This is a genomic window from Pseudarthrobacter sp. WHRI 8279, from assembly GCF_040224115.2.
Lineage (GTDB): Bacteria > Actinomycetota > Actinomycetes > Actinomycetales > Micrococcaceae > Arthrobacter.
Genome location: NZ_CP168162.1, coordinates 3,421,126 through 3,536,468 on the forward strand (window position 1 = coordinate 3,421,126; position 115,343 = coordinate 3,536,468).

Annotated in this window: 104 protein-coding genes (2 of these 104 only partly in view); 53 read left to right on the forward strand and 51 right to left on the reverse strand. The window is 64.1% G+C overall.

The window, feature by feature from the left end; translation table 11 throughout:
* Positions 1–593: the 3' portion of a LacI family DNA-binding transcriptional regulator gene (locus tag ABRP28_RS15745; RefSeq protein WP_350004188.1), read on the forward strand. It extends 469 nt beyond the left edge of the window; the window shows 593 of its 1,062 coding nt (coding positions 470–1,062); its start codon lies off the left edge, out of view; it ends in the stop codon at positions 591–593.
* Between the two features lie 37 nt (positions 594–630).
* On the opposite strand, the gene ABRP28_RS15750 is transcribed toward ABRP28_RS15745, so the two are convergent.
* Together ABRP28_RS15750 and rsgA are read right to left on the reverse strand one after the other, a co-directional pair.
* Positions 631–1,656: a LacI family DNA-binding transcriptional regulator gene (locus tag ABRP28_RS15750; protein ID WP_350004189.1), complete on the reverse strand. Its 1,026-nt coding sequence runs from the start codon at positions 1,654–1,656 to the stop codon at positions 631–633.
* A 135-nt stretch (positions 1,657–1,791) separates the two neighbouring features.
* Complete coding sequence (rsgA, locus tag ABRP28_RS15755; RefSeq protein ID WP_350004190.1) at positions 1,792–2,988, reverse strand: ribosome small subunit-dependent GTPase A; 1,197 nt, start codon at positions 2,986–2,988, stop codon at positions 1,792–1,794.
* A gap of 393 nt (positions 2,989–3,381) precedes the next feature.
* Here rsgA and ABRP28_RS15760 point away from each other — a divergent pair, with 393 nt between their 5' ends.
* Positions 3,382–4,740 (forward strand): Nramp family divalent metal transporter, encoded by a 1,359-nt coding sequence (locus ABRP28_RS15760; protein WP_350004191.1) that lies wholly within the window; start codon positions 3,382–3,384, stop codon positions 4,738–4,740.
* A gap of 30 nt (positions 4,741–4,770) precedes the next feature.
* Here the strand turns inward: ABRP28_RS15760 and ABRP28_RS15765 are convergent, their stop codons facing one another.
* Positions 4,771–5,007: a zinc-ribbon domain-containing protein gene (locus ABRP28_RS15765; protein WP_350004192.1), complete on the reverse strand. Its 237-nt coding sequence runs from the start codon at positions 5,005–5,007 to the stop codon at positions 4,771–4,773.
* A gap of 145 nt (positions 5,008–5,152) precedes the next feature.
* On the opposite strand from ABRP28_RS15765, the gene ABRP28_RS15770 reads away from it, so the two are divergent.
* The 4 genes from ABRP28_RS15770 to ABRP28_RS15785 all read left to right on the forward strand — a co-directional run bounded on the left by ABRP28_RS15770 (position 5,153) and on the right by ABRP28_RS15785 (position 9,966).
* Positions 5,153–6,304: a diguanylate cyclase gene (locus ABRP28_RS15770; RefSeq protein ID WP_350004249.1), complete on the forward strand. Its 1,152-nt coding sequence runs from the start codon at positions 5,153–5,155 to the stop codon at positions 6,302–6,304.
* Between the two features lie 182 nt (positions 6,305–6,486).
* Entirely contained in the window at positions 6,487–8,106 is a 1,620-nt protein-coding gene (gene mptB, locus ABRP28_RS15775) for a polyprenol phosphomannose-dependent alpha 1,6 mannosyltransferase MptB (protein ID WP_350004193.1), read from the forward strand.
* Between the two features lie 121 nt (positions 8,107–8,227).
* Positions 8,228–8,560, forward strand: coding sequence for a CU044_2847 family protein (locus ABRP28_RS15780; protein WP_350004194.1), 333 nt, complete (start codon positions 8,228–8,230; stop codon positions 8,558–8,560).
* A 74-nt stretch (positions 8,561–8,634) separates the two neighbouring features.
* Entirely contained in the window at positions 8,635–9,966 is a 1,332-nt protein-coding gene (locus ABRP28_RS15785; protein ID WP_350004195.1) for a phosphoribosyltransferase, read from the forward strand.
* Between the two features lie 8 nt (positions 9,967–9,974).
* Here ABRP28_RS15785 and ABRP28_RS15790 read toward each other — a convergent pair whose 3' ends face one another.
* Both ABRP28_RS15790 and ABRP28_RS15795 read right to left on the reverse strand, forming a co-directional pair.
* A complete protein-coding gene (locus tag ABRP28_RS15790) occupies positions 9,975–11,165 on the reverse strand; it encodes a glycosyltransferase 87 family protein (protein WP_374152865.1) in 1,191 nt (396 codons plus the stop codon).
* A gap of 91 nt (positions 11,166–11,256) precedes the next feature.
* On the reverse strand, positions 11,257–12,606 hold the full coding sequence (locus ABRP28_RS15795; protein ID WP_350004196.1) for a glycosyltransferase family 87 protein: 1,350 nt from the start codon (positions 12,604–12,606) through the stop codon (positions 11,257–11,259).
* Positions 12,607–12,911: 305 nt separating this feature from the next.
* Between ABRP28_RS15795 and ABRP28_RS15800 the strand changes: the two genes are divergently transcribed.
* On the forward strand, positions 12,912–13,121 hold the full coding sequence (locus ABRP28_RS15800) for a hypothetical protein (protein WP_350004197.1): 210 nt from the start codon (positions 12,912–12,914) through the stop codon (positions 13,119–13,121).
* A gap of 60 nt (positions 13,122–13,181) precedes the next feature.
* On the opposite strand, the gene ABRP28_RS15805 is transcribed toward ABRP28_RS15800, so the two are convergent.
* Complete coding sequence (locus ABRP28_RS15805; protein WP_350004198.1) at positions 13,182–13,448, reverse strand: DUF3072 domain-containing protein; 267 nt, start codon at positions 13,446–13,448, stop codon at positions 13,182–13,184.
* A gap of 154 nt (positions 13,449–13,602) precedes the next feature.
* Between ABRP28_RS15805 and ABRP28_RS15810 the strand changes: the two genes are divergently transcribed.
* Positions 13,603–13,893, forward strand: coding sequence for a hypothetical protein (locus ABRP28_RS15810; RefSeq protein WP_350004199.1), 291 nt, complete (start codon positions 13,603–13,605; stop codon positions 13,891–13,893).
* Between the two features lie 60 nt (positions 13,894–13,953).
* Here ABRP28_RS15810 and ABRP28_RS15815 read toward each other — a convergent pair whose 3' ends face one another.
* Positions 13,954–14,163 (reverse strand): hypothetical protein, encoded by a 210-nt coding sequence (locus ABRP28_RS15815; protein WP_374152866.1) that lies wholly within the window; start codon positions 14,161–14,163, stop codon positions 13,954–13,956.
* Complete coding sequence (locus ABRP28_RS15820; RefSeq protein WP_374152867.1) at positions 14,090–14,668, reverse strand: SDR family NAD(P)-dependent oxidoreductase; 579 nt, start codon at positions 14,666–14,668, stop codon at positions 14,090–14,092. Before ABRP28_RS15820 ends, ABRP28_RS15815 begins: the two co-directional genes overlap by 74 nt.
* 63 nt (positions 14,669–14,731) lie before the next feature.
* Here ABRP28_RS15820 and ABRP28_RS15825 point away from each other — a divergent pair, with 63 nt between their 5' ends.
* Positions 14,732–15,388 carry a GntR family transcriptional regulator gene (locus ABRP28_RS15825; protein ID WP_350004200.1) on the forward strand — a complete coding sequence of 219 codons (657 nt, stop codon included), beginning with the start codon at positions 14,732–14,734 and terminating at the stop codon, positions 15,386–15,388.
* Entirely contained in the window at positions 15,385–16,563 is a 1,179-nt protein-coding gene (locus tag ABRP28_RS15830) for an MFS transporter (protein WP_350004201.1), read from the forward strand. Before ABRP28_RS15825 ends, ABRP28_RS15830 begins: the two co-directional genes overlap by 4 nt.
* Here the strand turns inward: ABRP28_RS15830 and ABRP28_RS15835 are convergent, their stop codons facing one another.
* The 4 genes from ABRP28_RS15835 to ABRP28_RS15850 form a co-directional block, all read right to left on the reverse strand.
* Positions 16,564–17,136, reverse strand: a complete 573-nt coding sequence (locus tag ABRP28_RS15835; protein WP_350004202.1) for an MOSC domain-containing protein — start codon at positions 17,134–17,136, stop codon at positions 16,564–16,566.
* A 21-nt stretch (positions 17,137–17,157) separates the two neighbouring features.
* Positions 17,158–19,548, reverse strand: a complete 2,391-nt coding sequence (locus tag ABRP28_RS15840) for an excinuclease ABC subunit UvrA (RefSeq protein WP_350004203.1) — start codon at positions 19,546–19,548, stop codon at positions 17,158–17,160.
* A 92-nt stretch (positions 19,549–19,640) separates the two neighbouring features.
* Positions 19,641–20,063 (reverse strand): VOC family protein, encoded by a 423-nt coding sequence (locus tag ABRP28_RS15845; protein WP_188810535.1) that lies wholly within the window; start codon positions 20,061–20,063, stop codon positions 19,641–19,643.
* Positions 20,060–20,467, reverse strand: coding sequence for a helix-turn-helix transcriptional regulator (locus tag ABRP28_RS15850; RefSeq protein WP_374152983.1), 408 nt, complete (start codon positions 20,465–20,467; stop codon positions 20,060–20,062). Before ABRP28_RS15850 ends, ABRP28_RS15845 begins: the two co-directional genes overlap by 4 nt.
* Before the next feature lie 299 nt (positions 20,468–20,766).
* On the opposite strand from ABRP28_RS15850, the gene ABRP28_RS15855 reads away from it, so the two are divergent.
* The 6 genes from ABRP28_RS15855 to ABRP28_RS15880 all read left to right on the forward strand — a co-directional run bounded on the left by ABRP28_RS15855 (position 20,767) and on the right by ABRP28_RS15880 (position 30,166).
* Entirely contained in the window at positions 20,767–21,153 is a 387-nt protein-coding gene (locus ABRP28_RS15855; protein ID WP_350004205.1) for a hypothetical protein, read from the forward strand.
* Positions 21,154–21,251: 98 nt separating this feature from the next.
* Complete coding sequence (locus ABRP28_RS15860; RefSeq protein WP_350004206.1) at positions 21,252–24,548, forward strand: DUF5107 domain-containing protein; 3,297 nt, start codon at positions 21,252–21,254, stop codon at positions 24,546–24,548.
* Positions 24,545–25,882 (forward strand): cellulase-like family protein, encoded by a 1,338-nt coding sequence (locus ABRP28_RS15865; RefSeq protein WP_350004207.1) that lies wholly within the window; start codon positions 24,545–24,547, stop codon positions 25,880–25,882. The genes ABRP28_RS15860 and ABRP28_RS15865 overlap by 4 nt, the downstream gene beginning before the upstream one ends.
* 10 nt (positions 25,883–25,892) lie before the next feature.
* The gene (locus tag ABRP28_RS15870; protein ID WP_350004208.1) at positions 25,893–28,241 is read left to right on the forward strand and encodes a beta-galactosidase; all 2,349 of its coding nucleotides are present in this window, start codon (positions 25,893–25,895) and stop codon (positions 28,239–28,241) included.
* Positions 28,242–28,262: 21 nt separating this feature from the next.
* Positions 28,263–29,162 carry a helix-turn-helix domain-containing protein gene (locus ABRP28_RS15875; protein WP_374152868.1) on the forward strand — a complete coding sequence of 300 codons (900 nt, stop codon included), beginning with the start codon at positions 28,263–28,265 and terminating at the stop codon, positions 29,160–29,162.
* 38 nt (positions 29,163–29,200) lie between these two features.
* Positions 29,201–30,166, forward strand: coding sequence for a nucleoside hydrolase (locus ABRP28_RS15880; protein WP_350004210.1), 966 nt, complete (start codon positions 29,201–29,203; stop codon positions 30,164–30,166).
* On the opposite strand, the gene ABRP28_RS15885 is transcribed toward ABRP28_RS15880, so the two are convergent.
* From ABRP28_RS15885 to ABRP28_RS15940, 12 genes are all read right to left on the reverse strand, one after another.
* Complete coding sequence (locus tag ABRP28_RS15885) at positions 30,134–31,345, reverse strand: glycerate kinase (RefSeq protein WP_350004211.1); 1,212 nt, start codon at positions 31,343–31,345, stop codon at positions 30,134–30,136. The two genes, ABRP28_RS15880 and ABRP28_RS15885, sit on opposite strands and share 33 nt — an antisense overlap.
* A gap of 1 nt (position 31,346) precedes the next feature.
* Complete coding sequence (gene dctA, locus ABRP28_RS15890; RefSeq protein WP_350004212.1) at positions 31,347–32,783, reverse strand: C4-dicarboxylate transporter DctA; 1,437 nt, start codon at positions 32,781–32,783, stop codon at positions 31,347–31,349.
* Between the two features lie 130 nt (positions 32,784–32,913).
* Positions 32,914–34,011, reverse strand: coding sequence for a tartrate dehydrogenase (locus tag ABRP28_RS15895; RefSeq protein ID WP_350004213.1), 1,098 nt, complete (start codon positions 34,009–34,011; stop codon positions 32,914–32,916).
* Positions 34,012–34,140: 129 nt separating this feature from the next.
* Positions 34,141–35,061, reverse strand: coding sequence for a LysR family transcriptional regulator (locus ABRP28_RS15900; protein WP_350004214.1), 921 nt, complete (start codon positions 35,059–35,061; stop codon positions 34,141–34,143).
* A 158-nt stretch (positions 35,062–35,219) separates the two neighbouring features.
* Entirely contained in the window at positions 35,220–36,848 is a 1,629-nt protein-coding gene (locus ABRP28_RS15905; RefSeq protein WP_374152869.1) for a DASS family sodium-coupled anion symporter, read from the reverse strand.
* A gap of 370 nt (positions 36,849–37,218) precedes the next feature.
* Complete coding sequence (locus ABRP28_RS15910) at positions 37,219–37,620, reverse strand: cupin domain-containing protein (RefSeq protein WP_350004216.1); 402 nt, start codon at positions 37,618–37,620, stop codon at positions 37,219–37,221.
* 8 nt (positions 37,621–37,628) lie between these two features.
* Entirely contained in the window at positions 37,629–37,961 is a 333-nt protein-coding gene (locus ABRP28_RS15915) for a carboxymuconolactone decarboxylase family protein (protein ID WP_350004217.1), read from the reverse strand.
* Positions 37,962–38,248: 287 nt separating this feature from the next.
* Complete coding sequence (locus tag ABRP28_RS15920; RefSeq protein ID WP_350004218.1) at positions 38,249–38,692, reverse strand: hypothetical protein; 444 nt, start codon at positions 38,690–38,692, stop codon at positions 38,249–38,251.
* 49 nt (positions 38,693–38,741) lie between these two features.
* The gene (locus ABRP28_RS15925) at positions 38,742–39,443 is read right to left on the reverse strand and encodes a flavodoxin (RefSeq protein ID WP_350004219.1); all 702 of its coding nucleotides are present in this window, start codon (positions 39,441–39,443) and stop codon (positions 38,742–38,744) included.
* Positions 39,444–39,466: 23 nt separating this feature from the next.
* On the reverse strand, positions 39,467–40,324 hold the full coding sequence (locus ABRP28_RS15930; protein ID WP_350004220.1) for an aldo/keto reductase: 858 nt from the start codon (positions 40,322–40,324) through the stop codon (positions 39,467–39,469).
* 10 nt (positions 40,325–40,334) lie between these two features.
* Entirely contained in the window at positions 40,335–40,766 is a 432-nt protein-coding gene (locus tag ABRP28_RS15935; RefSeq protein ID WP_350004221.1) for a cupin domain-containing protein, read from the reverse strand.
* Between the two features lie 32 nt (positions 40,767–40,798).
* Positions 40,799–42,178: an MFS transporter gene (locus ABRP28_RS15940; RefSeq protein WP_350004222.1), complete on the reverse strand. Its 1,380-nt coding sequence runs from the start codon at positions 42,176–42,178 to the stop codon at positions 40,799–40,801.
* Positions 42,179–42,309: 131 nt separating this feature from the next.
* Here ABRP28_RS15940 and ABRP28_RS15945 point away from each other — a divergent pair, with 131 nt between their 5' ends.
* From ABRP28_RS15945 to ABRP28_RS15970, 6 genes are all read left to right on the forward strand, one after another.
* A complete protein-coding gene (locus ABRP28_RS15945) occupies positions 42,310–43,209 on the forward strand; it encodes a helix-turn-helix transcriptional regulator (RefSeq protein WP_350004223.1) in 900 nt (299 codons plus the stop codon).
* 119 nt (positions 43,210–43,328) lie between these two features.
* The gene (locus tag ABRP28_RS15950; RefSeq protein ID WP_350004224.1) at positions 43,329–44,546 is read left to right on the forward strand and encodes an aldo/keto reductase; all 1,218 of its coding nucleotides are present in this window, start codon (positions 43,329–43,331) and stop codon (positions 44,544–44,546) included.
* A 108-nt stretch (positions 44,547–44,654) separates the two neighbouring features.
* Positions 44,655–44,807: a hypothetical protein gene (locus tag ABRP28_RS15955; protein ID WP_350004225.1), complete on the forward strand. Its 153-nt coding sequence runs from the start codon at positions 44,655–44,657 to the stop codon at positions 44,805–44,807.
* Positions 44,808–44,809: 2 nt separating this feature from the next.
* Positions 44,810–46,084 carry an FAD-binding oxidoreductase gene (locus ABRP28_RS15960; protein WP_350004226.1) on the forward strand — a complete coding sequence of 425 codons (1,275 nt, stop codon included), beginning with the start codon at positions 44,810–44,812 and terminating at the stop codon, positions 46,082–46,084.
* 328 nt (positions 46,085–46,412) lie between these two features.
* On the forward strand, positions 46,413–46,904 hold the full coding sequence (locus tag ABRP28_RS15965) for a flavodoxin (RefSeq protein ID WP_374152870.1): 492 nt from the start codon (positions 46,413–46,415) through the stop codon (positions 46,902–46,904).
* A 167-nt stretch (positions 46,905–47,071) separates the two neighbouring features.
* The gene (locus ABRP28_RS15970) at positions 47,072–48,262 is read left to right on the forward strand and encodes an MFS transporter (RefSeq protein ID WP_350004228.1); all 1,191 of its coding nucleotides are present in this window, start codon (positions 47,072–47,074) and stop codon (positions 48,260–48,262) included.
* A gap of 269 nt (positions 48,263–48,531) precedes the next feature.
* Here the strand turns inward: ABRP28_RS15970 and ABRP28_RS15975 are convergent, their stop codons facing one another.
* Positions 48,532–49,413, reverse strand: a complete 882-nt coding sequence (locus tag ABRP28_RS15975; RefSeq protein WP_350004229.1) for an aldo/keto reductase — start codon at positions 49,411–49,413, stop codon at positions 48,532–48,534.
* 168 nt (positions 49,414–49,581) lie between these two features.
* Here ABRP28_RS15975 and ABRP28_RS15980 point away from each other — a divergent pair, with 168 nt between their 5' ends.
* Positions 49,582–50,460 (forward strand): helix-turn-helix transcriptional regulator, encoded by an 879-nt coding sequence (locus ABRP28_RS15980; RefSeq protein WP_350004230.1) that lies wholly within the window; start codon positions 49,582–49,584, stop codon positions 50,458–50,460.
* A 507-nt stretch (positions 50,461–50,967) separates the two neighbouring features.
* Positions 50,968–51,732 carry an alpha/beta hydrolase-fold protein gene (locus ABRP28_RS15985; protein WP_350004231.1) on the forward strand — a complete coding sequence of 255 codons (765 nt, stop codon included), beginning with the start codon at positions 50,968–50,970 and terminating at the stop codon, positions 51,730–51,732.
* A 380-nt stretch (positions 51,733–52,112) separates the two neighbouring features.
* Here ABRP28_RS15985 and pyk read toward each other — a convergent pair whose 3' ends face one another.
* The 7 genes from pyk to ABRP28_RS16020 form a co-directional block, all read right to left on the reverse strand.
* Entirely contained in the window at positions 52,113–53,603 is a 1,491-nt protein-coding gene (gene pyk / locus ABRP28_RS15990; protein ID WP_350004232.1) for a pyruvate kinase, read from the reverse strand.
* 102 nt (positions 53,604–53,705) lie between these two features.
* Positions 53,706–54,866: a glycerate kinase gene (locus ABRP28_RS15995; protein ID WP_350004233.1), complete on the reverse strand. Its 1,161-nt coding sequence runs from the start codon at positions 54,864–54,866 to the stop codon at positions 53,706–53,708.
* 1 nt (position 54,867) lies between these two features.
* Positions 54,868–56,340, reverse strand: a complete 1,473-nt coding sequence (dctA, locus tag ABRP28_RS16000; protein ID WP_350004234.1) for a C4-dicarboxylate transporter DctA — start codon at positions 56,338–56,340, stop codon at positions 54,868–54,870.
* A 145-nt stretch (positions 56,341–56,485) separates the two neighbouring features.
* Positions 56,486–57,583, reverse strand: coding sequence for a tartrate dehydrogenase (locus tag ABRP28_RS16005; protein ID WP_350004235.1), 1,098 nt, complete (start codon positions 57,581–57,583; stop codon positions 56,486–56,488).
* Between the two features lie 126 nt (positions 57,584–57,709).
* The gene (locus tag ABRP28_RS16010) at positions 57,710–58,633 is read right to left on the reverse strand and encodes a LysR family transcriptional regulator (RefSeq protein ID WP_350004236.1); all 924 of its coding nucleotides are present in this window, start codon (positions 58,631–58,633) and stop codon (positions 57,710–57,712) included.
* Between the two features lie 497 nt (positions 58,634–59,130).
* The gene (locus ABRP28_RS16015; RefSeq protein WP_350004237.1) at positions 59,131–59,391 is read right to left on the reverse strand and encodes a hypothetical protein; all 261 of its coding nucleotides are present in this window, start codon (positions 59,389–59,391) and stop codon (positions 59,131–59,133) included.
* 365 nt (positions 59,392–59,756) lie between these two features.
* On the reverse strand, positions 59,757–61,289 hold the full coding sequence (locus tag ABRP28_RS16020; RefSeq protein ID WP_350004238.1) for a DASS family sodium-coupled anion symporter: 1,533 nt from the start codon (positions 61,287–61,289) through the stop codon (positions 59,757–59,759).
* A gap of 616 nt (positions 61,290–61,905) precedes the next feature.
* Between ABRP28_RS16020 and ABRP28_RS16025 the strand changes: the two genes are divergently transcribed.
* From ABRP28_RS16025 to ABRP28_RS16035, 3 genes are all read left to right on the forward strand, one after another.
* Positions 61,906–62,205 carry a DUF4193 domain-containing protein gene (locus tag ABRP28_RS16025; protein ID WP_350004239.1) on the forward strand — a complete coding sequence of 100 codons (300 nt, stop codon included), beginning with the start codon at positions 61,906–61,908 and terminating at the stop codon, positions 62,203–62,205.
* Between the two features lie 90 nt (positions 62,206–62,295).
* A complete protein-coding gene (locus ABRP28_RS16030) occupies positions 62,296–62,595 on the forward strand; it encodes a hypothetical protein (RefSeq protein WP_350004240.1) in 300 nt (99 codons plus the stop codon).
* 189 nt (positions 62,596–62,784) lie between these two features.
* On the forward strand, positions 62,785–63,057 hold the full coding sequence (locus ABRP28_RS16035; RefSeq protein WP_350004241.1) for a hypothetical protein: 273 nt from the start codon (positions 62,785–62,787) through the stop codon (positions 63,055–63,057).
* A gap of 576 nt (positions 63,058–63,633) precedes the next feature.
* On the opposite strand, the gene ABRP28_RS16040 is transcribed toward ABRP28_RS16035, so the two are convergent.
* Positions 63,634–64,836 (reverse strand): phytanoyl-CoA dioxygenase family protein, encoded by a 1,203-nt coding sequence (locus ABRP28_RS16040; protein ID WP_350004242.1) that lies wholly within the window; start codon positions 64,834–64,836, stop codon positions 63,634–63,636.
* A gap of 247 nt (positions 64,837–65,083) precedes the next feature.
* On the opposite strand from ABRP28_RS16040, the gene ABRP28_RS16045 reads away from it, so the two are divergent.
* Positions 65,084–66,121, forward strand: a complete 1,038-nt coding sequence (locus ABRP28_RS16045; RefSeq protein ID WP_350004243.1) for a LacI family DNA-binding transcriptional regulator — start codon at positions 65,084–65,086, stop codon at positions 66,119–66,121.
* Positions 66,122–66,153: 32 nt separating this feature from the next.
* Positions 66,154–66,744, forward strand: coding sequence for an IclR family transcriptional regulator C-terminal domain-containing protein (locus tag ABRP28_RS16050; protein ID WP_374152984.1), 591 nt, complete (start codon positions 66,154–66,156; stop codon positions 66,742–66,744).
* A gap of 53 nt (positions 66,745–66,797) precedes the next feature.
* Here ABRP28_RS16050 and ABRP28_RS16055 read toward each other — a convergent pair whose 3' ends face one another.
* The 7 genes from ABRP28_RS16055 to chvE form a co-directional block, all read right to left on the reverse strand.
* Entirely contained in the window at positions 66,798–68,048 is a 1,251-nt protein-coding gene (locus tag ABRP28_RS16055; protein WP_374152985.1) for an IS256 family transposase, read from the reverse strand.
* 155 nt (positions 68,049–68,203) lie between these two features.
* A complete protein-coding gene (locus ABRP28_RS16060) occupies positions 68,204–69,136 on the reverse strand; it encodes an intradiol ring-cleavage dioxygenase (RefSeq protein WP_350006209.1) in 933 nt (310 codons plus the stop codon).
* A 48-nt stretch (positions 69,137–69,184) separates the two neighbouring features.
* Positions 69,185–70,123, reverse strand: coding sequence for an aldo/keto reductase (locus ABRP28_RS16065; RefSeq protein ID WP_350006207.1), 939 nt, complete (start codon positions 70,121–70,123; stop codon positions 69,185–69,187).
* A gap of 146 nt (positions 70,124–70,269) precedes the next feature.
* Entirely contained in the window at positions 70,270–71,349 is a 1,080-nt protein-coding gene (locus ABRP28_RS16070; protein ID WP_350006205.1) for a maleylacetate reductase, read from the reverse strand.
* Between the two features lie 78 nt (positions 71,350–71,427).
* The gene (gene mmsB, locus ABRP28_RS16075) at positions 71,428–72,669 is read right to left on the reverse strand and encodes a multiple monosaccharide ABC transporter permease (RefSeq protein WP_350006203.1); all 1,242 of its coding nucleotides are present in this window, start codon (positions 72,667–72,669) and stop codon (positions 71,428–71,430) included.
* Complete coding sequence (gene mmsA / locus ABRP28_RS16080; RefSeq protein ID WP_350006201.1) at positions 72,666–74,204, reverse strand: multiple monosaccharide ABC transporter ATP-binding protein; 1,539 nt, start codon at positions 74,202–74,204, stop codon at positions 72,666–72,668. Before mmsA ends, mmsB begins: the two co-directional genes overlap by 4 nt.
* A 75-nt stretch (positions 74,205–74,279) precedes the next feature.
* Positions 74,280–75,440: a multiple monosaccharide ABC transporter substrate-binding protein gene (chvE, locus tag ABRP28_RS16085; RefSeq protein ID WP_350006199.1), complete on the reverse strand. Its 1,161-nt coding sequence runs from the start codon at positions 75,438–75,440 to the stop codon at positions 74,280–74,282.
* A 308-nt stretch (positions 75,441–75,748) separates the two neighbouring features.
* On the opposite strand from chvE, the gene ABRP28_RS16090 reads away from it, so the two are divergent.
* The 11 genes from ABRP28_RS16090 (at position 75,749) to istB (ending at position 86,717) form a co-directional block, all read left to right on the forward strand.
* A complete protein-coding gene (locus ABRP28_RS16090) occupies positions 75,749–77,359 on the forward strand; it encodes an IclR family transcriptional regulator (RefSeq protein ID WP_350006197.1) in 1,611 nt (536 codons plus the stop codon).
* A 152-nt stretch (positions 77,360–77,511) separates the two neighbouring features.
* A complete protein-coding gene (locus ABRP28_RS16095) occupies positions 77,512–78,594 on the forward strand; it encodes a Gfo/Idh/MocA family oxidoreductase (protein WP_350006195.1) in 1,083 nt (360 codons plus the stop codon).
* Positions 78,591–79,475: a sugar phosphate isomerase/epimerase family protein gene (locus tag ABRP28_RS16100; protein ID WP_350006191.1), complete on the forward strand. Its 885-nt coding sequence runs from the start codon at positions 78,591–78,593 to the stop codon at positions 79,473–79,475. The genes ABRP28_RS16095 and ABRP28_RS16100 overlap by 4 nt, the downstream gene beginning before the upstream one ends.
* An 81-nt stretch (positions 79,476–79,556) precedes the next feature.
* A complete protein-coding gene (gene iolG / locus ABRP28_RS16105; protein ID WP_350006189.1) occupies positions 79,557–80,570 on the forward strand; it encodes an inositol 2-dehydrogenase in 1,014 nt (337 codons plus the stop codon).
* 144 nt (positions 80,571–80,714) lie between these two features.
* A complete protein-coding gene (locus tag ABRP28_RS16110; RefSeq protein ID WP_350006187.1) occupies positions 80,715–80,945 on the forward strand; it encodes a hypothetical protein in 231 nt (76 codons plus the stop codon).
* Between the two features lie 79 nt (positions 80,946–81,024).
* Positions 81,025–81,711: a substrate-binding domain-containing protein gene (locus ABRP28_RS16115; protein ID WP_350006185.1), complete on the forward strand. Its 687-nt coding sequence runs from the start codon at positions 81,025–81,027 to the stop codon at positions 81,709–81,711.
* Positions 81,712–81,854: 143 nt separating this feature from the next.
* Positions 81,855–83,078, forward strand: a complete 1,224-nt coding sequence (locus tag ABRP28_RS16120; RefSeq protein ID WP_350006183.1) for a thiolase family protein — start codon at positions 81,855–81,857, stop codon at positions 83,076–83,078.
* 3 nt (positions 83,079–83,081) lie between these two features.
* The gene (locus ABRP28_RS16125) at positions 83,082–83,780 is read left to right on the forward strand and encodes a 3-oxoacid CoA-transferase subunit A (protein ID WP_350006181.1); all 699 of its coding nucleotides are present in this window, start codon (positions 83,082–83,084) and stop codon (positions 83,778–83,780) included.
* Position 83,781: 1 nt separating this feature from the next.
* The gene (locus ABRP28_RS16130) at positions 83,782–84,456 is read left to right on the forward strand and encodes a 3-oxoacid CoA-transferase subunit B (protein WP_350006179.1); all 675 of its coding nucleotides are present in this window, start codon (positions 83,782–83,784) and stop codon (positions 84,454–84,456) included.
* 255 nt (positions 84,457–84,711) lie between these two features.
* Positions 84,712–85,929 carry an IS21 family transposase gene (gene istA / locus ABRP28_RS16135; RefSeq protein WP_374152871.1) on the forward strand — a complete coding sequence of 406 codons (1,218 nt, stop codon included), beginning with the start codon at positions 84,712–84,714 and terminating at the stop codon, positions 85,927–85,929.
* Positions 85,929–86,717, forward strand: coding sequence for an IS21-like element helper ATPase IstB (gene istB / locus ABRP28_RS16140; RefSeq protein ID WP_374152872.1), 789 nt, complete (start codon positions 85,929–85,931; stop codon positions 86,715–86,717). Before istA ends, istB begins: the two co-directional genes overlap by 1 nt.
* Before the next feature lie 406 nt (positions 86,718–87,123).
* Here istB and ABRP28_RS16145 read toward each other — a convergent pair whose 3' ends face one another.
* Positions 87,124–90,339: a hypothetical protein gene (locus ABRP28_RS16145; RefSeq protein ID WP_350005937.1), complete on the reverse strand. Its 3,216-nt coding sequence runs from the start codon at positions 90,337–90,339 to the stop codon at positions 87,124–87,126.
* Positions 90,340–90,439: 100 nt separating this feature from the next.
* Positions 90,440–92,977: a rhamnogalacturonan lyase gene (locus ABRP28_RS16150; protein ID WP_350005939.1), complete on the reverse strand. Its 2,538-nt coding sequence runs from the start codon at positions 92,975–92,977 to the stop codon at positions 90,440–90,442.
* A 343-nt stretch (positions 92,978–93,320) separates the two neighbouring features.
* On the opposite strand from ABRP28_RS16150, the gene ABRP28_RS16155 reads away from it, so the two are divergent.
* The 7 genes from ABRP28_RS16155 (at position 93,321) to ABRP28_RS16185 (ending at position 99,840) form a co-directional block, all read left to right on the forward strand.
* Positions 93,321–94,352, forward strand: a complete 1,032-nt coding sequence (locus ABRP28_RS16155; RefSeq protein WP_350005992.1) for a LacI family DNA-binding transcriptional regulator — start codon at positions 93,321–93,323, stop codon at positions 94,350–94,352.
* A gap of 232 nt (positions 94,353–94,584) precedes the next feature.
* Positions 94,585–95,874 carry an ABC transporter substrate-binding protein gene (locus ABRP28_RS16160; protein WP_350005942.1) on the forward strand — a complete coding sequence of 430 codons (1,290 nt, stop codon included), beginning with the start codon at positions 94,585–94,587 and terminating at the stop codon, positions 95,872–95,874.
* 48 nt (positions 95,875–95,922) lie between these two features.
* Positions 95,923–96,876 (forward strand): sugar ABC transporter permease, encoded by a 954-nt coding sequence (locus ABRP28_RS16165; RefSeq protein ID WP_350005946.1) that lies wholly within the window; start codon positions 95,923–95,925, stop codon positions 96,874–96,876.
* Positions 96,873–97,790: a carbohydrate ABC transporter permease gene (locus ABRP28_RS16170; protein WP_350005948.1), complete on the forward strand. Its 918-nt coding sequence runs from the start codon at positions 96,873–96,875 to the stop codon at positions 97,788–97,790. Before ABRP28_RS16165 ends, ABRP28_RS16170 begins: the two co-directional genes overlap by 4 nt.
* Positions 97,791–98,039: 249 nt before the next feature.
* Positions 98,040–99,080, forward strand: coding sequence for a family 43 glycosylhydrolase (locus ABRP28_RS16175; RefSeq protein ID WP_350005950.1), 1,041 nt, complete (start codon positions 98,040–98,042; stop codon positions 99,078–99,080).
* A gap of 124 nt (positions 99,081–99,204) precedes the next feature.
* Positions 99,205–99,402: a hypothetical protein gene (locus ABRP28_RS16180; protein ID WP_350005952.1), complete on the forward strand. Its 198-nt coding sequence runs from the start codon at positions 99,205–99,207 to the stop codon at positions 99,400–99,402.
* A gap of 90 nt (positions 99,403–99,492) precedes the next feature.
* Entirely contained in the window at positions 99,493–99,840 is a 348-nt protein-coding gene (locus tag ABRP28_RS16185; protein WP_350005954.1) for an L-rhamnose mutarotase, read from the forward strand.
* Between the two features lie 643 nt (positions 99,841–100,483).
* On the opposite strand, the gene ABRP28_RS16190 is transcribed toward ABRP28_RS16185, so the two are convergent.
* The 7 genes from ABRP28_RS16190 to ABRP28_RS16220 all read right to left on the reverse strand — a co-directional run bounded on the left by ABRP28_RS16190 (position 100,484) and on the right by ABRP28_RS16220 (position 106,424).
* On the reverse strand, positions 100,484–101,821 hold the full coding sequence (locus ABRP28_RS16190; protein WP_350005956.1) for an NAD(P)/FAD-dependent oxidoreductase: 1,338 nt from the start codon (positions 101,819–101,821) through the stop codon (positions 100,484–100,486).
* Between the two features lie 21 nt (positions 101,822–101,842).
* Entirely contained in the window at positions 101,843–102,271 is a 429-nt protein-coding gene (locus tag ABRP28_RS16195) for a universal stress protein (protein WP_350005958.1), read from the reverse strand.
* 133 nt (positions 102,272–102,404) lie between these two features.
* Entirely contained in the window at positions 102,405–103,271 is an 867-nt protein-coding gene (locus ABRP28_RS16200; RefSeq protein WP_350005960.1) for an ABC transporter substrate-binding protein, read from the reverse strand.
* A gap of 52 nt (positions 103,272–103,323) precedes the next feature.
* The gene (locus ABRP28_RS16205; protein WP_350005962.1) at positions 103,324–103,986 is read right to left on the reverse strand and encodes an amino acid ABC transporter permease; all 663 of its coding nucleotides are present in this window, start codon (positions 103,984–103,986) and stop codon (positions 103,324–103,326) included.
* The gene (locus ABRP28_RS16210) at positions 103,986–104,633 is read right to left on the reverse strand and encodes an amino acid ABC transporter permease (protein ID WP_374152873.1); all 648 of its coding nucleotides are present in this window, start codon (positions 104,631–104,633) and stop codon (positions 103,986–103,988) included. The genes ABRP28_RS16205 and ABRP28_RS16210 overlap by 1 nt, the downstream gene beginning before the upstream one ends.
* 7 nt (positions 104,634–104,640) lie before the next feature.
* Positions 104,641–105,432 (reverse strand): amino acid ABC transporter ATP-binding protein, encoded by a 792-nt coding sequence (locus ABRP28_RS16215; protein WP_350005966.1) that lies wholly within the window; start codon positions 105,430–105,432, stop codon positions 104,641–104,643.
* A gap of 311 nt (positions 105,433–105,743) precedes the next feature.
* Complete coding sequence (locus tag ABRP28_RS16220; protein WP_350005970.1) at positions 105,744–106,424, reverse strand: GntR family transcriptional regulator; 681 nt, start codon at positions 106,422–106,424, stop codon at positions 105,744–105,746.
* 293 nt (positions 106,425–106,717) lie between these two features.
* Between ABRP28_RS16220 and ABRP28_RS16225 the strand changes: the two genes are divergently transcribed.
* The 6 genes from ABRP28_RS16225 (at position 106,718) to ABRP28_RS16250 (ending at position 112,893) form a co-directional block, all read left to right on the forward strand.
* Positions 106,718–108,103 carry an NAD(P)/FAD-dependent oxidoreductase gene (locus ABRP28_RS16225; RefSeq protein ID WP_350005972.1) on the forward strand — a complete coding sequence of 462 codons (1,386 nt, stop codon included), beginning with the start codon at positions 106,718–106,720 and terminating at the stop codon, positions 108,101–108,103.
* A 54-nt stretch (positions 108,104–108,157) separates the two neighbouring features.
* Entirely contained in the window at positions 108,158–109,051 is an 894-nt protein-coding gene (gene dapA / locus ABRP28_RS16230; protein WP_350005974.1) for a 4-hydroxy-tetrahydrodipicolinate synthase, read from the forward strand.
* Positions 109,052–109,055: 4 nt separating this feature from the next.
* Complete coding sequence (locus ABRP28_RS16235) at positions 109,056–110,543, forward strand: aldehyde dehydrogenase family protein (RefSeq protein ID WP_350005976.1); 1,488 nt, start codon at positions 109,056–109,058, stop codon at positions 110,541–110,543.
* Between the two features lie 78 nt (positions 110,544–110,621).
* Positions 110,622–110,870, forward strand: a complete 249-nt coding sequence (locus tag ABRP28_RS16240) for a hypothetical protein (RefSeq protein WP_374152874.1) — start codon at positions 110,622–110,624, stop codon at positions 110,868–110,870.
* Positions 110,871–111,043: 173 nt separating this feature from the next.
* Positions 111,044–112,381, forward strand: a complete 1,338-nt coding sequence (locus ABRP28_RS16245) for an MFS transporter (protein ID WP_374152875.1) — start codon at positions 111,044–111,046, stop codon at positions 112,379–112,381.
* A gap of 137 nt (positions 112,382–112,518) precedes the next feature.
* Positions 112,519–112,893, forward strand: a complete 375-nt coding sequence (locus ABRP28_RS16250) for a YgjV family protein (protein ID WP_350005982.1) — start codon at positions 112,519–112,521, stop codon at positions 112,891–112,893.
* A 403-nt stretch (positions 112,894–113,296) separates the two neighbouring features.
* On the opposite strand, the gene ABRP28_RS16255 is transcribed toward ABRP28_RS16250, so the two are convergent.
* Together ABRP28_RS16255 and ABRP28_RS16260 are read right to left on the reverse strand one after the other, a co-directional pair.
* Positions 113,297–113,767 carry a helix-turn-helix domain-containing protein gene (locus ABRP28_RS16255; RefSeq protein ID WP_350005994.1) on the reverse strand — a complete coding sequence of 157 codons (471 nt, stop codon included), beginning with the start codon at positions 113,765–113,767 and terminating at the stop codon, positions 113,297–113,299.
* A 110-nt stretch (positions 113,768–113,877) separates the two neighbouring features.
* Positions 113,878–115,343 carry the 3' portion of a hypothetical protein gene (locus ABRP28_RS16260; protein WP_350005984.1) on the reverse strand. It continues 697 nt past the right edge of the window, so the window shows 1,466 of its 2,163 coding nt (coding positions 698–2,163); its start codon lies beyond the right edge, outside the window; its stop codon occupies positions 113,878–113,880.

The following is a 115,343-nucleotide window of genomic DNA, read 5'->3' on the forward strand; positions in this document are numbered from 1 at the left end:
CGGGCCTGCCCACCGTTTTCATCGGCAGGCCCTGGGCGATGGGGTTCGGGGTCCCCTATGTGGACCTGGACAACTTCGAGGGCGGCCGGCTTGCCGCCCGCCACCTGGCGGACGCCGGGCGCACCCGGTTGGGAACCGTGGCAGGACCCGCGGACATGACGGCGGCAGTTGACCGTCTGGAAGGCTGGATGCAGGGTGTCCGGGAGGCCGGGCTGCAGCCCGGCCCGGTCATCCACGGTGACTTTACGACGGCGGGCGGCACTGAAGCGGCACGGGACCTTTTCTCCGGGTCGCCGGAGCTGGACGGTGTTTTCGCCGCCTCTGACCTGATGGCGCTGGGCGTCATTGACGTGGTGCGGGGCGGCGGCCGGAAGGTTCCGGAGGATGTTGCCGTTGTGGGGTTCGACAACCATTCCCTCCTGGCCGCCAACGGCATGGGCCTCACCACGGTGACCCAGCCCATGGTGGACATGGCCGTGACCGCCGGGAAGCTCCTGATCCGCGTGATCGAAAACCCGGAAGAGCAGCTCGATCCGGTCATCTACCCGGCCGAGCTGGTTGTCCGCGGCAGCACCGTGGCGCACGGCGGATAGTTCCGCTCCGGCAGGGCGGAGTGGTCAGCCTGGACCGTCAGGTGGGCCGTGCACCGGCGCCCACGGTGGATTCCCGCGGCACTACACGGAACGCCGTTTCCACTTCGCGGGGCGGCATTCCGTCCGGGTCCTTGATCCGTTCCATCAGCATCCGGATGGCGGTCTCGGCGATCTCGGTCCGGCCGGGGTCCACCGTGCTCAGGGTGGGGAGGGAGTACCGGGTTTCGTCAAGGTCATCGAAGCCGATCACCGCGACGTCGTCCGGGACCCGGTATCCGGCTTCCTGCAGGACACGCACGGCGCCCTGGGCCAAGGTGTCGTTCAGGCCAAAGACGGCGTCGAAGGAGGCGCCGCGGTCCAGCAGGTCGTGCATGGCCGCCGCGCCGTTGGACCGGTGCCAGTCCACCACGTAGGCGACGATCCCGTCGTCGTACGGAATGCCGCGACCTTCCAGCGCCTCTTTGTATCCGCGCAGGCGGAGGCCGGCCGAGCCGATGACCTCGCCCTCGTGGGCGCCGACGACGGCGATGCGCTTCTTCCCCAGGTCCAGCAGGTGTTCGGTGGCGGCCCGGGCGGCCGTCACGTTCTGCATGGTGACGTGGTCCGAGGAACTGCCGAAGATGCGCTCGCCGAGGAGGACTACCGGAACGTCCGCCTTGATCAGGCCGGCGTCCTCCTGGCCGAGCGCCAGCGGGCTAAAGATCAGGCCGTCGGACATCTTGAGCCGCGGACTGGCCATTACCTCAAGCTCGCGCTTCCGGTCAGCGCCGGTCTGCTCAACCAGCACCACCAGCCCGTGCTTGGCGGCAGCCTCGATGACCGCGTCCGCAAGTTCGGCGAAGTACGGCAGGCTCAGTTGCGGCAGGGCCAGGGTGATGGCGCCGGTGTGTCCGGAGCGGAGGCTGCGGGCGGTGAGGTTGGGGCGGTAGCCCAGCTCCGCGATGGCCTTCTCCACCTTGGCGCGGGTGGTGTCGCGGACGTGCGGGTGGTTGTTGATCACGTTGGAGACGGTCTTGAAGGACACGCCCGCCACGCGCGCCACATCGTGAAGAGTTGCCGCCATCCCAGTCCCTTAGGTTTAACCGCGGCCCGCAGGCCAGTACCGCCCACTTTACAACGTTGAATCGACTCAACCGGTTGGAGGGCACGGCGATGCCCTGCGACGGTGGTGCCCGCCCCTGCAGGGCACCGCCGTCATTCAACGCCGCTTGCGCCCGGCCCGGTCCTGCCGGTCCTGCTGCTCATGGAGCCCGCGCTCGGCGGAACGCTGGGACCTGCCGGCCATGACCACTTTCTGGTGCCATTCGCGCTGGTAGGCACGCTGCGCTGCGGCGTCGTGCCGGCGGGCCAGTGCGGCCAGCTCCCGCTGCAGCTTCAGGTAGTTGTGCCAGCGGCGTTCCTCCAGCGCACCGACCGCAATGGCCTCCTGCACTGCGCAGCCGGGCTCGCCCTGGTGGGCGCAGTCCGAGAACCTGCACCGGCCGGCCAGCGCCTCGATGTCATCGAACATCCCGCCCATGCCGTCCTCGGCGTCGAACAACCCGAAACCCCGCACGCCGGGGGTGTCCATGAGGACAGTCCCGTTGGGTAGGGGCACGAGTTCCCGGGAGGTGGTGGTGTGCTTTCCCCTGAAGTCGCCGGACCGCACCTCCCCGGTGTGCTGGACTTCGCGGCCCACCAGGGCGTTGATGAGCGTGGACTTTCCGGCGCCGGACGGCCCCAGGAGGACGATGGTGCCGCCCGCCGGGATGTGCGCCAGCAGTTCGGGGACGCCGTCGCCGGTTTCCGCCGATGTGGTGACCACCTCCACGCCCGCCGCCTGCAGGATGACTTTCCCGACGACGTCGTCCGCCACCCCGGCGAGGTCCGCCTTGGTGACGATCACCAGCGGAGCGGCGCCGGAGTCCCACGCGGCCACCAGGGTGCGCTCCAGCCGGTTGTGCGTCAACGGCCGGTCCACCGGCACCACCACGCCAATAGTGTCCATGTTGGCGGCCAGGACCTGCGCGGCGGAGGAGTCCTCGAAGGCGCGTTTCCGGCTGAGCTCCGAGAGCCGTGGAAGGACGCCGAGGATCTGGCGTTCCCCGCCCCTGTTGGGCCCCATCCACACCCAGTCGCCGGTGACGGCCGCTTCACCGGTCAGCGGATACGGAAGGTGGAGCAGGTCTGGTCCAGCCGCCACCAGCAGCCGGGACCGGTCCACGCGGACCACGCGGCCGCGCTCCGTTGCCCCCGGCAGGGGGTGGCTGCTGAAATGCCGGGCAACCGCCGCGGTGTAGCCGTAGGCAACCGGCCCGTTGTTGCCTGGGCCATTGCTGCTGGCAGGGCTGGTGTCCGGAGTGGTGCTGCTTGACGTGGTGATGCTGTCCAGGCCGTGGCCTGATGATGATTTCACTGTGATACCTCAGGGAAGGCCCCTGCGCTCCGGCCGTCATTGGCCTGGGGGTGTTGGCGCTCCGCGGTGAGGTCAGGCGGGGTCGGTGCGGTACAGGGGAAGAGTCTGGATGATGGGTGCGGAGCGCTCAAGGCGCAGGGCTGCAACAGTCATCAAAACCACCTCCCTCTCGAGCCGTGGGGACCGGCGTCAGGTCCCGTGGGTTCCGCCGGCAGCATCCGGCGGAACCCACTTTAGCCCCGGCCGCCGGAATCCACCAGAGCCCTGAACCCAACCCGTAAATCCCGGAATGTGCCCCGGACCAGCACGTTGTTCTTTGATGGGGCGCCGGTTCGGGCATAGGTTGGCTGCAGTTGTGTTTTCCAGGGACGCAGCACGAATTGAGGAGGAACCATGGGCGATGACGCCATGGACCGGGCCGCTGCAAGGAACGATGCCGTGTTGAACGCGGGCAAGGAGAGCGGGCCCGGAAGCAGCCACGCGGACAGGATCGATGACGACGGCGGCCGTCCGGCGAAGTGGCGCATCGTCGGTCCCGGCCTGGTGGTGGCTGCCACCGGCGTGGGTGCCGCTGACATGGTGGCCACCCTGGTGGCGGGCTCCCGCTACGGCTACGGCCTTTTCTGGGCAGTCATTGTGGGTGTGGTCCTGAAGATCATCCTCGTCGAGGGGGCCGGCCGGTACACGCTGGCAACCGGAAAGACCATCTTTGAGGGCTGGCGCTCCCTGGGCAAGTGGACCACCTGGTACTTCGGTCCTTACATCATGATCTGGGGGTTCGTGTACGGGGCCACAGCCATGTCCTCTGCGGCGCTGCCCCTGGCTGCAGTGTTTCCGTTCCTGCCGCTGTGGGCGTGGGCCATCCTGATGGGACTCGCCGGTTTCGCGATGGTCTGGTGGGGAAAATACGCTACCTTCGAGAAGATCACCGCCGTGCTGGTGGGCCTGATGTTCGTGACCGTGGTGGGGCTGGCCGTGATTGCCGCCCCGAACATTCCGGAAATGCTTGCCGGTCTGATCCCGATGATTCCCTCCACGGACGGCGGCATCTTCTACACGCTGGCGCTGGCCGGCGGGGTGGGCGGCACCATTACGCTCGCCGCCTACGGCTACTGGCTTCGCGAGAAGGGCTGGTACACGCCCAAGTGGATGAAGGTCATGCGGATCGACAACTCCATGGCTTACGTAATGACCGGCATCTTCGTCATCGCCATGCTCATTGTGGGTGCGGAGGTCGTGCGCTCGGCAGGGGTATCCCTCAGCGCCAGCGACGAAGGGCTGCTGGATCTCTACGGTGTGCTGAAGGCGGAATACGGAGACATTGTGGGCACCGGGTTCCTGGTGGGTTTCTGGGCCGCGTCCTTCTCCTCCATCATCGGCGTCTGGAACGGCGTCTCCCTGATGTTCGCCGACTTCTGGGGCAACATGCGCGGCAAGGAGTCCGGCCACCCGGATACCCGCGTGGGTGGAAAATACTTCAGGTTCTACATCCTGTGGCTTACTTTCCCGCCCATGGTCCTCTTCGCGCTGGGCCAGCCGATCGGCCTGATCCTGCTGTACGGGGCCCTGGGTTCGCTGTTCATGCCGTTCCTGGCGCTGACCCTGCTGGGGCTGCTCAACGGCAGGCGGATCCCCAAGGCCTGGGCCAACAAGCTCCACTCCAACATCGCGCTGGGGCTCTGCGCCCTGCTGTTCATCGTCCTGGGCATCCGGCAGTTCTGGACTTCCCTTTCGCCGCTCTTCGGCGGCTGACGGCTGTTGCCTCTAACCAAGGCTAATTGGCTACCGCTGCAGTTCCAGCGCCCGCTTCTGCCGCGCCGAGATGCTCGAAACGTACCCGCAGTTGGTGCACGTGATGTTGTATTTCCGGGACGTGGTGAACACCGGAATAAAGAAGAGCGTGAACTTGGTGGCACGCTCTTCAAGGCGGTGGTGGGCGAAGGAGCGGCAGTACTGGCAGGTGGCCGGTTTGCCGGGCAGCGCCGTCAGTACCGTCTTGAAACCAAAGAGGAGGAACATGGGTCTGGCCTTTCGGGGCAGTCCTGCTGGCTGTCCTGACAACATTAGGCCCTGGACCAGCCGATAGCCCATCCTGACAGCCTCCCGGAGCGGTGCGATACTGGGGGTCCGCGCAATGTTCGTTATCAGGGGGATTTCGGCAAACATGGTCCTGGATACGGCGACCCTTCGCATTGCGTTCGGCCTGATGGCGCTGGTGCTGGTGTTCCTTTTCTACTTCTCCGCCTACCGGGTGACGCGCTCGCCATACAGCGGCTGGTGGTGCCTGGCATTGCTGTTTTTCCTTGCAGGATCGGCCTGCTTCCTGCTGGACGGCACGGCCCACCAGGTCTGGGCCAATCCGCTGGGGAATGTGCTGCTGGTGCACGGCGGGGTGGCAGTGTGGGCGGGTGCCCGGTCGCTGCGGACCGTGGCGCCGCCAAAGTGGGCCTTCACCGGCATCCCCCTGGTCACGCTGGTGGCCTCCGCCCTCGATAATCCGGCCACCAACACCTGGTCCGGCGGGCCGGTGTTCCTGGCGGCGATGAGCCTCACCATCGGACTTGCGTCCCGCGAGCTCTGGCGCCTGGAACCGGGATACACCCGGGTCCGGATTCCCATGGCCGTTGCCGCCGGCGGGCTCTCCGTGTTCTACCTCCTGCGCTGGTTTGCCTTCATGCTGGAGGGCCAAAACGGGCCGATCTTCCAGAGCGTGTTCGGCTCTGCGGTCACCACCCTGGTGACCATGGTCCTGCTGGTGGTGGTTTCCTTCAGCATGGCGGCCCTCAGCAGCGAGCAGCAGACCCGGGCCCTGCGGATGGTGGCCTCACGCGACGACCTCACGGGGCTGCTGAACCGCAAGGCCTTCCTGGAAATGGCGGCGGAACAGCTGGCGGACCTGTCCATCACCAGGGGATCGGGCGCCCTGGTCCTGGCGGACCTGGACCACTTCAAGTCCGTCAACGACACCTACGGGCATGCCGCCGGGGACCTCGCCCTCCAGACCTTCGCCGATGCGTGCACGGCCACTGTCCGTCCCACCGACCTGGTGGGCCGCTACGGCGGGGAGGAATTCGTCCTCCTCGTTCCCGGCGCCAGCGCCGAGCGGGCGGAACTCATCGCCTCGTCGATCAGCAACCGCCTTGCCGCCGCGACCACCGCGGACGGGATGGAAATGCCCACCGTCAGCTACGGCATTTCAACGTACGACGGCGCCGCGACGGACGTGGAGCGCCTGATCGCCTCAGCCGATGCCGCACTGTACATGGCCAAGTCGCTGGGCCGGAACCAGACCGCCCGCAGCGACCGGATGCGCTAGCAGGGGCCAGCGGAAGTGGGGGCTGTGCAGGCCATGCTCCCGGGCCTGTTGCCAAACTGTGGCTTCCGGGCGGTCCGTAACCCAAGGGGAGCGGGAACCCCTGCTGATAAAATGGCGGGGTTGCAGGGCGGCCTTTTTGCTGGTCCAACCAGCGCCGTAACCAAGTAAGGGACCAGACACTCATGACGGCAGGCGGGTCACACCCCGGGACTTCGGAGACTCAGCCGGGCGCGCCGGCCAAAGCCTCCGGCCCGGCTACAGGCCGCGCCTACCTTGCCACCATTGAGGGCTTCATCGGAGCCCTCATGATGTTTATCGGCTCCATCGGCACGGGCTGGATCGCCAACGGCTCACCCATGATCCGCCAGCCGGTGGTCATCGCCCTCCGCACCGAGGGCTGGGGAGTCACGGTGTCCACCGTGCTGCTCACCGTGGGTGCGATGGTGTTGATGCGTTCCTGGCTTCGGCTGGGCCAGCGGCTGGCGGACTGGGGCCAGTCCTCGCTGCGGTCCGTGGTGGTCGCCATCTCCGCCTGGTCACTGCCGCTGCTCTTCTGCGTCCCGGTGTTCTCGCGGGACGTGTACGCCTACACAGGCCAGGGCAGGCTGGTGATGGAGGGCCAGAATCCCTACGAAGTGGGCATCTCCAGCCTCAGCAACTGGTTTTCGCTGGGAGCGGACCCGGCATGGGCGGAAAACCGGACACCCTACGGGCCCTACTTCCTCTGGCTGGCACGCGGGGTGGTGGGGCTGACCGGTGCCCAGCCTGACGTGTCCGTGCTGCTCTTCCGCCTCCTGGCCGGCGTCGGCGTCCTGCTGTGCGTCATCTACGTCCCCAAACTGGCGGAACTCCATGGCATCAACGGCGCCCGGGCGCTCTGGATCTCGGTGGCCAACCCGCTGTTCCTGATCAGCTTCATTGCCAGTGCCCATAACGACGCCCTCATGGTGGGCCTCGCCGTCGCCGGCGTCTACTTCGCCGCCACCCGCCGCTACCTGGTGGGCATCCTCCTGGTCACCGCGTCCATCGGCATCAAACCCATTACCGTTCTCCTCCTGCCGTTCATCGGGGTAATGTGGGCGGGCCCGTCCGCGTCCTGGACGCGGAAGTTCCTGATCTGGGCTGCGACGGCGGGCATCAGCTTCGGCGTGCTGGTCCTGAGCGGCATCCCCTACAACCTCGGCATCGGCTGGACATGGGCCATCATGGACCCCACGCCGGGGTACACCGGCTACTCGCCGTCCGGCTTCCTGGGCCAGCAGGTGGAGTTCCTCGCCAACGTCCTGGGACTCCCCGGCGGGACCTTCGCCACCCTGTTGCGGACGGGCATGAAATGGGCCGCGATCGGACTTGTCCTGCTGCTGATGTTCCGGGGCGACTATTCGCTGGCGGTGCGCCGGATGGCCCTGGCGTTCACCGCCGTCGTGATGCTTTCGCCCATCATCCAGCCGTGGTACATCCTGTGGTTCCTGCCGTTCCTGGCCGTTACGGGTATCCGCGACGACTGGCAGATCAGGTCGCTGTACGTCGGCGTGACGTTCTTCGTGGTGTTCGGGGCGCAGGACCAGCTCTCCGTCTGGTCCTTCGTGGAGCTGCCCATCGATGCGTCGTCGCTGGCATTCATCACGGCGCTGGCATTTACGTTCTACCTTCTATTCCTTGACGTGCATACACGCAAGCTGCTGATCGAAGGCAGGCCTCTGGACCTCGCCAGGCGGGGCTGGAGGTGGCTGCTGGCTATGCGGGATGCCAGGCGTGGCCGGGCGGAGGAGCCAGGCCGGGAGAAGCTGGGAAGCCGCTGAGCCGTCCGGGCCTTTTGACCCTGTTGCGCCAGCAGGGGCAGGTGTCTAGTGAAGGGGTATTGGCCCCCGCGCCCGTGGCTCTTGCCCGCCCCGGCCGGAGCAGAGGAGAAGGGTGCTTGGCATGACTGAGGTAGTCCGGTACGAGGTGGGCTCCGGGACTGTCCTGGTTGAAGTGGCGGCCAACAGCTACGGCGTGGAACACCCTGCGAGGAACGAGCAGGGCATCCTGGATGCGGGCCGGCGCCTGGAGGATGCCCTGGCCGCCGTCCGCCCCGCAGCAGCGGCCGTCGTCGACGCCATGCGGGAAATCGCACCCGAACACATGGAAGTGGAATTCGGCGTGAAACTCGCGGGAACCGCGGGGGCGGTGATCGCCCGGAACACTGCGGACGGGCACTTCGTCCTGAGAATGTCCTGGTCGGCGTCCCCGGATGTCGTGGCCGAGGAAGAGTAAGCCCGCCTGCAGGAACTGGAGGCCTTCCACGCTGCAGCGGAGCATGACTGGTCTCCCCACGAGGAGGTGGCCGGATGTATAAGTTCCGGGACCGGGTTGAAGCGGGCCGGAAGCTGGGGCTCGCCCTGGCCGGGCTGCGCGGGGAGGACGTGGTGGTCCTGGGGCTGCCCCGCGGCGGTGTTCCCGTGGCGGCCGAGGTTGCGAACGCCCTGGATGCTCCCTTGGACATCATTGTGGTGCGCAAACTGGGGGTTCCGTTCCAGCCGGAGGTGGCCATGGGGGCCATCGGGGAAGGCGGGGCCCGGGTACTGGACCGGCGGGTGGTGTCCCTTGCCCGCGTCACGGACGGTGATCTCCGGACGGTTGAGGCGCGCGAGCGTGCGCTGCTGGATTCCAGGCTGGAACGGTACCGGCAGGGAAAGGCGCCCATGGACCTCAAGGGCCGTACGGCCGTCATTGTGGACGATGGCATCGCTACCGGGTCAACGGCCCGGGTGGCATGCAAGGTGGCGCGCCAGCTGGGGGCAGCACGGGTGGTCCTGGCCGTCCCGGTGGCGCCGGAACGGGCCATGGACTCCCTGCCCGAGGCGGACCAGTTCCTCTCTCTGGTCTCCCCGCGCGACTTCGAGGCGGTGGGCTACTACTACCGCGACTTTTCACCCACGGATGATGAGGAAGTGATCCACCTGCTCGACTCTGCGGCGCGGCGGGAGCACATTGGCCGCCCAGGGCAGGTTGCCGTCGGCCAGGACGTCCGCATCGCAGTGGACGGGGTGTTAATCAATGGGGACCTGCATCTTCCGGACCAGTGCCGGGCGGTGGTGGTCTTCGCCCATGGCAGCGGCAGCAGCCGGCACAGCCCGCGCAACCGCTACGTTGCTTCCGTCCTGGAGGAAGCGGGGTTGGGCACCCTGCTCTTGGATCTGCTCACCCCCGAAGAGGAAGTGGACCGCGGAAACGTCTTTGACATTCCCCTGCTGGCACAGCGGCTCAGCGCAGCAACCCGCTGGCTCAAGGGCAGGGATGAGACTGCAGCATGCCGGGTTGGCTACTTCGGGGCCAGTACCGGGGCGGGCGCCGCGCTGTGGGCGGCGGCCGAACCGGGCGCGCAGGTGGACGCCGTGGTTTCCCGCGGCGGCAGGCCGGACCTTGCCGGGCCGCGACTTGCGGCGGTGCGCGCACCCACCCTGCTGCTTGTGGGGGGTGCGGACACCCAGGTCCTGGCACTGAACCGGCAGGCCATGGACCTGATGCGGGCGCCGGTACACCTGGAGGTCATCCCTGGAGCCACCCACCTTTTCGAGGAGCCGGGCACGCTCGCCCGGGTCGCGGCCCTGGCCACCGAATGGTTCTCGCGCCACCTGGTGCCGGAGGGCGTGGCGGAAGATGCACCAGGGGTTTCCTGAGCTGCCAGCTACGCGCCCGCGGGCACCGCCGCAGGTTTCCGGCCCAGTTCGGCAGTGCGTTTCACGGACCACCAGAGCAGCACCACCAGGAGGACGTTCCGGGTGGTGAGGATGGCTGCCATCACCGGATGGGCGTGGATCAGGGGCGTGTAAAACAGGGGGTAGATGACGAAGGTGGTCATTGCGATGCCCATCAGCAGCGCCGCAGGAACCTTCCACCGCTCCCAGTCATGCGTGAGCCCGGCGATGATCACCGGCGCCAGCCAGATGATGAACTGCGGGGAACCCACCTTGTTGAACACGATGAACGCGGTGACCATCATCAGGGAGCCCTCAAGGAACAGTTCCTCCCGTTCGGCGCCGCGGTTCAGGGCGCGGACCAGCAGCACTGCAGCGGTGATGGCAGCGAGGATCAGCAGGGGCTGCATCAGGAAGGCTGCGGTGTCCGCTCCGGGGCCGTAGACCTCCGTGGAGTTGATGGCGGTATTGTCCGCCATCTTCGAACCCGCAATGTTGAAGACGCTCAGCCATACCCACGGCGTGGAGAACGTGGCTTCGAGCTGCATCCCGCGCTCGCCCTGGTTCAGGAGGAAGTCCATGATGTGGGGCAGCCCGCCGGAGAGCCAGGTGCCCAAGGTGACAACCGCTGTTACCGCCACGCCGGAAAGGACCACCTGGACCCGCTTCCGGCTGGCAATCACGATGGGCACGAGCACGGCCGCCGGCCACACCTTGATCCAGGTGGCGATGCTGAGCAGGACGCCGGCCACCACCGGCCGCTGCGCCGCATAGAGCAGGGCGATGAGCACGATGGGCGCGGTGATGCCCTCAACGCGGGCGAAGCTGAGGTAGCCCATGAAGACGGTGAAGAACAGCCACCACCAGGCAGGGGCGATGCCGGCCACCTTCCGCGGCCCGCGGGTGAGGAAGGCGAGTCCGACGGCGTTGAGGGCTGCGATGATCAGGAACCAGGCCAGCAGGTAGAGGCTTGGCCCGGCGATGTTGGCCAGGAAGATGGGGATCTGCGCCAGCACGGGGTACACCCACGGGCTGATTTTCCCGTCGAGGTCCTGGGGGTTGTAGCCGTCCGTGGCCCACTGGCGGTACTGCTCTGTGTCGCTGAACGTGTCACCGTGCAGGAAGAAGGACGCCATCCAGCCAAGGAAGTAGAGATGGACGACGGCGAATCCCCACCACACGCTGGAAGGGCGGGCGAACCAGTCAACCGCCTTTGCCGGCAGGAGTTTGCTGCGGACGGAGACCAGGCGGTCAAAGAACCTCGTGGAAATCTTAGGACTCCTTGAGCGCGGGGGCGGCTGCGGGAGCCTTCTTGCCCAACAGGTACAGGCGCCGGACGCTCCAGATGAACAGGACCACCAGGAGGACGTTGCGGATGGTGAGCACCAGGGCCATCCACGGGTTGTTGTGGCTGAGGGCGTCGTAGAACAGGGGGTAGATGAAGTACGTTGCCACGGCGATGACGATCAGCATGGCGGCCGGTACCCGCCAGTCGCGCCAGCTGTGGGCGAGGCCGACGGCGACGGCCGGCGCGAGCCACACCATGAACTGCGGCGATCCCACCTTGTTGAACACCACGAACGCGGTGGCCAGGGTCAGGGCCCCGGCGAGGAGCAGCTCGGTGCGGTCCACGCCGCCGTTGAGCTGGCCCTTGTGCTGCTTCCCGTTGTGCAGTGCCCAGAAGGTCAGGCCGGCCACCAGCAGTGCGGCCAGGATCAGGAGGGGCTGCATCAGTACTGACATCACTGCCGTTCCGGGGCCGTCCACCTGCATGGAGTTGATGTCCGTGTTCATGTACATGCGGGAGTCGCCGATGTTCAGGACGGACAGCCAGAGCCACGGCGTGGTGAAGGTGGCCTCCAGCTGCATGCCGCGGTCACCCTGCTGGGTGAGGAAGTTCAGAAGCTTGGGGACGCTGCCCACCGCAGCGGCCAGCGCAACCACCCCTGCCGTCGTCGCAAGTCCGGCGAGCACCACCAGGACACGGTTTTTGACGACGGCGAACAGGGCCAACATGACGGCCGCGGGCCAGACCTTCACCCAGGTGCCGATGGCCAGCAGGACGGATGCGATGAACGGCCGGCCGACGCCATACGCAAGGGCCACCAGGACCAGCGGGGCGGTGAGGCCGTCCACGCGGGCGAATCCCAGCCAGCCCATGAGGAAGGTGAACACCAGCCACCACCAGCCGGCGGGGATGGCCTGGCGGTCACGGCCGCGGTTGGTGAGTTTCAGCAGCGCCCAGCCGTTCAGGACCGTGGTCATGAGGACCCACAGGAAAAAGAAGGGTCCTGGGCCGGCGATGCCTGCGATGGCCATCGGGATGAGCGCCAGGATCGGGTAGACCCAGGGGCTGGGCCCGCCGGTGAGGTTTGCGTCGTTGAACCCTGCAATGGCCCAGTCGCGGTAAATGAAGGTATCGCTGAAGGCCTCCCCGCGAAGCGATAGCGAGGCCGCGAAGACCAGGAAGACCAGGTGCACCACGATGAAACCGCCCAGCAGCCCGCGGCCGCTGTTGAGCCGGGCCCGGGCGGGCGCGGGGAGGACGGCGTTGCGGATCCGGGTGAGTCTGCCGAAGAAAGCGTCCGTAGAGATGGCGGGATCCTTATCAGGTCGTTGCACAGCCGTGTGTTGCGCAGTGGTGCACGGGTCTTGCCGGGAGGCTTCTCCGGGGGCATTGGAGGCGTTCAAAAACAGCTTCCACTCCCCACCAACTGTAATTGACCAGCCCGAAACGGCCGTAATTGCTGCGCCTGCACCGCGAAGCGCAGAGCGCTGACCTGCGGTTCTTTGTTACTTGATTTTTCAAGTTGCTGGCGGGCCGATGCTGGGGCATCATGAGGTGGGCAGTAGGATGCCCTGCCGCGCCGGCAGCTTGGGGGAGTGAAAGGCGCGTCTCCCACCCCTAAAAAACTAAGGCCCCACCCATGACCGCTGACTTCCCCTTGACCCTGACCGTTGCCGACCGCGCAAGCATGGACAGCGAGCTCGATGCCGCCGTCACCGCCGCCAAGGCCCACGCGCTCGCCGAGAAGCGCCACGGCATCCTGGTGACACGGCACGGCGTGGACAAGTTCACCGTGGCACTCAGCGAGGCTGTTCCCTTCGGACTGACGCGCGAACAGCAGGCCTGGTAGTCCAGGACGGCCCTAGCTCGACGGCGCCTCTAGTTCGAGGGGCCGTCGGGAACCGGAGCCTTAGCTGTCTGCGGGTGTGCCGGAACCGTTTCCGGAGACCCTTCCGCTACGCTGCTGCAGCCGGTCAATGTGCTTGGACGCCTCCGCCTTGCTGAGGTCAGCCGGCAGTTCTTCCCCTGCTTCACGGGCCAGCGTATCCAGGTAGCTCCGCTGCGCTGCCGTCATGGGTTCATCACCGGTCACCCAGTCTTCCGGGTCCCGGTCCAGGCCTGCGTCCGGTTCCGGTGTGGGGCTGCCGAGTGTTTCCTGTTCTTTGTTGTTGTCCATGCAGAGAGTCTAGGGTCCGGCGCTGACATTCCGCAGTTCCGTGAGCCGGCAGGGCGGTGTGAAGGGTTAGGCAACCGTGACCTTCAGGTCGTTCCTTCCCGGTGCAACGCCCACTACTGTCGACAGCACCATCGGGGACGACGGAAGAGGCACGATGAGCATCGACATCGAGATTGGTACAAGCCTCAGCAATGAGGACGCAGCGCACTTTGCGGCCAAGACGGAAGCAATCACCTCAGCGATGCAGAGGGTGCGGGAACGGCACGCGGCGTACAGCTGGGTGTGGACGGACGAGATCCGCTGCCGGGGCTGTAACGCGAGCATCGACATACCGCTTCTCGCCAGCACGAACGCAAGCGCCGAGAAGGCCTTCCAGGCTCATCAGTCCGCTCAGCTGGATGCACTCCTGGCTGCCGGCGGACTTCAGCGCGCGGAAGCCAGTTAGCGGTACCAGCTACGCCCTCTACTGAGGCCTGCCCGGCGGGCTTGTTGTGTCCTTGTTGGATCAGCCCAGGCGCTCGCCGGTCACGCCGGCCAGGTGGTCCAGGAGTTCGTTCTGGAACCGCTCATCGCGGACGGCGGGGTGTGGCTTTTCCCGGTGCTGGTGGTACCAGTAGCCGCCGCTGGTCAGGGCCTCCGGGTCATCGCTGGCGGCCAGCCATTCCTGCGTGCGGTGGCCGAGCCGGAGGTCGTCCGGCGCGCGTGCGCCGCCCATCCTGGTGGGCACCCAGCCGGGATCGACGGCGTTGCTGAGGACGTCCGGCCACAAACGCGCGACGGCGGCTGCCAGGGCCGTGAGGTAGAGCTTGCTGTCCGAATAGGTCACCTGGGCGTGGTTTTGGATGTGTGCGTGGCCGCCGCGATGCATGCCGCTGCTGACATATATTCGCCGCCGCGGCCGTTGCATGATTGCGGTGAGGAGGTAGGGGGCGGCGACGTTGACCTGGAAAATGTCCGGGCCGTGGAGCACCCCGGCGTTGTGGATGACGGCGTCCATCTGGCCCAGCCGGTTCACCTGGGCGGGCGATATCGCGGACCTGGTCCATGTCCGCCAGGTCGCCAACAACGCCGTCCGCACCGCGGTCCAGCAGTTCCTGGGCGGAAGCCAGGCGTTTCGCACTGCGGGCATGCACGACGACGCGGTGACCCTCCTGCAGAAGCGTTTCGGCTGTGTACCGTCCCAGCCCGTCCGCGGAGCCGGTGATAAGGATGCGCGCCACTGGTCCTCCTCGAGTTGTATACAAGTATGCAGCAAAGGCTAGAGTAGCCGAGGAGGTAACGACATGTCTGGTGCAACCACCCGCAATACAGGGGCGGATTTCGTCTATGCCGAGCTGAAGCGGCAGATCATCAGCCTGGAGCTGAAGCCGGGGGAACGCGTCTACGAACCCGCCATGGCCTCTGCGCTGCAGGTGAGCCGCACGCCGCTGAGGGAAGCCATCAGGCGGCTGATCTCGGAGAGCCTCCTGGAACAGCAACGGACCGGCGGCGTGCTGGTGCCCGCCCTGGACGAGGCGGAAATATCCGAGCTGTATGAAGTCCGCGCGGCCATGGAATCGCTGATGGCGCGCAATGCCTGCCTAAAAGCCACGCTGGCTGACATCGACGCACTCGAGGGCATCCTTGAGCGCAACGCTGCCATGGTGGGCTTCGCGGATGAGGCGATGAAGCAGGGGATGTCGCTGCACGGGAAAATCGCCGCGATCGCTGGCAATGCGTGGGCGCGGCGGTTCCATGACCAGATATCAAACCAGATGGAGCGGTACCGGCACTTCACCAACAGCACCCAGGAGCGGCGGGACCAGGCCCTTGCCCAGCACCGGACCCTGGTGGCGGCCGTGGCCGCCGGCAGCCCGGACCGGGCCGCAAGGATCGCGTTCGACCACGTCATGGGTGCCCGCGACGCGGCGGTGCGGGCCATGTCCGGCAACCCTGCATGATCGGCGAACTGGGCCGCCGGTCCACTGCAGCCCTCCTGGTCCATTCCACACTGATCCAGGCCCTGACTTTCCTGCTGCGGCCCGCTGCCACCTACCGCGCGCTGGAACTGGACGTTCCCGGTTTTGCCCTGGGGCTGCTGGCGGCGAGCTACGCCGTCTTCCCGCTGCTGCTCGCCGTCCCCACGGGCGCCCTGGTGGACCGCCTGGGTGAACGCCGCCTCATGGCGGCCGGAGCCGCCGTCGTACTGGCCAGCGCCTTGTTCCTGCTGCTGTGGGGTTCGTCAATTGCTGCACTGATCATCGGAACCGCCCTCCTGGGCGTCGGCCAGCTGACCTGCGTGGTTGGGCAACAGGCGGTGGTGGCCAACAACGCGGCTGCCTCCCGGATGGATTCCGCCTTCGGCTACCTCACCTTCGCTGCCTCCCTTGGGCAGGCCGTGGGGCCATTGGCCATCTCCCTGGTGGGAGGCGCGGCCGTCCGCCCCGACACCCAGGCGATCTTCCTCCTCTCGGCCTGCATGGGCCTGGTGCTCCTGCTGACCACCTTCGGCATCTCCGCAAGTGTCAGCGCCAGGAAGGCAACGGCAGCCCCGGCGAACAGCGGCAAAGGCAATGTGGCCTCGCTGCTGAAGACTCCCGGCGTGGCGCGGGCCCTGGCCACCAGCGCCACTGTCCTTGCCGTGGTGGACCTGACCATGGTCTACCTTCCGGTGCTTGGCTCCGAACGGGGGCTCACGGCGGCAACAGTGGGCGCCCTGCTCGCCGTCCGCGCCGTGTTCTCAATGGTGTCCCGCATCCTGCTGGGGCAGGTATCACGGAAGCTGGGGCGCAAGCGGCTCCTCGTGGCCAGCCTGGCGCTGTCCACCGTCGCTTTGGCCGCCATGGCGGTTCCCATGCCGGTGCTGCTGCTCTTTGCGGTCATGGCCGTGCTCGGACTGGGCCTTGGCATTGGCCAGCCCCTCACCATGTCCTGGCTCTCGGCGCAGGCACCCGCCGGGCAGCGAGGCCGTGCCCTTGCCCTCCGGCTCGCCGGGAACCGGGTGGGCCAGGTGGTGCTTCCCAGTGTTATCGGTGTGGCAGCGGCAGGCGTTGGCGCGATGGGGGTTTTCCTGGCGTCCGCGGCTGCAGTGGGCGGGACGCTCCTGCTCCTCCGGGGTGTGCGGCTGGACGACTGATTACGGCAACCGCGACGGGCGGAGCAGCGTTGGCATGCCCGCCTGTTCCGGGTCCAGCGGCACGGGACTGACCAGCACTGCCGGGCCGCGATGGAGCGTTCCGCTTGAGAGGGCACGGCACCGGATACCGCCGCGGCCCCGCATGGCCGGGTGGGCTCCCGGGGCAAGCACCTCATTCATCCACGCGCAGGGGTGGGCAGGCCTGCCGCCGTAGAACTGGACCCGGGAACCGCGTGATTCGAGCACGAAGTCCTGGCTGAGCAGCGGGGCCAGGTGGGCTCCGCGGAGGATCACGTTCCGCCGGGTGGCCAGCGGATCGAACGGGCCGGCGCCCAGCTCGGTCGCGATGGCCTCCAGGGATTCGACGGCGAACAGGGTCACCGCGGCGTCCATGTGCGCCGCCTTGCCGAAGAAGCGGTCGCCCACGATGCCCTTGCCCGCCACCACCTCGGCAACATCGGCATCCGTGGTGGGCACATCTGCTGCCCCGTCCCGCGCCCGGCCGAAGTAGGCGTGGGAGGGGGACACCAGCAGGTGCAGGATTTCGACGCCGTACCTGTACTCCTCCGTCATGCCCCCACCATACGCACGGATTCAGGCACCCACGTACGCGGCCAGGTGCTTGCCGGTGAGCGTCGGGGAGCCGGCCACCAGCTCAGCGGGCGTTCCCTCGAAAACGATCCGGCCGCCGTCGTGCCCCGCCCCCGGGCCGAGGTCGATGATCCAGTCCGCGTGCGCCATCACGGCCTGGTGGTGCTCGATCACAATTACGGACTTGCCGGACTCGACCAGCCGGTCCAGCAGGCCCAGCAGGTTCTCCACGTCGGCCAGGTGCAGGCCGGTGGTGGGCTCGTCCAGGACGTACACGTCGCCCTTCTCGGCCATCTGGGTGGCGAGCTTGAGCCGCTGGCGCTCGCCGCCGGACAGCGTGGTGAGCGGCTGGCCGAGGCTGAGGTAGCCCAGGCCAACGTCCTCGAGCCGGGCCAGGATGGTCCGCGCGGCCGGTGTCTTGGCCTCACCCTCGGCAAAGAACGCGGCGGCCTCGGTCACGGACATGGCCAGCACCTCGGCGATGTTCTGCCCGCCCACGGTGTATTCCAGCACGGCTGCCTGGAAGCGGCGGCCCTCGCAGTCCTCGCACGGGGACTCCACGGTGGCCATCACGCCGAGCTCGGTGAAGATGACGCCCGCGCCGTTGCAGGTGGGGCACGCGCCCTCGGAGTTGGAGCTGAACAGTGCCGGCTTCACCCCGTTGACCTTGGCGAACGTCTTGCGGATGGGTTCCAGCAGCCCGGTGTAGGTGGCCGGATTGCTGCGGCGCGAACCGCGGATGGCGCCCTGGTCGATCACCACCACGCCCTCGCGCTTGGCCACGGAACCGTGGATGAGGGAGCTCTTCCCGGAGCCGGCTACCCCGGTGACGACGGTCAGGACACCCAGGGGAATATCGACGTCGACGTCTTGGAGGTTGTGCGTGGACGCGCCGCGGACCTCGAGCGCTCCGGACGCCTTCCGGACGGACTCCTTCAAGGCCGCGCGGTCCTCCAGGTGGTGCCCCGTGGTGGTGTCGCTGCTCCGCAGGCCCTCCACGGTGCCCTCGAAGCAGACCTCGCCGCCGTTGGTGCCGGCCCCGGGGCCGAGGTCGACGACGTGGTCCGCGATGGTGATCATCTCCGGCTTGTGCTCCACCACCAGGACGGTGTTGCCTTTGTCCCGCAGCTGCAGCAGGAGCTGGTTCATCCGTTCGATGTCGTGCGGATGCAGGCCGATGGAGGGCTCGTCGAAGACATAGGTGACGTCCGTGAGCGAGGAGCCGAGGTGCCGGATCATCTTGGTGCGCTGGGCCTCGCCGCCGGACAGGGTGCCGGCCGGCCGGTCCAGGCTGAGGTAGCCGAGGCCGATATCCGAAAAGGAGTCGAGCAGGTGCTGGAGGCCTTTGAGCAGGGGAGCCACGGAAGGGTCCTTGAGGTTCCGGACCCACCCGGCGAGGTCGCTGATCTGCATCTGGCACAGTTCCGCGATGTTCTTGCCGTTGATCCTGGAGGAGAGGGCCTGCTGCGTCAGCCGGGTGCCCTTGCACTCGGGGCAGGTCTGGAACGTGACGGCCCGCTCCACGAACCGGCGCACGTGCGGCTGCATGGCCTCCGGGTCCTTGGACAGCATGGACTTCTGGATTTTGGGGATGATCCCCTCGAAGGTCAGGTTGATGCCCTCCACCTTGATCTTGGTGGGCTCCGCGTAGAGCATGGTGTCCAGTTGCTTGGCGGTGAACTTGGCGATGGGTTTGTCCATCGACAGGCCCATGCCCTCGAACAATCGCCCGTACCACCCGTCCATGGAGTACCCCGGAACTGTCAGCGCTCCCTCGTTCAGGGACTTGGCGTCGTCGTACAGTGCGGTGCGGTCAATGTCGCTGACGTTGCCCATGCCCTCGCAGCGCGGGCACATGCCGCCGAGGTACACGGCGTGGTTGACCACCGACTTCTCCACCCGCCCGCCCTTGTCCGTGGACATGACGCCGCTGGCCTTGCGGGTGGGGACGTTGAAGGAGAATGCCGTGGGCGGGCCGGCGTACGGCGTGCCCAGACGGCTGAAGAGGATGCGGAGCATGGCGTTGGCATCGGTGGCGGTGCCCACCGTGGACCGCGGGTTGGCGCCCATGCGCTCCTGGTCCACGATGATCGCGGTCGTCAGGCCTTCCAGGAAGTCCACCTCGGGGCGGGCGAGGTTCGGCATAAAGCCCTGGACGAACGCGCTGTAGGTCTCGTTGATCATCCGCTGCGACTCGGCAGCGATGGTGGCGAACACCAGCGAGCTCTTGCCCGAGCCGGAGACCCCGGTGAACACGGTTAGCCGGCGCTTGGGCAGTTCGACGTTGATGTTCTTGAGGTTGTTCTCCCGCGCGCCCTGCACGCGGATCAGGTCGTGCGTGTCGGCGACGTGCAGCCCGCTGGCCTGGGTGTCGGTACCGGTGTCCGTGCTCATCGGGTCTCCATCTGTTGGGCTGCACTGTCTGTTGGGCTGCGCTGACCGGAAGCCGCGTGCGCCAGCCGCGGGCCGCCGTCGTTGGTATCAGCCTAGGCCTGCTGGTTGATCCGTACGGTGTTCCCGGCGGGGTCGCGGAAGGCGCAGTCGCGGATGCCGTAGGGCTGGTCCACCGGTTCCTGCACCACGTCGGCCCCGCTCGCCTCAACCTTGGCGAAGGCGGCGTCGACGTCCGGGGCGGAGAGGATCACGGTGGCGTAGGTGCCCTTGGCCATCATCTCGGCGATGGTGCGGCGCTCGTCATCGGTGATGCCCGGGTCCACGCCCGGCGGGTGCAGGACGATGGAAACGCCGGGCTGGCCCGCGGGGCCGACGGTGATCCAGCGCATGGTGCCGCGCCCCACATCGTTGCGGACCTCAAAGCCGAGCGCGTCGCGGTAGAACGCCAGGGAAGCGTCGGGATCGGTGTGCGGAAGAAAGGTTGAGGAAATGGTGATGTTGTCCATGGCAGTCATGCTAGTTGCGGCTCCGGAGCGGGCGCTTCTCGATTCCTGACCGGTCTGGTGACCTGTTTCGCCACGCAGGCGGGGATGCCCGCCGTCGTGCCTTTTGCCTCCTGCTTGTAGACGCTGGGCGGCATGCCCACCAGCTCACTGAAGCGGGTGCTGAAGGTGCCCAGCGAGGAACAGCCGACGGCGAAGCACACCTCCGTGACGGAAAGGTCACCTCGGCGCAGCAGCGCCATGGCCCGTTCGATGCGCCGGGTCATGAGGTAGCTGTAGGGCGATTCCTGGTACGCGGCCTTGAAGCGGCGGCTGAGGTGGCCAGCGGACATGTGGACACCGCGGGCCAGTGCTTCGACGTCGAGGGGCTGCGCGTACTCCCGGTCGATCCTGTCCTTGACCCGGCGCAGGAGCATCAGCTCGCACAGGTAGGGGCTGGTGGCGGGGCTGGTAGTCACCTTTCAGATGGTGCTCCCTGGCGGGGGAGTTGTCCAGACTTTTGACGGCGCAGCTGCTGTGTAAAACGGCCCTTTTCAGCGGGGTATGATTGTGCCGCCGGCCGGCATGAGGTCCTCGCCCGAACAGGGCTCGAGTCAACGCAGTGCTGGATGATGTCCGTTCATTTGAGCAGTGGCATCCGGCGAAACCAAACCCTTTTCACCACTGTCAAAGACCCTGCCCGAATACTGCGCGGGCAGCACCTTGAAAGGACCCCATGGAACTGCTGTGGGAAACCGCCGGCTGGGCCGGCGCGGCTGCAATTCTCAGTGCATACCTGGCCGTTTCCATGGGCTGGCTGAAGGCCGGCAAAGGCTTCCAGACCGCGAATCTTGTGGGCGCCGTCGCCTTCATCATCAACGGCACCTTCCACGGGGCCTGGCCTTCCGTGGTGACGAACGTGGCCTGGTTCCTCATCTCCGCCGTCGCGCTTGTCCGCATGCGCTCCGAAAGCACCCCGCCGGTAGTGGCCGCGGATCCGCAGGTCCAGTTCCCGGGTGTCCCGGACTCCACGGGCCAGATGGCCGTCATCGAGGTTCTCACCGGTTCCATGCCAGTGGTCTCCATGCCTGCCATGGCTGACGGGCAGCGGCTGGCGCACTGAACCGTCACATGATCCCGGTGGGCACTCGAAGAAGATCGTCCATATAGTTGCACTTTTCTGCCATGGGCAGCCGCGGCGTTTGTCCATAGCCTGAAGTGGTGACGGACGCCAACCACTTCAAGAGCCAGATTCATCTGCCCGATGCGCCGCCGGACCAGCGGGCTGTCCTGGAGGCCGGAGGTGTTGCCTGCTGGAGCGAGCCGGTCTCCATCGACACCTACGCTCCCGGCGTGCCGGACCGGTACCCGATGTTCCTGGACCGCCGCGTGTACCAGGGGTCCAGCGGCAAGGTCTACCCCATGCCGTTCATTGACAGCATCGCCGGCTCGAAGGAACCCCGGCTTTGGCAGGCAACCCATCTGGAGAACGAATACCTGAGGCTCATGCTGCTGCCGGAAATCGGAGGCCGCATCCACATCGGCTTCGACAAGACGGCCGGGTACGACTTCTTCTACCGGAACAACGTGATCAAGCCGGGGCTGGTGGGCCTTGCCGGGCCCTGGATCTCCGGGGGCGTGGAGTTCAACTGGCCCCAGCACCACCGCCCGGCAACGTTCCTTCCCGTGGAAACATCCATCGAACGCGGCGCTGACGGGGCGGTGGTGGTGTGGCACAGCGACCTTGACCCCCTGCAGCGGATGCGGGGGACCCACGGTGTCCGCCTCCGCCCGGGCAGTTCGCTGATCGAGGTGGAGGCCCGGCTCTACAACTGCACGGACGTGCCGCAGACTTTCCTTTGGTGGGCGAACGCCGCTGCCCGCGTCCACGAAAAGTACCAGTCGTTCTTCCCGGCGGATGTCCGCTACGTGGCGGACCATGCCCGCCGGGCCGTCACGGCTTTTCCGCGCGCGGACCGCCCCTACTACGGCGTGGACTATCCCGCCCTGGCAGGGGAAGACCGTCCGGATGCGGACCGCATCGACTTCTATGCCAACATTCCGGTCCCCACCTCCTACATGGTCACCGACACCAAGGACAGCTTCTTCGGCGGCTACGACCATAAGGCGGGAGCCGGGTTCGTCCACTGGGCGGACCGCGGCATCTCCCCGGGCAAGAAGCAGTGGACGTGGGGCAACGGTCCGGTGGGCAAGGCATGGGACGCACACTTAACGGACGACGACGGCCCTTACGTTGAGCTGATGTCCGGCGTCTTCACGGACAACCAGCCCGACTTCAGCTACCTCGCCCCCGGCGAGACCCGCACCTTCAGCGAGTTCTGGTTCCCGATCCGCAAGATCGGCCCGGCGCACCAGGCGAACCTCGACGTCGCCGTCTCACTCGAGCTGGACGACGCCGGACGCAACGCCGCAGTGGGTGTCTCCAGCACGGCGGACCGGGCCAATGCCACGGTGGTGCTTCAACACCGCGGGCAGGCCATCCGGTCCTGGAATACCCGGATCTCCCCGGCCCACCCCTTCACGGAAGCGTGCGGGCTTGATGGCCCGGTTGAGGCTGCTGACCTCACCCTCCGGGTCCTTGACGGGGGAGCGGAGCTGTTGTCATGGTCCCCGGCCCGGGCCGGCGGTGCCGGGGAGGAGCCGTGGGTGGCTACCGAGCCTGGCCGGCCGGCGGAGATCGAAAGCCAGGACGAGCTCTACGTCACCGCCACACACCTGGCCCAGAACCGGCACCCCACAAGGTCGCCCCTGCCCTATTTCGAGGAGATGCTCCGGCGGGATCCCCACGATTCACGCGCGTCCATCGCGCTTGGTGCAGCGAAATACGCCACCGGCCAGTACTCGGAAGCGCGGAGGCTGCTGGAAAACGCACTGGCCCGGCTGACCCGCCGAAACCTGAATCCGCCCAGCGGCGAGGCCAGCTATCGGCTTGGCTTGGTGCTGGAACGGACCGGTCAACCGGACAGGGCTGCCGAACACTTTGCGAAAGCCGCCTGGGACAGGGCCTGGGCGCATCCGGCCCGCCTTGCGATGGCGCGCCTGGCCCTCCGGTCGGGGCAGCCAGCTGAGGCCCTCCGGCAGGCCGAAGCGGCCCTGGGACTGGACCCGGCCAGCCCTGCGGCCAAGCATCTGCTCTGCCTTGCGCTGCGCCAGATGGGTCGCGGGGACGAGGCCGCACGCCTGCTGCAGGGCATCCTCAAGGCCGACCCGCTGGACCCGGTGGCCCTGGCGCTGGACGGCTCCCTTGACGTTTCGGACCCCAAGACACCGCTGACCGTGGCGTGCTGGCTGGCCAGCGCGGGCCAGTGGCAGCTTGCCCTGGACCTGACGGAGCAGCCGGCCCGGTCCGGCGACAAGGGGTTCGGCAACCCGGAGCCCCTCCGCCGCTACCTCCGTGCCGGCTGGCTGGACGAGCTGCTGGACCCGGAAGCGGCGTCGCGGGAACGGGCGGCTGCCCGGCGGAGCGACACCACCTATGCCTTCCCCTATGGACTGGACCACTATGACGCGTTGCAGCGCGTCCTCCAGGCTTATCCCAAGGACGCGGTGGCGCACGGACTGCTGGGCTGCTGGCTGCTGGACGCGGGGCGCACCACGGAAGCGCTTGCCCACCTGCAGGCCTCCATGGCCAACGGGTCGGAGGACCCCGTGGTCTGGCGGAACGCCGCGATCGCCCACATCAACACCGGTGGGGACGCGGCAGCTGCGGACTCCTTCTTTGAGCGTGCCCTGGAGCTGAGTCCGGATGATGCCCGGCTGGTGTTCGAGCGTGCCGTCCTGGCCGGCCTCCGGGGCGTGCCAGTCAAGGAGCGCATCGACGACCTGGAAAGGCACGGCTCCGCTGTGTTCCGGCGCGACGACCTGACCGTTCTGTATGCCAACCTGCTGGTTGACGCCGGCCGGGCGGACGAAGCCCTGGGCATCATGGCCACCCGCAACTTCCAGCCGTTTGAGGGCGGCGAAGGACTGGCCCTGGCGGCCTATGACCGGGCGTCCCTGGCGGTTGCGGGCGCGCTTACTGAGCAGAGTCCGACGGCGGCCGCCGCCCTCCTGCGCGAAGGCATGGAGGCACCGGCGAACCTGGGCGAAGGGCGGCACCCTGCCGGGAGCCTGGCCGAGCGGCTGGTGGCGCTGGGGGACGCCCTCACCCGGGCCGGGGACGCTGATGCGGCAGCCGGGGCATGGAACCATGCCTGCCGGGAAGGCTCCCCGCTTGCCGCCGGCCCCGCTCCGGCCGGCCCCGCTGAGTACTGGAAAGGTGTTGCCTGCAGCAGGCTTGGCAGGCACGCTGACGCCGAACGGATCTGGCGGCGACTCGATGCCGGCGCCGATGAACTGGAAACCGCTCCCGCAGTGCCTGACTACTTTGCAACCTCCCTGCCCGAACTCCTGCTGTTCAGCACTGACACGGCCGGAGCCCGCCTTGAAACGGCGGCACTGCTGCGCAGGCTGGCCGCAGAAGGCCGCTCCCACCTCATAGAAAAGGCACACTCTTGACCGACGCACCGAGATACCTCGGCTCCGGAACCATGGAACGCGGCAGCGCTGCATCCCTGACGGGAGCGCCGCCGTCGCACCTTCCCTCCCGGCTGACCATCAGCCTCTGGGACTTCTCCTGGTACACGCGGGCTGAAGAAGGCGGCCCGTACGCCAGCCTGGATGCTGCCTGCGCGAAGGCGGCACAGCTGGGGTACAACACCATCCGCATCTGCGCCGCGCCGCTGCTCCTTTTCGGGGCGCTCGGCCTCGACGACCTTGCCGCTGACTTGGAGATCGAGGGGCTCGGAACCGCGCCGGACGGCGGCTTCTACGGCCGCGGCACCCGCTGGTACGACGCTCCCGGCGGCTACCGCCTCAACCTGCGCGAGCGGCTGCTGGAACTCTTCGACGCCGCCGCCCGCCACGGCCTGGTTGTCATCCTCGCCAGCTGGGAGTACCAGCAGTCACCGGCCTTCGCCCGTTCCCCGCGATGGTTCGAGGCGATCGACGCCGTCCCGCTGCAGGACAGGTACAAGGTCCTTGCGGACGCGTGGGACCGGCTCATCGGCGGGCCGACAACTGCGGGCCATCGGGACCGGATCGCCATGGTGGAACTGCATAACGAGGTGGACTTCTCTATCCTGCCCGCGCTCGCGGAAGGCGGCGCCGAACAGCTGGAGCGCCTCCGGGAACTCCACCCCGACCTTCTGGTCACCGCAAGCTATGGCAAACCTCCCCACCTGGCCATGCACACCGTCCCGGACGGACTGGGAGCAGCCCAGTTCCACGTCTACAGCTACGGCGTGCTGGATGCCCTCCAGCAGCAGATCGATATCAGGTCCGAGGGCGGCGCCGGCTTTCCCAACCCCGCCTTTCCCAACCCTGACCTTGCCGCCCTGCTGCGGCCCGGGGCATCCTCTGTGGCAGAGTACGGACGGCTGGCCGAGTGGAAATACCGGGCAACAGTTGTCACGGACCAGATGTTCTACGGCTACGACTGGATTGATCCGGAGGCGTGGGACACCTGGCTCTACAACAGGTTTGGCGAGTTCAGGGAGGTCATGCGGCGGGAAATCGAATCCCGGGTCATTGCCATCGCCGCCTGGGCGCGCTGGAAGAACGTCCCGGCCGTCGTCGGTGAAGGATGGATCGGTTACACGCCCCTGCACGGCAAGTTCGAGGAGGGACCGATCGGGCGCGACCTCGCCGAACGCGGCATCGGGGCAGCGCTCGACAACGGGGTGTGGGGGATGGTGCTGTGTTCCAACGCGGCGCCGCACCACCCGATGTGGGCTGACGAAGCGTGGCAACTCCGCATGAACCGCCTCATCCTTACCGCCCCCACTAGCTGAAAGAATCTCCATGCAGAACGAACAAGGGACCGTTGGGATGCCCAGCGCCGGGGTGCTCAGCGCCGCCCACCGGCCGCACGAGCTGGCACTGCAGTTCCCGCCCATGAGCAACACAGAGGACCGCCACAAAAGGTGGCGGCTCACCAGCCAGTACATGGAACACGACGGCGTCCCTGCGGTGCCGGTCTCCGGGGAGCTGCACTACAGCCGCCTGCCCCGGTCCCGCTGGGAAGAGCGGCTGCGGCTGATGAAGGCCGGCGGTATCACCGTGGTGGCGTGCTACGTCTTCTGGATCCATCACGAGCCGGCCGAGGGCGAGGCATGCTTTGACGGCAACCTCGACGTTGCCGCGTTTGTCCGGCTCTGCGCTGACGTTGGCCTGGACGTGGTGCTGCGGCTGGGCCCCTGGTGCCACGGCGAGGTCCGCAACGGCGGCTTCCCGGACTGGGTGCAGGCGGCGCCGGTGGCACACCGGACCAATGACCCCGCCTACCTGGCCATGGTGGAGCGCTGGTTCAACCGCGTTGGCACCGAGCTGGACGGCCTCAGCGGCCCGGACAGCAACGTCATCGGCATCCAGCTGGAAAATGAGCTCTACGACCAGCCGCGGCACATCACGGAGCTCAAGAAGCTGGCCAGGGCAGCAGGGCTGAGCGCACCAATTTGGACGGCCACGGCCTGGGGCGCCGCCGACATCCCGGAGGATGACGTCATGCCGGTGTTCGGTGGCTACGGCGACGGTTTTTGGGTTGATGCCGACGCCCCGTGGGACCCCACCTTCCGGGAGCATTACTTCTTCAGCCACGAGTGGGATGACCCCGGGATCGGCGCGGACCTGCGTGAACACTTCTCGGGCAACGGCGCGGCACCATCCCGTTCCCCGTCCACGCTGTATCCCCCGGCAACCTGCGAACTCACCGGCGGCATGGCAACGGCCTACCAGCGGCGGCCGTGGCCGAGCGGCAAGGATGTTGCGGCGGTTGCCAACAACAAGATCGGTAGCGGCTCCGGGTGGCAGGGTTATTACATGTTCACGGGCGGAACGAATCCGCCCGGCGGTCTGCAGGAATCGCAGGCAACGGGCTACCCCAACGATCTTCCGGTGTTTGACTATGACTTCCACGCGCCCATTGGTGCGGCCGGAAGGCTGGCGCCGGGCTTCGCCGAACTGCGGAAGCAGCACGCCTTCCTGGCGGCTTTCGGTGCCCGGCTTGCCCCTATGCCGTCCACCTTGCCGGACAACCTTCCTGCAAGCATTGATGACAGGGAGACGCTGCGCTGGGCCATGCGATCGGACGGCCGGTCCGGGTTCCTGTTCGTCACCTGGCACCAGCCGCACATTCCCCTGCCGGATTACCCGGGAGCCCAGTTCAGGCTCCTCCTGGACGGGGAAACACTCATTTTTTCGCGCGGGGGCCTCACCATTCCTGCCGGAACCATCGCGCGCTTGCCAGTAAATCTGGAAGTGGCAGGTGTCCGCCTTCGCTGGGCAACGGCGTCGGCCTTTACACTGCTGGACCCGGACGGTGCGCCCACGCTGGTCCTCGCTGCCGAGGAAGGGATAGTGCCGCAGCTGTGCCTGCCGGAAGGAACCGTTCTGGACGGTCCGGCAACCGCGCTGGATGACAACGTGTACGCCATCGACGCGGCCCACCCCGTGACCCTGACGACGAGCTCGCCCGAAGGCTCCCTGGCTATCCTGGTCCTGCCCTCCCACCTGGCTGACCAGGCGTGGGCGTTGGAGACTCCGCACGGGCGGCAGCTGCTCCTGTCCGCAGACCCGCTCTGGGTTGGTGCGGACGGCCGCCTGGCCGGCAGGTCGCAGGGGGAACCCGCTGTCCGGCGCTACTCCGCAGCGGCCGGTGGGTTCGAGAACGTGCGGATCGGCAGAACGAAGCCTGAACCCCTTCGCCGGACGCTGCCTGCCGAGCGGATCCGCGCCGCGAAGCCGGTCCCGGCGTCCTTCGGCTCCCTCGCCGGCCGCGCTGCCGCACCCACCGGCTCTTCCATCGATGACCTGGCCGCCGTTTATGCGGTGGATCTGGGCGCGACGGTACTGTCCGGGGAGCACACGGAACTGGAGGTTGCCTGGGCCGGGGACGTGGCCTGCCTGGTGGTTGACGGGACGGTAGTGGGGGACAGGTTCTGGGACGGTTCCCCCTGGATTATCGAAACCAACGACGCCGGGATACGCCCGGGCTCGGACGTCCGGCTCCAGATCCTGCCGCTCGCCAAGGATGCGCAGGTTGGGCTGCCGGCCGAGGCGCAGCGCCGGCGGGACGCGGTTGCCGGTGACCTGGTTTCGCTGGACAGCCTGGATCTCCTCCAGTGGGCCAGGTGGTCGGAGGAGCCCGCCTGAGCTGCAGAGTTGTGCCATAGCATGGACACTTCGTGGCGGAAGGAGTGCGGGGTGGAGCGGGCAACGGGGTTTCCGAACCAGCGCCTGGTGGTGGTTCCCCGGCCCCTGGTCCGTGACGCGCTGGAACGTCCCGTCACGCGCCGGCTGGTGGTGACCGACGCCGGCGTTTTTCCCGCCGCCGGGGAGCATGGGCGGTACCGGCCCCAGGGCGCGGACGAAACCATTGTCATCCTCTGCGTCGCGGGGGCGGGGTGGGTGGAAACCGGCGGTAACCGTTACGACGTAGGCAAGGCAACCGCCGTCGTGCTTCCCGGCAACACCGGTGAGGCGCATGCCTACGGTGCCTCTGCTGAGGACCCCTGGACCATCTGGTGGTGCCACATCCGCGGCTCCGATGTTGCCGAACTTGTTGAAGAATCCGAGGTCCGCGCCGGCCGGCCCATCATCCCGCTGGTGGCCGTGGACCGGCTGACCGCCATGCTGGACGAGATCATTACTGCCCTGGAGCAGGACCAGTCACCGGCCCGCCTGGTGGCTACGGCCGGGATGGCCTGGAAGCTGCTGGCCACCCTGGCGGTGGACCGCCGCCTCCCGGAACAGGGAACGCCGCTGCAGCAGGCCATGAAATTCCTCGAGGACCGGGTGGACGGCGCCATCCGCCTGCCGGACCTGGCCAGGGTGGTGGGTGTTTCGCCGTCGCACTTGAGCAAGCTGTTCCGGGAGGCGACGGGAGGCGGAGTGCTGGCCCACCACACGGCCCTGAAGATGGCACGGGCCAGGCTCCTGCTCGACACAACAGACCTGACGATTGCGGAGGTGGGACGGGAGATCGGGCTCTCCGACCAGTTCTACTTCTCCCGCCAGTTCCGCCGTCTGCACGGGGTAAGCCCCAGCGCGTACCGGGCGGACCGGAAGGGGTGAGGCGGCCACCATTCAACCCAGAGAAATGAGGAATCCCCATGGCGTGGACGCCTGATGTGAAACCCCGTCACCGAGTCATCGTTGACAACGACTTCTCCGGAGATCCTGATGATCTCTTTGCGTTGGCCCACCAGGTCCTTTCGCCGTCCGCCGACATTCGCGGTGTGATCGGATCGCACCTTGCGCCCGGCGACTTTTTCGACCCATCCGACCGGCAGGCGGACAACGCAGCGGAAATCGCAGCTGGTCTTCTCGCGCTGTTGGGCCGCCCGGACATCACGGTGGCAAAAGGATCAAACACAGCCCTGGGCAGCCTCGAAGCGGGGGAGTTGTCCGACGCCGCTGCCCTGATTGTCCACGAGGCAATCCATGGGGATCCCACGCTGCCTCTTCTGGCCACCTTTGGAGGCGGACTCACAGAACTCGCCGCAGCCTGGAAACACGACCCCAGCATTGAATCCAGGCTAACCGCGATCTGGATCGGCGGGGAGGAATACCCTGAAGGACCGGATGCTCCTCCCTTCGCAGAGGGCCCGGAGTACAACATCAACATCGACATCCCCGCCGCGCAGGTAGTCTTCAACGAGTCCGCGATCCCGATCATCCAGGTGCCCAGGGACGCCTACCGGCAGTGCATCGTGTCCATGGCCGAACTTGCGGCGGCAATGGAAACCGCCGGGGAACTTGGCAGCTACCTTGGCAATGCACTCAGCCGGGTCATTGCCGCCAATGAGCAGAACGGCCACCGGATGGGGGAGACGCACGTCATGGGCGACAACCCCCTGGTCCTGCTCGCATCACTGCAAACGCCGTGGGAGCCCGACTTTTCCTCCACCGGGCATCGGGTGCGCCCCACCCCGTTCATCACCGATTCGGGGGGCTATGCAGAGCAGGCGGTCCGCGTGCCGCGCCCCATCCGGGTCTGCACCCGCATCGATACCCGGCTCATGTTCCAGGACATGTTCAGCAAATTAGCGGGGTGCAGGGATGGCAGCGGTCACTGAGGATGTGCTTCTTTCATCGGCCGCAGGTGAGCGAAGGAGGCGTTCGCCGATGTCCTGCCCGATCCTCCGGAGGAGGGCAGCCGAAAGGCCGGGGTCTTTGGAGGAGTCCTGGTCCGTGTACTCGGTCAAGGTGTAGACCCGCGCCAGGGGCATCTCGGACCACCGCTCCCTCGGGAGGAGTGAGCGGCCGGCGACGGCGATGATGGGCCTGGGGCCGGAACGCCGGGCGACGGCGGCTGGCAGCTTCCCGGCCAAGGTTTGTTCGTCGATGCTGCCTTCGCCGGTGATGACGACGTCGCAGGTTTCCTTGCGTGCGTTGAAGTCCAGCAGATCCAGGAAGTAGCCGGCGCCGGAGACCTGGGTGGCGCCCAGCAGCAGGCAGGCGTAGCCGATGCCGCCGGCGCTGCCTGCGCCCTCGTTTTCTGCCATTGCTGCGGCGCCGGCAAGCCCGGCTTCGGCCATCTTGCTGACATAGTGCGCGAGCCCCTTGTCGAGTGTTGCCACGTCCTCCGGCCCGGCGCCCTTTTGGGGTCCGAAGATTGCGGGAGCACCGTGGATTCCGAGCAGGGGATTGTGGACATCGCTGGCGACGATGAGTTCGGTGCCGGCCAGTAAGGGCAGCGGAGTCCGCTGCACTTCGTGGATGTGGCCCAGGGCGCTGCCGTTGCCGGGGAGTTCCCGGCCTTCAGCGTCCAGGAAGCTGTAGCCCAGCGCCGTGAGCATGCCCATGCCCCCGTCAGTGCTGGCGCTGCCGCCGAGGGCCATGACGATCCGGGCCGGGTTCAGGCTCAGCGCGAACAGGACGGCCTCTCCGAAACCGCGGCTTGAGGCCTTCAGCGGCTCGGGCTTTCCGCCCGGAAGCTGCCCAAGGCCGCAGGTGTTGGCCACCTCCACAACTGCCGTGACGCCGTCGAACGCGATGCTTGCCTGGACCGGCTGTCCGGTGGGCCCGGCCACCGTGCAGGCCCGCCGGGCAAAGCCGGAGGCGACGGCCGCGTCAACACTGCCGTCACCTCCGTCTGCGAGTGGAAGGAGCTCGCAGTGGACCGACCCGGGTCCGGTTGCGGCGCGGAGCCCTGCCGCCAGGGCGTCCGCCACTTCGCCGGCGGTGAGGCTGCCTTTGAATTTGTCCGGCGCGATGAGCGCCCGAACGGTTTTCGGGGCGGTGGTCTGCGTCATGTCAGATGGATTCCGAGTAGGCGGGACGGCGGTCAGCGGCGGGAGAGGGTTCGGCGACGGCGGCCAGCTCAGCGTCGATGTCCGTGACGTCGTCGAGGTGGACAGGGTCCTCCGACGGCATGGGTTCAACCGTTTCGCCATTGAAGACGCGGCGGGCGCGGTCTGCATCCAGGGTGCGGTCCCACCAAGCGATGAACAGGGTGGCGACGGCGTTGCCGGTGAAGTTCACCAGGGCGCGGCACTCGGACATGAACTTGTCGATGCCGAAGATGAGCATGATGCCGGCGGCCGGGATGGTGCCGAGGGTGGTCAGCGTAGCGGTTAGGGCGATGAACCCGCCGCCGGCAACGCCTGCTGCGCCCTTGGAGGTCAGGAGCATGACGGCCAGGAGACCCAGCTGCTCACCGATGGTCAGGTCCGTGTTGGTTGCCTGGGCGATGTACAGGGCGGCCAGGGAAAGGTAGATCGCCGCGCCGTCAAGGTTGAAGCTGTAGCCCGTGGGAACCACCAGGCCCACAGTCTCTTTCTTGACCCCGGCGTGCTCAAGCTTGCGCATCAGGCCCGGGAGGGCAGGTTCGGCGGTGGAGGTGCCCAGGATGAGCATGTATTCCTCTTTGAGGTGGCGGATCATCTTGAAGATGTTCAGCTTCAGGAAGGCCATGATGGAGCCGAGCACGATCACCACGAAGAGGATGGAGGTGATGTAGAAGAGTGCGATCAGCCCGCCCATGCTGGTCAGCGACGAGACGCCGAACTTGCCCACGGCGTACGCCATGGCGCCGAACGCGCCGATGGGAGCGGCCTTCATGATGAAGCCCAGGATCTTGAACATCACCCCGGTCAGGCGCTGCACACCGTCGAGGACGGGTGCGCCCACCTTGCCCATGGCGTTCAGGGCGATGCCGAAAATCACGGCGATGAAGATGATCTGGAGGATGTTGCCCTCGACGAACGGGGCAGCCATGCTTTCCGGAATGATCTTGGTCAGGAACTGCCACCACTCCTGGTTCGCGCCGGCATCGATCAGCTTTGCGGCGGATTCGGAGGTCTCGATGCTGTCCGCGTCCGCATTCACGCCGTCGCCCAGCCGGAAGAGGTTGATGGCCACCAGGCCGAAAATCATTGCCAGGATTGTGCCCACCTGGAAGTAGGTCAGGGCCTTCAGGCCTGTCATGCCCACCTTTTTCAGGTCCGCGACGCTGGCGATGCCGCCGACGATGGTCAGGAACACGATGGGGCCGATGAGCATCTTCATCGCGTCCACGAAGGTGGTGCCGATCGGTTCCATGGCGACGCCGACACTGGGTGCGAGCCAGCCGACGAGGATACCGACGACGATCGCCGTCAGGACCCAGAAGTACAGTTGCCGGTACAGGGGCGTTTTGGGGGCCGCGTTCTTGGCTCCTGTGGCGCTGCCGGCGGTGGTGATGTGATCCATATTCCTACCTCGTTGTAGTGGAAGTTTCTGATGTAGATGGGCATGGCGGAGTGGGCGGCGAAATGCTGCACACCGCCGCCCACTCCGGGCGTTTGCTTCCGCCGGATGTCCCCGGCTGCCTGTGTCCTGGCTAGACCGTCGCCAGGGTGTTCGTCAGCGCCTTGATGATTGCATCGGTGAGGTCAGCGGTGTTGGCGTTACCGCCGACGTCGCGCGTCAGGTAGCCGGCGGCGGTGGTCTGCTCAATGGCGGCTTCAACCTTGCGGGCTTCCTCGTGGAGGCCGAAGTGGTCCAGCATCAGGGCGGCACTGGCGATTGCGCCGATCGGGTTGCTGATGCCCTGGCCGGCGATGTCCGGCGCAGAGCCGTGCACGGGTTCGAACATGGACGGGAAGCGGCGCTCCGGGTTCAGGTTGGCGCTCGCAGCGAGGCCCAGGCTGCCGGCCAGTGCGGAACCCAGGTCCGAAAGGATGTCAGCGTTCAGGTTTGAGGCGACAACGACGGACAGTTCCTCCGGCTTGAGGATGAACTTCGCGCTCATCGCGTCTACCAGGACGCTCTCCGTCTGCACGTCAGGGTAATCCAGGGCCACGCGGTTGAAGACTTCGTCCCACAGGACCATGCCGTACTGCTGGGCGTTGGACTTGGTGACCGAGGAAACCTTCTTCACGGTGCGGGTCCGGGCAAGGTCGAACGCGAAGCGCATGATGCGCTCGCAGCCCTTCTCGGTGAACAGTGCCGTCTGCAGGGCCACCTCGTTGCCCGGTCCGCGGCCGCTCAGGTTCCGGCCGCCGAGGCCCGCGTATTCACCCTCGCTGTTCTCGCGCACAACCACCCAGTCGAGCTCGGTGTTGTCGGCCTTGCGGAGCGGGGACTCGATGCCGGGAAGGAACCTCACGGGGCGGATGTTGGCCCACTGGTCGAAGTTCTGGGTGATGTTCAGGCGCAATCCCCAGAGGCTGATGTGGTCCGGAACGTTTTCCCAGCCCACTGCGCCGAAGTAAATGGCGTCGAAGTTCTTCAAAGTCTCCAGGCCGTCGTCGGCCATCATTTTGCCGGTTTCGGCGTAGTACCCGCAGCCCCAGGGGAACTCTGTCCATTCAAACGCGAACTTTCCGTTGGAGTTCTCGGCCAGGGCGTCCAGGACGCGGCGTCCTGCAGAAACGACTTCCTTGCCCACACCGTCTGCGGGGATTGAAGCGATGCTGAATTTCTGGGTGGCGCTCATATGCCTACCTCCTCGTTGAGTGTTGGCAGTGCTCTGTTGCTCGAGTCACACTGTTCTTCCTCTTCAAGTAGACGGCCTGCTCCTGCGGGGCGTCCAAGACCAGGTTTCGATACGCCACATAGGCTTGGCCTATCGATGCCGGGAAGTGGTTTCGCTTTCCGGGCCGGGCGAGGCGTGGCGCTGCGCCACGGCAAGGAAGGCCTGGGCTGCCGGCGTCAGGTCTTCCTTGCGGCTGAGGATCGCAACGTCCAGGTGGGAGACCGGTTCAATCAGCAGGGTCCTGAGCCCGGACTTGTGGGCAAGGGGAGCCCAGGATGAGGGCATGACGGCGTGGCCCACCCCGGCGAGAACCAGCGGCAGGATGGACGTCCGGTGGGCGACCTCCACAACGATTTCGGTTTTGACGCCGTGTGCCAGTGCATCGTCAACCAGCCAGCGCATCAGGGACCCGCGCTGGCTGGCAATCAAGCGATGCCCGCCCAGGTCCTCCCGTTGGATCGAATCGCCGGAGGTGAAGCTGTCCGCCTGGGGGTTGACGATGAGGATCAGGGGCTGGCGCTCCAGCTCAAGGACCTGGACTCCCGGCACCCGCACGGGCGTAGGGGAGCCGGCCAGGCCAATCTCCGAACTGCCGGAGCGGACGGATTCAACCACTTCCTCAGGAGTAAAGGCGGCACTGACATTCAGCACAACGGAGGGGTGGAGCTTGGTGAAGTCCGCGATCATGGACGTGAGCGGCTCGATGCCGGGGGAGGGCATGGTGATGATGTCCAAACGCCCGCTGCGGATGCCCCGAAGGGCCTGCACCGCCGACTGCGCAGCATCAAGGTCCCGCATGACCAGTCTGGCCGGGCCCACAAGCTCCTTGCCTGCTTCGCTGAGGACGGCCCTGCGGCCGACGCGGTGGAACAGGGGCACGCCCAGCTCTTTTTCCAGGCCCGCAATCGTCTGGGACAGGGAGGGTTGCGCGATCAGCAAATGCTCCGCTGCCCTGTTGAAGCCGTCGTGGTCCACAACGGCGAGGAAATACTTCAGCTTTCGTGTATCCACGCCGGCTCCTTCAGTGGTTGGGCTTCCGTGCTGCAATCCGCAGATAGCCTATGCCTATCAGGCGCGGCAGGCCGCACGTTTCCTCCCGCACGCAGGACGCGGTGAGGCCCACAGCCGCGCGTCTTGCGTGGCTGTGGGCCTGACGGGTGAATGGTGCGCTAGCCTCCTATCCCTACAACGCCCACCATGACCGGAACGATGCTGATGATCAGGATGGCACCGAGGATGTCAAAGGCGAATCCGGTGCGGACCATGCGGGTGATGGGAACGGTGCCTGAGCCGTAGACGATGGCATTCTGCGGTGTGGAGACCGGCAACATGAACCCGAACGATGCAGCGAAGGTCGCTGCCAGGGCGGGAATAAGGGGGTCCACTCCCATGGCGACGCACAGCGGGATGACAATGGGCACCACGACGGCGGCGGACGCGGTGTTGCTGGTTGTCTCCGAGATGAGGATGGCAAGGACCGCCGAGAATGCGGTGATCGCCACGATGTTGGTAACGCCGAGGTTTGCGGCCGCGGCGTTTCCGATGGTTTCGGCCAGGCCGGTGGAGGAGAGAAGGGCCCCGAAGATGATGCCCGTACCGAACAGGATGATGGTTCCCCAGTCGATCTTGGCGGCGTCCCCCCAGGTCAAGGTTGCGCGGCGTTCCTTCCAGTTGGTGGGAAGGATGAACAGCAGTGACGCGCCGATCACGGCAACGATGCCTTCGTCCAGGCGGTCATCCAGGAACGTGTACAGTTCCGAGTCCGGTCCGGCGATGAGGCTTGCGAAGGCCGGGAGCAGCCACAGGGTGACGGTCAGCCCGAAAGCGATGAGGGTGTTGACCTCGGCCCGGGACATTTTTCCCTGTTGGGCCTTTTGCTCGCGGATGAACTCGTCCACGCCTTCGATCCGGCGGATCTCCGGCTTGTTGAGCAGGAACATGGTGAGTGCCAGCACCACGAACATGGCTGCGCAGATAGGAGCGACAGTGGCTGTCCATTGGACGAAGGAAATCTGGATACCGGTTGCTTCCTCGATGAGGCCGCGGCCGATCAGGTTGGGAGGTGAACCGACAGGCGTCAGGAGACCGCCGACGCTGGCGCCGTAGGCGAGCATCAGCATCAGCGCCGCTCCCACCCGGAGGCGCAGCGGGTCGAAGTCTGCCTTGACCACGCCGCGGTCCTGCATCAGTTTTGCGATGACGGCCAGGATGCCCAGGGCTGTGGGCATCAGCATGGCAACGGTGGCGGTGTTCGAGACGAACGCGGACAGGATGCACGTGATCAACCCGAAGGTGACGATGACGCGGTAGGTGGATTTGGCGACGCCGGGAATGGACAGGACAGCGAAGGCCAGCCGTTGGGCTATGCCGTGCTTGAGCATGGCTGCGGCGAGAATGAAGGCACCGATAAACGTGAAGATGGTTGTGGAGCCGAAGGGCCTCAGCACATCACTGGCGGGTGCCACTCCGAGCAGGACGATGGCGGCGACCCCGATCAGCCCGCCTACGGGGATGGGCACCGGTTCGCAGATCCAGAGGATGATGACGCCCAGCAGGACTGCCGCGAGCAGTTGCTGGGTGTGTTCCATCCCGGTGGGGAGAAGCGCGAAGATGATTGAAACTGCCGGTGCCAGAAAGAATCCAAGGGTCTGCCGGGCACGCTCGAACTTTTCCTCCCGTGGAGAGAGCTTCTGCTCGCTCAGACTCTTGAACGTCTTGCCGCCCAGTAAGGCGGCGCGGACATCAGTCCGTTGAGGGGCAGAACTGGCAGCGGTGGATGCAGTTAGATTGCTGGACATCGTCGTCCTTTCGTCGTAATGGGTTGAACTCACTGTGCCTCCGTGACCGCGGTCACGTCCAAGATGAGTTCCCTACTACTCCGATAGGAAAAACCAATGTAGGCGCAGCTGACTACCCTGCCGATCCGGATAGGTGCCACACCTTCTCTCCCTCCCAGGAAACGGGCGGCGCCCGGCCTAGTCAGAGCCTATGTGTCAGATTGGAATCTAAGGCCTTCGGCAGGTCATGTCCGGAATGTGCGTAAGGCATCCCAATCTGACGCATTTTGCGAGCAAGCCTGACGTCAGGTTGGGGTGTACGTTCCGCGTGCGTGAGGAACCGGGCCGGTGCGCCGGAGGGGCGCACCGGCCCGGTTCCTGGAGGCGGATATTAGCGGCCGTTATATTCGTCGTCGGTGATGTGGGCGCCCCAGGTAGTGGTCTTCGCGGGGTCCTCGCCGTTCTGGAGCATGGCGATGTGTTCCATGAAGCAGCCGGGGGCGGCAGCGTGCCAGTGCTCCTCGCCGGGAGGGGTGTAGAGCGTCTGGCCGGGGTGGACCTCTATGATCGTGCCGTCGCGGCCGCCGAACCGTGCGACACCCTGAGTGACCCGAAGGTACTGGCCGTGCTCGTGGGAATGCCAGGCGGTGCGGGCACCGGGAGCGAACCGGACGGTCGCGACGACCATTGTCTGGCCGGGTTCGTGGGGCAACGCGATCGGGTCGAGCCACACGTCGCCGGCGAACTGGGCCGCCGGGTTTTTCGAGGTGGGCGCGGAGGGTTCGATATTCATGATGTGCCTTACTTGTTGTCCGTGAACAGCTGCTTGGCTACGCTCATCGCACCCATGCCCTTGGGCCAGCCGGCGTAGAGCGTGACGTGGGTGATGGCTTCGATGAGCTCCTCCTGGGTCACGCCGTTCTCGATTGCGCGGCCGAGGTGGAAGCCCAGCTGGTCGGTGTTCCCGCCAGCGGTGAGTACGGCCACGGTGATGAGGCTGCGGTCCCGGGCCGAAAGTTCGGGCCGGTTCCAGACGTCCTCGAAGAGCACGTCGTCGGTGAGCTCGGCAAGCTTAGGAGCGAAGTCACCGAACATCTTCCGGCCGCCTCCGAGCTGCCTGGGCTGGTCTGTCATGATGATCCTTCTTTCGTTTGGAATCTGTAGTGCTCGGTGGTGCGCCTCCACCTGGAACCCGGGGTTGTTAGCATTTCGGATGCGTAGGAGCAGGGAGGCTTCGCGTATAGGGGGAATACGCGAAGCCTTCCAGCTCCTACGCCACTAGGATCTCGGCACTGAAGGTGGGCCTGCAGGTAGGGGAGAGGTCTAGTGAACTGCGGTGATGCAGGGCCTTTGGAGTTTGGAGAATGGCTATGGGAGTAGGTGTCCAGGGCTACCCGGGCTTGGTGAAATACCTACCCCGGTTAGCTGGCTTGTTCCTTTATTTGCTCCAGTGCGGCGTTGAATCCTGGGGGTGTGCTGCTGGAGCCGGCAAGCCGATCCACTTTTATTTCGTTGATGTTCCGGCCCACGACAACTGCCGGGACTGCGGCTGCGAAGCGGTTCTGATAATCCAGTGAGGTGGGGTCTGTGGCGTGGGGGGTGACGCTGACGGCGGTGATGATGTCGTCAGCCAGGGTGACGGTTACTCCGATGGAGGATCCGCGGGTGCCGTAGGGGCCGTCGGCCGTGTACTGGCCGTCGGTGTAATCCAATTCTCCGCTGGGCCTGGCTGTGCTCGGGGTCCCGTTTGTGGCCGGGAAAGCGTCGGTTGGGAGAGTGCCGGTGGGTGCGGTGCACGAGGCGAGGGCCGCTGTGACGGCGAGGCTGGCGGCGGCTGACCCGAGTTTCTTGATCCTGGCTGTCATTGGGTTTCCTCTCAATCTGGTTGCGTTGACATGCTGCCCGTACCGTTCCTTATTTAGGAAGGAGACCGGTGCGGCGGAGCCAGGATTCGATGTCTGCTCCTGCGTCGCGGACTTCCTCGCCTTTGACAGCGAGGCCTTCCCCGATGGCGGCGCCTGGGCAGGAGTCTTCGTAGTCCCGGGCTGTTGTGCCGAGCCCGCTCATTGCATGGGTGGTGACGGGGTGGACGGTTTTACCGGTGAAGTCGTAGCTTTCGGTGAAGGTGGTCATGATCATCGGTGCCCTGACGTTCCAGATGCCGCTGGCCAGGAGCACGGTGTCGTACTGGTCGATGGCGGGCAGCGGGTTGGCGATTGCCGGACGGGCGTCCGTGTCCTGTTCACGGACGTTGCGCGCCACCGTTGCGTCATAACTGTCCGGATACGGGTCAGCGGCCTCGATGCGGTGGACATCGCAGGGGACCAGTGCGCTGATCATGCCGGCGAGCACTTCGGTGTTGCCGACATCGAGGTTTGTCCGGCCACCGTAGTAGTAGTTCTCTCCGGCACGGGAGAAATAGGCCAGCAGAACCCGCCCGCCGTCTTGGCTGCCGCCGTCATTGCTCCGCGACGGGCTTGGATCCGGTGAGGGCACTGTGCCTGTTCCTTCCGGTGTGCAGGCTGTTGTGGCTGCGGTCAGGAGTGCTCCGGTCAGGCCGGCGGCCGCCCCGCGAAGAGCGGACCGCCGGCTAACGACTTGCACTTTATTGGTCATGGTTGTCCCTGAGGTCCCGGGGTTCAGCTGTACCGGCGGGCACCGAGCCAGCTGACCATGGCGGGGTCGCGGTGGTCGAAGAAAAGGCTGGCGTCGGTGTCCAGCACCGTGATTTGGTTCATCTGCTCCTCGGTCAGGGTGAAGCCGAAGACGTCGAAGTTTTGGGCCATCCGTTCGGGCCGGACGGACTTGGGAATGACGACGATGTCGCGCTGAATGAGCCAGCGCAGCACCACCTGGGCGACGGACTTGCCGTGCGCGTCGGCGATAGCGCTGAGGACCGGGTCGGTGAACAGGTTGTTTTTGCCTTCGGCGAACGGCCCCCAGGATTCGATCTGGACGCCATGTTCGCGCATCAGTTCCTGGTCGGCTGCTCGTTGATGGAACGGGTGCGTCTCGATCTGGTTCACGGCGGGGACGATCTCGTTGTGGTGGATGAGGTCTACCAGCCGGTCCTGGTGGAAGTTCGAGACACCGATCGCCCGGGTCAGGCCTTCCTTGTAGAGGTCCTGCATGGCGCGCCATTCGCTGTAGTAGTCCCCGAGCGGCTGGTGGATCAGGTAGAGGTCCAGGTAATCCAGTCCCAGCCGGGTCAGGGAATTCTGAAAGGCCCGCCGACTGTCGTCGTAGACGCTGCCCGTGGGTGCATGCTGGATCCAGAGCTTGGTGGTGATGAAAAGTTCCTCGCGGGCGATGCCGCTGGCCTTGATCGCCGCACCAACGGCGGCCTCGTTGCCGTAGGACGCGGCTGTGTCCAGGTGCCGGTATCCGGCGGCCAGGGCCGCCTCGACAGCGGCCTGGGTTTCCTCGTCGGGGATCTGGAAGACACCAAAACCAAGGATCGGCATTTCGACCCCGTTGTTGAGGATGACATTCTTCATAGGGGTTTCCTTATCGTTGTTCTTGCGTGGTCGGATGAGTTTTGGCATGGGCTGCCTGGTAGTCGTGCTCGTTGACCGCTTCGAGCCACGTTGCGGTCTGCCCGCCGTCGTCGTGTTCGACCAGGGCCAGATGGCACATCAAGCTGTCCCTCGTCGCACCGTGCCAGTGTTCCTCCCCGGCCGGGGTGTGGACGGTGTCTCCAGCCCGCAGGAGGATGACCTCCCCGTCACGGTTTCCGACGAGTCCCATACCGTCGGTGCAGTGCAAAGTCTGGCCAAATGGGTGGGAGTGCCAGTGTGTGCGGGCTCCGGGCGTGAAACGGACCATGGCGGATACCAGTCGTGAGGGCTCCTCACCGGCATGCAGCATGTTGACGTAGACGTCGCCTGTGAAATTTTCGGCAGGCCCCTTGGATGTGGGGCCCGGAACGGCGAGGCGCATAATTACTCCTTTGATCGACGGCTTCGTGAGGGCTAGTGCGTGTCCTGCTGCTGGCGCCCAGGGCGCAGCGCCATGGACACCACCACCAGGATGATGAGCACAGCTGCGGTCACCCCGAGGCTGGCGCGCATGCCGGCCATGAATTCCCCACTGGCCAGTACCGCGCCGAAGATGGCCACACCGAGGGACCCGCCGACTTGCCGCGCGGTGTTGACTACTCCGCTGGCCGTACCGGCCCGTTCCGCGGGAACCTGGTCCAGGACCACGGCGATGATCGACGGGACAGTGAATGAGCCCCCGACGCCGACCGGAATCATGAGCGCTGCGACGAGCAAGACCGGCGCATCCGGCGGCAGGAAACACAGTCCGGCGAGGCCCGCGGCCATGACTACCTGGCCGGCGGCGATCATGGCCGCGTGCCCGTAACGGACCATAAGACGGGCAACCCAGGGGTTCAGGATGGCCACAAGGGCTGTCATCGGCAGGAACAACAGCCCGGTTTCCAGGGCCGAGGAACCGCGTTCCTGCTGGAAGTAGAGGCTTTGAAGGAACACGATGCCGTAGAACGCGGCCATGGTGACCACGGCAATGATCAGCACGGTGGACACAGCCCGTGAGCGGAACAGGTCCAGCGGGATCATCGGGTGCCGGCCCTTGGCCTGAACCCTGATGAACGCGACGACCGACACCGCACAGACGGCGAACATCAGGAGGATCCCGGGACTTCCGTAACCCGCCTCGGCACCTTCGATGATGCCGTAGGTCAGGCTTGCCAGCGCCAGCACAGCGGTGATCTGTCCGGCCCAATCGAACGGTGCCGGGCGGCGGGGTGACGGGGCAACACGAGACAGGACCGCAAGCGCTGCCGCGCCGACGGGCAGGTTGACGAAGAAGATCAGCCGCCAGTCGATCTGCGTGAGAAGGCCGCCGAGTACCGGCCCTGCTGCCGCGGCGACCGAACCTCCCAATCCCCAGTAGACAATGGCGCGGCCACGGGCGGCGGCGTCGTGGTAGGCCTCCCGGATCAGGGCCAGGGAAGCAGGGGTGATCATGGCCGCTCCGATGCCCTGCAGGATTCGTCCGGCGATGAGTGTCGGCAGGGTGGGGCTGAACGCGCAGGCGGCGGAGGCCACGGTGAACAGGATTATGCCCAGGCCGTAGGCCCGCCGGGCGCCGGTCCGGTCGGAGAACGTCCCGGCAAAGAGTTGGAGGGCTGAAAACATCAGCGTGTAGCCGGTGACCACCCACTGCAGGCCTGCTAAGCCGCCGCCAAGGTCACTCCGGATTTCCGGCAGGGCGACGTTGACGATCTGGGCGTCCAGGGCGACGACAAAGAAGCCGAGCATGGCGACCGTCAACGACAGCCGGGGCCGGGCAGCAACTGCCGGGGTGCTGACGGCAGGGACAGGCATGGTGTCCTTCCAAAGCTGGGGAATGGATTTGATTCAATAAAACCAGTCCCCTTCTTTATGTGGGAGTGCCTGCTGTGAGGTGTACTGCCAGTTCCTGTTAGACCGCTCCAGAGCCCCGTAGCGTTGAAGTCATGGACAACAGCACAGACGTCCGCGAGTTCCTGACGAGCCGGCGGTCCCGCATCACCCCGGCCCAGGCGGGGTTGCCCGCCTACGGCGGTACGAGACGGGTGGCCGGACTCAAACGCGAGGAAGTGGCCATGCTCGCCGGCGTCAGTACCGAGTACTACGCCCGGCTGGAACGGGGAAACCTGCGGGGAGTGTCCGATTCGGTCCTTGACTCCCTTGCGCGCACTCTTCAGCTCGACGAGGCGGAACGTGCCCACCTTTTTGAACTGGCAAAGGCGGCAACCCCGTCAACGGGGCCAGGGACGCGGCGGGCCAAGGCAGAACTGCGTCCCAGCGTTCAACGAATCCTGAACGGGATGACAGGCACGCCCGCATACGTCCGGAACTACCGCATGGACATTCTGGCCGCGAACCCGGTGTGCCACGCCCTGTACAACGGGATCCTCTCTCCTGACACCCTGCCCCTGAACCTCGCACGGTTCATGTTCCTCGACGAACGCGCCCCGGATTTCTTTGTCGAGTGGGAGATCATGGCGGACGATACGGCCGCGACGCTCAGGCTGGAAGCGGGCAGGCATCCGCATGACCGGGCCCTGAACGCCCTGATCGGTGACCTCGCCACGGGAAGCACGGAGTTCTCGGTCCGCTGGGCAAGGCATAACGTCCGGTTCCACCGCACCGCCCGGAAGACACTTCGCTGTCCCCTGGTTGGTGAGGTGGAACTGACAGGAGACGCCCTTGACCTCCGCGGCGAAGACCTGATGCTCATCGCCTACACCGCAGAGCCGGGCAGCCATGCCCAGGAACAACTGGACTTCCTCACCAGCTGGAGCATCACCCAGCAGGCACCCGAAAGGGTCGCCTCCAGCGACACGGCCCACCGCAACGACCAGCACAGCTGAATAACCCCCACACAGGTCCCTACAACTTCCACGTAGCTGGACGGCGAAACCACTGCCGGTCCAAGGAACTTTTGCTGCCAAAAGTAAACGAACCAACCCCGATAACGAGGACAAAACCTATGCGCACTGACGACAGCACGGCCACCGGCAACTCGATTGACTTGCGTCGCCGCGGGTTCCTCAAGGGTGGTGCAGCCTTCGCGTCCATTCCGCTGGTGGCAGGCCTGGCCGCCTGCACACCGGGCTCGGAAACGCCACAGTCTGCGGGCAGTGCAACCAACGCACCATCCGGCTCCGGTGCAGTGGCGGCGGCGACGACGGCAACTGGCCGCCGGACGCTCGGATCACTGGAGGTTTCCAGTATCGGGTTGGGCACCCAGACCATGCCGGGAAACCTGTACGGGCCGGTCAGCAGCCGCGAAGACATGGTTGGTCTGATCCGCACGGCCGCCGAGCAGGGCGTGACCTTCTTCGACACCGCCGAAGCATATGGCCCTTTCGAGTCTGAGCGCATCCTCGGTGAGGCCCTGGAGCCGGTCCGTGACCGTGTAGTGATCGCGTCAAAGTTCGGCTGGGCCATCGACCCGGCCACCGGAGAAAGAACAGGAGGGCTCAACAGCCGCCCCGAGAGCATCCGTCAAGCCGTCGACGGCATGCTGCAGCGCCTCAGGACAGACCGGATTGACCTCATGTACCAGCACCGAGTGGACCCCAACGTCCCGATTGAGGACGTGGCGGGCACCGTGAAGGACCTGATCGCAGAAGGCAAGGTGCTCCATTTCGGCCTTTCGGAGCCCGGACCGGAGACCGTCCGCAGGGCCCACGCGGTCCAGCCCCTCACCGCAATTCAAAACGAGTATTCCATGCTCTGGCGGGGACCGGAGCAGGAGATCCTGCCGCTGTGCGAAGAACTCGGCATCGGATTTGTGCCCTGGGCACCCCTGGGCATGGGATTCACCGCTGGTGCCATCACCCCCTCTACCCGGTTCGCGGAAAATGACTTCCGTGCCGTCGTCCCCCGCAACGCACCCGAAGCACTCGCTGCAAACATGCCGCTGCTGCATCTGCTGCAGGACTGGGCAGTCCGAAAAGGCTCCACCCCGGCCCAGATCTCCCTCGCCTGGCTGATGGCCCAGCGGGAATGGATTGTGCCGATCCCCAGCACAACAAGGCTCCCCCACCTGCTGGAAAACCTCGGCGCGGAAGAAGTTGAGTTCAGCAGCGGCGAACTCCAGGAACTGAACAACGCCGTCGCAAACATCACCATCCAGGGCGGCCGCCTCCCGGCGCCGGCCCTCGCGATGACCGGCGTTGAAGCACCCGCCAGAACAAGCTGAAGCTGAAACCGGCCGCAGCAGGTACCGGCCGGAACCCCGGACCGGTAAAGCTGCGGCCGGCAGGCGGTATGCCTCAACCTGCCTCAGTGCCGAAGGAAAAGACTCCGTATGACACGTAGACCCAAGCTGGTCGTCCTGCTCGCCGTTGCCGCCCTGGCCATGACAGCGCTCACCCTAGTGAACTGGCAGGCCTCACAGGACACCGGCCCACGCAGGCCTGCCATCTCGGCCCCGGGTTACGACCGCTGGACGGTGTCGTAGCCATGATTCGTAAGTTGCTGTTCTGGTCCGTCGCGGTGGTGTTTCCTCTGCCACTGGTGCTCACGTATTACTTTCAATCCTCGGACCCGTGGCGCCTGAAGTACTACATCCTGCTCGGGCTTATTGCCTACACGTGGTGGCTGTTGTCCATCGTGCTCAGTGTCAGGCCGCCCTGGCTGGACCGGCTTGTGGGGCTGGCGTCCATTTATGGGCTGCACGGCATGCTTGGCGTGCTGGCCGTTGTCGCGGCGTATATCCACAGTGAGAACGGCTACGCACCTAACCGTGTGGCCCGGTTCCTAGGGGACTGGGGGTTCTACGGCGCCGTCACTACTCTTTGCTTTGCGGTGTTCTTCCTGAGCGGGTGGCTGGTCGACAGGTCGATGCTGCTGCTGAGGATCAAACGCTTCCTGGAGATCGTCTTCCGTCACCAGCTGTCGGTCTGGATCCACAGGCTCAACCTCGTCATCGTTGCGATGATCTGGCTGCACGCCCACCTGCTCGAACGAGTGAGCCAGCACTTCATCTTCATGACCCTCTTCGACCTGTACACGGTGACAGCGCTGGGCATCTATGCGTGGAAGAAGTGGATCGCGCCCGACAGCTACCTGCTCGGGACAGTTCAAAGGAACGATTCCCGGGGCGAAACAACCCGCCGGGTATCAGTAGCGCTCGACCACGAAGCGGCAAAACTGCAGCCAGGGGACTTTTTCTTCCTCAGCTTCGAAGGCTCCACAGCCGTGAGCCGGGAATGGCACCCCTTCTCGGTAACCGACGACGACCGCAAGACGCTGACCTTCACGATCCGCCAACACGGCAACTTCACCCGCCGGCTGGGCAACCTCGAGACGGGAACCCGCGTACGGCTGGAAGGGCCCTTTGGCCGGTTTGACTCGATTGCTCAGGGACAGGACTCCGACGCCCCGCTGGTTCTGATCGGGATGGGCGCCGGTGTGGCACCACTTCTGAGCCTCACTGCCGCCCACCACCCAACGCGGCAGATCCACCTGCTGTGGTCAGTACGCCGCAAAGGAGACATTTATTACCGCGACAAGCTCGAGGAGTACCGGGCAGCGTCCGGGGGCCGCCTGCAGATCTCCACCCGGATCGGGCGCTTCCGCAAGGACGACCTCACCGCCGTACTGCCCGCCGAAGTCGTGGCGAAGGGCGCGTTCTTCATCGTTGGCCCGAACATCGCGGTCCTCTCCACCCAGCGCCTGCTCCGGCGGATCGGCGTATCGGCACGGCGGATCCATCAGGAACGACTCACGATGTAGACCGCGCCGACCCACCGCTGAAAGGGGAACTGTCAGTACACCTTTCAGCAGTTCCTTTCAGCCGGTTGTGTTTCCTGTTTGGCTCGTAAGGGATGAATGCGAAAACCCGCCACCTTAGCTACGAAAGCGACATGACATGACAGACACAGGACGCCGCGCATTTCTAGGGTTGCTCGGGGCAGCAGCGACCGGAATCGGTATCGCTGCCTGCACTCCCGGAGGAGGCCAAAACGACGGCGGCTCAAATTCCGGGCCTGCGCTGTCATTGGACGGTCCGCGCACACTTGTCGCCTACTTTTCGATGCCGGAAACCGATGATCCGAACGGCATGACCGAAGACGAGGCGAACAGCACCCATGTCGTCGATGGCACAGTACTCGGCAACACGCAGTACGTCGCCCAGCTCATCCAAGCCCGCCTCGGCGCCGAGATCTTCCGCATCGAAACCGCCGAGCCGATGCCGCTCGACCATGACACGCTCATCGAACAGTCCATTCGGGAACAGGAAGAAAACGCACGGCCCGAACTCAAAGCGCTCGTCACGGACCTGAGTGCTTTCGACACCGTATTCATCGGTTACCCGATTTGGAACTATTTACTGCCCTCACCGATGGATACCTTCCTTGACCAGCATGATTTCACCGGCAAAAACATCGTGCTGTTCAGCACCCATGGCGGAAACGGGCTGGCAGACACGGTCGAAACCATCACCGACAGGCTTGCCGGAGCATCCGTGAACCAGGACGGCTTCACCATTTCAAGGGATGACATGGACCAGGCGGAATCCGAAGTGGGTTCCTGGCTCGACGGCCTCGCCTAGGACAAACAAAAGGAAGCAAAGCTATGGCCAGTGCCTCCGTGCATATCGGGCAGCTATATGGCGCTGGCCTGCTTCGACCGTTCTGCCGAAACGGGATACAGCAATGAACGGCTCGGACAACGCCGGGCCGGAAGAGTACATCACCGTGAAATCCTGGAGGTAGGTATTTGCTCATCTCATCGATGGCGCTGCTGTGGGGGCTGCAGTTTGCCTTCCTCACTCCGGCGTTGGCGCTCCTCCTGGTCGATCTGTACGACGCCACCCCCGCCGATGTGGGCTGGGTTCTTGCGGTTTACAACGCCGGCGGCTTTGTCGCCGCGCTGCTCATACCGGCATGGGCGGACCGAAAGAATGACTACCTGCGGCCCATGCTGCTTTGCGGTGCCTTGTCCCTGGCCCTGCCCGGCGTACTGACAGTCGCCACGACACTCCCGGCCGCCGTGGCCGCGCTGATCGGGATAGGTGGCCCGGCCGGCGTCGGCATGTCGCTTCTCTTCGCCCACCTCAAACACTCCGGGGCAGGCCCAGCGGATGTGGTCAACACGCGTGCGATCGTCTCGTTCGCGTGGGTGGCGGGGCCGCCGCTGGCCGTGTTCATCGTCGGCGCGTTCGGCAGCCGTGCGATCCTGCTGGCCCTCGCCGCGATCGCGCTCCTCAATCTCCTGGCGACAGGTGCAACGGCATTCCGGCACAAAGGTACCCACCCGAAGCGTGGCATCCCCGCCGACCGGACGGCTGAAGAGGGACCTGTTCCGCCGAAGATGGTCGTCGCCGGGGTGGTCACCGGCTTTGTCGTGCTTCAGGCCACCGACAGCGCGGCAGTGACCATCATGGCACTGTTCGTCAGCGAACGAATGGGGGAGGGGCTCATCTGGGCCGGCATCGCTCTGGGCGCCTCAGCAGCCCTCGAGATTCCGGCGCTCCTCATCATTGCGCGCCTGAACCGAAAATATTCCGGTAAAGCACTCATCGCTTCGGGATGCCTTGCCGGATTCGCTTACTACGCTGGAATGACCCTTGTCGCCGATCCGATCACCCTCATCGGGCTTCAGCTGCTCCATGCGTGGTTCTTCGGAGTAGTGGCCGGCGTGGGCCTGACATTGTTCCAGCAGATCATCCCGCGTCCGGGCCTGGCCTCAGGCCTGTTCACCAACACACGGCGGCTTGGCGCAATCGCCTCTGGTCCGATTATTGCCATTGGATCGATGACAGCGCTCGGATACCAAGGCGTCTTTGCCGCCTGTGCGATCCTCACGGCCGCGGCCCTAATAATCATCGAACTGTCATCAAGGACTCCAAAGCAACCGCGGAGTCAGGCAGAACGACGCATCCCGGCTCACCAGACCGAGGCGTCTTGAGTTGCAAACCTGTATTCAGCAGCCAGCATTGCGAACACGGCAACCGTTCGGGGCAGATAAGTCCCCGCAAGTCCTCCTTCACGGAGGGGAAACGGCATTCCCAGCACCTGCGTTCATCTCACCGATCCAGTATTCTCAGGCACCGAAGCGGCAGTCAGTCCCCTTATGGGGTGGCAGCCGGTCAGCTGCAGGCTGCCACCCTTGGCATTCCTTCTTCGGACATCCCTCTGACTGCGGTGGCTGATTGGGGCCAGCCGCCCTTGGGCGTTTTAGGCCTCGGGGATCGGCATTCCGAAGGTTTCGAGCGTGATGCTGTCCGGATCCGGTCCGCCACGTACTCCGGTGTCGAGTGCGTCAATTGCGGCGAGCTGGCCGTTGGTGAGTTCGAAGTCGAAGACATCGAAGTTCTCGGCGATGCGCTCGGCCCTGGTGGACTTCGGGATCGCGGAGCGTCCCTGCTGCAGGTGCCATCGGAGCATGACCTGGGCTGCTGACTTTCCGTGCTCACGGCCGATTTCGAGGAGCGTGGGGTCCTCGAAGGCGCTCTTCTCCGCGCCGCCGTAGGAGGTGATGCCGCCGATGGGCGACCAAGCCTGAGTCAGGATGCCGTGCTGCGCGTGCAGGCTTTGGACTTCCTTCTGCTGGTAGTAGGGGTGCAGCTCGATCTGGTTTACGGCAGGAACGACAGAGGTTTCGGCCAGCAGCCGTTCCAGGTATTCGGGCATGAAGTTGCTGACGCCGATCGCACGGACCTTGCCGTCGGCAAGGAGCTTCTCCAACGCACGGTAGGCGTCCAGCGTGAGGTCGAACCGGGTGGTGAGGGGCTGGTGGAGCAGGAGCAGGTCGATCTGCTCGACGCCGAGTTTCTTCGCGCTCTTCTCGAACCCGTGCAGGGCGGCCTCATAGCCGTAATCGCTGATCCACAGCTTGGTCTCGATGAAGATTTCCTCACGCGGGACGCCGGACAGGCGGATGCCCTCGCCGACCTCACGCTCGTTCATGTAAGCGGCAGCGGTATCGATGTGCCGGTAGCCGGTCCGCAGGGCTTCCTCCACCGCGGTGGTTGTTACATCAGGCGGGGTCTGGAAGACGCCGAGGCCGATGGCGGGAAGCTCCACGCCGTTGTTCAAAGTGATGATGTTGTTTGTCATGTCTTCCACGTTAGGCAGGAATCCAGGGCGGGTGAGAGTCACTGGTGTTATCCCCCACGACGCATCACCGGGCCCTTACGGGCTGGTTTCGTCCGCGGTGATCCACCTTGCTGGGGGTAACTGTCAGGGACTCCCACTCCAGGCCAAAGCGAACCTAGCCTTGAAGGTATGAGCACCCGCGACGACGTACAGCAGTTCCTCACCGCACTGCGCGCCCGCATCACCCCTGACACGGCGGGACTCACCTGGTACAGCGGGGAACGCCGCGTGCCGGGCCTGCGCCGCGAGGAAGTCGCCCAGCTCGCCGGAGTGAGTACGGCCTACTACACCAGAATGGAACGCGGCGACCTGAGCGGCGTCTCCGAAAGCGTCTTGTTCGCCCTCGTACGCGCACTCCAACTGGACGAAGCGGAGAAGACTCACCTGTTCGACCTGGCCCGAGCCGCCACCGGACCCCGCCGCGCATCACGGGCCAAGCCCGAACCCCGGATTCCGCCACGCCTCGCCCAATTGCTTGACACCATGCGTGACGTGCCGGCGCTTGCCCTCACCCGTCTGGGCACCCCTGTCGCCTCCAACGCCCTCGGCCGCGCCCTGTTTCCACACCTTTTCCCCGACGGCCCGCCACCGTTGAACCACGCCCGGTACCTGTTCCTGGACGAGCGATCGCAGACTTTCTACCCGGACTGGGAGACCAGCGCACGCGAATCAGTGTCCTCCCTGCGCCTACTTTCCGGACAGGACCCAACGGACCGGGCACTGGCATCTCTGGTGGGGGAACTCGCCACCCGCAGCGAAGATTTCCGTACCTGGTGGGGAGGACACACCGTCAGAATCCACACCAGCGGCACCAAACGGATCAACCACCCGATCGTCGGCGAACTTGCTGTCGGATATGACGTCCTCGGCCTGCAGTCCACGCCCGGGCTCAACCTCACCACCTACCTCCCAGAGCCGGGATCGCCCTCGGCAGACGCCATGGCCATGCTCCAAAGCTGGATCGCAGAAGCTGGCACCACCACCGCATCAAAAGGCTCAACCCGATAAAAAGACGCGTCAGCGATTTGGCCCTGGCCCGCGTGGCCGCAGCCCTGGCGTTTGAGAGCTAGCCATACCGAACAGTTCCTGCAATTCAGTCTCCTTTGCCCCCATGTTCGTTCTCCGGGGTCAAGCCAACCATCACCGATGACGTCCTCGCGGCCACCATAGCCGCAAACCTTCACCGCTGAGCAGAACAGAAAGCACAGGGACACTATGCAATCGGACGAGCCGTTATCAACCCGACGCGCACTGCTGTGCGGCGTCCTCACCGTAAGCGCCGGCGCGGCTCTCACCGCGGTGCTTGCAGCCTGCACCCCGAGAGGATCAGCTCCGGAGACCGCGGCCAGCAATAGGAGCCAGTCTCCTTCGGCGGCGGCAAGTCGGCCCCCCTCCGGGACTGCTTCGGGCACGCATCCGCTTCCTCAAGAGCTGGCGGTCATCCCGCAGGAATTCACTTCTCCAGCCCCACAGCAAGGACAGCTTGTCGAGCTGGATTATGAGACTTACGAGTCGATGACATATGAGGAGAAGACCCAGAAGCTGTCCAAGCGCGCGATCGTCTACCTCCCGTACGGCTACAACGCGGATAAGCAGTACAACGTCTTTTATCTGATGCACGGTGGATGGGGCAATGAGACCTCCACCCTCGGAACACCCGGCAATCCCTCTGATCTCAAGAACGTGTTTGACCACGCGATTGCTTCAGGCGAGGTACAACCTTTGATCATCGTGTGCCCCACCTATAACAACACCAGCCCGGACGACAGTGGAAACTTCAGCTTGGCCCTCACTCTCAACCAGAACTACCATAATGAGCTCTTGAACGACCTTCTTCCGGCCGTGGAGAGCAGATACTCGAGCTACGCCGAGAGCGTCACACCGGAAGGCCTCATGGCCTCGCGCTACCACCGCGGTTTCGGTGGATTCTCGATGGGCGCCGTCGCCACGTGGCGGACCTTTCAGCACGGTCTGGACTACTTCCGCTACTTCCTGCCCATGAGCTGCGGGACCTCGCTGGACATGGACACCATCCTCAACGCGGCTCAGAACCACGATGAAGCCGGATACTTCGTCTGGGTCATGACCGGAACTAACGACTTCGCCAATCCCTACGACGACCGCAGAGTGGGGCTCATGCGGAGCTCCCCGCACTTCACGGAGACCGGTAATGAGCAGGACGGGAACTTCGCCTTTCACGTCAAGGACGGATACTCCCACGATGGGGTCGCCGCGATGGAGTACACCTACAACGGGCTGCGCTGGTTCTGGAACCCGTGAGACGGATCGCCGACAACGGTTATTCCGTCAACCTGCAGGAGCTTGGACAGCCTACGCTCCAAACCTGGCTGCAGGCACAAGCATGACTTTCGGGCCGTCCACGGCTGGGGTCAATCCGGGTCGTCCACGGCTAGAGATCGGAGCCGCGGGTAGCTCCCTGACAGCAGCAGCGGTGGATAACCCCTTAGGACTGTCCCCGGTTGTGGGCGGGCGGACCGGACTTTTCCTTCAAATGTAGATCAATTTCGGTTGTTCCCCAGGACCAACGAGGAGCCGTGTGTCAGCTTTGTGTGTGCTGCATAAGGCCGTGTTCGACGACCCACACGTCGACGACCCATACGCACCACCGCCCGGTGCGTATGGGTCGGCCTCTGGGCGTATCAGGCTTGTTTCTTTTTTTCTGGCCAGGGGCCGAGCTTTTCCTTGTTGCTGACGGCTTCGCCAACACGGGCGGTGTCGGCGAGGTCGCCCACCTTGTGCACTTTGAGGGAGTTGGTAGAGCCGGCCTTTCCGGGAGGCGAACCGGCGGCAATAACCACCAGCTCGCCGTCGTCCACGAGGCCCATCTCCAGGAGGCTGCGGTCAACCTGTGCGGTCATCTCGTCAGTGTGGTCCACCATCTGGACCAGCACCGGCTGGATGCCCCAGGTCAGCGCCAGCTGGTTCCAGACCTGCTCCACCGGGGTGAAGGCGAAGACCGGCTTGATGGGGCGCAGGCGCGAAAGACGGCGTGCGGAGTCGCCGGACTGGGTGAAAGCACAGATGTACTTGGCGTCCAGCTGGTCGGCGATCTCGACGGCGGCACGGGTGATGGCGCCGCCACGGGTCTTGGGCTTGGTGCCCAGCGGAGGAACGCGCTCGAGCCCGTGGACCTCGGTGGATTCGATGATCCGGGCCATCACCTTGACGGTCTCGATCGGGTACTTGCCCACGCTGGTCTCACCGGAGAGCATGGCAGCGTCCGCACCGTCCAGCACTGCGTTGGCGCAGTCTGAGGCCTCGGCGCGGGTGGGGCGGGGGTTGTCGATCATGGATTCCAGGACCTGGGTGGCCACGATGACCGGCTTCGCCCAGCGGCGGGCCAGTTCGATGGCACGCTTCTGGACGATCGGCACTTCCTCCAGCGGAAGCTCCACGCCAAGGTCGCCACGGGCCACCATGATGGCATCGAACGCATCGATGATCTCGGGAAGCTGCTCCACGGCCTGCGGCTTTTCGATCTTGGCGATGACCGGCACGCGGCGGCCTTCCTCGTCCATGATCTCGTGCACGCGGACAATGTCGGACGCATCGCGCACGAAGGACAGGGCCACCAGGTCAACACCGCGGCGCATCGCCCAGCGGAGATCATCCTCGTCCTTTTCACTCAGCGCCGGAACGTTGACAGCAACACCGGGCAAGTTGATGCCCTTGTTGTTGGACACCATCCCGCCCACAGTCACCTCAGCGACAACCTTGACGTCATCAACCTCGATGGCACGGAGCGCCACCTTGCCGTCGTCGATCAGCAGGGCGTCGCCCACGTTGACGTCCTCGGTGAGGCTCTTCAGCGTGGTGGAGCAGATGTCCTTGGTGCCGGGAACGTCCTCGGTGGTGATGGTGAAGGTGTCACCCACAGCAAGGGCGTGCGGGCCGTCAACGAACCGGCCCAGGCGGATCTTCGGACCCTGCAGGTCAGCCATGATGGCCACCGGCTTGGTCAGCTCGGCCGCTGCCTTCCGGACGTTCTCGTAGGTGTTGTCATGCACGGTGTAGTCGCCGTGGCTCATGTTCATGCGGGCGACATCAACGCCGGCCTCCAGCACCGCGAGGGTGTTATCGTAGCTGGCAACTGCCGGGCCGAACGTAGCCACAATTTTCGCGCGTCTCATATACCTGCCTTTGTATTCTGTTGTGTGGATTTCCGATACAGAAACGCCCGCCCGTGTTTAATCCCGGGCGGGCGCTGCTGTTTCCCGCGCTGTGGAGTTCAGCTACAGGAGGCTTGTTCCGATTTCTCTGCCGATCTGTCGGAGCAACGTGGCGGAGAGGTGAGGGTCTTTGGAGGAGTCCATATCGGTGTAGTCCGCCAAGGTGTAAACCCGGGTGAGGGCCATTTCAGACCATCGCTCCTTGGGAAGCAGCGAGCGGCCGGCGACAGCGATGATGGGACGGGAACCGGAGCGCCGCGCAACAGCGGCGGGCAGTTTCCCTGCCAGGGTTTGTTCGTCGATGCTGCCTTCGCCGGTGATCACCACATCGCAGCTGTCCTTGCGGGTGTTGAAGTCCAGCAGGTCCAGGAAGTAGTCGGCACCGGATACCTGTTTGGCGCCGAGCAGCAGGCAGGCGTAGCCGATGCCTCCGGCGCTTCCAGCGCCTTCATGTGCTGCCAGTGATTCCGCGTCCGCGAATCCGGCTTCGGCCATTTTGGTTACGAAGTGCCCCAGACTGTCATCGAGGAATGCGACCTCCTCCGCTGTGGCCCCCTTTTGTGGGGCGAAGACCGCCGGTGCACCGTTGGGGCCGCGGAGGGGGTTGTGGACGTCGCTCGCGACGACAAGTTCGGTGTCCTGAAGTTCCGGAAGCGCGGTGCGGTGAACGGACCGGATCTGTCCCAACGCTCCTCCGCTGCCGTAGAGCTGGCGCCCTTCGGAGTCGTGGAAGCTGTAGCCAAGGGCGGTGAGCATTCCCATTCCGCCGTCGGTACTGGCGCTACCGCCCAGTGCCAGGACGATCCTTGCAGGGTTAAGGCTGAGCGCGAACAGGACGGCTTCGCCGAACCCACGGCTGGAGGAGTTCAATGCCTCCAGTTTGCCTTCGGGCAGCAGTCCGAGTCCGCAGGTGTTGGCCACCTCGACGACGGCGGTGGTGCCGTCGAAAGCGATGCTGGACTGTACGGGCTGGCCGGTGGGGCCGGCAACGGTGTAGCTGTGGCGGGTGAAGCCGGAGGTGACGGCGGCGTCGACGCTGCCGTCACCTCCGTCCGCCAGGGGAAGCAGTTCGCACTGAACCGCTCCGGCCGTGCCCGGGACGTCAGCGGCGGAGCGAAGCCCTGTTGCCAGAGCCTGCGCTACCTCGCTGGCCGTGAGGCTGCCCTTGAACTTGTCGGGGGCGATAAGTGTACGCACGGTTTTGGTGGCGGTCGTTGCGGTCATGTCAGACGGTTTCCGAGTAGGCGGGGCGTCGGTCAGCTGGCGCTACGAGATCCGGGCCCGGTCCTGCGTGCTTGGCGGTGGTTTCCTTGGGCCCATGGTGGCCGTACTCGGTCAGGTCGTCATCAATGTCAGTGACCTCGTCCAAGTGGATCGGGTCCTCGGACGGCATGGGCTCCACGGTTTCGCCGGCGAAGACCCGGCGGGCGCGGTCTGCGTCCAGGGTGCGGTCCCACCAGGCGATGAAGAGGGTGGCGACGGCGTTGCCGGTGAAGTTGACCAGGGCGCGGCATTCGGACATGAATTTGTCGATGCCGAAGATGAGCATGATGCCGGCGGCGGGGATGGTGCCCAGGGTGGTGAGGGTGGCGGTGAGGGCGATGAAGCCGCCGCCGGCGACACCCGCGGCGCCCTTTGAGGTCAGGAGCATGACGGCGAGAAGGCCCAGCTGTTCGCCCAGGGTCAGGTCCGTGTTGGTGGCTTGGGCGATGTAGAGGGCGGCGAGGGAGAGGTAGATGGCTGCGCCGTCGAGGTTGAAGCTGTAGCCGGTGGGGACGACCAGGCCTACGGTCTCTTTCTTGACGCCGGCGTGCTCGAGCTTGCGCATCAGGCCCGGCAGGGCCGGTTCGGCGGTGGAGGTGCCGAGGATGAGCATGTATTCCTCTTTGAGGTGCCGGATCATCGTGAAGATGTTCAGCTTCAGGAAAAGCATGATGGAGCCGAGCACGATCACCACGAAGAGGATGGAGGTGATGTAGAACAGGGCGATGAGCCCGCCCATGCTGGTCAATGATGAGACGCCGAACTTGCCGACGGCGTAGGCCATGGCGCCGAAAGCACCAATGGGGGCGGCCTTCATGATGAAGCTGAGGATCTTGAACATCACGCCGGTGAGGCGCTGCACACCGTCCAGGACGGGGGCGCCGACCTTGCCCATGGCGTTCAGGGCGATACCGAAGATGACGGCGATGAAGATGATCTGCAGGATGTTGCCCTCGACGAAGGGGGAGACCATGCTTTCCGGGATGATGTGGGTGAGGAACTGCCACCATTCCTGGTTCGCCCCGGCGTCGATCAGCTTCGCGGCGGACTCGGAGGTCTCGATGCTGCCAGCATCTGCGTTGACGCCATCGCCCAGCCGGAAAATGTTGATGGCCACCAGGCCGAAGATCATGGCCAGGATGGTGCCGACCTGGAAGTAGGTCAGGGCCTTCAGGCCCGTCATGCCGACCTTCTTGAGGTCAGCGACGCTGGCGATGCCGCCCACGATGGTCAGGAACACGATGGGGCCGATGAGCATCTTCATCGCATCAACGAAGGTGGTCCCGATGGGTTCCATGGCGATGCCGACACTGGGCGCGAGCCAGCCGACGAGGATGCCGACGACGATGGCGGTCAGTACCCAGAAATACAGTTGGCGGTACAAAGGTGTTTTGCGGGCCGCCGAAGCTGTACCGGCGGTAGTGATGTGGTCCATGATTCCTACCTCGTTGTGGAATGTAGCTGGAGGGTGCTCGATGAAGGTGGGCATGACGGAGTGGACGGCGGCGGTGTTCTGCCGCCGTCCACTCCGGGCTATGTACTGACCGCCGGGATCGTCCCTGGCCGGTCGCGCGTTCTGGCTAGACGGCGGCCAGGGTGTTGGTCAGGGCCTTGATGATGGCCTCGGTGACGTCGTCGGTGTTGGCGTTCCCGCCGACGTCGCGGGTCAGGTGGCCGGAACCGGTGGCAGCTTCGATGGCAGCTTCAACCTTGCGTGCTTCCTCGTGGAGGCCGAAGTGGTCCAGCATCAGGGCGGCGGAGGCGATGGCACCGATCGGGTTGCTGATGCCCTGCCCGGCGATGTCCGGAGCCGAACCGTGGACCGGTTCAAACATGGAGGGGAAACGGCGCTCCGGGTTCAGGTTCGCGCTGGCGGCCAGGCCCAGGCTGCCGGCAAGCGCCGAGCCCAGGTCCGAGAGGATGTCGGCGTTCAGGTTGGACGCCACGACGACGGACAGGTCCTCGGGCTTGAGGATGAACTTGGCACTCATGGCGTCCACGAGGACGCTTTCGGTCTGCACGTCCGGGTAGTCCAGGGCCACGCGGTTGAAGACTTCATCCCAGAGGACCATGCCGTACTGCTGGGCGTTGGACTTGGTGACGGAGGAAACCTTTTTCACGGTGCGGGTGCGGGCAAGGTCGAAGGCGAAGCGCATGATGCGCTCACAGCCCTTTTCGGTAAACAGTGCAGTCTGCAGGGCTACCTCGTTGCCGGGGCCGCGGCCGCTCAGGTTCCGTCCGCCCAGGCCGGCGTATTCGCCTTCGCTGTTTTCGCGGACCACGACCCAGTCGAGCTCGGTGTTGTCGGCCTTGCGCAGCGGGGACTGGACACCGGGGAGGAACTTCACGGGGCGGATGTTGGCCCACTGGTCGAAGTTCTGGGTGATGTTCAGGCGCAGGCCCCAGAGGCTGATGTGGTCCGGGACGTTCTCCCAGCCGACGGCGCCGAAGTAGATCGCATCGAAGTTCTTCAGGGTCTCCAGGCCATCGTCGGCCATCATCTTGCCGGTTTCTGCGTAGTAGCCGCAGCCCCAGGGGAACTCGGTCCAGTCGAAGGCGAACTTGCCGTTGGAGTCCTTGGCCAGGGCGTCCAGGACGCGGCGGCCTGCGGAGACAACTTCCTTGCCCACACCGTCTGCGGGGATTGCTGCGATGGTGAATTTCTGGGTGGCGCTCATGTGCCTACCTCCTCGTTGAGTATTTAGCAGTGAGCCTGTTAGCGGGGTCACACTGTTCTTCCTCTTCAAGTAGACGGCCTGCTCCTATACCGCGTCCAAGACTAAGATTCGATACGGCATATAGGCTCAGCCTATCGACGCAGATAGGTCCGCGGTTTCCGGGTCCGGAGAGGCATGGAGTTTTGCCACTGCCAGGAAGGCACGGGCAGCGGGCGTGAGGTCCTCTTTCCGGCTGAGGACCGCAACGTCCAGGTGGGAGACGGGTTCGATGAGCAGGGTTCTGAGTCCTGATCTTTGGGCCAGCGGTGCCCAGGATGAAGGCATGACCGCGTGGCCCACGCCCGCGAGCACGAGCGGCAGGATCGAGGTCCGGTGGGCGACTTCGGCAACGATTTCAGTGTCGACGCCGTGGGCCAGCGCGTCATCGACCAGCCACCGCATCAGGGAGCCGCGTTGGCTCGCGATCAGCCGGTGGCCGCCCAGGTCTTCCCGTTGGATGGACGTTCCGGGGTTGAAGGTGTCGGCCTGGGGATTGACGATGAGAATCAGGGGCTGGCGTTCCAGCTCAAGGACCTGGACTCCTGGCACCCTTATGGGTGTGGGGGAGCCGGCGAGGCCGATCTCCGTGCTGCCTGACCGGACGGAGTCGATAACTTCTTCCGGTGTGAAGGCGGCACTGACATTCAGCCGGACCGAAGGGTGCAGCCGGGTGAAGCCGGCGATCATGGATGTCAGCGGCTCAATGCCGGGGGAGGGCATCGAAATGATGTCCAACCGCCCGCTTCGGATCCCGCGCAGGGCCTGGACTGCCGAGGCCGCCGCATCAAGATCACGCATGACCAGTCTGGCCGGGCCGACGAGTTCTTTGCCTGCTTCGCTGAGGACGGCGCGGCGGCCGATGCGGTGGAACAGTGGGACGCCCAGGTCCTTCTCCAGACTCGCGATGGTCTGCGAGAGGGAGGGCTGGGCGATCAGCAAATGCTCGGCAGCCCGGTTGAACCCGTCGTGATCTACCACGGCCAGAAAGTACTTCAGCTTTCGCGTATCCACGCAGCTCCTTAACGCGTTTTCGAACCTTTGGGTTTTGCAGCAACGCCCTTGAGAAGCCCTCTCCGGGACGACGGGCAGGGCCTAAATAGCCTACGCCTATCAGCCGGATTGCTTCTATGTCTTGGACGCATTGGCAAGCATTGGCTCTCATGGACGATATAGCGACCACTTCAGGGGCCGCAGCCGCCGGAAGGTTGGGTCGGCTCGCCCGCTGGGCGCCATCAGGCGGCCGGGATCCGCGTACGCGAACGGCCGCGCCACGATCTGAAACGAGAAGAATCTGGTGCTCTACGTCTGCTACGGCAGCGAGTTCGGTGGCGGCTGCCAGCTGGTCCCTGTCCGGAAGAAATGGCCGGCGTGACCCGCCGTCTGCTGGTGCTGCCAAGTCTGCGCGGCCGGCCCAAGTGTCCGCTCAGAGAGACTTGGGGCGGTGCGGGGTTCAGCCTTTACCAGGGCCGGGGCTCCCCGGCACGAGATCAACAGCGGCAGAGTCGCTTTTAAAGTTTTGAGTCCAAAAATGTGGTGTATCCCTCGGCCCGGTCCAACAGGCGACGCCCGGCGCCGCTGTCCTGCAACAACCACAAGTACCGCCCGTCATCGGAGATGTCGTCCACACGTCCCATGATGCGCGGGTTTCGCTTATCTGATGTCAGGAGCACGACGGTGTCACCGGGGGTCAGCTCGCGCCAGTTGCCTATTTCCTTACGCATGCGGCTGGAGAGCATGGGGTGGTGAGTGCGGGGATTCGAGATGTACATGCGTGCCCTCCGTTTCAAGGTCAATGCTCAAGTGACCGGCGAGAGTGTTTGATGTGCCGTTTTCCTGGCGGGAAGGAAGATAAAACCCGGCGCGGGCCCCGAGTTTCGGGTGCGTGTTGCGGTTCCGCGTGCCCGCGCCGGGAGAACTATCGCTTCAAGGGTTCCCACTGGAGGGGCCTCTCCTGGAGCAAGCTGAAACTCGTTGCGGGTCCCTGTCCTCTTGCGCGGCGTCGCCCGCCTATCGGCCGACCGGGCGTTAACAGTCATGCTAAGCGCCCCGGTTTCCAGGACAACCTGCGGGAGAAACCGGCCAGATCCACAGCCTGCCGTTGAGGTGACTGTGGATCTGACCGGTTGGGTTTTGATTATCTGCCGATGCCCGTGATACCGACCATGATCGGGACGATGCTGATGATGAGGATTGCGCCGAGGATATCGAAGGTGAATCCGGTGCGGACCATGCGGGTGATGGGAACGGCGCCGGAGCCGTAGACGATGGCGTTCTGCGGCGTTGAGACCGGCAGCATGAACCCGAAGGATGCGGCGAACGTTGCTGCCAACGCGGGAACGAGGGGGTCCACTCCCATGGCGACACACAACGGTATGACGATGGGGACAACGACGGCCGCGGACGCGGTGTTGCTGGTTGTCTCCGAGATGAGGATCGCCAGGATTGCCGCGAATGCGGTGATCGCCACGATATTGGTGACGCCAAGGTTCTGAGCGGCAGCGTTCCCGATCGTTTGGGCGAGGCCGGTGGCCGAAAGGAGGGCGCCGAAGATGATGCCCGTACCGAAAAGGATGATCGTTCCCCAGTCGATCTTCGCAGCGTCGGACCAAGTCATGGTCGCGCGGCGTTCCTTCCAGTTGGTAGGAAGGATAAAGAGCAGGGATGCGCCGATCACAGCAACGATGCCTTCGTCCAGCCGGTCGTCAAGGAACGCATAGAGATCGGAATCCGGACCGGTGATGAGGCTTGCGATTGCCGGAAGGAGCCACAGCGTGACGGTCAGGCCGAAAGCGATCAGCGTGTTGATTTCGGCCCGGGACATCTTTCCCTGCTCGGCCTTCTGCTCGCGGATGAATTTGTCCACGCCTTCGATGCGGCGGATTTCCGGCTTGTTCAAAAGGAACATGATGAGCGCCAGCACGACGAACATTGCTACGCAGACCGGAGCCACTGTGGCTGTCCATTGAACGAAGGAAATCTTAGTACCGGTTGCTTCCTCGATGAGGCCGCGGCCGATCAGGTTCGGGGGCGCTCCTACAGGGGTCAGGAGGCCACCAACACTGGCCCCGTAGGCGAGCATCAGCATCAGGGCTGCGCCCACACGGAGACGCAGCGGGTCGAAGTCTGCCTTGACGACGCCGCGGTCCTGCATCAGTTTTGCGATCACGGCCAGGATGCCCAGGGCGGTGGGCATCAGCATGGCCACGGTGGCTGTGTTTGAAACGAACGCGGAGAGGACGCAGGTGATTACGCCGAAGGCGATGATGACGCGGTAGGTGGACTTGGCGACACCGGGAATGGACAAAACGGCGAATGCCAACCGCTGGGCTATGCCGTGTTTCAGCATGGCCGCCGCGAGTATGAAGGCGCCGATGAAGGTGAAGATGGTTGTCGAGCCAAAGGGGCGCAGCACCTCATTGGCTGGTGCCACGCCGAGCAGGACGACAGCAGCAACACCGATGAGCCCACCCACCGGGATGGGTACCGGTTCGCAAATCCACAGAATAATGACACCCAGCAGAACAGCTGCGAGCAGCTGCTGCGTGTGATCCATCCCGGTCGGGAGAAGCGCGAAAATAATCGATACCGCCGGCGCCAGAAAGAATCCCAGTGTCTGCCGGGCCCGCTCGAACTTCTCCTCCCGCGGAGTCAGCTTCTGCTCGCTCAAACTCCTGAACGTCTTGCCGCCCAGTAAGGCGGCCCGAACATCAGTCCGCGGCGGTGGTGAGGTGGCCGCTGAAGACTCAGTCAAATTGCTGGACATCGTCGTCCTTTCGTCATAGGGGTTGGACCTACTGTGCATCCGTGACCCGAATCACGTCCAAGACGAAATCCCTACTGACCTAATAGGAAAAACCAATCTCAGCCCCCACAAAGAGGCTTCAGCCACTTTGCCCTCAAGGGCGCCGTTCGCCTCCAGAAGCCGGCGAGCCAGCGCCCCCACCGCACGAGGCGGTCACTCCAATCGCCTACGGAGGCTTAAGCGGCTCCGACTCCTATCTGCACTACTGGCAGCCCGGAGCCGCCGCGAATTCCGACCAGAATCCGGGGCATTGCAGAGACTCCCCGACTGGTTTTGAAAGGCCGATAACGGATATTCCGTAAACTTGTCTCTCTCGGCCACGTCGGCCGGCGACGACGTCGCGCGGGAGTTGGCAGAGGCCTTTCCTCTCCCCGATTGATAGGGGAGGGGGAGGAACAGCACCGCTTTTTGGGGAATTCTTCCCGTGTCCTGTACGTTGCAGGACCGGTAACCCACCCCAACAGAGAAGAGATGCACCGCCGTGGCAACCGATTACGACGAACTGCGCACCGACATTAAGGAGTCCCAAGAAAATTCGCTGGAGGCCCTGAAGTCCGCCAAAGCACCGGATGCGAAGTCCGTGGTTCAGGAACTCGACGAGGCTGACACCCTCGACGGCCTCACCCCGGGCGGCGAGTTCATTGCCGAAGAGCTCGTTGTCCAGGTCATTCCGCAGGCTGATGATGAGTTCACCTGTTACTCGTGCTTCCTGGTCCGCCACCGTTCGCAGAAGGCGCGCGAGAAGGACGGCCATGCCTATTGTGTCGAATGTGAGGGCTGAGCCCCGCTACTGGCCGGCTGTCCCGGAGCGGGTCTGGGACAGCATCCGCGAAGAATTCACCCTGCCAACCGCGGCAGCATGGAGACGCACTTGCTCTCTCTTGGCGAGCCCGACGGGATGCGCCGCACCGTCCGGGTATTTATCGGCGAGGAAACCTGCTGTCCGGGCTTCCAGCTCAAAGACGGGGCTCTCCACGAACCCGTACTGCGGCTCTTCGACCACGCCATGGCGCTGAAGGTCCCGCACAACGTGTTCGCCGCGTGGATGGTCAGCCCGCTGTCAGCCGGGGCGTGCTCCAGACCCGTGGACATGCTGGACAGCATGACGCTGCTCCAAAGCTCCCTCGCTGCTTTCGCAGACAGATACCGCCCGGTCGAAAAACGACGCTGACGCCTTAATGGCGACTCTCTTGGCCGCGGGTGCATGATTCCAGGTCTTCAGCCGGTTTAGGGTTCTGATCTTCAGCCGTGCCACGTGAGGCTCAACTCTCTTAGAGCGAAAAAGGAATAGGGAAGCCTTCCCGTGCCTTGTTGCTGATGGGGCCGCTGACCGCTGGCTGCCTCATTCGAAAGGACCCTCTTGCCCACAGCTTTCATTCCCTTCACCATGCGCGCCTCAGCCCGTAATGACCACCGCGGCACCTTCCGCACTGACATTGAACGACTGAGCGCCGGACACCGGCACTGGGCGCCCCTTGACGTGCTCAGGTCCACGAATACCCAAGCTGTTTTCCGCGGTGCCGTCCCCAAGGGCGCACACACCGCGACTGATGCGAGTCTCGCACGCTTCCTCCAGGACCGTCTCGCCACTGTTGACATCCATCTGGACCTCAGCGTCAAGATCGAGCGATAGCCCGGCCCCAAAAGCCCCGGACCATGGTCCGGGGCCTTTCGTGTGCCCGCTAAAGTCGCGAGTCCGGTCAGGCCAAAGGAAGGCCAAAGGGAGCAACGATCAGCCGTAGCGTCAGAATAGGGCGAAATTTCCGTTTATGGACAGGGCTCATGATGTTCTCAAACCCCACCCTGACAGTCGAGGGGCAGGAAACCGAGGTGCAGTAGCCCGAGAATCATCAAAACAGGCCAAAAAATCGGGACCTGATGAGACTCGCGTGCGGCAGGAGCAGGAGCGGACGAATTCCCCTGGTGCGGCTCGACAGGTGTCTGAGAACAAGAGCGAAGCCCAGCCGGCAGGTGAATCCTCCCTTACGAGACCGCCTTTACGTCAGGCTGGGGTGTGCCCTAACCGGGCAGCTGTTGAAGACGCAAGTGGGTGGCGCGCGGCGACTTCTTCCGCGCTCTCGGTCATTGGATCGGCAATCCAGGCCAGGTTGATGCCGGGATGGGCCGCGAGGTTGGCAGCGTGCACGCGGCGATGCGGCCCGATTTGCACAGGGCGACGTTCAGTTTCTTCACGGCAAGCCCTGCTGTCTTACTGGCCATCGGTGAGACGGCGCCTGGCGGCGGCTTCCAGATCACGAAGCATGGCAGCAGGTTCGGCGTCTTCCTGCAGGCTCCGCCAGACCAGCTCAGCCTGGGACTCAGGGGCGATGCCTCCCACCGGCTGGTCACGGTCAAGATTAGTGGGGAAGCCGTAGCCTTCAGCGGACGCGGCAATGACGTTGCGCAGGAACCTGTCGCTGGTGCCGTCCGCCTTGAGCTGCCGCAGTGTCGGGTACAGGGCCACGGACATGGCCGTGCGGTCCACCGATTCCATGGCCCGGCCGAAAGCGGAGGAGACCTGCAGCAGGTTGGCCATGCGGCGGATGTCGGTGGATTTGTTGTGGCCGGCGCCGTGGAACAGTGCGGGGTTGAAGAATGCAGCATCGCCCGTCTCAAGCGGCAGCTGCACGTAGTTCTCCTCGAAGTAGCGGGTGAATTCGGGACGGTGGAAGGCGAGATAACCGGCGTCGTACTTGTGGGAGTGAGGCAGGTAAAGGGTGGGCCCCGACTCCACCGGCATGTCGCAGTGGGCCACGGCTCCCTGTAGCGTCAGCGCAGGGGAGAGCAGGTGGATGTGGGCCGGGTAGCGGGCGGCCTGCTCGCTGGACATGAAGCCGAGGTGGTAGTCGCGGTGGGCGGTCTGCGCGGCACCGCCGGGGTTCACGACGTTGACTTGGGAAGTGACCTGGTAGTTGGGGCCCAGCCACGCTTCGGAAATGAGAGCCAGGATGTCGTTGGAATAGTAATCGGCGAACACCTGCGGGTCGCGCACGGCAAGTTTGTCGAGCGCGCCCCAGATGCGGTCATTTGCGCCCGGTTTGGCAAAGTGGTCGCCGGCGGCGGCGCCGGAGGCCTTCTGCTCGGCGATGATGCTCTTGAACGCCTCGGTGGCGCGGTCCACGACGGCGGTGTCGGCGAAGGCGCCCTTGAACACGACGATACCCGGCCCGGCGGTCAGGGCCCGGATCAGTTCAGCCTGAACGTCGGCGCGCTCTTCGGGGGACTCCAGATAGCTGTGCAGGCGCTTGCCGTAGATGAGCACGTCCTGCTCTACGGCGTCGGCGTATGCATAGTCCTCCAGCTTCGTCTTTTCGCCGACGACGGCAACGAAATCCTCCAGCCGGCAGCTGTCCTCCCCGAACCACTGTGGAGCGTGGGTCCCGGGTGCGTGCGACGATGCGGTGGTGGTCATGGTGTTTCCTCCTTGAAACTGTGATTGGGCTTGGAACAGTGTTCCTGCAGTGCGTGGCGGTGCGGTTTCCAGCTTCTTCCAATTGATCGCTCCTCCGCAACGCTGAAATCCATCAGGAATCCATCAGCTGTGGGCGACGGGGGTCCTTTCCCGAAAATCTCTTGCCATTCCACCTGAATCGGTGCGAAAGTCTTGCGTAGCCCTGAACCCCTCAGGAAAACATCATGGATTGATCGCGAGGACTTCGATGGCGCACCCTTACTCGGTCAGGGAAATCGCCCGTCAGGCAGGGGTCAGTGACGCGACGGTTGACCGCGTCCTTCATAATCGTCCGGGTGTTCGGCAAAGTACCGTCGGCCAGGTGCGCCAGGCGATCAGGGATCTTGAGGCCCAGCAACTCCAGCTGGAGCTGACCGGGCGGCGGTTCATGATCGACGTCGTTGCTGACGCCCCAGTTAGGTTCACCGCCTCGGTGAAGGAGGCGCTGGAAGCGGTGCTGCCGTTGTTGCGGCCTGCGGTGTTCAGGGCACGGTTCCACCTGCACGAGCGGTGGAACGCCGAGGAATGCGCGGCCGAGCTGGACAGGATCGGCAAACGGGGCAGCCACGGTATTGTCCTCAAGGCGCCGGACGTCCCCGTGGTTAGAGCTGCCGTGAGCCGGCTTGCCGAGGCCGGGATCCCAGTCATCACTCTGGTTACCGACCTTCCCGCCAGCAGCCGGGTGGCATATGTGGGCATGGACAACCGGTCCGCCGGGGCCACGGCGGCTTACCTGATCCACCAGTGGTTGGGGACCGGCCCGGGAGCGGTTGCCGTCACGGTGAGCAACGACTTTTTCCGCGGGGAGGAGGAACGGGAGATGGGTTTCCGCTCAGCCATCCGGGCCGTGGATCCCGGACGGGAGGTCCTGTATCTGGCCGGCAGCGACGGACTCGATCAGACGACCCTGCGGCTGATGGGCGAAGCCCTGGACGCGCACCCCGACATCAGTGCTGTCTACTCGATCGGGGGAGGCAACGCCGGCATCAGCCAGGCATTTGAAGCGACAGGCCGGAAACCGCATGTGTACATCGGCCATGACCTTGCCCCTGACAACGTCGCCCTGCTGCGCGCAGGCACCATGTCGGCCCTGCTGCATCACGACCTCAAGCAGGACATCCAGCGCTGCTGTCGAATCATCATGCACGCCCACGGCGCCCTACCGGAGGCCGACGCCGGCCACGCCTCCCAAATCGAAGTCATCACGCCCTTCAACATTCCGTTTCCCTCGCAGGGAGTCTGTTGAACCAACAGGACTTGCGGCGGGCTGCGCTTCCCGTGCTTCGAGACATTCACGACGCCACAAGGGAAACGGTATTCCTGTGCATCAGGAGCGGTCCCCGTGCTGTATGCATCGAGCGCTTTGACGGCAAGCGCGCCAGCAGTCGCCGCTTGGCCCTTGGAAGCTCGCTGCCGTTACATACCGGTGCTGCACCCCGCACATTGTTGGCTTTCGACACCCCCAGTCCCGGGCGGAGTATGCAGCGGTCATGGGCCAAAGCTCCGACTTTGGCCTCGGCGTTCGATCCAGAGCGGAATTCTATGCAAAAGATCAAAGAGATCCGCGATGCCGGCTTCGCTCTGAGCGATGACGAAGTAACCCTGCGAATGGCCGCCGTAAGCGCTCCAATTTTTGATCACCGCGGCGATGTGATGGCATCCCTACCGGTCAGCGGCCTCCGAGACGCCATCCTCCACCAACCGGATTCTTCATCCAGCATCATCGACTTAGCCCGCGAGGGCGGCACGACGGCTTTCAACCTATTTTGGTGCCCCAGAGTCCCGCATCTAGCGTCGCTAACCCAACCCCGTCTCCTCCATCCAGCTTTGCCAGCAGGAAGGCCCAAGGGTAAATCTGACATCCGTTGAAAGCAGAGTTGGGACTGTCCGATAAACGGTGTGTGGAGTCCGGCTGGTTTTCATTATTGAGTGGTTCTTTCGAACCGGCCAGCGAAGGTGATCGCGAACGCGTTCAGTGCAGGCTTCCACCTCATCACCCAGCGTGCCCGACCGCCGCCGGTGGGATCAAGAGATCTGGTGACGAGGTATAGGCATTTCAGGGCCGCGGTCTCGTTTGGAAAGTGCCCGCGGGCCCTTACTGCCCTTCGGTAGCGCGCGTTGATCGACTCGATCGCGTTCGTCGTGCAGATCACCCGGCGGATCTCCACGTCGTACTCCAGGAACGGCACGAACTCGGCCCAGGAGGATTCCCAAAGCCGCACGATGGCCGGATATCGCTGGCCCCATTCGGCCGTGAACTCGGCGAACCGGTCCTTCGCCGCATGCTCGGACGGGGCCGTGTAGACAGGCTTGAGCGCCTTGACGATGCCGTCGCGGTGCTGGCGTCCGGCGTAGCGGAAGCTGTTGCGAATCAGGTGCACGATGCACTGCTGCACGACTGTTCGCTCCCACGTGGTGGTGATTGCCTCGGGCAGGCCCTTGAGCCCGTCGCAGACGGCGATCAGCACATCCTCTACGCCCCGGTTCTTCAGCTCGGAGAATACTTGCAGCCAGAAACGTGCACCCTCGCCACCGTCGCCGACCCAGATGCCCAGAATCTCCCGCTCCCCGCTTGTGGTGACTCCCATGACGACGTAGAACGGGGTGTTGCGCACCTGCCCGTCACGGACCTTGACCACGACCGCGTCAACGAACAGCACCGGATAGACCGGATCCAAAGGACGGGCCGACCATTCGGCCAGTTCCCCGGTGACTTTCTCCGTGATGCGGCTGATGGTGTCTTTAGAGACCTTGGCCCCGTAGACCTCCTCGAAGTGCGCGGCGATTTCCCCGGTGGTCAGCCCCCGGGCAGACAGCGAGAGCACGATCTGATCGATCCCGTCCAGCCGCCGTTTCCGCTTGGGCACGATCACCGGCTCGAACGAGCCGTCCCGATCCCGGGGCACCTCAATTTCGACCGGACCGATCTCGGTCAGCACGGTTTTTGTCCTGGTGCCGTTGCGCATGTTGGCTGCGATCGGTGTCTGGCCATGCTCGTGGCCGAGGTGCTCGGTCAGCTCCGCTTCCAGCGCGGTCTCCAGCACATTCCTCGTGAGCTGGTTCAGCAGCCCACCGGGGCCTACCAAGCTCACGCCCTGTTCCTTTGCCTGCGCGAGCAACCGCTCCGCGAGCTCCTTCTGATCGATGATCTCTCCGGTCACAGGATCGATCATCACCCCTGTCATCTCGGTCGTGGGCTCTGACACGGCCGTCTCCTTTCGGATCAGGCCGGATCCCACACACCGTTATTCAGACAGTCCCGCAGAGTTTCCGGTGGATGCAGTTATTGCATCCACCGGAAACTCGTAGAGGTGGTTCGGCATTTCACCTAGTCAGCGGCGGGTGGCAGGACGATGTCGAAGCGGGTCCGGGCCCAGGTGCGATCCCCGAGGTCGCGCCCGTCGGGAGTAGGAGTTCCGGCGTCCTGCTGGACGAAGTCCTTGATGAGGGACTCCTTGACACCAAATACGGTGTCGTATTTCAGCAGTTCGTCCCCGCGGACGAAGATGTGGGTGACCAGTGTCCTGAGACCGGGTTTGGTGACCATAAAGTGCAGGTGGGAAGCGCGCATGGGTGAGCGTCCTACGGCTTCCAGCATTTTTCCGACTGGTCCGTCATGGGGGATCGGGTAGGGGGTAGGGGTGAGGCCCCAGAAGCGGTAGTTTCCGTCATCGTCGCTGTAGAGGTGGGCGCGGCCGGAGACGCGCTGGTCATCGTACTGGACGTCGTAGAAGCCGTCTTCGTCTGCTTCCCAGACTTCGATGCGGGCGTTGGGGACCGGGTTTCCGTCCGTGTCCTTGACGCTTCCTTCGATCCAGCAGGGTTCTCCTGGTGCGGCTCCGGCTATGTCTCCGCCGTTTTCGATGCGGGGGGCGTCGTCGACGAAGAAGGGGCCGAAGACGGTGGCTTCGGTTGCGTCGCCCTGGGCTTCGTTGTTGACGTTGATGGTCTGCATTGAGGCGCCGAAGACATCGGAGAGGAGGATGAATTCCTGTCGGCGGTCGTCGGTGATGTGGCCGACGGCGGTGAGGAACTCAATGGCTTTGTTCCATTCGGCTTCGGTGAGCCGGACGTCGCGGATGAAGTTGTGCAGGTGGGTTACGAGTGACTGCATCAGTTGCTTCAGCCGAGGGTCCTGGCATTCGTCGAAGGAGCGCAGCACGTTGCGGACCAGTTGTTCCTCAACGTTTTGTTGTGCTTCCGACACGTTGTGCTTGCCGGGAAGGCTTTCGGTTTCGGGGACGCGGGTCTGCTGGGTCATTGTCGTTTCCTCGCTGTTGTTTGTGGTGTCGAGTATGTGCGCAGGGACTCAGAGTTGCGATGCCTCGTCGAGGAGCTGCAGATCCTTGGTGGTCAACTGGATCTGCATTGATTCAACGAGGGGCGAGAGTTGGTCGGTTGTGCGGGCGCTGGCGATGGGGGCCGCGACACCGTTTTGCGCTGCGAGCCATGCAAGGGCGATGGGAGCGGGCTGGGTGGAGTGCTCATCGGCGACGTTTTTGACGGCTTCGATGACTTTCCGGCCGTGGGCGTTAAGGTACTTTGCCGCGTCTGGGGCGCGGGGGCTTTCGATTTCCTCGCCGTCGTCGTATTTTCCGGTCAGGAAGCCGTGGGCGAGGGAGTAGTAGGGCACGACGGCGAGGCCGTGGGTGCGCGCCAGGGGGAGGATATCGGCTTCAATTCCTCGTTCGACGAGGTTGTATTGGGGCTCTATGACCACGGGCGCGTGAAAGCCTTCGCGGGCGGTGATGTCGAGCCATTCTTTGATTCGTTCGGCTGTGTAGTTCGAGATGCCGATTGAGCGGATCTTGCCTTGGTCGACGAGTTCGGACAGTGTCGTGATGCTCTCGATGAGGGGCGTCGTGGGGTCGTCGAAGTGCGCGTAATAAATGTCAACGGTGTCGATGTCGAGGCGGGTCAGCGAGGCGTCGATGGCGGCCCGGATCGTTTCGGGGGCCATGCCGGCGAATTGCGGGTGGTGACTTACTTTGGTGGCGATGACGAGGTCGTCGCGGTCAGATCTGCCGGCCAGCCATTTGCCGATGATTGTTTCCGACTCGCCGCCGGTGTTGCCCTCGGCCCAGAACGAGTAGGAGTCGGCGGTGTCCAGGAAGTTCCCACCAGCAGCGACGTAGCCGTCGAGGACTGCATGCGATGTTTCGGTGTCGGCGGTCCAGCCGAAGACGTTCGTGCCGAGTGCGAGTGGGGATACGGCGATTCCTGGGGCGATGGTCCGCTTGGCGACCAAGGTCTGCCTCCTAGTTGATCTTTTATGTGTGGGACGGGGTGGAGTAGGACCCTCCTGTGGGTGTACCCGTGAGGGAGGGTCCTACTCCGCGTGGCTTTCGCGAGGCGCCACACCCTCACCTGATGGCAGGGCGTAGACCTTTTGGGCTAGACGGCGGGGTTGGCGCTCGGTGGCTTGCCGGCCCATGCCGCGTGCAGGATGCCGCGGACGTCATCGTAGGTGATCGGGCGGGGGTTGCCATAGGAGCGGCTGGTTACTTCTTCGGCGATGCGGTCGATGTCTTCTTCCTTCATGCCCAGCTCGGCCAGGGACCGGGGGGCATTGAGTTCTCCGGCGATCTGCCACAGCCTCTCGGCGGGATCTGCGGCGCCACCGAGTGCCCGTGACAGGGCAGCCGTCGCCTCGGGAGCGGCGGGCTGGTTGAAGGCCAGTGCGTGGGGGAGGACGACGGTGTGGGTTTGGGCGTGCGGCAGGTTCAGGGTTCCGCCGAGTGCGTGGCAGAGCTTGTGGTGCAGCGACATGGTGGTGGCGCCCAGGCAGGCACCGCACAGCCACGATCCGTAGAGGGCGTTGCTGCGTGCTTCGGGGTCGGAGCTGTCGGCCACGATGGCGGGCAGCGCTGCGGCGAGGGCCCTGACGCCTTCTTCGGCCATCAGCGAGATGATCGGCGTTGCGTCCGGGGCATAGAGGGCTTCCACGGCGTGGGCGATGGCGTTGATGCCGCTGGTCACGGACATGGCGGCCGGCAGTGTCATGGTGAGCTCGGGATCGTAGACGACGCTCCGGGGCAGCACCCGGGGGTCCTTGCCGGTTTCCTTGCGTCCGTCGGTCGTCAGCCCCCACACGGGTGTCATTTCCGAGCCGGCGTAGGTGGTGGGGACGGCAACGATCGGCAGCCCGTGCTTGAGCGCGATGGCTTTGCCGAGGCCGATTGCTGAGCCGCCGCCGACGGCGACGCAGCCGTCGGCCCCGACCCTGGCAGCTTCGTCGCTTGCCCGCTGCGCAACCTCGTTGGGCACGTGCATGACGGCTTCCGGGAGAACACCGACGCAGCGCTCACCCAGGGCCTCGGCTACCCGGTTGCCGGTCTCTTCCTGTTCGGGAGAGCAGAGGACCAGGACGCGCTTTAGGCCGATCTGGTCGAGTTCTTCGGGCAGGGTCGAGAGGGAGTTGACGCCGAAACGCACCCGCATGGGGAGGGCTTCGTATACAAACTGGTGGGTCATCAGAGGGACTCCTTGTGAAGGGTTACTGTCCGCGTGATTGTTCTTATTCACGCGGGGGCTTCTTAGTGCGGGAAGCGGTTAGCGGGAACCGGCGCGGCGCTTGTTGTAGATGTCGAAGGCGACGGCAAGCATCAGGACGAGGCCCTTGACGACGGACTGGACGGACTGGTCGATGCCCATCAGCTGCATGCCGTTGCTCATGACGGCCATGATGAGGCCGCCGGCCATGGCTCCCACGACTTTTCCGACGCCGCCGGTAACGGCCGCGCCGCCGATGAAGGCTGCGGCGATCGCGTCGAGTTCGAACATGTTGCCCGCGCCGGGCTGGGCGCCGTTGGAGCGGGAGGAGAAGACGATACCGGCCACTGCGGAGAGGAAGCCCATGTTGACGAAGATCCAGAAGTTGACGGTGCGGACCTTGACACCTGAGAGGGCTGCTGCGACGACGTTGCCGCCGATGGCGTAGACCTGGCGGCCGAAGACGCTTCGCTGCATGAGGACGCTGTAGACCATGATGAGGATGGCCAGCATGATCAGGACAAGCGGCATACCGCGGGCGATGGCCAGCTGCCAGGCGAAGACCATGACTGCGATGGCGACAACGAGGATTTTGGCGATGAACAGCGGAAATGACGGGACGAGTTGGTTGTAGCTGATCAGGGTCTTGCGGGTCCGGTATTGGTTGAAGGCGTAGCCGATCACGGCGATGGCGAAGATGAGGAGCGTGAAGAGGTCGTATCCTTGGCCTCCGAGGAGGCCGTTGAGGAAGCCGGATGCGATGGTGCCGTAGTCAGCCGGGAAGGGGGAGAGGGATACGTTGTCGAGTACGACCAGGGTCAGGCCGCGGAAGAGGAGCATGCCGGCGAGGGTGACGATGAACGCGGGAATCCCGACGTAGGCGACCCAGTATCCGTGCCAGGCTCCAATAGCGAGGCCGGTGGCGAGGGCTGCGAGGACGCCGACCCACCACGGCTGTCCGTATTGGATGACGACTACTGCCGACACTGCGCCGGTCAAGGCGACTACGGAGCCCACGGAGAGGTCGATGTGACCGGCGATGATCACGATGACCATGCCAATGGCCAGGATCAGAATGTAGGAGTACTGCAGGACGATGTTCGTGATGTTTCCGGGACCGAGTGAGGCGCCGCCGGTGAGTCCTGCGAACAGCGCCACGATGGCCACAAGGGCTATGTAGATGCCGCTGGTGCGCAGGTTGCGGGTGAAGAGCTCGCGGATTTCGCTGGTTCCGGTCTTGACGACCGCTGCTGCGGCCGGCGCGTCTTTCCTTTGGGATCCCCGGGGGGCTGTCACGGTCATGCTGTGAGTTCCTTCTCTTTGGTCATGAGTGTCATGAGGCGTTCCTCGGATGCTTCAGCCGCGGGCAGCTGCCCGGTGATCCGGCCTGCAGAAAGCGCGTAGATGCGGTCGCAGGTGCCGAGCAGTTCGAGCAGGTCCGAGGAGATGACCACGACTGCCTTTCCGGCGTCCACGAAGCTGTTGATGAGGGTGTAGATCTCGTATTTCGCGCCGACATCAATGCCGCGGGTGGGTTCGTCCAGGATCAGTACTTCCGGGTCGGTGAGCAACCACTTCGAGAGGACGACCTTCTGCTGGTTCCCGCCGGAGAGTTTGCCGACGATCGATTTGACGTTGGGGGCTTTGATGTTCATTGATTTCATCGCAAACTCGGCTGCACGAGCCTCTTCGTGGTGGTTGACGAAGCCCCAGCTCGCAAGTTTGCCCAGTGCTGCGGCCGAGATGTTGCGGGCGATGTCATCAATGAGGTTGAGGCCAAAGGCCTTGCGGTCTTCGGTGGCATAGGCGATCCGTGCTTCGATGGCTGCGGCGACGGAGCGGGTGTGGATCTCCTTGCCGTGCATGAAGATTTTGCCTGATACGAACTTGCCGTAGGAGCGGCCGAACAGGCTCATCATCAATTCTGTGCGTCCGGCACCCATGAGTCCGGCGACGCCGATGACCTCCCCGGCGCGGACTTCAAAGCTCGCACCGTCGACGACCAGGCGGTCCTGGGTGGGGTGCTTGACCGTCCAGTCCTCCACCCGGAGAACGACCTCGCCCGGGTTCGACTCACGGTCGGGATAGAACGCCTCGAGGTCCCTGCCGACCATCCCGCGGATGATGCGGTCGACGTTCACGTCGGGATCCGCCATGTTCAGGGTTTCCACCGTCGTTCCGTCGCGGATGACGGTGGTGTGGTCAGCAATGGCTTCGATCTCATTGAGTTTGTGGGAAATGATGATCGAGGTGATGCCGCGGTCACGAAGGGCCCGGACCAGGTCGAGAAGGTGGGCCGAGTCATTGTCGTTAAGCGCGGCGGTCGGCTCATCGAGGATGAGCAGCTGCACTTCCTTGGATAGGGCTTTGGCGATTTCGACCAGCTGCTGCTTGCCGACGCCAAGCTGCCCGACCGGGGTAGTGGGCTCTTCCCGCAGACCGACGGATGCGAGGAGTTCGGCGGCCTCAGCGTTCGTCTTATGCCAGTCGATCAGTCCTGATGCTCCGCGGCGCTCGTTGCCCAGGAAGATGTTCTCGGCGATCGACAGGTGCGGCACGAGGGCAAGTTCCTGGTGGATGATCACGATGCCGGCGTGCTCTGAATCCCGGATGCCGGAGAAAGAACACGTCTGCCCCTTGAACAGGATGTCACCCCCGTAACTTCCGGCGGGGTAGACGCCGGAGAGGACTTTCATGAGGGTGGACTTCCCTGCGCCGTTCTCGCCGCAGATCGCGTGGACCTCACCGCGTTCCACCTCCAGCGAAACGCCGGAGAGCGCTTTGACGCCGGGGAAGGTCTTGGTGATGGATTGCATTTCCAGGATGTGGTCGGCCATTGGCCCGCCGTCCTATCGGTCTTGTAGGGGAGAGGGGGAGGGGAGGGGCACTGTGTGCCCCTCCCTGAAGGGCACTTACTGAAGGCGGCCGGCTGCGACCTCGTCAGCGGTGTAGTAGCCGGAATCGATCAGGGCGGACTTGATGTTGTCCTTGTAGATCGGCTGGATCGGCACGAGGAACGAGGGGACGACCTTGGATCCGTTGTCATAAGACTTGGTGTCGTTGACCTCGGGGTCTTTTCCTGCCAGCAGGTCCTGGGACGCCTTGACAGTCTGTGCAGCCAAGGCGCGGGTGTCCTTGAACACGGTGGAGAACTGCACATCGTCGTTGACGAACTTCACGGAGGCAACCTCGGCGTCCTGGCCGGTCGTGACCGGCATCGGCTTGGGCTGTGAGGACAGGGTCGGGCCGTAGCCGGCGTTGCCCAGTGAGGTGATGACACCGCGGGCGACGCTGTCGTTGGGGGTAAGGACACCGTCGAGCTTGGCTGCTCCGCCGCTGTAGCTGGCGGTAAGCAGGTTATCCATGCGCTCCTGCGCCTTTTGCTGCGACCAGTTCTCGGTTGCCACCTGCGAGAGCTTGTTCTGTCCCGACTTGATCAGCAGGGTGCCGTTGTCGATGTACTTCTGCAGGACCGACATGCCGCCGTTGAAGACGAAGGTGGCGTTGTTGTCATCCAGCGACCCGCCGAACAGTTCGATATTGAACGGACCCTTGGCGGTGCCTTCGGAGCCGTCCTTGTTCAGGACACCGAGCCCGATCAGCAGAGAGGTGGCCTGCTGGGCGCCGACCTTGAAGTTGTCGAAGGTGACGTAAACGTCAACGTCAGCGCTGTTCCTGACGAACCGGTCGTAGGAAACGATGGGGATGTTCGAGCTTGCCGCCTGCTGCAACTGGGGGGACAGGGCCGTTCCGTCCAGCGGTGCCAGGATCAGCAGATCGGCACCTTGAGTCAGCATCTGGTCTACCTGTTGCTGCTGGGTGGGGATGTCGTTATTGGCGTACTGGAGGTCCACCTGGTAGCCGACCTTTTCCAGCCCTTCCTTGATGGCCTTACCGTCGGTGATCCACCGCTCTTCATCCTGGCTGGGCAGTGAAACTCCGATGCGGGTGTCGGCGGGAGCCTGTGTCCCTCCGCCGGCCCCGTTGCCGCTGCCTGCACCCCCTCCTGCACAACCAGCAAGTACCAGTGACGTGGCTGCTGTTGCAGCGAACATGACAATTTTCTTAAACACCGTTCTCCTCCTTTGGAGAGCCGCGTGACGCTGAAGGCGTCAGTTCTGCGTCGGCATGACCACCGCGACTAAAATTTAGATGTGATTGCGAGCACTTAGTGCCGTACAATGGACACTATGTTCGCACAGTACCAGCACATGAAGCTAGTGGTGTTCCAAATTACATTTGCGCGCACCACAAGTCGCGCCTCCCAGGGCACAGTGGGCCGGGCGGACGACAATGGCAGAGGTGCTCATGTGCAGCGCATCTGCGCGACGGTAGTTACGCGGATGCTAGAGGCCCCTTCGGGTCAGAAAAGAGGCGGTTGGTGAACACCATTCAGCTGTTGAAAAAAGCCAGCCAGGTGATCGATGAATTGGCCCGGATTGGCCAGTCAACGCCGGCGGAACTGGCGAAAGTCGTGTCCGAACCGCGGCCGACGGTGTACCGGATTGTCGCTGCGCTGGAGCAGGAGAAGCTCGTCCGCTCGAGCGGTGACGGCAAGCTTGAGCTGGGGACCGGAATACTTAAACTGGGCGACGCCGCGGCCGACGCACTCGTGGACCGCACAGAGCTGCGCGAACAGTTGCGCTGGATCCGTGGCCAGCTGGGCATGAGCCCCTACTTCTGCGTCCTGCGCGAAAACGGAGCCGTATGCCTGGACCAGATCCAGGGCGCCGACGTCGACCTGCACGACCTGGCCCCCGGGCGCACCCTTCCGCTCAATGCCGGGGCTGCATCCCAGGCTCTCCTGGCCTTCGGCGCCCCCGAGTTCCGGGAGAGCGTATTGGCCTCGGGCCCATACCCCGGTATCGCTTCCCGGACACCGGTCACCGGAGAGCAGTTGAGGGAGAGGGTCGAGCAGACCGCCAACCGCGGATGGAGCGTTGAAGACAGCGAGGTCATCGAAGGCGTCGCATCAATCGCCGTTCCGGTCTTCCGGCAGGATGGCAGCCTGCTCGGTGCCATCTCGGTCGCGGGCCTGCGGGCAACGGTCCTCGGCCAGGAGGACGCGGCACGGAAGATCCTGGACACCGCCGCCCAGGCCATCGCCGCTTCCATGTCCCAGGAAGACCCGAACGAGGGAAAAGAAGCCACCCGACTCGATCCTCCGGAAGGATCCGAGCGTGACTCCCCCCGCGCCCCTGCCGTCATCGCGAAAGCATCCGCACTGATGTCGGCCCTGGCTGAAGAACGCATCGCGACGTCGACCCGGCTGACCGAGATGCTCGAAGAACCCGCCAGTTCCATTTACCGGATGCTGGCCACCTTGGCCGAAGCCGGATGGGTGGAACAGATCGGCCATCGCGGCGCATACCGGGTGGGAAGCAAAATGATCGCCCTTTCCGGCGACCTCACACGCCGCCTCGATATACGCCGGGCCGCCGCCCCCATCCTGCGCGAAATCCACGCAGCAACGGGGGAAACGACCTTCTTGTGCATCCGCCGCGGCACCCGGGCGGTCTGCATCGAGCGCATTGACGGGATACGGGTCAACAGCCGGGTCCTGAAACTGGGGGAGTCCCTTCCCCTCCATGTCGGCGCCGCGCCCCGTGCGCTGCTCGCGTTCGAAGACCGGGCCTCCTGGGATGAATATGCCGCGATCGTCGCGAGCAGCGGCGAGCCCTGGCGCGACGTTCGGTCCCGTTCAGAGTTCTATTCCGGACTTGAGCACATCAGGAACCAGGGGTTCGTGGTCAGTGACAACAACGTCACCCCGGGCATCGCCGCCATCGGGGCACCCATCTTCGACCACCGCGGCGAAGTTGCGGCTTCCCTGTCCATCAGTGGACTGCGCGAGGGCATCCTGAACCGGCCCGAGGGCGAAGAGCCCATCGTCGATCTCCTCCTGCGGGGAACCAAAGTTTTGTCGGACTACCTCGGGGCACCGCACTCTGCGTCAAAGAAGGACGCGGACGTGTCACAGGTCATAGCTTGACCGACAGCCGCCTCCATGAAATGCTTTGGACAAGCTGTCCGCTAGGTGACACTGCATACTGAATTTTATTGATCCGGCCGGGCGTCGCTGCCCGCCCCATCAAACATCCATCAAACGCACCGATCAGGTGCTCAGTCGAAGGAGACAATGCGTTGGAACCGATTGTCGTAGGACTTCTGGGAATCACTCACCCGCACGCCTCTGCCCGGGTTCGCGCCCTGCGCGAAATTGAAGGGGTGGAAGTGGTTGCGGCCGCGGACGACGATCCCCGGCTGCAGTACTTCACCGATAAGTACGATATGGAGCCCCGCTCCATTGACGCGTTGCTCCAGGATGAGCGCATCAACGCGATTATGGTCCACTCCAAGAGCAAGGACATGGTTCCCCACGCCCTGCGTGCACTGGCCGCCGGCAAGTCCGTTGTCGTCGAAAAGCCGGGCGGGGGAACCGTTGAGGATCTGGTCCAGCTGGCCGAAGCCGAATCCAAGGCAGCCCCCGGGTTGGTGGTGCAGGTCGGCTACAACGTTCGCCTCGCCCAGTCCATCGCAGAGGCCAAGGAACTCATCGACGCCGGCGTCATTGGTGAGGTGGTTTCCGTCTCAGCCCGCGGTGCTGCCCTCGTCGGTGAACACCTGACCGCGCACCTGAACCAGCCCGCCGACATGGGAGGGGCACTGTGGATCATCGGATGCCACATGCTTGACTCCCTGGTGCACATGTTCGGCGCACCCGATACCGTCAACGCCCGCGTCCACAAGTCCGGACGCCTGTCCGACGAGTCGAGCCGGGAAGATTCCGCCGCCGTCCTGCTGAACTACCCTGACAAGTCCGTGACCTTCAGCTTCGACGGACACGACCACCTTGAGTGGTTCGAAAGCTCCCGTATCTCCGTCTACGGAACCGGCGGCATGCTGGAAATCGGCATCCTGCCCCAGAAGCTGCGCGTCTACGTGGACCAGGACCGTGCCGGCTGGCGCGCCGGCTGGACCGAGTGGACCCAAAGCCACTTCACCCCGCCCTTCGCCAGGACCGAACTGAACAAGTTCTCGGAACTGCCCGAACTCGGAAACATCAGCAACTTCCACCCTGAAATGCGTGGCTGGGTCGACAGCATCCGCACCGGCGCCCCGGTAGTCGCACCGGTCGCCGATGCCCTGGCCGTCGCTCGGATTGTCGACGCCTGCTACCGCTCCGAGAAGGAACAGGGAGCATCCATGGAGGTCGAGACCGCATGACCAGCGAAACCAGCGCAGCCCCGCAGCTGATCGCAACCTGCTGGGTGAGCGCCGGCGATACCGCCCCCGGACGCCCGGACGAAACCAGCCCCATCCCGATCCAGGAGCGCATCAACCTCATTGCCCAGACCGGGTGGTCAGGCATCGGGTTGGTACACCACGATCTGCTGCATGCACGCCGCACCATTGGCTACGCCGAGCTGGGGCGTATGATCCGCGAGGCAGGAATCGGCATCATCGAAGTCGAATTCCTTAACGGCTGGTGGGCCACCGGAGCCGAGCGCACCGAATCTGACATCCAACGCGCCGAACTGTTCGAAGCCGCAAAGGCCCTGGGTGCCCGGCACATCAAGGTCGGAGCCGGCATGACGGACAACCCCCTGCCGCTGTCGACGATGGCCAGCGCATTCTCCGACCTGGCAGAGGAGGCCGCTGAATCCGGCGTCCGGCTTGCCCTCGAAGCGACACCGTTCTCCCACCTGCGCACGGCGCAGGAAGCGGTCAAGGTCGTGACCTACTCCGACAGTCCCGCCGCGGGCCTGATGATCGACATCTGGCACACTCACAGGTCCGGTCTTTCCCACGACGACCTCTGGGACGTTGTGCCCATGGACAGGGTCTTCGCCGTAGAAATCGACGACGGTTACAAGGACGTCGTTGGCACCATCTTCGAAGACACCATCAACAACCGCGCCTACTGCGGTCAGGGCGACTTCGACACCCGCACGTTCATCCAGAGAACTCTCGATGCCGGATACAAAGGCCCCTGGGGGGTTGAAATCATTTCCGCCGAACACCGCAGCCTGCCCGTTGCCGAGGGCCTTAAGCGCGCCTACGAAACAGCAATCAACTGCTTCCCCGGAGTCTCCCTCTCACCCTGATCGGCCAAGCTCCGCACCGCCCCTGCCCTCTCCGGCAACGCGACTCACCTCCTTCTCCATTTTCCTGAAAGGCCACACCCTATGTCCAACGACAAACGCCTGCGCCTGGCACTCTTCGGCTCGGGCCGCATCGGGCAGGTACACGCCCGCAACATTGCCGCCCACCCGGACATCGATCTCGTCCTGATCGCAGACCCGTTCATCGACGGGGCACGCCGGCTGGCCGAAAGCACCGGCGCACGCGCCGTGCAGGACCCCGAAGAAGTCTTCGCGGACACCAGCCTCGACGGCGTCATCATCGGCTCGCCCACCAGCACCCATGTGGACCTCATCTCCCGCTCAGTCGCCCACAACCTCGCCGTCCTGTGCGAAAAGCCCATCGACCTCGACATCGACAACGTCCTCGCATGCCGTGAGCAGATCAAGGACACCACCGTCCCGATCATGCTCGGATTCAACCGCCGCTTCGACCCGTCCTTCGCTGCGGTACGCACCCGGGTCGAAGCCGGGGAAATCGGCAAGCTCGAACAGCTCACCATTACAAGCCGCGATCCCGAGCCCGCCCCGCGCGACTACATCGCCGGATCCGGCGGCATCTTCCGCGACATGACGATCCACGACCTCGACATGGCACGCTCCTTCGTCCCGAACATCGTCGAAGTGACCGCAGTGGCATCGAACGTCTTCAGCAAAGACATCGCCGAGCTCAACGACTTCGACTCCGCCGTGGTAACCCTCCGCGGCAGCGACGGTGAACTCATCACCATCACCAACTCCCGCCACTGCGCCTTCGGCTACGACCAGCGACTGGAAGCCTTCGGCCCGAGCGGAATGCTCTCCGCCGGCAACGTTGCTCCCACAACAGTGCGCAAGTCCGGTGCGGCAGGAACAGAAGAGTCAGACGCATACCTGCCGTTCTTCCTCGAACGCTACCCCCAGGCCTACTACGCCGAACTTGAGGCCTTCGCCCGGTCCATCCGCACCGGAACGCCCACCTCACCGAACTTCGCTGATGGAGTATCGGCCCTGGTCCTGGCCAACGCGGCAGCCGAATCCGCCGTCACCGGCAAGACCGTGAGCGTCGTCGAGTTCTAACCCCTCTGGGCTGGGACTTCCCTGCAAACCAGGGAAGCCCCAGCCCAACCATGAGTTCCCTTCATTTTTATCGGCCCCCGGCCTCCCTTCCACCATGCAAAAACGGCGGTGTGCACGGCTGGCACCGACGATTGAGGAGACAACATGTCAACCGGCAAATGGGCATGGAATGTCCGTGAAGGCGATCTGGTCGCGTGCGCCGCCCGGCACGGCCATATCCGCGGAACAGTCGTGGAAGCCGCCCCCGAAATCGGCGTCGTATGGATCAGAGACAACATCTACGGCGAACGCCGCATGCTCATGATGCAAGACCTCGTCCCCGACACCCCGACACGAGGCGTCGCGGTGCCCCTCTCTCAGTTTCGGGCGTCGTAACCCGGCTCTTACGCAGTGAGCTCGGGGTCCTCCGGCACTTCGCCCCGCTGAAAAGCACAACGAGAAGGAACGAACCCCAGTGAAAGTCTTTAGCTCACCGGCTGTTAAGAAAGCCCTTGATGAGGTCATCATCATGTTCCGGCAGGAAACAGGAGTCAGCATCGACGTTGTCTTCGAACCAACAGGCCAACTTCTTCGGCGCATCGACGCCGGCGAATCCTTCGACGTGATGATCGCCGTTACCGAATCCTTCGGCTCCCTCACCCCTATCGTCGACCCACACACCCTGACATCGGTAGCACGCGCCGGTATCGGCGTCGCCGTAAAGCGCGGCACCCCTGAGCCCGACATCTCCACGGCTGAAGCATTCGTCCAGACCCTGCGCGCGGCAAGATCAGTTGCCTACTCCGGCGTCGGCGCAAGCGGCGCTTACTTCACGGCTCTCCTGGACAAACTTGGTCTGTCAGAGGACGTCGGCGCCCGCGCTACCGTCGTCGATAAAGGCTACGTGGCCCAGGCTGTCGTCACAGGCAACGCCGACGTCGCTATCCAACAGCTGAGCGAACTGCTGTTCGTTCCCCAGGCCCAGATCGTGGGTCCCTTTCCGGCAGAGCTCCAGCACTACACCGAGTTCTCAGCAGCGGTCAGTGCCCAATCCAGCGACCCGGCCCAAGCGCAAGCCTTCGTAAACTTCCTCACCTCCGCACCGGCCCAGACAGCCTATGTACAAACGAGGCTGGAACTGCCAACGGCCCCCGCACAGTAACGACAGTCTTCCCCGGCCGGAAGGTCAACCGCACCCTCAACCACGCGGGCCGCCCCGACACCGGATCGAACTCTCCGCCAAAACCGCCCTGCTACCGCCAGCAGGACCCTATCCACCATGGACAACGAAACGGACACCACCCCATGAACCAGGCTTTTGTGTACGACGCTGTGCGCACCCCGTTCGGTAAGTTCGGCTCCGGCCTTGCCGCCGTCCGTCCGGATGACCTTTCGGCGCATGTGATCAGGGAGTCCGTGAAGCGTGCTCCGGCGCTGGACCCGGAGCGGATCGATGAGGTGGTGTTCGGCAACGCCAACGGCGCCGGTGAGGAGAACCGCAACATCGCCCGGATGGGCACCCTGCTGGCCGGCCTCCCGGTGTCCATCCCCGGCACCACCGTGAACCGCCTCTGCGGGTCGTCGCTGGATGCCGCCATTATCGCGTCCCGCCAGATCAATGCCGGCGATGCCGAGCTGATGCTGGTGGGCGGGGCGGAGTCGATGTCCCGCGCGCCGTGGGTGCTGCCGAAGACGGAGAAGCCCTACCCGGCCGGGGACATGACCCTGGCTTCCACCACCCTGGGCTGGCGCCTGGTGAACAAGGCCATGCCGAAGGAATGGACCATTTCCCTGGGCGAGGCCACCGAGCGGCTCCGTGAAAAGTACGGGGTGAGCCGGCAGGCGCAGGATGAGTTCGCCGCTAACTCGCACAACCTGTCCGCCGCGGCGTGGGACGAAGGGTTTTACGACAACCTCGTGGCCCCGGTGCCGGGAACTGACCTGGTGCGGGACGAGGGCATCCGTCCCGGTTCCACCGCCGAGAAGCTCGCCGCCTTGAAGACCGTGTTCCGAAACGAGCCCGAGGGCGCCGAAGTAGGCGGCACCGTCACGGCGGGCAACGCTTCACCGCTGTCCGACGGCGCCTCCGCGGCGTGGATCGGCAGCGAAAGCGCCGCCGGGCTGCTGGGGCTGGACCCTTTGGCCCGCATCGCCGGGCGCGGGGCGCATGCGAACGATCCGCAGTTCTTCGGCTACGCCCCGGTGGAGGCAGCAAACAAGGCCCTCGCGAAGGCGGGGATCGGCTGGGACCAGGTGGGCGCCGTCGAACTTAACGAAGCGTTCGCCGCGCAGTCCCTGGCGTGCATCAGCGCCTGGGGCATCGATCCCTCGATCGTGAACCGGCACGGCGGGGCCATCGCGATGGGCCACCCGCTCGGTGCCTCCGGAACCCGGATCCTGGGCACCCTCGCGCGGTCCCTGCAGGCCTCGGGTGAGCGCTGGGGTGTCGCGGCGATCTGCATCGGCGTCGGGCAGGGCCTGGCCGTGGTGCTCGAAAACGTCACTGCTTCCAACACCGGAAAGGCCTAAGCCATGTTGAACTTCGTAGATTCGGTCCAGGAGGCGGTGGCCGGCATCAAGGACGGTTCCACGGTGATGATCGGCGGGTTCGGCAACGCCGGGCAGCCCTTCGAACTGATCGACGCGTTGATGGACTGCGGCGCCAAGGACCTCACCGTCGTGAACAACAACGCCGGCCAGGGCGACCAGGGCCTGGCGCTGCTCATCAAGGAAGGCCGGGTGAGGAAGATGATCTGCTCCTTCCCGCGCCAGTCCGATTCCTGGCACTTCGACGCCAAATACAAGGCGGGCGAAATCGAACTGGAACTCGTGCCGCAGGGCAACCTTGCCGAGCGTATCCGCGCCGCCGGGGCCGGTATTGGCGGGTTCTTTACGCCCACCGGGTACGGGACCATGCTGGCCGAAGGCAAGGAAACCCGGATCATCGACGGCCGCGGCCAGGTGTTCGAAACCCCCATCCACGCCGACGTCGCACTGATCAAAGCCCTCAAGGCGGACGGCAAGGGCAACCTGGTCTACCGCAAGACAGCCCGGAACTTCGGCCCCATCATGGCCGCGGCGGCCAAGCACACCATCGTCCAGGTCTCTGAGATCGTGCCTATCGGGGCGTTGGATCCGGAAAACGTGGTGACCCCCGGAATCTACGTCAACACTGTGGTCCGCGTTCCCGCGGCCGCCGCCACGGCCGGCACCGAAGAGAAGGTGGCTTAAGATGAGCACCGCAACAACCCTCCAAACCTCCGCAAGCCCGCTGGGCCGGGACGACTTGGCACGGCTGGTGGCCAGGGACATCGCCCCGGGCTCGTTTGTGAACCTGGGCATCGGCCAGCCCACCCTGGTGTCCAACTACCTCACCGAGGACCAGGACATCACGCTCCACACGGAGAACGGGATGCTCGGCATGGGCCCGGAAGCCAAGGGGGACCAGGTTGATGAGGACCTCATCAACGCCGGCAAGATCCCGGTCACCGAACTCCCCGGCGCCTCCTACTTCCACCACGCCGACTCGTTCGCCATGATGCGCGGCGGGCACCTGGACATCTGCGTGCTGGGCGCGTTCCAGGTATCCGTGACCGGTGACCTGGCCAACTGGCACACCGGCGCTCCCGGCGCCATCCCCGCCGTCGGCGGCGCCATGGACCTCGCAACCGGCGCCAAGGACGTCTTCGTCATGATGACCCTCCTCACCCGGGAAGGCGCCTCCAAGATCGTGGAGTCCTGCACCTACCCGCTCACCGGCGTCGGCTGTGTCACCCGCGTCTACACCGACAAGGCCGTCTTCCTGACCGGACCTGACGGCGTCACCGTCCGTGAGACCTTCGGCTGCACTCTCGAAGAACTGCAGGAACTGGTGCCCGTCCCGCTCAAGACCGCCGCGGAACATTAGCCTTTCCCACTGCGGAGCGACCGGAGTGCTTTCCTGACCGGTGGGCTATCGGAGTTCCTTCTGCGGCGGTTCGACGGCGAGCAAGCCCGCCAGAAAACGCCCAATCCGTCCATGGTTAGGGTCAATTCCTGTTATCCACGGCTGGAAATTGGGAGCCGTTGGGGTCGCTCCCTGGCAGCAGTTGTCGGTGACGGTCGAAAAGTGAGCCATTGTGACGGTTGAAAACTGAGCCACCCGTTCCAAACGATTGGGTGGGTGATCACAGTGGAGGATTGGGCGCTTATTCGGCGGTTGCATCTGGCCGAGGGTGAGTCGATGAGGTCGATAGCGGTGCGGTTGGGGATCTCCAGGAACACGGTTGCGAAGGCAGTCAGTGCTGAGAGTCCGCCAACTTACGTCCGGTCGCCGCAGGACTCCGGGATCAAGGCTGTGGAACCGGCAATTCGTGCGCTGCTGCTGGAGAACCCGCGGATGCCGGCGACGGTGTTGGCTGAACGGGTGGGGTGGTCGGGGTCCCCGGCCTGGTTCCGGGAGAACGTTGCCAGGATCCGGCCCGAGTATGCCCCGGCTGATCCTGCTGACCGGATCTCTTACGATCCCGGGGATCAGGCGCAGTGTGATCTGTGGTTCCCGGAGGTCCGGATACCTGTCGGTGCCGGCAAGGCCAGGGTGTTGCCGGTCCTGGTGATGGTGTCTTCGCATTCACGGTTCATCAAGGCCAGGATGATCCCGTCCCGAATGACCGGGGACCTGCTGGCCGGAATGTGGGAGCTGCTCGGATCCCTGGGCGCGGTTCCGCGGCGGTTGATCTGGGACAACGAAGCCGGCATCGGCCGGCGGAACAGCTACGCCGCCGGAGTCGCGGCATTCGCCGGGGTCTTGGCGACCAGGGTCGTGCAAGTCAAACCCTACGATCCTGAGAGCAAGGGCGTGGTGGAGCGGGCCAACCAGTTCCTGGAGACTTCCTTCCTGCCGGGCCGGGTCTTCACCTCACCGGAGGACTTCAACACCCAGCTCGGCCAGTGGCTGCCGAAGGCCAACACCCGGCTGGTCAGGCGGACTGGCTCACGCCCGATGGACCTGCTCGCTGCGGACAAGGCGGCCATGCTGGCGCTGCCACCGGTTCCACCGGTTACCGGCTTCACCTCAAGGGTTCGGCTGCCGAGGGACTACTACGTCCGGATGGGATCTAACGACTACTCCGTCCACCCGCAGGCCATCGGCCGGTTCGTCGATGTCACCGCCGACCTCGAAACCGTCACGATCAGCATGGACGGCAGACCGGTCGGGACCCACCCCCGGTCCTGGGGCACCGGTCTGACGATCACCGACCCGGACCACGTTGAGGCGGCACGGGCACTGCGGAAGGCCTTCCAAACCCCGCACCCGGTGGGCGAAACAACCGGGCTGAGGGACCTGGCGGACTACGACCGGGCGTTCGGTGTTGTCTTCGATGACGGGCAGGTCGCCTGATGCCGGCCGCTAAGGAAACCATCGGCCAGATCGAGTACTACTCTCGGGCGATGAAAGCACCGCGGGTCCGTGAAGCAGCAACCCGGCTCGCGGATCAGGCCCGTGAAGGAGGCTGGACCCATGAGGAGTACCTCGCCGCTGTCCTGTCCCGGGAAGTCGCAGCCAGGGAAGCCTCCGGCGCCGAGATCAGGGCCCGGGCCGCAGGGTTCCCGGCCCGGAAATCACTTGAAGACTTCAACTTCGATCACCAGCCCGGCCTCAAACGCGACACCATCGCGCACCTGGCCACCGGGGCGTTCCTCACCGAAGCGTCCAACATCGTCCTGCTCGGGCCGCCCGGCACCGGCAAAACCCACCTCGCCACCGGGCTGGGCTTACGGGCCACCCAGCTCGGTCACCGGGTCCTGTTCGCCACCGCCATCGACTGGGTCGCACGGCTCCAAGCAGCCCACCAGAACGGACGGCTGCCCCAGGAACTGGTCAAGCTGCGCCGCTACGGACTGATCATCGTGGACGAAGTCGGCTACATCCCGTTCGAACAAGACGCCGCGAACCTGTTCTTCCAACTGGTCTCATCACGCTACGAGCACGCCTCGCTGATCCTGACCTCGAACCTGCCCTTTGCCCGCTGGGGCGACGTCTTCGGCGATCAGGTCGTCGCCTCGGCCATGATCGACCGCATCGTCCACCACGCCGAAGTCATCACCCTCAAAGGCTCCAGCTACCGCCTCAAACACACCCAGATCGACTCGCTGCCCTCGACAAGACCCGAAAATACGGCAGAATAACCAACGTCAAAGTGGCTCACTTTTCAGCCCACGAAATGGCTCACTTTTCGACCATCGCTGACAGCAGTAGCGGTGGATATGAGGAGCGTCCCGAATGTGGGCGGGCTGCCCTGGCTTCTCGTTCAAACGCGGACCAATTCCGGTTGTTCCGAGGACCAAGCAAGAACCCGTGTGCCAGCTTGGGGTGTACGTCAATGAAGGATCACTCTGCTCTGAACCAGGTTCGCCGGGACGTAGGATGCCCGGCTATCAGGACAGCATGAGGGCACACGGGCAGCCCGATGCGGCGTTCTGCTACGCGCGCAAAGGCTCATAAAAGCGGAGGAAGACCTGGAGATCACTCTCCAGGTCTTCCTCCGTCTATCAATTCGTGGGCGATGAGTCGAAGCGGCCCGTGCCTACAGCGCTAGCCTTCCTTCAGGGGCGGGCCCGTTACCTCCAGGCGGTCCCATCCGCGGAGGTCGCCGCCGGCGTTGAACAGGACCATGCGGTTGTCTCCAGGTCGTGTGCCCTCCGGCGTCGTTACCTGGATGGTGCCCTCCTGTGATGCTTGGTGCCATCCGAGGCCGTTTTCGTTGAGGTAGACGTAGAACCACTCGCTGGGCTCAAGGTTTTTGAGGGTCACCTGCGATGAGCCACGGGGGAACTTGTCGCTGCCCAGTCCGAAGTCGAGTTCGTTGTTTTCGGTGAGTGCCGGCTTCTGTGCAGCTGCAGGTGTGGTCGTCGGTTTCGGGTAGTACGTTTCTGCGGTCCATCGGTCCTCAGCAACGTATTTAATGCTCGCTACCGGCGGCGTTTTCATGTCGGTGCCGAGGAAGAAACTCGGCCATGGTGGCTGGTTGTAGGACGTGTTCTGCCATGCCACACCAGTCCGGTATTGGGAGTCATGCATGAGGGTCGGCAGGCGCGTTTCGGTGACGTCTACTGTCGTGTACAGCCGCATCGCGCTGTAGTCCTGATGCGGCCAGAGCAGTTCCTCACGCCAGTCGCCGAGCAGATCCGCCTGGACCATGGGCGCCGCCTTGGTCCCGTCGATCGAGAACAACTCGTCATCACGAAGGATGACATCTGTGGTCTTGGTGGCAGGATTCCACTTGCGGATTACGGGGACGCCCGTTTGCGTCGTCGTGTTGAAGTCGGCAACATCGGGGATTTCGCGGAGGAGGTCCCCGTCCCACCACGAGGTGAAGAGCGCTGGCGGGATCGATTCGGAGATGATCTCACCGGCGGCGTTCTTCATCGTGCCAGTCGGCGAGTTGTAGCTGTAGTCACCGCCAATGCTCCATGACTCGTTCCCGGGGTGGCTCGGGTCGATGTCCCCGGCGGAACCGCGTCCGACATCCTCGGTGGCCGGTGTCGACCAGAGCACTTCGCCTGTCTCGGCGTCGCGCATCGCGGCTCCCACACCACCATTGTGACCGGGGTCCTCGAAGGGGCTGAAGACTTCCAGGCCCGGCCGCGCCGGGTTGTGATCGGCCACGTGGAGCGCGTCACCGTGACGTAGCCCGATGTTGTAAAGGGGCTTTCCGTCGTCGTCGATGGTCATCGCGCCGAAGACGATCTCATCCTGGCCGTCGCGGTCGACGTCGGCCGGGGCGAGGTTGTGATTGCCCTGGCCTTCGTACTCCTTGCCCCAGTCGTTGCTGTCGAAGACCCAGCGGGACTGGAGTTTTCCATCCACCAGGTCCCAGGCCCCGATGACCGTGCGGGTGTAGTAACCGCGGCTCATGATGAGACTGGGGTTCACGCCGTCCAGGTATGCTGTGGCACCGAGGAAGCGGTCCACGCGGTTGCCGTAGGCGTCGCCCCAGGAGGCCACCTCGCCCCGCTGGGGTATGAACTCAACGGTGTCGATTTCGGCGCCGGTGCGACCGTCGAAGACCGAGAGCCACTCGGGTCCGGAGAGGACGCGGCCGGTGGCGTCGCGGTGATCGGCGTTCGGGTCGCCCAGTACATGCCCGGTCCCGTCGATAACACCGTCGCTCGTCTTGAAGGCAATCTCGGCGCGTCCGTCACTGTCGTAGTCGAAGACCTGGAACTGCGTGTAGTGCGCGCCAGCGCGGATGTTGCGGCCCAGGTCAATGCGCCAGAGCTGCGTGCCGTCGAGTTTGTAGGCGTCGAGGTACTGGCTTTGCGTGAAGCCGGCGACCGAATTGTCCGGGAAGTTGGCAGGGTTCCAGGAGAACACGATCTCGTAGGTTCCATCCCCGTCGAGGTCACCGACGCTCGCGTCGGCTGCGCGGTAACCCTCGCCCGGCGACTTGATTGGAATGTCAATGTACTGCTCCGCCCGCGGCTGGAACTCCTCGGTGACTGAGATCTCCCGGTCGCCGTCGATAGCGGTCACGACATAGCGAGAATCGGCGTTGCCATCCGGGTCGACGAAGTTTGTCGCACCGACGATGGGTTCCTGCGTGAGGCGAACGTCATCGCGGTAGACGTTGAACCCAAGCTGCCGGTCATCTCCGCCAAGGAGACGCCAGCCGAGGTAGACGCCACCGTCAACGACGACACCAACGGGAGCCCGGTCGAGATATTCCATGTTACGGACGAGCGTTGTGGTCACTGCGGTGCTCAGCGTCTCCGAGGGGGCCGAGTAGCCACCATTGTTCACGGCCACGATTCGGTAGAGGTAGGACCGGGTCGTCAACACATCCGAATCGGTCCACGTCGGCTCGGTGGTGGTTGCCACGAGCGTGAACGGGATGTCTTCACGGGTGGTCCGGTAGACGCGCCATCGCTGCGCAGCGTCGTCATCGTTCCAGGTGATCGTCAGCTCGCGTTCCGCGATCGACGGGACCGAAAGGCCGGTCGGTGCCGCGGGCGCCGGAACGCCCGCATCGATCACGGTCACTGCGAGGGCTTCGCTCCGTTCGGACTGGCGTTCCCCCGATATCGCGCGAACGGCGTAGCTGTACGTCTCACCGACTTCCACGTTCTCATCGAGGTAGAGCGGCTCGGTCGTCGTGCCCACAGGTTCGAGTTCGGTCGTTTCGGTCGACCGGAAGACCTCATAACTCGTCGCGCCCCCAACCGATCCCCAGGTCAAGGAGACAGCCGGCTTAGAGGTGTCGACGGCGGCGTCCAGCGAAGCGGGGACGGCGACGGGTGCCTGCACCAGAAGGCCGTTGATCCGGCCGTCGCGCGCTCCCAGGATGTTCAACCGGCCGTCAGATACCTGCACAGTGCTCACGTGCTTGTCCAAGGCTCCGACGGCGGTCTTGCTCGTGTACTTCACGCCCTCGACAGTGAAGTCGGTCGTGTTGCCGGCGATGAGGTCACCGCTCCACGTTGTTACCTCATACGTTCCGTTGGGCAGGTTGACCGCGAACTCCCACGCGCCGTTGACGAAGTCCCGCTCCATCGATGAACCCGTGCCGGTGCGGTCGCGGAAGCTCGTGCCGCCCGAGAGGAAACCGTAGCCAAGGGCGGACGAGTACGTGCTCCCGGCAGCCATCTGTGTCCATCCAGCCTCCACAGGTGAGGCTGGCCCGCCGAAATCGAACTTGAGGTTGGCTTCGGCGGCATATGCTGCCGCCGGGACCGAGATGAACGCGGCTCCCAGAGCGGCAGCGGTGAGGCATGCGCTGCCTGACCTGGCAATTCTGCTTCTTCGTTTCATTGCTTAGTGATCTCCATTGATTCAGAAGGGAAAACCGCTCCGAACGCCGGCAAGGAGGTGCAGCGTCCGGAGCGGTCGATTGAAGGGCTGATGCCCGGCTTTAGCGCGTACTGAAGTCGTGCGTCCAAGTAGCGTCCACGTCGGTGGCTACCGCGCGGTAGGGCTTGGGTACGGCGGCCACGCTCACGTTCTCGCGGGGAGCATCATGCGGGCCGGCGTCGACTTTCTCGCCGTCGACGTAGTAATCAACGTCGTTGCTCTGGGGCACCACGATCAGGCCCAGCGGGCTTCCCTTGCGGTCAACGAACTGTGGTTCCTTCGGTGTTACCGGTGTGGTGAGGATGGGCACGGTTGACCAGTCGGTGTCGCTCGCCAGGTAAAAGCCCGGCTGGGTCGGGTAGTTGTAGACGGTGTTCTGGCGGGCGATCTCGGCGCGGTACTGCTTATCGTGCATGAGTGTCGTGAGCTTGTGCGTTGTGACCTCGGTGCTCGTGTAAATGCGCATCTTCGTTGAGTCCTTGGTGCGGATGAGGAGCTCTTCGCGCCAGTCGCCGAGGATGTCAGCGACCAGTGGCGGATTGCCCGCGGTGTCCTCCTCGGTCAGCAGGGTGCCCCGCTCCCAGTCGACGATGCGCTTTGCGCCGTCCCTGTCTCCCGAGATTGTCTGGGTGGTGGGTTCCGCGGCGAAATGAATGGTGGCGTCCACCAGGTCCGGCTTCTTGGTCGAGAGGATTTCACCTCGTGCGCTGAGCAGGCCGCTGGCGGACGTGCCGGCAGGCATCGATGCCCATACCTCGAGTCCGGGAATGTCCGTCCGGACGTCGCCGACCAGGCCGTTTCCGGTGTCCTTGCCGGAGTATGCTCCGAACAGGATCTCGCCGGTGGCAGCGTCGCGCATGGCTGCGCCGTAGGGGGCGTTGCGGGCGCTTTCGTGCACGGAGAAGATTTCCAGTCCCGGACGCTTCGGGTCGATGTCTGTCACGTACATGCCATCACCGTGGCCCAGTTTCGCGCGGGTTCCCGGGGCGGCGCTTCCTTCAGGCAGTGTCGCGTAGGAGCTGTAGAGAACGCTCCCGTCGTCGTCAAGGGTGGCGGAGCCATAAACGATCTCGTGTTTCCCGTCACCGTCAACGTCCGCGGCGCTGAGTGAGTGGAAGCCCTGGGAGGACATCGTTCCCCACTCCGGATCGGTCCCCTCACGGCCGTGCGGTGTGTCGTTGAACGGATTGGTCAGAGGCACGTGGCCGCTGTCAACGAACCAGCGCTCCTTCAGCGATTTGCCGTCCCAGTCGTACGTCACCATGGTCATCCGGGTGTAGTAACCGCGGGCAAAGACAGCCGAAGGGCGCTTGCCGTCCAGGTACGCCACACCGGCGATGAAGCGGTCAACCCGGTTGCCCGGTTCGATGACGCCGTACGCGTAGTCGCCCCACAACACGCCGTCGTCGCCCCGGCCCGGCTTGTACGGGATGGTCTGCAGTTCCTTGCCGGAGGCGCTGTCGAACACGGTCAGGTACTCGGGGCCGTCGAGGATGAAGCCCTCGAACTGACGCAGCAGGTTCCTCGGGCTGCGCGAGGGGGCGTAGACGTCGATGAAGTAATCGGCGAGCTCAACGGCGCTCTGCTCCGAAAGCGGGTACTGGTGGGTTACCGGGATGCCGAGCGCGTCCTCAACGGTGGCGGGCCAGTTTCCGGCCTTCACCTCAGGATGCTCGCTCCAGCCCTGCAGCATGGATACCAGGTGGGCGTGGTAGCCGTCTGCGCTGAGGCGGTAGTCATCGGTGTGGGCGTAGCCCGCGTCGATGTCGGATTGGGGCATCGTCACGTAGCCTTCATTCGCGACCGATCCATCGGCGTTGTAACCGGTGGACTTCGTGCCGGGCGCGGTCTTCAACATGGTTTCGGAGCGACCGTCGCCGTCAAAGTCATAGACCATGAACTGGGTGTAGTGCTGGCCCGCCCGGATGTTCGGGCCGAGGTCGAGGCGGTTGAGCAGGGTGCCGTCGAGTTCGTAGGTATCGACGTAGACGGTGCCGGTGTAGCCCTTTTGGGATACATCCTTTTGGTTCGAGGGGTTCCAGAGCACCACGAGTTCGTAGGCGCCGTCCCCGTCGACGTCGGCCGCTGAGGCGTCGAAGGCGTGGTAAGTGAAGGCCTCGCCCGTTGGTGTGATGCCATCGGCGGGCTTCTGCAGCGGCACGTCCTGGTAGCCGTTCTGCCAGGCGGTGACGGGGGCGCTTGCCTCCAGCTCGACACCGTTCACAACCGGGGCGACGGTGTAGCGCGAGGTCGGCGTTCCCTCGGTGTCTGCGAAGTTGGTACTGTCGGTCACGGTCGCGATTGCCTGACCGTCGCGATATACGGTGAAGCCGGGGCCGGCCAGGCCGGTCGCCGTGGCACCCGTCGCCTCCGATCCGAGCAAACGCCAGCTCAGGAAGACTCCTTCGTCAGTGCTCACAGCTACCAGGCCCCGATCAAGCTGCTCAAGCTGGAATGGTGCACCAACGTCGTGGCCGCGGGCATCGGATGCTGGTCCACCAGACGGTGAGGAGTTCGCAGGAGTGGCGGGTAGGGCCACGCCGGCCAGCATCACCCCCGCCGTCAGTACCGCAGGGATCAGTTTTCTTGCACGATTCATCTTCGAATCCATCTCTGGCTCTTGCCATGGGGGATAGGGGGTTCCGTGCGGGCTCGAATGCGCCCCGGTACCTGCTCACGTGACTCCGTGACCGGTCACGTAATGTTAGGTAGCACCCGGAGACAATGTCAATGACCGAGGCAAAACCATTGGTCTGCGAAATAGGCGCAGCTTGCAATGCATAGAGCGAGGAGCCCCGTGCGCGCCGGGCGGGAATCGAGATGGCAGGGTTTGGATTCCCACTCCGCCTACGCGTCCCCAGGAAAATCGCGCGGGACTATAGTTTGGGCATGCGCAATTCCTGTAAGCCCGGGCTTCGATGACAAACTCACCGGTTCTTTCGATGCGACCAGACGACGACCGTCCCATACCCGGATCCATAGAAGGCGCGGCGCCGTCAGGTCGGGTGACGATTAGAGACGTCGCCCGGGCAGCTGGTGTGTCGCGCCAGACTGTCACCCGCGCCATCAACAACATGACGGAGATCAGCGAGGAAACCCGGCAGCGCGTAATGCGGACCGTTGAGGAACTCGGATACCGACCGAACCGGTTCGCGATCGACCTCTCCCGGCAAAGGACACACGCGGTCGGGCTGATTGTCGGGACGTTCCGCAATCCCTACTACGCGCAACTCGCCGACGCCTTCGTCACCGAGCTAAGAAGGCGTGACTGGCAGGTGGTGGTAGGTACGGCAGATCAAGGTGAGGCTGAAGCGGTCCGTTCGATGGCGGCCCAGACAGATGCCATCATCGGCTACTTCCTGGAGCCGCCAGCAGAGTTCGCCCCAGCAGCCCGCGGCATACCAATCGTCCAACTGGAAGAACGGGCGACACTACCCGGGGTGCATTCAGTCGAACTCGACTTTCGGACAGGCATCAGGGACCTAGTCGATGCACTCCGGACAAAAGGTGCCCGCCGATTCGCCATGATCGACTCTTCCAAACGCACTTCCGAAGGATTGGCAGTCGGGTCACCGCGCCGTCAGTTCTTCGAGGAGGCCGTCGGTACCCAATGCCTCGTGGTCGCAGAACCCGAGACGATCGCCGGCGGCGTCGATGGCCTCAGAAAGTTGCTTGCCCAAGATCCTAAGATCGACACGGTCCTTGCGTTCAACGACCTGATGGCGATGGGCGCCGTTCAGGGCGCCCATACGTTGGGAGTCGACGTGCCAGGGCAGGTCCGGATAGTCGGTATTGATGGAATATCACTGGGCGAAGCCATCAGCCCAACGCTCACAACGCTCTCTCTGGAGACACACACCGTCGCGGCTGAGGCGGCATCCATTCTCGCGGAACTCTTCGCCAGCGAGCCCATGCCCTCGGCATCGATCACACGCATCGTCAAGCCCGTCGCGCTCTGGCGGGAATCTGCCTGATCTCCGCTGTCCACAAGATTCATCATTGACATTGCCGCTTAGCGCTACCTACCATTACGTGACCGGTCACGGCGCTCCGTGACCGGTCACATAGGACTTTCCCAACAAAAACAAAACGTGGCTCGGACTTCAGGGGGAGGGGTACCGACTCTCGCCGCAGAGCGCAGCGAAAAATTCACTCATCAAAACAGTCGAGGGTCCCAGGGGACACGGCTGGAGCAAGGAGGCTCGAATGATTAACAGAAGGAATTTCCTCACCACCGTAGCCGTCGGTACCGCATCTGCCGCGGCACTGGCGGCCTGCGGAACAGGCTCCGGCACCGGCGGTGAAACCGGCTCAGCCGAAAACCCGGTAACCCTTAACTACACCTGGTGGGGCAACGACGACCGCGCCGAGCGTACCCGCAAGGCGATCGCCCTGTTCGAGTCAAAGAACCCGGACATCAAAATCGCCGGGAACTTCACCGACTTCGGCGGGTACTGGCCAAAGCGTGCCACCGAGGCGGCGGGCGGCGGCCTTCCGGACGTCATGCAGTTCGATCTGTCCTACTTGCGCGATTACGGCCAGCGCAACCAGCTCCTGGACCTGGGCACCGTGAACATCAACACGGACGCCTTTGAGAAGTCCCTCCTGCCCTCAGGGCAGATCAAGGGCAAGACCTACGGTATTCCCACCAGCACCAACGCGTTCGCCGTCTACTACGATCCGGCCAAACTGGCGTCCCTAGGGATCGCCGAGCCCACCGGTAAGTGGACCTATAACGAGTTCAACGACTTCCTGACCGAGGTTGGCACCAAGAGTAACGGTGCACTTTTCGGTGGAACGGACTACACCGGTGTTTGGTGGATGTACAACGTCTGGCTCCGCCAGAACAACATCGAGGCCTTCACCGAGGACGGCAAGCTCGGCTTCACCAAGGATGACCTGAAGAAGTGGTGGAACCAGACGGCAGTCCTGCGCGGCACCCCGGCCATCGTTCCCGAGGAGCGTGTCACCCAGCTCGCCCCGAAGTCTCCGTTCGGGTCGAACGTCACCGCCACAGAAGTCACCTGGGACAACTTCATGGCCGGCTACCTTGCGGACAGTGGCGCGAAGGAACTCAAGCTCGTTCCGGTCCCGTCTGACAACCCAGACAACCTGGGCCTATTCCTGAAGCCCTCCATGCTGATGTCCGCCAGCGCCAAGACCAAGTACAAGGAGCAGGCGGCCCGCTTCATCGACTTCATGGTCAACGACCCCGAGGTCGGCCAGATCTTCAAGACCTCCCGCGGCGTTCCGGCATCGAAGACCCAGCGCGACGGCACCACCTTCGAAGGCACCGACAAGCTCGTGGTGGACTACGAAAAGTCCATCGAGCAGTACCTCAAGGACGCTCCCGAGCCGCCCATCGTGGGCTTCGGCACGCTTGAAACTGCCTTCCGGCGCGTTGCCTCGGACCTGAACTACGGCAAGTTGACCGTCGACGGCGCCGCCGACGCATGGTTCAAGGAAGCCGAAGACCTCATCAAGCAGAACGCCTGAGCAAGCACATTGTCTGCTTCCGACTCTCATAACTGACGGATTGAACTCGTGACTCAAAGCCCAACATTGAGCAGGCGTTCGGCACAGTCCGGCCCCCCGTTGCCGCGCAAGTCGCGGCAGCGGGGCGTTGACTCCCGCGCCGGCTATACCTTCCTGCTGCCCTGGCTGCTGGGATTCATTGTCCTCACTGTTGGGCCGATGATTTCCTCGCTCTACCTGTCCTTCACCAACTACAACCTGTTCGAACCGCCCAAGTGGATCGGCCTGGACAACTACACCACCATGTTCCAGGACGAACGGTTCCTGCAGTCCGTCGGCGTCACCGTGGGCTATGTGGTGTTCGGTACCCCGCTGAAGCTCGCGGCGGCATTGGCGGTGGCGATGCTGCTGAACAGCGCACGCAAGGGCCAGGGTTTCTACCGGTCCGCGTTCTATGCCCCGTCGCTGATCGGCGCGTCAGTGTCCATCGCCATCGTCTGGAAGGCGATGTTCGGCGACGCCGGCCCGGTGGACCAGGGCTTGTCCTTCTTCGGGATCAACCTCGGCGGCTGGGTGGGCAACCCGGCCATGACCATGCCGATGTTCATCCTGCTGACCGTCTGGCAGTTCGGCGCCCCGATGGTGATCTTCCTCGCCGGCCTCAAGCAGATCCCGGCCGATCTCTACGAAGCAGCGTCCATGGACGGTGCCGGCCCGGTGCGGAAGTTCTTCAACATCACCTGGCCCATGCTTTCCCCAGTGGTTTTCTTCAACCTGCTGATGGAAACCATCCACGCATTCCAGATCTTCAGCTCGGCCTACATCATCTCCAACGGTGAAGGCGGCCCGGCCGGTTCCACCCTCTTCTACACCCTCTACCTGTACCTGCGGGGCTTCAGCGACTTCCGGATGGGCTACGCCTCGGCCATGGCCTGGCTCCTCCTGATCGTCGTGGGCATCCTTACCCTGATTATCTTCCGCACGTCCAAGGGCTGGGTCCACTACAGCGGTGATGCAAAATGACAAGCACGGCAACCCCCACCCGATCCCTCCCGGACGCAGAGCTGGCGCACTACAACCCCAAGTCTGAGTCTCCAACGGCCAAACGCGTCAAGAGCGGCGTCTTCCATATCGTGGCCCTCGCACTGACGGCCGTGGTCCTGTACCCGGGCCTGTGGATGATCGCTTCGTCTTTCAAGCCGAACTCCGAAATCGGCGGCACCAATACCTCGCTGTGGTCCAACAACTTCAGCTTCGACAACTTCGTCACGGCGATGGACGGCATCGGTGGCGTGTCCACCCTGCAGTTCTTCACCAACTCCCTGGTCCTGGCTGTTGGTGCAGTGGTGGGTACCGTCCTCTCGGCCAGCGTGTCAGCGTACGCGTTCGCCAGGATCAAGTTCCCGGGCCGCAGCATCTTCTTCGGCATGATGATCGCAACCCTGCTCCTGCCGTTCCACGTGGTGATCATCCCGCAGTACATCGTGTTCCAGCAGCTGGGCCTGATAGACACGTACGTGCCGCTGCTGATTGGCAAGTTCCTGGCCGCCGACGCGTTCTTCGTCTTCCTGATGGTCCAGTTCATGCGCAACCTTCCCGGTGAGCTGGACGAGGCCGCCAGGATCGACGGCGCCGGCCACGTCCGGATCTTCACCTCCATCATGCTGCCGCTGATGAAGCCGGCCCTGATCTCGACGTCGATCTTCTCCTTCATCTGGAGCTGGAACGACTTCCTGGGCCCGCTGCTCTACCTGAACACCCCGGACAAGTACCCGCTGCCGCTGGCCCTGCGACTCTTCGTGGACCAGACCCAGAGCTCGGACTACGGCGCCATGATCGCCATGTCCGTCCTGGCCCTCCTCCCGGTGCTGATCTTCTTCCTGGTCTTCCAGCGCTACATCGTCGAAGGCGTCTCCACCCAGGGCCTCAAAGGCTGAGGACTCCGCGGCCACGCCGCATGAACACCTGGCTACATCCCTAAGTGAAGGATCCCCTGTCGAACGCCCCCGCCTGGCCGGGCACTCTCTGTTATCGCAGGCAACAGACGCTGCTCAACCCTCAACACAAGGCGGGCTTTCTCCCTGAATCCGAGGCCACTTCAGACAGGAACAGAGTGACCAGATGTTCCCGAACAGGTAGGCGCCTAGCAAGGCCCTGTATCTAGACCACGTCCCGAAAGACGAAACATGTCAAAAATCTTTCCCGGACAGCCCTGGCTCGACACCAACGGCAACCGGATCCAAGCGCACTCAGGCTACATCTTTTTCGAGGATGGAGTCTTCTACTGGTATGGCGAGAACAAGGAACGGACGGCACCCGGGTCCGACATCTGGCACTGGGGAATCCGATGCTATTCCTCGACCGACCTCGTCAATTGGGAAGACCGCGGCCTGATCATCCCTCCGACCCCCGACGACGCTGACTCGCCGCTTCACCCCACGAAGCTGCTTGACCGTCCCCACATCATCAAGAACCCCGAAACCGGCAAATACGTGTGCTGGGTGAAAATCATGGGAGAGGGCTTCAGCCAGCGCGCCACTGTGCTAGTCGCCGATCAACTCCTCGGGCCATACGAAATCGTCACCACCGGCCTCAAACCCCTCGGAATGAACGCCGGTGATTTCGATTTGGTTGTCGATCCTACCGATGGCAAGGCGTACTACTACTACGAACGTGTCCACAGCGAGCTGATCTGCGCAGATCTCACACCCGACTACACCGGTGTCACCGGCTACTACTCGACCCACTTTCCACAGCCAGGGCCGCCGGACGTGCGAGAGGCTCCCGCCTACTTCCGGAGAGGCTCCAAGCACTATCTCATCACGTCGGGAACGTCAGGATATTTCCCTAACGCCTCGGAGGTAGCTGTCGCCGACACCTACCATGGGCCTTGGACCGTCCTGGGCGACCCGCATCCGGGCGACACCAGTAAGACTTCATTTAGGTCACAGATCAGTTCCGTCTTCCGGCACCCGCTCAAGCGCGACCTCTATATCGCGATCGCCGACCGGTGGCTGCCTGGCCTCTCACCGGAGGAATCCAACCAGACCGAGCGATACCGTCAGCTTTTCAGCGGCGAGGATCCACACACTAAAAAAGCCGATGAATCGGTCCAGCATCAATCCGACCTTCGCATGGCCGAGTACGTCTGGCTCCCCATCAACTTCGATGGCGACGTGCCGCGAATCGACTGGCGCGACGCATGGTCACCTGAAGAGTTCGAATAAAACCGTCCGATACATCGGGTCACGAGATACCCGTGGCTCTCGCCTTTTCCCTCCGGTAACGACTCCTGGATCCTTCACACCATGGCACCTGGCGCCTGAACGACGAGCAGACAAGGAAAATGTCATGGCCGAATTTGACGAGAAGTGGAGCGCACTCGCCGGACGCACCATCGAGCTCAGGCGCGGCGGCAGGCTTGTCCGGACGGCTGAAGTGGAAGACGTCAGTGTTGATGCGTCCATGCTGTGGCTGCGCTTCCACGGAAATGACAGAAGGAAAATCATCGCACAGTGGGAAGGCTACGAAATCAATGTCGTGGACTGACAACCCGCAGACCCCAACAGCACTCAAATCCAACAGAAAGCAGGCGCACATGAACCCCTCCAAAGTTGCCGATGGTCAGGAGAATCGCAGATGAGGGTATGTTTCCGCTCATCCGTCCAGCAAGGGCTGATTGACGAATACCGACGACGGCATGCCGCCGTGTGGCCCGAAATGCTCCGTGCGCTCAGGGACGCTGGCTGGCGCAACTACTCGCTGTTCCTGGGCACCGACGGCCTGCTCGTGGGCTACCTTGAATGCGACGATTACGACGACGTTCGGGCGCGGATGGCCTTGACCGAAGTCAACGCGCGATGGCAGGCCGAAATGGTCACAATGTTCGAGAACCCGGACCAGGCCCCCGACCAAGGCTTCCACGTCCTCGAAGAAGTCTTCAACCTGGACGCTCAGCTAGACCTGGCGGAGACCGTGGCCGTCTGAACTACGCCTACTCCACCATTAGTTGCTTCGGAAGCTTTCGGCACGGTCTGCCCCTGAAGACCCCTGGGGCTTGTTTCCCAGTTTGACTTCAAACGCACATTTGGTCGCGCCGATTTTGGCGCAAAACTTGCCTGGAATTGCCGTGCCCCAGTTCCCCCTACTACGTGCACGAGGAAGTGAATTCATTTTGAAAACATCCCTAAGAGTCCGAAGCATACGGGGACTGCTCCGAGGCTTAACCCTAGGTGCCAGCGGACAAGGACTGGTGCTGGTACAGCCCTCCGTCGCTGGGCCTGCCAACGAACAAGGCGATCCGAAGCTTCATGCGTTCCTCCCCGCCGACAGGCAAGGGGTTCAGTCCGGCGTGAATGGCGCAGAGACTGGTAGACAGTCTCTCTGCTGATCCGATAATCACAGGCAGGGCGGCTTTCGGTACACCGCCGCCGGCGCTGAACCAGCTGTCCGCCGTGCCGGTGGAGGGGTAACTGTCAGCCGGTTTGTATGCATTGAGCAGCTTAGCCAAGGCAAATCTTTCCCGATGACGCTCCGACGTAGAAGAAGGTCAAGACGTCCCGCCGTTGGCAGGTTGAGGTGTACCCCCAGCCAGTTGCTGACCGCGTCAGCCGACTAACCAAGCCCCCGATCAGTACAACTGGTTGGAAGGCTTCAGGGACGCAATTATCAGGAGTGCGACCCGTTCCGCTTCTGAGTATGCTCCGTGCGTGCCGGCGGTCTCCGAGGTGTAGTCGCCGGCGAAGTGCAGCAATCCGATCGAGCGCTGAAGTTCCGGGAGGGCTTCTGCCCGCTCGGGACTGAGCAAAGCGAAGCAGTGCTGCCAGGTTTGGGCGTGTATACCCAGGACTCGGCCGCGGAGCTCGGGCGCCACCGTGTATACGTCCTCCATCCACTGCGCGACCCGCTGCTCGTCGTCAGGGAACCCCGGGAGGTAGCCAGAGGAGTTTCCGTAGCAGGTGAGTTGGATAATGTCCGCGCCGGAGGTCTTGTCAGTGCCGCCCGGGACGGGGTTGATGATGGCGTCGAAGGGCATGCCGGCGGTGACGACGAAGGCCCAGTCCTTGAACTCCGAAAGCCCTTTGATATCAACAACAATGTTCAGGGTGGTGCTGCCGGGGCTGGCCACCTTATTAAGCGCTGTCCTCTTCCACTCCGGCAGGTTCCTGACGATGTCCGGGACCACGGGCCCAGGAACTGCCAGCACCACGTGCTTTGCCGTCAGTTTCTCTTCACCGCCCTCGCCCGTAACAGCCACTTCGTAGACGCCCTCTTCCTCGAGTAGGGCTACTTCTGTTACCCGGGTGTTGCAGCGGACGGTGTGTTCGGGCAGGCGTTTCAGGATGGCGCGTGGAATGGCCTGCATTCCTTCCAGGGCGAACAGGCGGTTGTTCTTTTCCCGTGCCAGGTAGCTGGCGAAATAGCGAAGCGCATACTTTGCTGACAGATTGGCAGGATCGCCTACGGCGCCTCCGCGGATAGCGGTGGTAATGATGCTCCGGACTGCCGGCTGCAGGTCGGCGATCCGATCGGCCACTGTTTCACCGGAAAGCTTGTCGAGCCCGGCAGCGGAAGTCCGGTTAGTGACGTAGTCCTGGTACTCGGTGAGCGAGGTGTCGATGAATTTGATCAGCTCGGTCTTTTCGGACTCTGTGAGGTTGAGTCCGGCGACCACGTCCTCGTTGGTTTCGGCTACTACGGTCTTACCGTTGACGTGGATACCGTACGTTTCGGGGTGGAAGGGCACAGTCTCGATGCCGAGTTCGGTGACAAGTTCTTCTGATTTTGTTCCCTTGTAAACGAACATCGCTCCGGAGTTCGCCGACGTTCCGGCCAGTTTGACGGTGTGCGACCGGCCGCCGATGTCCTGGCCTGATTCCAGGATGAGGACGTCCAGGCCCGTGTCGCGCAGATAGTATGCAGTCCCGAGTCCTGCGGCGCCGGCTCCGACAATTATCACGTCATGCACTGTGGGTTCCTTGAAAGGTAGTTAGTCTGCGTCGTACGTGTTGGCGATGTAGACATCGCAGGGCGCGCTGTGTGCCACGCTGTTGGCGACACTGCCAAGGACGCGTCCGATTCCCCGCATTCGGCGGTTGCCCACCACGATGACGCGGGCTTCCTTGCTGATTGCTTCCCTGATCAGAGCGTCCGCCGGCCTGCCGGCAGCTGCGGGGTGGGTGATTTTGATGTCACCGCCCAAGGTGTCCGCCACGGTCCTTGCGACGTGTTCGGCTTTGTCAGCATCTGATACCAGCCATTTGTCGCTGCCGCTGCTGAAGAATTCTGAACGCTCGGCATCGAAGGCTGACACTACGTGGAGGGTCGCACCTAGTGCCGTGGCCAGGTCTCTGGCGGCCTCCGCGGCCTTTCTGGCTGTTGCGCTGCCGTCGACCCCTACAACAATGGTCCCGCTCATGTGCATGCTCCTTTGCCTGCTTTGAAACACTTAAGAATTGGCGCGCCCGTAAGAATTGGCGCGCCCGTCGATTACTGCCAGGGCGACGCCGGACGGATGTCCGACGTCGCCCTAACGTGGAACGACTTTGCGGTCAGAGTTCGCTGGGTGCGCCCGGCTCGCCGACGGAGGGGTCGATCCCGTACTTTTCGAGGAGCTTCTTGATGGTGCCGTCTTCGCGGAGCTTTTGGATGTCTTCGTCCAGGGCTTTGCCGAGGGTGTCGTTCTCGAGGCTGGAGGGCAGCATGACCTGGCCTACCGCGGCGAACTGGGGGACGTTGGGGTTCGGCTTAACGTCTACCACTGTGGCGCCCTCGATGGGGGCGTCTTGGAATCGGTAGTTGGCGGATGCGGAGGATGCTACGAGGGCATCGATGCGGCCTGCTTTGAGGTCTCCGTAGATGGATTCGTCGTCCTGGTAGATCTTGAAGTTGTCTCCCAGCCACTTTTGCATGCTGTCGTTCCAGAGGTTGCCGGCGACCGAGCCGATGATTTTGCCTTCGAGGTTGTCGCTGGTCAGGCCGGTCGTGGAGACGATGGCCTGCGGGTCGCTCCACAGCGGTGTGCTCATGTAGACGATCTTCGTCCGCTCCTTGGTGCGCAGCCAGTTTCCGGAACCGATGTCGGCGCGTCCTGACTGCACGGACGGGATGACCGCGCCAGTGCCGCCGGAGGTGGTCACCGTGACCTTGAGGCATTCGAGCTTGGCGATCTCGTTGATCAGGTCGCCTTCCATGCCGGTGACGTTTTCGCCGTCCAGGATGGTGGCGGGGGCATAGTCATAGCTCGCGACTGTGAGCTCGCCTTCGGTGATGGTTGTGAGGCCCTCATGTGCCGGGGTGCAGTCGGACGCGGTGCCTGCGGTATCGCTGCCGCCGCAGGCGGTAAGGGAGATGGCAAGCAGTCCGGCGGCGGTGCCGGCGGAAAGTGCGCGCACGAGGGTACGACGGTTTGGCGTCATGGTGTGTCCTTTGTTGTGGGGTGGGCGGGTTGCCCTGGAGGGTAGAGGGGATTCAGTTGCGTTGCAGGTGGCGTCCGAGGCGCTGTTCGAGCACCCGGACGAGGCCGAGGAAGACGAGGGTGAGGGATCCGTAGATCACTGCTGTGAGTGTGTAGACGCTGAGGTATTCGAAGGTGATGGATCCGATTTCGAAGGCTTTGGACATCAGTTCCGGTACGGCGATCACGAATGCGAGTGCGCTGCCTTGGAAGACCAGGACGGCGAGTCCGGCCAGGGGCGGGGTGGAGATCCGCAGTGCCTGCGGCAGGATGATCATGCGGAACCCGGTCCAGCCACGGAGTCCGGAGGTAAGTGCGGCTTCCTTTTGTCCCAGGGGTACCGCGGCCAGTCCAGCGCGGAAGTACTCCGAGGCGTAGGCGCCGGTGTTCCAGGTCAGGGCGATGATCGCTGTGGTCAGCGATGTCAGGGTGATGCCGGCATCGGGGAGGCTGAAATACAGCAGGTACAACAGCACCAGAGCCGGCAAACCCCGCCCGACCTCTACGAACAGGAACGAAATCCACTGCAGCGGTGCGAGTTTCGACGCTGCCATCACGGCGAACAGCAGGCCTAGAGGGAAGCCGAAGAGCAGCGAGAGACCGGTCAGCTGGAGGCTGACGAGCAGTCCGGGGGTGAGGTTGGGCAGCCATCCAAGCCACTGTGTGAGCATGTCCATCACGCCACTCCGATCTTCTTGCGCAACCTGAGGTCGACCTGCCGGGCGACGAGGGCAACCACGAGGCTGATCACGATGTAGAGCGCCCCGGCAACGATGAATGACATAAGGCCTTCATGCGTCTGCTTCGCGCTCTGCTGCGCGTAGTAGGTGATTTCACGCACCCCGATCGTGGACGCCAGGGCGGAGTCCTTCAGCAGACCGATGCCGTAGGTGGCGATAGCGGGCAGCGCGACACGGAATGCCTGCGGGGTGATGATGTGGCCGACGGTAGTCACCGTGCTCAGCCCGAGTGCGTGGGCAGCCTCGCGTTGGCCATCCGGGATGCTCAGAAGGCCTGAGCGGTAGATCTCGGCCATGAACGCAGAGGCAATAACGGAAAACCCGATGATCGCGGCTTGAATCGTTGTCAGCCGCAGCGCGAACTGGGGCAGGCCGAAGTAGATCAGGAACAACCAAGTAATCGGCGGGATGACCCGGACCACGTTGATGTACAGGGTAGCGGCACCGCGCACGATCGCGACCGGTGACCGGGTGGCCCCGACAAGCACCAGGCCTATGATGCCGCCGATTAGCAGCGACGCGCCCGTCACGTACAGTGTGAGTCCGACGCCCCGGGCGATTGCGGGCAGGAGTTCCATAATCATTGTCGTCTCACCGGTCCAGTACGGCTTTGAGGAATTGCCGGGTGCGCTCGTTTCGCGGCTCCGACATCACCTGCTCGCTCGGGCCGATTTCCAGTACGCCGCCGTTGCCCATCACCATGATGCGATTGGAGACGTCACGCGCGAAGTGCATCTCGTGGGTGACGACGAGCATGGTCATGCCTTCGTCCGCGAGGTCGCGCATGACTGCCAGGACCTCAAGTCCGATTTCGGGATCGAGGGCGGACGTCGGCTCGTCGAAGAGCATCACCTTCGGCGACAGTGCGAGAGCACGGGCAATGGCGATGCGCTGCTGCTGGCCTCCGGAAAGGCGGGCCGGATACGCCTTGGCCTTTTCAGGAAGGCCAACACGCCTGAGCAGGCTGTTGGCGACCTCCTCCGCTTGTTCCTTGCTGGATCCCAGCACTTTCCGCTGCGGCAGGGTGATGTTCTCCATCACGGTGAGGTGGGGAAACAGGTTGAAGCTCTGGAAGACCATCCCGGTCACGCGCCGGAGGCGGTCCAGGCTCGACTTGTCCGGGAGCTTTCCGCCAGCAACAACGCGGGCGCCGCCAATTTCGATCGTGCCCTCGGTGGGCGTTTCGAGGTAGTTCAAACACCGCAAAAAGGTGCTTTTGCCTGCCCCTGAGGGGCCGATGATGGAGACCACCTCACCTTCGCTCATTGCCAGATTTACATCTGACAAGACGCGGCTGGCTCCGTAGCTCTTGCCGAGCCCCGAAACCACAACCTCGCCGGACAGCGCGATCGGGGGAGTCTTCGTGCCAAAACTGAAGCTCATTCTTGGTTCCTTTGCATAAATGACGCATATAGCCCGCTGGTCCCTGACAGGGCGTTGCTAAAGGGGGTGGGGCGATGTGCTCAAGTGGGGCAAGCTGTGGCTTGCGTCACCGTGTGCTGCATGTCACCTTAGCCATCGATCGACGCGATGTCTAGATCTGTGATCACAGATCACGAAATTTTTCCAGTCACAAAGGAGCAGGGAAGGAATGGAGGCTTCTCAGCGGTTGGAGTTGATGGAATCGCCCGCGGTGAAAGTGGGTGCGGTCGGCAGAAGGGATTTTTAGCCGCCGACCATGGGGCATCGAGCCGCTAGGGAGTGCCCTGATCAGCCAGCCGGCTCTTAATCCGCTCGCTGGCGTCAAGGAGGGATGCCTCGTTCGTCGCCGCGGCGGCTGCCGGGTCTCCGTTGCGGGCGGCGGTCACCAGGTCCTGCTGGTACCTCCACAACGAGTCGTCTTTTTCGTCATCAAGGGAACCCTGGGCGCCGACAATCTTGTAGGCCCGGCACTGCTGCCATAGCGCCCTGATCATCTGGAGGAGGACCGGGTTGCCGGCAGCCTCGTACAGGATGGCCAGCATGGCCTCGTCGTGGTCAAGCAGGGGAATGACCTGGCGCTCATCGATGGCCTTGCGCATCAGTTCATATTCTGACTGCATCCTGTCGCAGTCCTGGGGCGTGATCTTCTCGCTGCCCAGCCGTGCGGCTTCGGTTTCCAGAAGCCGACGGACGTCATAGACGTGGATCAGCTCCTCGAAGGTCAGGCTCTTGACCACTGCCCCCTTATGGGGTTCGCGCTCTGCCAGGCCGGTCTCCTCGAGCCGCCGGATCGCCTCCCGGACCGGCATCACGCTCGTGCCCACCTGCTCGGCGAGATCGCGCACCTTAAGCCGCGAACCGGCGGGGAGGTCCCCGCTCAGGATCGCAGCATGGATCACCGCATAAACCTGGTCGGTCAGCAGGGTGGGTTCGGCGCGCTTGGAGATGACCACGAGTCAAATATACGGCCGCTTGTCCCACACAATTCGCAAGCGGCTGCGGCCCTTCCCGGATAGAAGAAACTTTCACTGAAAAACTTGTGTGATCTGTGATCACATCCTATGGTGGTTTGTGTCACACCGGCTCCAGTGCAACCCCAGCGGTTTCTGGGAAGGGCAGCCAACACGCAGGAACCCGGCAGCGATTCAGGAAGCACACAGTCGGCTAAGCCCCACAAAACTTCCGGGGAGCCGCCGCGGCTCCCTCGGCACCAGAAGACGAGCAACAACATCTAGGAATGGGAATCATGAAAGACGCAGTAATCGTCGGCGGCGGACTCGCCGGACTTTCGTCAGCATGGCGGCTCCGGCACTGGGACACGGTTGTCCTGGAATCCGGGGACCGCGTGGGTGGGCGGATCCGCTCCGAACGCCGTGGTGACTACTGGCTGAACTGGGGCGGACATGTCTTTGCCGGCGCGGGATCCTCTACCGACGCTTTGCTCAACGAGGTAGGCGTCATGGCAGTTCAGATCCCCGGGTCCCTGCAGGGCCTGTCCATGAACGGAAAGTTCATCAAAAAGGGGCACATCGCCACCTATCCATTCCGTATCCCGATGTCCCTGGCATCCCGCGTAGACACGCTTCGCGCCGGCATGAAAGTCGTGAGCGGCGTGGCCAAGTACACCGGTGTGGTGCGCAAACGCTCGGGGGAGTCCGGCGCGATGCGTCAGCAGCGGATTTACGACTTCGCGAACGACACCTCGTTCCAGGACTTCATCGGGAACCTGTCCGAGGACGCGGCAGCTTTGTTCAAGACCACTGTCACACGCTCCGCAGGTGACATGGACGAAATTTCCGCCGGGGCCGGCATCGGCTACTTCAGCCTGGTCCTCGGTTTTGGGCAGGGGCTCAGCCAGGGCATTGTGGGCGGTCCGTCCACCCTCACCGAATCAATCGCAGTGGCGCTGGGTGAGCGCGTCCAGCTCGGGGCCGCCGTTTATGAAGTAGTCCACAAGAAGGACTCCGTCGTGGTCCGGTACCGGCAGGACGGCGTCGACCGCGAGGTGGAGGCCCGCACCGTGGTCCTGGCTACCACCGCCGACGTGTCGCACAAGATCGGGGTGGACCTTCCCGAGGAGCTGCGCGGTGCACTCGGCCAGATCAAGTACGGCCCGCACGTCAGCACCGCCTTCCTGACCAACGAGACCACAGCCCGGCCCTGGGATGACATCTACGCCATCGCCGCTCCCAAGCGCTCGTTCGCCATCGCGCTGAACCAGGCGAGCATCGTCCGCGGCACCGAGTCCGTGCGCAAGCCCGGCGGCAGCTTCATGACGTTCTCCCCGGCGAGCCTGGGCCGTGCCCTGCTGGAAAAGAGTGAGGAGGAAGTCATCAAGACCCACCTCACCGACCTGGACCAGGTCCTCGGCCACGGTTTCGCGGACAGCGTTGTCGAGGCCAAGGTCGACCGGTGGAAGAATGCTTCGCCTTACTGCTTCCCCGGCCGGGCCAAGATCCAGTCCACCCTGATGCGCGGCACCGACCGGGTCTTCCTGGCGGGCGACTACCTGGGAACCCTGTACACCGAAAGCTCCATCACCACCGGGTTCTCCGCAGCCCAGGAAGCCGCAAGCGTGCTGGCCACCCACCGGCAGGCACCGTCGAACACCGGGCTGTCGGTCGTGGCCTAGCAAGACCTGCCTGAACAATCTGCACCACCCGCCGAACTTAAGAAGGAACGACTCATGTCCAACAACCTCCGCGGTGTCCTCACCGCGCTCTCCACGCCTTTCAACAAAGACGAGACCATCGACGTCGAAACCCTGCGGAAAATCGTTGACCGCTCCATCGAGGCCGGCGTCGACGGCGTTGTGGCCGCAGGCTCCACCGGTGAGGTGGGTGCCCTGTCCTCGGAGGAGCGGCTGCTCCTGATCGAGACCGTCATCAAGCAGGCGAACGGACGCGTGCCGGTCATCGCCAACACCGGCGCCACTTCCACCGCTGAAGCAATCCGGCTGTCCCAGGCTGCCGAGGAGCTGGGCGCAGACGTGCTCATGCTGATCACGCCCTACTACGAACCGCTGTCCCTGGAAGAAACGGTGACCTACATCAAGGACGTTGCCACCTCCGTCAACATCCCCGTGATGCTCTACAACATCCCGGCCGTCACCGGCGTGAACCTGGACCCGGCCACCGTCCGTGCGCTGGCCGAGGAAGTGGACAACATCCGCTACATCAAGGACTCCAGCGCCAACTGGGAACAGGCGCTGCAACTGATCCACCACCACTCGGACGTCATCGGCACCTTCATCGGCTGGGACGTCTACCTCTACAGCGCCCTGGTCGAAGGCGCAGCCGGCGTCATGGCAGGCACCGCCAACGTGGTCCCCAACGAGATCGTTGCCGTCAGCCGCCGCATCGCCGAAGGCGACCTGGCGGGGGCGCTGGAACTGTGGAAGAAGGTGTACCCGGTCATCGATGCGCTCCTCTCCGTGCCGTTCATCCCTGCCGTGAAAGCAGGCCTCACGCAGCAGGGACTCCCGGCCGGCTCCCCGCGCCGCCCGACCGCCGACCTTGGCGTCGACGACCTCGCTCGCGTACAGCAGGCCGTGTCCGCCCTCTACCAGAACGTGGGATAACACCATGACAACAGAAACTGCACTGTTCACCGTCCGCCGGGCAGACGCGTCACTGACACCTTCCTTTCCTCCTTTCGGGCAGTTCATCGGCGGGACATTCGTGCCCTCCACGTCCACTTCCACGGTGGAGATCGTCAATCCGGCCACGGAGGAAGTGCTGACGCAGGTCCCTGCCGGCACCGTTGAGGATGTGGATGCCGCCGTCGCAGCTGCCGTGGCAGCCAAGGACGCGTGGGCGGCGAAGACGCCCCGGGACCGTTCCGCTGTCCTGCTGAAGATCGCGGACACCATCGAGGCGAACCGTGAGCTGTTCGAAACCCTCGAAGCTGCCAACACCGGCAAGCCCTCGGCGGTGGCGGAAGACGATATCTCCAGCGCCATCGACACCTTCCGTTTCTCGGCCGGCGCCGCCCGTGCCTACAGCACGCTCGGCGCTGACGACTACGCAGAGAACCACACCTCGGTGATCCACCGCGAGCCGGTTGGCGTCGTCGGGGTGATCACCCCCTGGAACTACCCGCTGCTGATGGCCGCATGGAAGATCGCCCCTGTCCTCGGCGCCGGCAACACGCTGGTGCTCAAGCCATCCGAGCAGACCCCGCTGACCACCCTCAAGCTGGCCGAACTCATCGCCGGCGAGGTTCCCTCAGGTGTCCTGAACATCGTCACGGGACCGGGCCGGGTGGTGGGCAACCGCCTCTCCGAGCACCATGACGTGGACCTGGTGGCCATCACGGGCAGCGTGGGGAGCGGCCAGAAGGTGGCCGCTGCCGCCGCCGGTTCCGTCAAGCGCGTGCACCTTGAGCTGGGCGGCAAGGCACCCGTCGTCGTCTTTGCCGACGCCGACCTTGAGGCCGCTGCCAAGGGTGTCCGCAGTGCCGGGTTCTGGAACGGCGGCCAGGAGTGCGGTGCGGCGTGCCGCGTCCTGGTTCACGAATCGGTGGCGGACAAGTTCACTGAGCTGCTGGTCCGGGAGATCAGCGAGATCACCGTCGGCACCCCCGGCGCCGGCGACGCCGAAATCGGCTCCATGATCTCCAAGCCGCACTACGAGCGGGTCCTGGCCGCACTCGACGACATCCGGAAAGACGGCCTGACCATCGCTGTGGGCGGCCGCGCCATCGAAGGTCCCGGTTACTTCATCGAGCCCACTGTGGTCACCAACGTCCCGGCCGGTGCCGCGATCACCAGCAACGAGATCTTCGGCCCTGTGGTGTCCGTGGAGACCTTCAGCACCGACGAGGAAGCCATCACCCGCGCCAACGAAACCATCTACGGGCTGGCGGCCTCGGCATGGACCAAGGATTCCGCACGCTCGCTCACGGTGCCCCGGAAGCTGGACTTCGGCACGGTCTGGGTCAACTCCCATCTGGTCATCGCCACCGAAATGCCTTGGGGCGGCTTCAAGGGCTCCGGCTACGGCCGCGACCTTTCCAGCTACGCCCTGGACGACTTCTCACGGACCAAACACGTCATGTACAACCGTGGCTGAGACCAGCCTTATTGATTGATGCCCGGCGTTGTGTACCCCGGATATCCCGGGGTACACAGCCACTTTTGAAGGGATAACGTGCTTATGGACTTGAGGTACATCAAGGACTGGAGTCAGCTTCCTGGTGCGCGCGTCGAGATCAGGCAGCAGGGAAGCTACGTTTGCAGCGGACATGTCGACGCTGTCACCGCCGACGGAAAGATTCTGTGGGTCCAGTCCCCGGAGCACGACCGTAGGCTCTTTGAAAAAGATGAGTTTTACGAAGCCTGGGCGGCTGAAGACCGCACCGGCTTCCACTACGAAGTCACGGCTGGCCTGACCAGTTGATAGACATCGCCCACCGTAATGAGCGAACCGGCCTAAACAGCCGCCCGCTCGATTCGAACCACAATTTCCCACCCTACTGACCCCGAAGGTCACATCATGCGAAAGCGCCAACTTCCCACTGCAGTGAACAAGGCGGTATCCACGTCATGCACCCCATACATCAGGAGCACCACGTGTCAGCGATAAAGAATACTCATATCAGCAAGGGGAGTCCCTCTGCGGCAAGCAAACGACGCTTCCTGATCAGAATGGTCACCGTCCTGATCGGCGGCATGGTCCTGGACGGCTACGTCCTTGGCATCATCGGACCTGTGTCAGGGACCATGGCGGAGGACCTGCAACTCACTGCTGTCTGGCAGGGAATGATTGCCGCAGCAGCCCTTGTCGGCATCCTGATCGGCTCACCTATCGGTGGCTGGGCCGCCGACAAGTGGGGGCGAAAGCCAATCTTCATGTTCGATATCGGCCTGTTCGCCATAGCATCCGGCATGCAATTCTTCATCGACTCACCCGTTTGGCTAGTCGTGGTGCGCCTGCTGATGGGCATCGCGATCGGCACGGAATATGCCGTCGGCTGGCCCCTCATGGCCGAGTTCTCGCCCACCCACCTCCGCGGCCGGCTCATGGCAGCCATGGGAATCGCCTGGTACGGCGGCTTCATGCTCGCGTTCCTGACCGGCCACCTGCTCAACGAATACACGGATTTGAGCTGGAACTTCATCCTGGGCACCAGCACCTTCATCGCGGTGGCGATCTTCCTCGCCCGGCTCGGCATGCCAGAGTCACCGCGCTGGCTGTGGAGCGTGGGCCGCAAGGACGAAGCCCGCGCCCTCGCCGCAAAGTACATGCCCGACGACGCACTCGACGACCTCCAGCACGAGGACGTCCGCAAAGGCAGCTTCGGGATGCTGTTCTCCAAAGAGTACTGGCGCTCCACGTTGTTCATCTCGGGTTTCTGGTTCTGCGCAGTGACACCCTATTTCGCGATCGCAACGTTTGCCGACAGCGTGTTGAACCAATACGGGCTGGCCGGCGGACTTGCCGGCGGAGTCGGGCTTTCAGCCGTCGCGCTGGCCGGGGTCGTAGTCACTTTCCTGCTGATTGAAAAGATTGGGCGGCGCGCGCTGACCGTTCCCCCGCAGTGGCTGTGCGCCGTCGTCTTGGCAGTCATCGGGCTGTGGGCCGGTGCGCCTGCCATCATTGTGCTGATCCTGTTCCTCGTCTTCTCTTTCTTCAACGCCGGCTACAACACCTTGACGAACGTCTACCCAGGTGAAGTCCTTCCAACGGAAATCCGGGGGATCGGAACGGGCTTTGCAGCCGCCGTCAGCCGGGTAGGGGCCGGCATCGGCACATTCCTCCTGCCGGTGTCGATGGAGAACCTTGGCCCCGGTCCGACCATGTTGTTCGCCGCCGGTGTTGCCTTCGCCGGTGCCGCCCTCTCCCAGTGGCTCGCCCCGGAAACCAAAGGAAAGACCCTGACCGAAGCAGCAGCCGGATACTCACACTAACGTTGACAACCGTGGCCCTCTTGGACGGCACTATCCCGCCCGTCCAACAGGGCCACGAGTCTGTTCCTAGATAGACGTGAATCCGTCCGCACCTCCCCGCCGCTTCTGCACAGCGTCAAATTTCGAAAGGACACTATATGGAGCTGCTGTGGGAAACTACCGGCTGGCTGGGTGCGGTTGCGATCCTCGGTGCCTATCTATCTGTCTCCATGGGATGGCTGAAGGCCGGAAAGCGCTTCCAGACGGCCAACCTCCTAGGCGCCTGCGCCTTCATAATTAACGGCATATTTCACGAGGCATGGCCTTCAGTAGTCACCAATATCGCTTGGTTCCTCATTTCCGCCGTGGCGCTCTTTCGCATGCGTTCCACAGAGCATTCCATGAGCGTTGCCATGGATGACTTCCACGTACAGTTTCCCGGCACCCCCGACACAACCGTCCAACTTGCTGTAATAGAGGTTCTCCCTCGTAACGGGCCTTGTGACATCGATGAACAAGGTCCTGGTAAGTGAATCGGATTCTTCGGTGCCGGGCATCCAAGAAAAACGGTGCCTGAGGGCCAAAAGTCAGCGCAGTACCCGCTGGGAGCTGATGCGCCTCTCGCTGCTTATACTCGGGCACGGTGCACCCTGCATGGTTGGGATCGATTCGGGTTATCCACGGCTGGACTTTGGAGCCGGTGCGTAGCTCCCGGGCAGTAGTAGCGGTGGATAACCTATGAGAATTGTCCCCAACTGAGGGCGGGGCAAGCCGCCTCTCCGCACTGAAGATCCGAGGTTTTCCGGCAGACGGGAAGGATCATGACGAGACGACTGCAAAGAAGGATACTCGTTTGCAGCTGGGCGTATTGCCTAAGGCCTCAGTTTGGGATGTAAGCCATCGTGCCGGGAGCCAGCAGAAGTGCGATTGTATGGTTCATTCGTTGGTTTCACCTCCGACGGATGCCGCATCCCGGGCATCGATCATGCGTCGCCCCATCCCGCAATCTGTCCAGATCCAGAAGCAGGATTTGTCCGGCATAACGGCATCTACGGTACCACTCAGAAATTCTGGCCCGACGCGGAAAATGATATGTACTCCGGGTTCAAGGAGATTGGGGTCTAGGCCTTCAGGGGACGAGGGTGTCTGGGTGTGGATGTGATCGGGAGTTTTCAACGGTTCCTCCTGGCTTCTTAATGTGGGACCCGGAACAGTGTCTCGTCTAGGATTGGACGCGTTGACGCCCAGCCCCCGCAGCGCCTTGGCATGTGGATCGGGCTGAAAGTCTAGTTCTCGGACGACTCCGCGGACCCGATCTCTCGTCCGCGCTGCCACAAGGTGTGGATGGTTCATGACATTAGAGACTGTCGCAACGGATACGCCTGCCGCGGTAGCGACATCGCGCATTTTCACGCCGGAACCGGATGGGTACCTTGGTTTTGCTCCAGCGTCAGTGAGCCCATCATTTTCGTTCACGGCCTAGCCCCTCTCGTTCGCACAACCAGACACGGGGTCATCTACCGTGCTGCGGAATGTCCTACAGCGTGCTCAGTGGAAGGCCATGGAATAAAGCCTTCTGCTTTGACTGTCCAGCCGGTTTCGGGGAACCCACCGGGGGTCTTGTCAGAGCCGGCTGCGATGAGGGATACAGCGGCGAGAAGGGAGCCATTGCCGGGTAGGTAGAGGGGCAGGATTCCGCCCATTTGGGCGTTGTGGCCCACGAGAGAGTACTGGTTTTTGGCTTCGTCTTTGAGCAGGCAGTCGATGGCGAGGGCAGGGTTACCGAGTCGTGCTGCCGTCATGGCCATGACGGGGAAGTCCCAGCCCCAAGCGGTAGGCCAATCCCAGGTTTCGAGGACGTTCAAAAGCGTTTTTTCCATCTGGTCCGGGTCGATGAGTGGGGTGGGCGGCACGAGCCCGAATGCAGCGAGAAGAGAGGGGTGGTCGTCGCGTCGCAGGTGGGGTTCGGTGGCAACGGCGGTGTAGCGGCCGCCATCGCTGTGGGGCGGTACGAGGTTGTCCTGAATCTTGGTCCAGTCTTCCTTGCGGTTGCATCCTGTGCGTTCGCGCCATAGCTGGGCTATTTCCAGACCCCACCACCAGTAGGTGAGTTCAAAGGTCGGGTCTTCGGTGGTGGCGGCGTCGTAGAATTCCTGGGCTGGCATGACGGGGGCTGGAAGGTGGAAGATGCCTTTTCGTTCCTCGGTGAAGGCAGCCATGAATGTCGCGGTTTCGTGGACCAGTTCGGTGTAGTCGTTGACGAGGGTGAACTGTTTATCCGCGTCTGAGGCGCGCCAGAGCAGTTCGAGCAGGTACAGCGGGTGGGGCTGCTGCCAGATCAGCAGGGACCCGATAGGGCTTGGGCTTTCCCTGCCGTCGGGGCCGACGTGTTTAGGCCAGCGTGCGCCTGGATAGCCCTGGCGTGCCGCCGTGGCGCGGGCCTGGTCGAGGATGGACAGGTACCAGGGCATGCTGCGTTCCAACAGTCCGGGCCGGCCCCACGTAGCGAAGTGCGCTGCGTGCCAAAGGTGCATTTCGAGGTGGAACTTGCCCTGCCAGGAGTTGGTGATCAGGCCAGTTTCCTGCGGCGGGGTCACCCCGGCGGAATTCACTGCCGTGAGGTATTGCGAGAGCACGGTGCGGCGTTCGAGTTCGTGCGCCCGGGGGTCGCTGCTGCCTTGGAAATCGAGTGCGGCGCCGGAGGTCCAGAAGGCTTTCCAGGACCGGGTGGAGGCGTCCCGGACCATTGGGAACCCCCCAGTGGCGGCGCCCTGTTCGCGGGGAGCGGTGGGATCGGGTATGAACGCGGCGACGAGTTCCAGGGTCGGCTGTGCGGCGGTGACGGTGAAGTGGTGCGGCTCAACGGAAGCCGTGATGTCGGCGCCGTTGGTGTCCAGATCTACCCGGTAGCTGGTTCCGTCGAGTTGGCGAAGGATGCTGGCACTACCGGAGGTGCCGGAGGTCAAAACGGAGGTGTGCCGGG

Excerpts from the sequence above, each read along its gene's own strand:
- ABRP28_RS15780 (WP_350004194.1), top strand. The coding sequence starts at position 8,228 with ATGACTGAGGTAGTCCGGTACGAGGTGGGCTCCGGGACTGTCCTGGTT.
- ABRP28_RS15800 (WP_350004197.1), top strand. The coding sequence starts at position 12,912 with ATGACCGCTGACTTCCCCTTGACCCTGACCGTTGCCGACCGCGCAAGC.
- ABRP28_RS15880 (WP_350004210.1), top strand. The coding sequence starts at position 29,201 with ATGGCGTGGACGCCTGATGTGAAACCCCGTCACCGAGTCATCGTTGAC.
- ABRP28_RS16060 (WP_350006209.1), bottom strand. The coding sequence starts at position 69,136 with ATGACCCAGCAGACCCGCGTCCCCGAAACCGAAAGCCTTCCCGGCAAG.
- ABRP28_RS15765 (WP_350004192.1), bottom strand. The coding sequence starts at position 5,007 with ATGTTCCTCCTCTTTGGTTTCAAGACGGTACTGACGGCGCTGCCCGGC.
- ABRP28_RS16215 (WP_350005966.1), bottom strand. The coding sequence starts at position 105,432 with ATGAGCTTCAGTTTTGGCACGAAGACTCCCCCGATCGCGCTGTCCGGC.
- ABRP28_RS15760 (WP_350004191.1), top strand. The coding sequence starts at position 3,382 with ATGGGCGATGACGCCATGGACCGGGCCGCTGCAAGGAACGATGCCGTG.
- ABRP28_RS16110 (WP_350006187.1), top strand. The coding sequence starts at position 80,715 with ATGTCAACCGGCAAATGGGCATGGAATGTCCGTGAAGGCGATCTGGTC.
- ABRP28_RS16200 (WP_350005960.1), bottom strand. The coding sequence starts at position 103,271 with ATGACGCCAAACCGTCGTACCCTCGTGCGCGCACTTTCCGCCGGCACC.
- ABRP28_RS15950 (WP_350004224.1), top strand. The coding sequence starts at position 43,329 with ATGCGCACTGACGACAGCACGGCCACCGGCAACTCGATTGACTTGCGT.
- ABRP28_RS15770 (WP_350004249.1), top strand. The coding sequence starts at position 5,153 with ATGGTCCTGGATACGGCGACCCTTCGCATTGCGTTCGGCCTGATGGCG.
- ABRP28_RS15895 (WP_350004213.1), bottom strand. The coding sequence starts at position 34,011 with ATGAGCGCCACCCAGAAATTCAGCATCGCTTCAATCCCCGCAGACGGT.
- ABRP28_RS16225 (WP_350005972.1), top strand. The coding sequence starts at position 106,718 with ATGAAAGACGCAGTAATCGTCGGCGGCGGACTCGCCGGACTTTCGTCA.
- ABRP28_RS16160 (WP_350005942.1), top strand. The coding sequence starts at position 94,585 with ATGATTAACAGAAGGAATTTCCTCACCACCGTAGCCGTCGGTACCGCA.
- ABRP28_RS15810 (WP_350004199.1), top strand. The coding sequence starts at position 13,603 with ATGAGCATCGACATCGAGATTGGTACAAGCCTCAGCAATGAGGACGCA.
- ABRP28_RS15985 (WP_350004231.1), top strand. The coding sequence starts at position 50,968 with ATGACATATGAGGAGAAGACCCAGAAGCTGTCCAAGCGCGCGATCGTC.
- istB (WP_374152872.1), top strand. The coding sequence starts at position 85,929 with ATGCCGGCCGCTAAGGAAACCATCGGCCAGATCGAGTACTACTCTCGG.
- ABRP28_RS15945 (WP_350004223.1), top strand. The coding sequence starts at position 42,310 with ATGGACAACAGCACAGACGTCCGCGAGTTCCTGACGAGCCGGCGGTCC.
- ABRP28_RS16170 (WP_350005948.1), top strand. The coding sequence starts at position 96,873 with ATGACAAGCACGGCAACCCCCACCCGATCCCTCCCGGACGCAGAGCTG.
- ABRP28_RS16175 (WP_350005950.1), top strand. The coding sequence starts at position 98,040 with ATGTCAAAAATCTTTCCCGGACAGCCCTGGCTCGACACCAACGGCAAC.
- ABRP28_RS15885 (WP_350004211.1), bottom strand. The coding sequence starts at position 31,345 with ATGACGCAGACCACCGCCCCGAAAACCGTTCGGGCGCTCATCGCGCCG.
- mmsA (WP_350006201.1), bottom strand. The coding sequence starts at position 74,204 with ATGGCCGACCACATCCTGGAAATGCAATCCATCACCAAGACCTTCCCC.
- ABRP28_RS15910 (WP_350004216.1), bottom strand. The coding sequence starts at position 37,620 with ATGAATATCGAACCCTCCGCGCCCACCTCGAAAAACCCGGCGGCCCAG.
- ABRP28_RS16130 (WP_350006179.1), top strand. The coding sequence starts at position 83,782 with ATGAGCACCGCAACAACCCTCCAAACCTCCGCAAGCCCGCTGGGCCGG.
- ABRP28_RS15830 (WP_350004201.1), top strand. The coding sequence starts at position 15,385 with ATGATCGGCGAACTGGGCCGCCGGTCCACTGCAGCCCTCCTGGTCCAT.
- ABRP28_RS16185 (WP_350005954.1), top strand. The coding sequence starts at position 99,493 with ATGAGGGTATGTTTCCGCTCATCCGTCCAGCAAGGGCTGATTGACGAA.
- ABRP28_RS16150 (WP_350005939.1), bottom strand. The coding sequence starts at position 92,977 with ATGAATCGTGCAAGAAAACTGATCCCTGCGGTACTGACGGCGGGGGTG.
- pyk (WP_350004232.1), bottom strand. The coding sequence starts at position 53,603 with ATGAGACGCGCGAAAATTGTGGCTACGTTCGGCCCGGCAGTTGCCAGC.
- mptB (WP_350004193.1), top strand. The coding sequence starts at position 6,487 with ATGACGGCAGGCGGGTCACACCCCGGGACTTCGGAGACTCAGCCGGGC.
- ABRP28_RS16145 (WP_350005937.1), bottom strand. The coding sequence starts at position 90,339 with ATGAAACGAAGAAGCAGAATTGCCAGGTCAGGCAGCGCATGCCTCACC.
- dctA (WP_350004234.1), bottom strand. The coding sequence starts at position 56,340 with ATGGACCACATCACTACCGCCGGTACAGCTTCGGCGGCCCGCAAAACA.
- mmsB (WP_350006203.1), bottom strand. The coding sequence starts at position 72,669 with ATGACCGTGACAGCCCCCCGGGGATCCCAAAGGAAAGACGCGCCGGCC.
- ABRP28_RS16045 (WP_350004243.1), top strand. The coding sequence starts at position 65,084 with ATGGCGCACCCTTACTCGGTCAGGGAAATCGCCCGTCAGGCAGGGGTC.
- ABRP28_RS15850 (WP_374152983.1), bottom strand. The coding sequence starts at position 20,467 with ATGCTCCTGCGCCGGGTCAAGGACAGGATCGACCGGGAGTACGCGCAG.
- ABRP28_RS16255 (WP_350005994.1), bottom strand. The coding sequence starts at position 113,767 with ATGCGCGATGTCGCTACCGCGGCAGGCGTATCCGTTGCGACAGTCTCT.
- ABRP28_RS16120 (WP_350006183.1), top strand. The coding sequence starts at position 81,855 with ATGAACCAGGCTTTTGTGTACGACGCTGTGCGCACCCCGTTCGGTAAG.
- ABRP28_RS15845 (WP_188810535.1), bottom strand. The coding sequence starts at position 20,063 with ATGACTGCCATGGACAACATCACCATTTCCTCAACCTTTCTTCCGCAC.
- ABRP28_RS15835 (WP_350004202.1), bottom strand. The coding sequence starts at position 17,136 with ATGACGGAGGAGTACAGGTACGGCGTCGAAATCCTGCACCTGCTGGTG.
- iolG (WP_350006189.1), top strand. The coding sequence starts at position 79,557 with ATGTCCAACGACAAACGCCTGCGCCTGGCACTCTTCGGCTCGGGCCGC.
- ABRP28_RS15915 (WP_350004217.1), bottom strand. The coding sequence starts at position 37,961 with ATGACAGACCAGCCCAGGCAGCTCGGAGGCGGCCGGAAGATGTTCGGT.
- ABRP28_RS15805 (WP_350004198.1), bottom strand. The coding sequence starts at position 13,448 with ATGGACAACAACAAAGAACAGGAAACACTCGGCAGCCCCACACCGGAA.
- ABRP28_RS16100 (WP_350006191.1), top strand. The coding sequence starts at position 78,591 with ATGACCAGCGAAACCAGCGCAGCCCCGCAGCTGATCGCAACCTGCTGG.
- ABRP28_RS15925 (WP_350004219.1), bottom strand. The coding sequence starts at position 39,443 with ATGACCAATAAAGTGCAAGTCGTTAGCCGGCGGTCCGCTCTTCGCGGG.
- ABRP28_RS15940 (WP_350004222.1), bottom strand. The coding sequence starts at position 42,178 with ATGCCTGTCCCTGCCGTCAGCACCCCGGCAGTTGCTGCCCGGCCCCGG.
- ABRP28_RS15750 (WP_350004189.1), bottom strand. The coding sequence starts at position 1,656 with ATGGCGGCAACTCTTCACGATGTGGCGCGCGTGGCGGGCGTGTCCTTC.
- ABRP28_RS15935 (WP_350004221.1), bottom strand. The coding sequence starts at position 40,766 with ATGCGCCTCGCCGTTCCGGGCCCCACATCCAAGGGGCCTGCCGAAAAT.
- ABRP28_RS16235 (WP_350005976.1), top strand. The coding sequence starts at position 109,056 with ATGACAACAGAAACTGCACTGTTCACCGTCCGCCGGGCAGACGCGTCA.
- ABRP28_RS15875 (WP_374152868.1), top strand. The coding sequence starts at position 28,263 with ATGGACACTTCGTGGCGGAAGGAGTGCGGGGTGGAGCGGGCAACGGGG.
- dctA (WP_350004212.1), bottom strand. The coding sequence starts at position 32,783 with ATGGATCACATCACCACCGCCGGCAGCGCCACAGGAGCCAAGAACGCG.
- ABRP28_RS15825 (WP_350004200.1), top strand. The coding sequence starts at position 14,732 with ATGTCTGGTGCAACCACCCGCAATACAGGGGCGGATTTCGTCTATGCC.
- ABRP28_RS16070 (WP_350006205.1), bottom strand. The coding sequence starts at position 71,349 with ATGACCCACCAGTTTGTATACGAAGCCCTCCCCATGCGGGTGCGTTTC.
- ABRP28_RS16195 (WP_350005958.1), bottom strand. The coding sequence starts at position 102,271 with ATGAGCGGGACCATTGTTGTAGGGGTCGACGGCAGCGCAACAGCCAGA.
- ABRP28_RS16015 (WP_350004237.1), bottom strand. The coding sequence starts at position 59,391 with ATGTACATCTCGAATCCCCGCACTCACCACCCCATGCTCTCCAGCCGC.
- ABRP28_RS15905 (WP_374152869.1), bottom strand. The coding sequence starts at position 36,848 with ATGTCCAGCAATCTAACTGCATCCACCGCTGCCAGTTCTGCCCCTCAA.
- dapA (WP_350005974.1), top strand. The coding sequence starts at position 108,158 with ATGTCCAACAACCTCCGCGGTGTCCTCACCGCGCTCTCCACGCCTTTC.
- ABRP28_RS15815 (WP_374152866.1), bottom strand. The coding sequence starts at position 14,163 with ATGGGCGGCGCACGCGCGCCGGACGACCTCCGGCTCGGCCACCGCACG.
- ABRP28_RS15920 (WP_350004218.1), bottom strand. The coding sequence starts at position 38,692 with ATGACAGCCAGGATCAAGAAACTCGGGTCAGCCGCCGCCAGCCTCGCC.
- ABRP28_RS15995 (WP_350004233.1), bottom strand. The coding sequence starts at position 54,866 with ATGACCGCAACGACCGCCACCAAAACCGTGCGTACACTTATCGCCCCC.
- ABRP28_RS16055 (WP_374152985.1), bottom strand. The coding sequence starts at position 68,048 with ATGATCGATCCTGTGACCGGAGAGATCATCGATCAGAAGGAGCTCGCG.
- ABRP28_RS16040 (WP_350004242.1), bottom strand. The coding sequence starts at position 64,836 with ATGACCACCACCGCATCGTCGCACGCACCCGGGACCCACGCTCCACAG.
- ABRP28_RS16155 (WP_350005992.1), top strand. The coding sequence starts at position 93,321 with ATGCGACCAGACGACGACCGTCCCATACCCGGATCCATAGAAGGCGCG.
- ABRP28_RS16210 (WP_374152873.1), bottom strand. The coding sequence starts at position 104,633 with ATGATTATGGAACTCCTGCCCGCAATCGCCCGGGGCGTCGGACTCACA.
- ABRP28_RS15870 (WP_350004208.1), top strand. The coding sequence starts at position 25,893 with ATGCAGAACGAACAAGGGACCGTTGGGATGCCCAGCGCCGGGGTGCTC.
- ABRP28_RS15965 (WP_374152870.1), top strand. The coding sequence starts at position 46,413 with ATGACCGAAGACGAGGCGAACAGCACCCATGTCGTCGATGGCACAGTA.
- ABRP28_RS15855 (WP_350004205.1), top strand. The coding sequence starts at position 20,767 with ATGGAACTGCTGTGGGAAACCGCCGGCTGGGCCGGCGCGGCTGCAATT.
- ABRP28_RS16250 (WP_350005982.1), top strand. The coding sequence starts at position 112,519 with ATGGAGCTGCTGTGGGAAACTACCGGCTGGCTGGGTGCGGTTGCGATC.
- ABRP28_RS15975 (WP_350004229.1), bottom strand. The coding sequence starts at position 49,413 with ATGACAAACAACATCATCACTTTGAACAACGGCGTGGAGCTTCCCGCC.
- ABRP28_RS16180 (WP_350005952.1), top strand. The coding sequence starts at position 99,205 with ATGGCCGAATTTGACGAGAAGTGGAGCGCACTCGCCGGACGCACCATC.
- ABRP28_RS16205 (WP_350005962.1), bottom strand. The coding sequence starts at position 103,986 with ATGGACATGCTCACACAGTGGCTTGGATGGCTGCCCAACCTCACCCCC.
- ABRP28_RS15960 (WP_350004226.1), top strand. The coding sequence starts at position 44,810 with ATGATTCGTAAGTTGCTGTTCTGGTCCGTCGCGGTGGTGTTTCCTCTG.
- ABRP28_RS15840 (WP_350004203.1), bottom strand. The coding sequence starts at position 19,548 with ATGAGCACGGACACCGGTACCGACACCCAGGCCAGCGGGCTGCACGTC.
- ABRP28_RS15930 (WP_350004220.1), bottom strand. The coding sequence starts at position 40,324 with ATGAAGAATGTCATCCTCAACAACGGGGTCGAAATGCCGATCCTTGGT.
- ABRP28_RS16125 (WP_350006181.1), top strand. The coding sequence starts at position 83,082 with ATGTTGAACTTCGTAGATTCGGTCCAGGAGGCGGTGGCCGGCATCAAG.
- ABRP28_RS15955 (WP_350004225.1), top strand. The coding sequence starts at position 44,655 with ATGACACGTAGACCCAAGCTGGTCGTCCTGCTCGCCGTTGCCGCCCTG.
- ABRP28_RS16005 (WP_350004235.1), bottom strand. The coding sequence starts at position 57,583 with ATGAGCGCCACCCAGAAATTCACCATCGCAGCAATCCCCGCAGACGGT.
- ABRP28_RS15785 (WP_350004195.1), top strand. The coding sequence starts at position 8,635 with ATGTATAAGTTCCGGGACCGGGTTGAAGCGGGCCGGAAGCTGGGGCTC.
- ABRP28_RS15980 (WP_350004230.1), top strand. The coding sequence starts at position 49,582 with ATGAGCACCCGCGACGACGTACAGCAGTTCCTCACCGCACTGCGCGCC.